98 protein-coding genes, 6 pseudogenes and 1 riboswitch (2 of these 105 running past the window's edge) are annotated in these 115,343 nt (G+C 44.5%); of the genes and pseudogenes, 18 read left to right on the forward strand and 86 right to left on the reverse strand.

All coding sequences use genetic code 11. From position 1 onward, the window contains the following. Positions 1-1,049 carry the 3' portion of a sodium-dependent transporter gene (locus DWZ38_RS06565; protein ID WP_117851304.1) on the forward strand. Its footprint begins 343 nt before the window's first position, so the window shows 1,049 of its 1,392 coding nt (coding positions 344-1,392); its start codon lies off the left edge, out of view; its stop codon occupies positions 1,047-1,049. Positions 1,050-1,233: 184 nt separating this feature from the next. On the opposite strand, the gene DWZ38_RS06570 is transcribed toward DWZ38_RS06565, so the two are convergent. The 16 genes from DWZ38_RS06570 to DWZ38_RS06645 all read right to left on the reverse strand — a co-directional run bounded on the left by DWZ38_RS06570 (position 1,234) and on the right by DWZ38_RS06645 (position 21,143). Next, on the reverse strand, positions 1,234-2,916 hold the full coding sequence (locus DWZ38_RS06570; protein ID WP_178105284.1) for an IS1182 family transposase: 1,683 nt from the start codon (positions 2,914-2,916) through the stop codon (positions 1,234-1,236). Between the two features lie 224 nt (positions 2,917-3,140). Next, complete coding sequence (locus DWZ38_RS06575) at positions 3,141-4,205, reverse strand: class II aldolase/adducin family protein (protein WP_243000175.1); 1,065 nt, start codon at positions 4,203-4,205, stop codon at positions 3,141-3,143. A 124-nt stretch (positions 4,206-4,329) separates the two neighbouring features. Beyond that, positions 4,330-5,889 (reverse strand): cardiolipin synthase, encoded by a 1,560-nt coding sequence (gene cls / locus DWZ38_RS06580; protein ID WP_117851068.1) that lies wholly within the window; start codon positions 5,887-5,889, stop codon positions 4,330-4,332. A gap of 117 nt (positions 5,890-6,006) precedes the next feature. Then, the gene (locus DWZ38_RS06585) at positions 6,007-7,071 is read right to left on the reverse strand and encodes an FUSC family protein (protein ID WP_117851070.1); all 1,065 of its coding nucleotides are present in this window, start codon (positions 7,069-7,071) and stop codon (positions 6,007-6,009) included. Positions 7,072-7,176: 105 nt separating this feature from the next. Continuing rightward, entirely contained in the window at positions 7,177-7,692 is a 516-nt protein-coding gene (bilS, locus tag DWZ38_RS06590; RefSeq protein WP_117851072.1) for a flavodoxin family protein BilS, read from the reverse strand. Positions 7,693-7,794: 102 nt separating this feature from the next. Further along, positions 7,795-8,184, reverse strand: a complete 390-nt coding sequence (locus tag DWZ38_RS06595) for a hypothetical protein (protein WP_117851074.1) — start codon at positions 8,182-8,184, stop codon at positions 7,795-7,797. A gap of 154 nt (positions 8,185-8,338) precedes the next feature. Next, positions 8,339-9,823, reverse strand: coding sequence for an ATP-binding cassette domain-containing protein (locus tag DWZ38_RS06600; protein WP_117851076.1), 1,485 nt, complete (start codon positions 9,821-9,823; stop codon positions 8,339-8,341). Further along, positions 9,820-10,884 (reverse strand): sensor histidine kinase, encoded by a 1,065-nt coding sequence (locus DWZ38_RS06605; protein ID WP_243000176.1) that lies wholly within the window; start codon positions 10,882-10,884, stop codon positions 9,820-9,822. Before DWZ38_RS06605 ends, DWZ38_RS06600 begins: the two co-directional genes overlap by 4 nt. Beyond that, complete coding sequence (locus DWZ38_RS06610) at positions 10,877-12,574, reverse strand: response regulator (protein ID WP_173765720.1); 1,698 nt, start codon at positions 12,572-12,574, stop codon at positions 10,877-10,879. Before DWZ38_RS06610 ends, DWZ38_RS06605 begins: the two co-directional genes overlap by 8 nt. A 160-nt stretch (positions 12,575-12,734) precedes the next feature. Continuing rightward, on the reverse strand, positions 12,735-13,667 hold the full coding sequence (locus DWZ38_RS06615) for an ABC transporter substrate-binding protein (RefSeq protein ID WP_117851081.1): 933 nt from the start codon (positions 13,665-13,667) through the stop codon (positions 12,735-12,737). Between the two features lie 73 nt (positions 13,668-13,740). Next, a complete protein-coding gene (locus DWZ38_RS06620) occupies positions 13,741-14,757 on the reverse strand; it encodes an ABC transporter permease (protein ID WP_117851084.1) in 1,017 nt (338 codons plus the stop codon). Then, positions 14,750-16,282 carry a sugar ABC transporter ATP-binding protein gene (locus DWZ38_RS06625; protein ID WP_117851086.1) on the reverse strand — a complete coding sequence of 511 codons (1,533 nt, stop codon included), beginning with the start codon at positions 16,280-16,282 and terminating at the stop codon, positions 14,750-14,752. Before DWZ38_RS06625 ends, DWZ38_RS06620 begins: the two co-directional genes overlap by 8 nt. Positions 16,283-16,492: 210 nt before the next feature. Further along, the gene (locus DWZ38_RS06630; protein WP_021926711.1) at positions 16,493-16,885 is read right to left on the reverse strand and encodes a VOC family protein; all 393 of its coding nucleotides are present in this window, start codon (positions 16,883-16,885) and stop codon (positions 16,493-16,495) included. Continuing rightward, on the reverse strand, positions 16,882-18,108 hold the full coding sequence (locus DWZ38_RS06635; protein WP_021926712.1) for a PfkB family carbohydrate kinase: 1,227 nt from the start codon (positions 18,106-18,108) through the stop codon (positions 16,882-16,884). The genes DWZ38_RS06630 and DWZ38_RS06635 overlap by 4 nt, the downstream gene beginning before the upstream one ends. Positions 18,109-18,120: 12 nt before the next feature. Next, positions 18,121-19,479 carry a gluconate:H+ symporter gene (locus DWZ38_RS06640; RefSeq protein WP_117851088.1) on the reverse strand — a complete coding sequence of 453 codons (1,359 nt, stop codon included), beginning with the start codon at positions 19,477-19,479 and terminating at the stop codon, positions 18,121-18,123. 47 nt (positions 19,480-19,526) lie between these two features. Beyond that, positions 19,527-21,143, reverse strand: coding sequence for a mannitol dehydrogenase family protein (locus DWZ38_RS06645; RefSeq protein ID WP_117851091.1), 1,617 nt, complete (start codon positions 21,141-21,143; stop codon positions 19,527-19,529). A gap of 304 nt (positions 21,144-21,447) precedes the next feature. Here DWZ38_RS06645 and DWZ38_RS06650 point away from each other — a divergent pair, with 304 nt between their 5' ends. Then, positions 21,448-22,581, forward strand: a complete 1,134-nt coding sequence (locus tag DWZ38_RS06650) for an ROK family transcriptional regulator (protein WP_117851093.1) — start codon at positions 21,448-21,450, stop codon at positions 22,579-22,581. Between the two features lie 269 nt (positions 22,582-22,850). Here the strand turns inward: DWZ38_RS06650 and DWZ38_RS06655 are convergent, their stop codons facing one another. The 31 genes and pseudogenes from DWZ38_RS06655 to DWZ38_RS06805 form a co-directional block, all read right to left on the reverse strand. Next, entirely contained in the window at positions 22,851-23,540 is a 690-nt protein-coding gene (locus tag DWZ38_RS06655) for a YoaK family protein (protein WP_021924508.1), read from the reverse strand. Positions 23,541-23,678: 138 nt separating this feature from the next. Next, positions 23,679-24,245, reverse strand: coding sequence for a Fe-S-containing hydro-lyase (locus DWZ38_RS06660; RefSeq protein ID WP_021924507.1), 567 nt, complete (start codon positions 24,243-24,245; stop codon positions 23,679-23,681). Positions 24,246-24,247: 2 nt separating this feature from the next. Continuing rightward, on the reverse strand, positions 24,248-25,090 hold the full coding sequence (locus DWZ38_RS06665; protein WP_117851095.1) for a fumarate hydratase: 843 nt from the start codon (positions 25,088-25,090) through the stop codon (positions 24,248-24,250). A gap of 27 nt (positions 25,091-25,117) precedes the next feature. Further along, the gene (locus DWZ38_RS06670) at positions 25,118-26,731 is read right to left on the reverse strand and encodes an FAD-dependent oxidoreductase (protein ID WP_117851098.1); all 1,614 of its coding nucleotides are present in this window, start codon (positions 26,729-26,731) and stop codon (positions 25,118-25,120) included. A gap of 15 nt (positions 26,732-26,746) precedes the next feature. Beyond that, the gene (locus DWZ38_RS06675) at positions 26,747-27,421 is read right to left on the reverse strand and encodes a 2Fe-2S iron-sulfur cluster-binding protein (RefSeq protein ID WP_117851101.1); all 675 of its coding nucleotides are present in this window, start codon (positions 27,419-27,421) and stop codon (positions 26,747-26,749) included. A gap of 271 nt (positions 27,422-27,692) precedes the next feature. Continuing rightward, positions 27,693-28,547, reverse strand: coding sequence for an FAD/NAD(P)-binding protein (locus tag DWZ38_RS06680; RefSeq protein WP_021924662.1), 855 nt, complete (start codon positions 28,545-28,547; stop codon positions 27,693-27,695). Further along, the gene (locus tag DWZ38_RS06685; RefSeq protein ID WP_021924661.1) at positions 28,547-29,605 is read right to left on the reverse strand and encodes a 4Fe-4S dicluster domain-containing protein; all 1,059 of its coding nucleotides are present in this window, start codon (positions 29,603-29,605) and stop codon (positions 28,547-28,549) included. Before DWZ38_RS06685 ends, DWZ38_RS06680 begins: the two co-directional genes overlap by 1 nt. Before the next feature lie 3 nt (positions 29,606-29,608). Beyond that, a complete protein-coding gene (locus DWZ38_RS06690; RefSeq protein ID WP_117851103.1) occupies positions 29,609-30,583 on the reverse strand; it encodes a 4Fe-4S dicluster domain-containing protein in 975 nt (324 codons plus the stop codon). Continuing rightward, positions 30,571-31,014 carry a hydrogenase iron-sulfur subunit gene (locus tag DWZ38_RS06695; RefSeq protein ID WP_117851105.1) on the reverse strand — a complete coding sequence of 148 codons (444 nt, stop codon included), beginning with the start codon at positions 31,012-31,014 and terminating at the stop codon, positions 30,571-30,573. The genes DWZ38_RS06690 and DWZ38_RS06695 overlap by 13 nt, the downstream gene beginning before the upstream one ends. Next, positions 31,005-32,993, reverse strand: coding sequence for a CoB--CoM heterodisulfide reductase iron-sulfur subunit A family protein (locus DWZ38_RS06700; RefSeq protein ID WP_117851108.1), 1,989 nt, complete (start codon positions 32,991-32,993; stop codon positions 31,005-31,007). The genes DWZ38_RS06695 and DWZ38_RS06700 overlap by 10 nt, the downstream gene beginning before the upstream one ends. A gap of 7 nt (positions 32,994-33,000) precedes the next feature. Next, positions 33,001-33,402, reverse strand: coding sequence for a 4Fe-4S dicluster domain-containing protein (locus DWZ38_RS06705; RefSeq protein WP_021924821.1), 402 nt, complete (start codon positions 33,400-33,402; stop codon positions 33,001-33,003). Beyond that, the gene (locus DWZ38_RS06710) at positions 33,402-34,196 is read right to left on the reverse strand and encodes a CoB--CoM heterodisulfide reductase iron-sulfur subunit B family protein (protein WP_117851111.1); all 795 of its coding nucleotides are present in this window, start codon (positions 34,194-34,196) and stop codon (positions 33,402-33,404) included. The genes DWZ38_RS06705 and DWZ38_RS06710 overlap by 1 nt, the downstream gene beginning before the upstream one ends. A 230-nt stretch (positions 34,197-34,426) precedes the next feature. Continuing rightward, positions 34,427-34,480: pseudogene (locus DWZ38_RS23350) on the reverse strand (DUF6783 domain-containing protein); the annotation flags it as partial. A 49-nt stretch (positions 34,481-34,529) separates the two neighbouring features. Further along, complete coding sequence (locus DWZ38_RS06715; RefSeq protein WP_021925581.1) at positions 34,530-35,477, reverse strand: L-lactate dehydrogenase; 948 nt, start codon at positions 35,475-35,477, stop codon at positions 34,530-34,532. 716 nt (positions 35,478-36,193) lie between these two features. Next, complete coding sequence (pepT, locus tag DWZ38_RS06720) at positions 36,194-37,411, reverse strand: peptidase T (protein ID WP_117851113.1); 1,218 nt, start codon at positions 37,409-37,411, stop codon at positions 36,194-36,196. Between the two features lie 85 nt (positions 37,412-37,496). Further along, complete coding sequence (locus tag DWZ38_RS06725; RefSeq protein WP_117851115.1) at positions 37,497-39,008, reverse strand: 4Fe-4S dicluster domain-containing protein; 1,512 nt, start codon at positions 39,006-39,008, stop codon at positions 37,497-37,499. Between the two features lie 158 nt (positions 39,009-39,166). Beyond that, the gene (locus DWZ38_RS06730) at positions 39,167-40,291 is read right to left on the reverse strand and encodes an aldo/keto reductase (RefSeq protein ID WP_117851117.1); all 1,125 of its coding nucleotides are present in this window, start codon (positions 40,289-40,291) and stop codon (positions 39,167-39,169) included. A 236-nt stretch (positions 40,292-40,527) separates the two neighbouring features. Continuing rightward, positions 40,528-41,319 (reverse strand): glycyl-radical enzyme activating protein, encoded by a 792-nt coding sequence (locus DWZ38_RS06740; protein ID WP_117851122.1) that lies wholly within the window; start codon positions 41,317-41,319, stop codon positions 40,528-40,530. 75 nt (positions 41,320-41,394) lie between these two features. Further along, complete coding sequence (locus DWZ38_RS06745) at positions 41,395-43,920, reverse strand: glycyl radical protein (RefSeq protein WP_021926396.1); 2,526 nt, start codon at positions 43,918-43,920, stop codon at positions 41,395-41,397. Between the two features lie 363 nt (positions 43,921-44,283). After that, positions 44,284-44,412 (reverse strand): FeoB-associated Cys-rich membrane protein, encoded by a 129-nt coding sequence (locus DWZ38_RS06750; protein WP_021926397.1) that lies wholly within the window; start codon positions 44,410-44,412, stop codon positions 44,284-44,286. Between the two features lie 237 nt (positions 44,413-44,649). Beyond that, positions 44,650-45,720 carry a PTS sugar transporter subunit IIC gene (locus DWZ38_RS06755; protein ID WP_117851125.1) on the reverse strand — a complete coding sequence of 357 codons (1,071 nt, stop codon included), beginning with the start codon at positions 45,718-45,720 and terminating at the stop codon, positions 44,650-44,652. 28 nt (positions 45,721-45,748) lie between these two features. Next, complete coding sequence (locus DWZ38_RS06760; RefSeq protein ID WP_117851126.1) at positions 45,749-46,732, reverse strand: sensor histidine kinase; 984 nt, start codon at positions 46,730-46,732, stop codon at positions 45,749-45,751. Then, on the reverse strand, positions 46,729-47,397 hold the full coding sequence (locus DWZ38_RS06765) for a response regulator transcription factor (RefSeq protein WP_021926400.1): 669 nt from the start codon (positions 47,395-47,397) through the stop codon (positions 46,729-46,731). The genes DWZ38_RS06760 and DWZ38_RS06765 overlap by 4 nt, the downstream gene beginning before the upstream one ends. A 4-nt stretch (positions 47,398-47,401) precedes the next feature. Then, the gene (locus tag DWZ38_RS06770; protein ID WP_117851129.1) at positions 47,402-48,433 is read right to left on the reverse strand and encodes a M42 family metallopeptidase; all 1,032 of its coding nucleotides are present in this window, start codon (positions 48,431-48,433) and stop codon (positions 47,402-47,404) included. 89 nt (positions 48,434-48,522) lie between these two features. Next, the gene (gene hflX, locus DWZ38_RS06775) at positions 48,523-49,758 is read right to left on the reverse strand and encodes a GTPase HflX (RefSeq protein WP_021926402.1); all 1,236 of its coding nucleotides are present in this window, start codon (positions 49,756-49,758) and stop codon (positions 48,523-48,525) included. A gap of 205 nt (positions 49,759-49,963) precedes the next feature. After that, entirely contained in the window at positions 49,964-51,049 is a 1,086-nt protein-coding gene (locus tag DWZ38_RS06780) for a tetratricopeptide repeat protein (RefSeq protein WP_243000177.1), read from the reverse strand. Positions 51,050-51,051: 2 nt separating this feature from the next. Beyond that, a complete protein-coding gene (gene glmM / locus DWZ38_RS06785) occupies positions 51,052-52,398 on the reverse strand; it encodes a phosphoglucosamine mutase (protein WP_117851132.1) in 1,347 nt (448 codons plus the stop codon). 84 nt (positions 52,399-52,482) lie between these two features. Next, the gene (locus DWZ38_RS06790) at positions 52,483-53,397 is read right to left on the reverse strand and encodes a sugar phosphate nucleotidyltransferase (protein WP_021926405.1); all 915 of its coding nucleotides are present in this window, start codon (positions 53,395-53,397) and stop codon (positions 52,483-52,485) included. Between the two features lie 89 nt (positions 53,398-53,486). Continuing rightward, complete coding sequence (gene prfA, locus DWZ38_RS06795; RefSeq protein ID WP_021926406.1) at positions 53,487-54,560, reverse strand: peptide chain release factor 1; 1,074 nt, start codon at positions 54,558-54,560, stop codon at positions 53,487-53,489. Positions 54,561-54,586: 26 nt separating this feature from the next. Beyond that, positions 54,587-55,465, reverse strand: a complete 879-nt coding sequence (gene prmC / locus DWZ38_RS06800) for a peptide chain release factor N(5)-glutamine methyltransferase (RefSeq protein WP_117851135.1) — start codon at positions 55,463-55,465, stop codon at positions 54,587-54,589. Further along, a complete protein-coding gene (locus tag DWZ38_RS06805; RefSeq protein ID WP_021926408.1) occupies positions 55,462-56,490 on the reverse strand; it encodes a DUF1385 domain-containing protein in 1,029 nt (342 codons plus the stop codon). The genes prmC and DWZ38_RS06805 overlap by 4 nt, the downstream gene beginning before the upstream one ends. Positions 56,491-56,539: 49 nt before the next feature. Here DWZ38_RS06805 and DWZ38_RS23355 point away from each other — a divergent pair, with 49 nt between their 5' ends. Next, positions 56,540-56,638 (forward strand): DUF6783 domain-containing protein, encoded by a 99-nt coding sequence (locus DWZ38_RS23355; protein WP_317259435.1) that lies wholly within the window; start codon positions 56,540-56,542, stop codon positions 56,636-56,638. Here the strand turns inward: DWZ38_RS23355 and DWZ38_RS23360 are convergent. Next, positions 56,606-56,734, reverse strand: a pseudogene (locus DWZ38_RS23360) (DUF6783 domain-containing protein); the annotation flags it as partial. The gene DWZ38_RS23355 and the pseudogene DWZ38_RS23360 overlap by 33 nt on opposite strands. Between DWZ38_RS23360 and DWZ38_RS23365 the strand changes: the two are divergent. Further along, positions 56,675-56,806 (forward strand): hypothetical protein, encoded by a 132-nt coding sequence (locus tag DWZ38_RS23365; protein ID WP_334298075.1) that lies wholly within the window; start codon positions 56,675-56,677, stop codon positions 56,804-56,806. The pseudogene DWZ38_RS23360 and the gene DWZ38_RS23365 sit on opposite strands and share 60 nt — an antisense overlap. 40 nt (positions 56,807-56,846) lie before the next feature. Here DWZ38_RS23365 and rpmE read toward each other — a convergent pair whose 3' ends face one another. The 7 genes and pseudogenes from rpmE to DWZ38_RS23370 form a co-directional block, all read right to left on the reverse strand. Beyond that, the gene (gene rpmE / locus DWZ38_RS06815; protein ID WP_117851138.1) at positions 56,847-57,050 is read right to left on the reverse strand and encodes a 50S ribosomal protein L31; all 204 of its coding nucleotides are present in this window, start codon (positions 57,048-57,050) and stop codon (positions 56,847-56,849) included. A 109-nt stretch (positions 57,051-57,159) separates the two neighbouring features. Then, positions 57,160-58,812 (reverse strand): transcription termination factor Rho, encoded by a 1,653-nt coding sequence (gene rho / locus DWZ38_RS06820; protein WP_021924899.1) that lies wholly within the window; start codon positions 58,810-58,812, stop codon positions 57,160-57,162. 543 nt (positions 58,813-59,355) lie between these two features. Continuing rightward, the gene (locus DWZ38_RS06825) at positions 59,356-62,001 is read right to left on the reverse strand and encodes a C1 family peptidase (protein ID WP_181987668.1); all 2,646 of its coding nucleotides are present in this window, start codon (positions 61,999-62,001) and stop codon (positions 59,356-59,358) included. Between the two features lie 14 nt (positions 62,002-62,015). Beyond that, complete coding sequence (hisC, locus tag DWZ38_RS06830) at positions 62,016-63,074, reverse strand: histidinol-phosphate transaminase (protein ID WP_117851143.1); 1,059 nt, start codon at positions 63,072-63,074, stop codon at positions 62,016-62,018. A gap of 317 nt (positions 63,075-63,391) precedes the next feature. Beyond that, positions 63,392-64,786 (reverse strand): magnesium transporter, encoded by a 1,395-nt coding sequence (mgtE, locus tag DWZ38_RS06835; protein WP_117851145.1) that lies wholly within the window; start codon positions 64,784-64,786, stop codon positions 63,392-63,394. A gap of 591 nt (positions 64,787-65,377) precedes the next feature. Continuing rightward, positions 65,378-66,766 (reverse strand): phospholipase D family protein, encoded by a 1,389-nt coding sequence (locus DWZ38_RS06840; RefSeq protein ID WP_243000178.1) that lies wholly within the window; start codon positions 66,764-66,766, stop codon positions 65,378-65,380. A 151-nt stretch (positions 66,767-66,917) separates the two neighbouring features. Further along, positions 66,918-67,112 (reverse strand): annotated as a pseudogene (locus tag DWZ38_RS23370) (DUF6783 domain-containing protein); the annotation flags it as partial. On the opposite strand from DWZ38_RS23370, the pseudogene DWZ38_RS23375 reads away from it, so the two are divergent. Then, a pseudogene (locus tag DWZ38_RS23375) lies at positions 67,050-67,304 on the forward strand (DUF6783 domain-containing protein). The pseudogenes DWZ38_RS23370 and DWZ38_RS23375 sit on opposite strands and share 63 nt — an antisense overlap. Here the strand turns inward: DWZ38_RS23375 and DWZ38_RS06850 are convergent. The 4 genes from DWZ38_RS06850 to DWZ38_RS06865 all read right to left on the reverse strand — a co-directional run bounded on the left by DWZ38_RS06850 (position 67,203) and on the right by DWZ38_RS06865 (position 73,533). Then, entirely contained in the window at positions 67,203-68,867 is a 1,665-nt protein-coding gene (locus DWZ38_RS06850; RefSeq protein WP_173765684.1) for a carboxylesterase family protein, read from the reverse strand. The pseudogene DWZ38_RS23375 and the gene DWZ38_RS06850 sit on opposite strands and share 102 nt — an antisense overlap. Positions 68,868-68,924: 57 nt before the next feature. Then, entirely contained in the window at positions 68,925-70,478 is a 1,554-nt protein-coding gene (locus DWZ38_RS06855) for a response regulator (protein ID WP_117851153.1), read from the reverse strand. A gap of 2 nt (positions 70,479-70,480) precedes the next feature. Continuing rightward, positions 70,481-72,112 (reverse strand): histidine kinase, encoded by a 1,632-nt coding sequence (locus tag DWZ38_RS06860; protein ID WP_178105286.1) that lies wholly within the window; start codon positions 72,110-72,112, stop codon positions 70,481-70,483. A 149-nt stretch (positions 72,113-72,261) separates the two neighbouring features. Then, a complete protein-coding gene (locus DWZ38_RS06865; RefSeq protein ID WP_117851158.1) occupies positions 72,262-73,533 on the reverse strand; it encodes an ABC transporter substrate-binding protein in 1,272 nt (423 codons plus the stop codon). 203 nt (positions 73,534-73,736) lie between these two features. Here DWZ38_RS06865 and DWZ38_RS06870 point away from each other — a divergent pair, with 203 nt between their 5' ends. The 4 genes from DWZ38_RS06870 to DWZ38_RS06885 all read left to right on the forward strand — a co-directional run bounded on the left by DWZ38_RS06870 (position 73,737) and on the right by DWZ38_RS06885 (position 79,143). Next, positions 73,737-75,335, forward strand: coding sequence for a carboxylesterase family protein (locus DWZ38_RS06870; RefSeq protein ID WP_117851160.1), 1,599 nt, complete (start codon positions 73,737-73,739; stop codon positions 75,333-75,335). Between the two features lie 203 nt (positions 75,336-75,538). Beyond that, entirely contained in the window at positions 75,539-77,137 is a 1,599-nt protein-coding gene (locus DWZ38_RS06875) for a carboxylesterase family protein (RefSeq protein WP_117851163.1), read from the forward strand. A gap of 214 nt (positions 77,138-77,351) precedes the next feature. Next, a complete protein-coding gene (locus tag DWZ38_RS06880) occupies positions 77,352-77,804 on the forward strand; it encodes a MarR family transcriptional regulator (RefSeq protein WP_021925086.1) in 453 nt (150 codons plus the stop codon). Beyond that, positions 77,794-79,143, forward strand: a complete 1,350-nt coding sequence (locus tag DWZ38_RS06885) for an MATE family efflux transporter (protein WP_117851165.1) — start codon at positions 77,794-77,796, stop codon at positions 79,141-79,143. Before DWZ38_RS06880 ends, DWZ38_RS06885 begins: the two co-directional genes overlap by 11 nt. A 19-nt stretch (positions 79,144-79,162) precedes the next feature. On the opposite strand, the pseudogene DWZ38_RS23380 reads toward DWZ38_RS06885, so the two are convergent. Next, positions 79,163-79,297, reverse strand: a pseudogene (locus tag DWZ38_RS23380) (DUF6783 domain-containing protein); the annotation flags it as partial. Here DWZ38_RS23380 and DWZ38_RS23385 point away from each other — a divergent pair. Continuing rightward, a pseudogene (locus DWZ38_RS23385) lies at positions 79,235-79,387 on the forward strand (DUF6783 domain-containing protein). The pseudogenes DWZ38_RS23380 and DWZ38_RS23385 sit on opposite strands and share 63 nt — an antisense overlap. Positions 79,388-79,422: 35 nt before the next feature. Here the strand turns inward: DWZ38_RS23385 and DWZ38_RS06895 are convergent. After that, a complete protein-coding gene (locus tag DWZ38_RS06895) occupies positions 79,423-80,811 on the reverse strand; it encodes a sodium:alanine symporter family protein (protein WP_117851317.1) in 1,389 nt (462 codons plus the stop codon). A gap of 302 nt (positions 80,812-81,113) precedes the next feature. On the opposite strand from DWZ38_RS06895, the gene DWZ38_RS06900 reads away from it, so the two are divergent. Both DWZ38_RS06900 and DWZ38_RS06905 read left to right on the forward strand, forming a co-directional pair. Continuing rightward, entirely contained in the window at positions 81,114-81,269 is a 156-nt protein-coding gene (locus DWZ38_RS06900; RefSeq protein WP_021925090.1) for a rubredoxin, read from the forward strand. Positions 81,270-81,305: 36 nt separating this feature from the next. Further along, positions 81,306-81,884, forward strand: a complete 579-nt coding sequence (locus tag DWZ38_RS06905; protein ID WP_117851171.1) for a TetR/AcrR family transcriptional regulator — start codon at positions 81,306-81,308, stop codon at positions 81,882-81,884. Between the two features lie 135 nt (positions 81,885-82,019). On the opposite strand, the gene DWZ38_RS06910 is transcribed toward DWZ38_RS06905, so the two are convergent. From DWZ38_RS06910 to DWZ38_RS06950, 8 genes are all read right to left on the reverse strand, one after another. Beyond that, on the reverse strand, positions 82,020-83,564 hold the full coding sequence (locus tag DWZ38_RS06910) for an AMP-binding protein (RefSeq protein WP_117851173.1): 1,545 nt from the start codon (positions 83,562-83,564) through the stop codon (positions 82,020-82,022). 12 nt (positions 83,565-83,576) lie between these two features. Continuing rightward, positions 83,577-83,807, reverse strand: a complete 231-nt coding sequence (locus DWZ38_RS06915; protein ID WP_021925093.1) for a phosphopantetheine-binding protein — start codon at positions 83,805-83,807, stop codon at positions 83,577-83,579. Between the two features lie 22 nt (positions 83,808-83,829). Next, positions 83,830-85,218 (reverse strand): condensation domain-containing protein, encoded by a 1,389-nt coding sequence (locus tag DWZ38_RS06920; protein WP_117851175.1) that lies wholly within the window; start codon positions 85,216-85,218, stop codon positions 83,830-83,832. 183 nt (positions 85,219-85,401) lie between these two features. After that, the gene (locus DWZ38_RS06925; RefSeq protein ID WP_117851319.1) at positions 85,402-86,370 is read right to left on the reverse strand and encodes an alpha/beta hydrolase; all 969 of its coding nucleotides are present in this window, start codon (positions 86,368-86,370) and stop codon (positions 85,402-85,404) included. Positions 86,371-86,598: 228 nt separating this feature from the next. Beyond that, positions 86,599-88,581: an alkyl sulfatase dimerization domain-containing protein gene (locus DWZ38_RS06935; RefSeq protein ID WP_117851178.1), complete on the reverse strand. Its 1,983-nt coding sequence runs from the start codon at positions 88,579-88,581 to the stop codon at positions 86,599-86,601. 173 nt (positions 88,582-88,754) lie between these two features. Next, a complete protein-coding gene (locus DWZ38_RS06940; protein WP_117851180.1) occupies positions 88,755-89,537 on the reverse strand; it encodes a LytTR family DNA-binding domain-containing protein in 783 nt (260 codons plus the stop codon). Positions 89,538-89,691: 154 nt separating this feature from the next. Then, entirely contained in the window at positions 89,692-91,482 is a 1,791-nt protein-coding gene (locus DWZ38_RS06945) for a S8 family peptidase (RefSeq protein ID WP_117851182.1), read from the reverse strand. Between the two features lie 111 nt (positions 91,483-91,593). Then, positions 91,594-92,775: an MFS transporter gene (locus DWZ38_RS06950; RefSeq protein ID WP_117851184.1), complete on the reverse strand. Its 1,182-nt coding sequence runs from the start codon at positions 92,773-92,775 to the stop codon at positions 91,594-91,596. Positions 92,776-92,907: 132 nt separating this feature from the next. Here DWZ38_RS06950 and DWZ38_RS06955 point away from each other — a divergent pair, with 132 nt between their 5' ends. Next, positions 92,908-93,837, forward strand: a complete 930-nt coding sequence (locus tag DWZ38_RS06955; RefSeq protein ID WP_117851186.1) for an AraC family transcriptional regulator — start codon at positions 92,908-92,910, stop codon at positions 93,835-93,837. A 75-nt stretch (positions 93,838-93,912) separates the two neighbouring features. On the opposite strand, the gene DWZ38_RS06960 is transcribed toward DWZ38_RS06955, so the two are convergent. After that, positions 93,913-94,536, reverse strand: a complete 624-nt coding sequence (locus DWZ38_RS06960; protein WP_117851189.1) for a carbohydrate-binding family 9-like protein — start codon at positions 94,534-94,536, stop codon at positions 93,913-93,915. A gap of 234 nt (positions 94,537-94,770) precedes the next feature. Here DWZ38_RS06960 and DWZ38_RS06965 point away from each other — a divergent pair, with 234 nt between their 5' ends. Continuing rightward, positions 94,771-95,301, forward strand: a complete 531-nt coding sequence (locus tag DWZ38_RS06965; RefSeq protein WP_117851192.1) for a hypothetical protein — start codon at positions 94,771-94,773, stop codon at positions 95,299-95,301. A 129-nt stretch (positions 95,302-95,430) separates the two neighbouring features. Here the strand turns inward: DWZ38_RS06965 and DWZ38_RS06970 are convergent, their stop codons facing one another. The 11 genes from DWZ38_RS06970 to prfB all read right to left on the reverse strand — a co-directional run bounded on the left by DWZ38_RS06970 (position 95,431) and on the right by prfB (position 106,528). Then, positions 95,431-96,045 carry an NUDIX hydrolase gene (locus DWZ38_RS06970; protein WP_021925687.1) on the reverse strand — a complete coding sequence of 205 codons (615 nt, stop codon included), beginning with the start codon at positions 96,043-96,045 and terminating at the stop codon, positions 95,431-95,433. 15 nt (positions 96,046-96,060) lie between these two features. Beyond that, positions 96,061-96,696, reverse strand: coding sequence for an ECF transporter S component (locus DWZ38_RS06975; protein ID WP_021925688.1), 636 nt, complete (start codon positions 96,694-96,696; stop codon positions 96,061-96,063). A 180-nt stretch (positions 96,697-96,876) separates the two neighbouring features. After that, a riboswitch (FMN riboswitch) is annotated at positions 96,877-97,013 on the reverse strand. 64 nt (positions 97,014-97,077) lie between these two features. Next, positions 97,078-97,986 carry a mechanosensitive ion channel domain-containing protein gene (locus DWZ38_RS06980; protein WP_347519061.1) on the reverse strand — a complete coding sequence of 303 codons (909 nt, stop codon included), beginning with the start codon at positions 97,984-97,986 and terminating at the stop codon, positions 97,078-97,080. Positions 97,987-98,060: 74 nt separating this feature from the next. Then, positions 98,061-98,324 (reverse strand): DUF1294 domain-containing protein, encoded by a 264-nt coding sequence (locus DWZ38_RS06985; protein ID WP_021925690.1) that lies wholly within the window; start codon positions 98,322-98,324, stop codon positions 98,061-98,063. 1 nt (position 98,325) lies between these two features. Further along, entirely contained in the window at positions 98,326-100,485 is a 2,160-nt protein-coding gene (locus DWZ38_RS06990) for a Tex family protein (protein ID WP_117851194.1), read from the reverse strand. A 75-nt stretch (positions 100,486-100,560) separates the two neighbouring features. Next, positions 100,561-101,436, reverse strand: a complete 876-nt coding sequence (locus DWZ38_RS06995) for a DUF975 family protein (RefSeq protein WP_021925692.1) — start codon at positions 101,434-101,436, stop codon at positions 100,561-100,563. A gap of 99 nt (positions 101,437-101,535) precedes the next feature. Beyond that, positions 101,536-102,423, reverse strand: a complete 888-nt coding sequence (locus DWZ38_RS07000; RefSeq protein ID WP_021925693.1) for a DegV family protein — start codon at positions 102,421-102,423, stop codon at positions 101,536-101,538. 19 nt (positions 102,424-102,442) lie between these two features. Then, positions 102,443-103,651: an aspartate kinase gene (locus tag DWZ38_RS07005; protein WP_117851199.1), complete on the reverse strand. Its 1,209-nt coding sequence runs from the start codon at positions 103,649-103,651 to the stop codon at positions 102,443-102,445. A gap of 22 nt (positions 103,652-103,673) precedes the next feature. Next, on the reverse strand, positions 103,674-104,891 hold the full coding sequence (locus DWZ38_RS07010; RefSeq protein ID WP_117851201.1) for a homoserine dehydrogenase: 1,218 nt from the start codon (positions 104,889-104,891) through the stop codon (positions 103,674-103,676). A 7-nt stretch (positions 104,892-104,898) separates the two neighbouring features. After that, the gene (locus DWZ38_RS07015) at positions 104,899-105,351 is read right to left on the reverse strand and encodes an ACT domain-containing protein (RefSeq protein WP_117851203.1); all 453 of its coding nucleotides are present in this window, start codon (positions 105,349-105,351) and stop codon (positions 104,899-104,901) included. A 51-nt stretch (positions 105,352-105,402) separates the two neighbouring features. After that, positions 105,403-106,528 (reverse strand): peptide chain release factor 2 gene (gene prfB, locus DWZ38_RS07020; protein ID WP_117851324.1). Its coding sequence is split into 2 segments (ribosomal slippage): positions 105,403-106,452 and positions 106,454-106,528, totalling 1,125 coding nucleotides; the frame shifts between segments, so codons are not numbered across the junction. 320 nt (positions 106,529-106,848) lie between these two features. Here prfB and DWZ38_RS07025 point away from each other — a divergent pair. Together DWZ38_RS07025 and DWZ38_RS07030 are read left to right on the forward strand one after the other, a co-directional pair. Beyond that, positions 106,849-107,223 (forward strand): NusG domain II-containing protein, encoded by a 375-nt coding sequence (locus DWZ38_RS07025; protein WP_021925698.1) that lies wholly within the window; start codon positions 106,849-106,851, stop codon positions 107,221-107,223. A gap of 4 nt (positions 107,224-107,227) precedes the next feature. Next, positions 107,228-107,713, forward strand: coding sequence for a Gx transporter family protein (locus DWZ38_RS07030; protein WP_117851205.1), 486 nt, complete (start codon positions 107,228-107,230; stop codon positions 107,711-107,713). Positions 107,714-107,881: 168 nt separating this feature from the next. On the opposite strand, the gene dapF is transcribed toward DWZ38_RS07030, so the two are convergent. Next, the gene (gene dapF, locus DWZ38_RS07035; protein ID WP_021925700.1) at positions 107,882-108,730 is read right to left on the reverse strand and encodes a diaminopimelate epimerase; all 849 of its coding nucleotides are present in this window, start codon (positions 108,728-108,730) and stop codon (positions 107,882-107,884) included. Between the two features lie 178 nt (positions 108,731-108,908). On the opposite strand from dapF, the gene DWZ38_RS07040 reads away from it, so the two are divergent. Further along, entirely contained in the window at positions 108,909-109,778 is an 870-nt protein-coding gene (locus DWZ38_RS07040) for an AraC family transcriptional regulator (RefSeq protein WP_117851208.1), read from the forward strand. A gap of 208 nt (positions 109,779-109,986) precedes the next feature. Here DWZ38_RS07040 and secA read toward each other — a convergent pair whose 3' ends face one another. Continuing rightward, positions 109,987-112,563, reverse strand: coding sequence for a preprotein translocase subunit SecA (secA, locus tag DWZ38_RS07045; protein ID WP_117851211.1), 2,577 nt, complete (start codon positions 112,561-112,563; stop codon positions 109,987-109,989). 228 nt (positions 112,564-112,791) lie between these two features. Here secA and DWZ38_RS07050 point away from each other — a divergent pair, with 228 nt between their 5' ends. Further along, complete coding sequence (locus DWZ38_RS07050; protein WP_117851214.1) at positions 112,792-113,412, forward strand: 4'-phosphopantetheinyl transferase superfamily protein; 621 nt, start codon at positions 112,792-112,794, stop codon at positions 113,410-113,412. 128 nt (positions 113,413-113,540) lie between these two features. Here the strand turns inward: DWZ38_RS07050 and raiA are convergent, their stop codons facing one another. The 3 genes from raiA to DWZ38_RS07065 all read right to left on the reverse strand — a co-directional run. Next, a complete protein-coding gene (gene raiA / locus DWZ38_RS07055) occupies positions 113,541-114,068 on the reverse strand; it encodes a ribosome-associated translation inhibitor RaiA (RefSeq protein WP_021925704.1) in 528 nt (175 codons plus the stop codon). A gap of 192 nt (positions 114,069-114,260) precedes the next feature. Then, on the reverse strand, positions 114,261-115,031 hold the full coding sequence (gene hisA, locus DWZ38_RS07060) for a phosphoribosylformimino-5-aminoimidazole carboxamide ribotide isomerase (protein WP_021925705.1): 771 nt from the start codon (positions 115,029-115,031) through the stop codon (positions 114,261-114,263). A gap of 161 nt (positions 115,032-115,192) precedes the next feature. Continuing rightward, positions 115,193-115,343, reverse strand: partial view of a hypothetical protein gene (locus tag DWZ38_RS07065; protein WP_117851217.1) — the end only. Its footprint extends 296 nt past the window's final position; 151 of the gene's 447 nt are visible here — the last part of the coding sequence; its start codon lies off the right edge, out of view; it ends in the stop codon at positions 115,193-115,195.

Raw genomic sequence — 115,343 nt, forward strand, 5'->3', positions numbered from 1 at the left:
TCTATGTAACCGGACAGGCACAGGCAGCTGCCGCAGATGACTACTTCACATCCTTTATTTCTTCTTCCACTTCACCGGTGATCTTCGCCCTGCTTTTCATGGGTGTCACTGCTTTCATCGTGTACAATGGGGTGGAAAAGGGAATTGAAAAAGTATCCAAATGGATGATGCCTATCCTGCTGGTTCTGGTAGTGGTGATTGCAGTTTACTCTCTCACCCTTTCCTATACAGATGCCTCCGGACAGGTGCATACCGGATGGCAGGGATTTCTCTACTACCTGAAACCGGATTTTAAGGGACTGACTGTGCAGCGTTTCCTGCAGATCCTGCTGGATGCCATGAGCCAGCTGTTTTTCTCACTCAGCGTATCCATGGGAATTATGATCACTTACGGTTCCTATGTCAAACCTGAGGTAAACTTAAACAAGGCCATCAATCAGATTGAGAGTTTTGATACAGGCGTTGCCTTTCTTGCAGGTGCCATGATCATTCCGGCTGTGTATGTATTTTCCGGCACTGAGGGAATGGGCGCAGGACCAAGTCTGATGTTTATTTCCCTGCCAAAAGTATTCTCCGCAATGGGAAAAGCCGGCACCTTCGTAGGGATCCTGTTTTTCGTAACTGCTATTTTTGCAACCTTGTCTTCCTGTATTTCCGTACTGGAATCCATCACTGCAAACTGCATGGAAATCTTCCATACAGGCCGTAAAAAAACAGTTCTGGTTTTGTCTGCCATCTATCTGGCAGTTTCTGCAGTGATCGCTTTGGGCTACAGTATTTTCTACGTGGAAGTAAAGCTTCCAAACGGTTCTGTGGGACAGCTTCTGGATATTATGGATTACATCAGCAACAGCGTTATGATGCCATTTATTGCACTGCTCTCCACCATTCTCATTGGATGGATCGTAACACCGTATTATGTAATTGATGAAATGGAAAGAAGCGGAGACAAATTCCGCAGAAAAAAGCTTTACCGGGTGATGATCCGATTCGTTGCACCGGTTATGATGTTTATTCTGTTTTTGCAGTCTACTGGAATTTTATCTTAAGTTAAAAAAGGGGGCTGTCGGTTAATACCACATTTCGGTATCCCCAGTAGTAATTGAAAGGATCCCAGCAAGAACGAGGCTTGTTAGCCTTCTACCTTGCGAGGGATCCTTTTTTCTATGAAAGATGAAATTTATTTTTGGCCGCAAAAATCCCTTGTCTGGATTTTTACAGCCGCACTTTTGATCAAGCTGTTTTTTCCGTTATTTTTCCCTCAAACTTCTTTAGTTTTTCATTGAGAAAACGATAGTATTTATTTATATTCCTTCCGATTGCATACAGCATGAATTCTTTGTACACTTTATCTGCAGAACGGTAATTAAAACGGCGGAAGTTTTCGTTTTCTTTGATATCACCGAAATGTCCTTCTGTCTGGATCGAACGTGTCTGCCGTTTCAGAATCCCGCGCTCACTTTGGATGTTTGCATGGGATTTTTCACGCAGTTCTTCCCACTGTTCATTGATCTTCATTACCTTATTTTTCTCAACATCCTTTTCGGCATTATATTTATACAGACAGCGGGCTTTATGTTCGCATCCGCTGCAGTCGGCGCAGCCGTAAACCTCAAAGTTCTGGGTATAGCCATCCTGCTCTTTGGTTTCCGTTCTTATGTGACGCAGTTCACGTCCGTCATGGCAGATATAGAACTGCTCATCTTCAAATACCTCAACCTTCATGTTGTAATATTTGCTGATATCTTCCGCATATGCACGTGTTTTACGTTTCTCATGATCCTGCAGTTTTATATAACTTTCTATCCCTTTTTCTTTTAAATAAAGCAGATTTTTCTCACTACAGTATCCGCTGTCAGCAGTCACCTCTTCCAGGACGCTGCCAAAAGCCTCCTGGTGTTTTTCCAGGACTGGGATCAAGGTATTGTAATCCGTCCGGTCATTACTTACATATCCGTGAACGATGAAATAATTTTCCACGGCGATCTGTACGTTGTACGCCGGCTTTAACTGTCCGTTCAGCATATGGTCCTCTTTCATCCGCATAAAAGCAGCTTCCAGGTCTGTCTTGGAATAGCTGTTCCGGTCTTTTCCCATGATCTCAAAGCATTCTTTATATCCCATCAGACGCTGGCCGAGATGCTCCAGTTCCTCATACAGCTGCTGGATCTCAGGTTTTCTTTTTCCTTTTCCATAAACGAACTCTATCCCTTCTCCAGTGGCAATCGTACTAAGGTTCTTCTGCAGTTTCAGGATTTCAAGCGGAGAGCAGTTATCAATCTCAATAACTGTATTATTTGCAAGTTTCTTATGTTTTGACAGCTTCCGTTTCCGGTTCTTTTCTATAACACTGCGGACTTTATCCATTCCCTCGATCACAAACATCTGTGCATTCCCGATATCATACTTTGGCCCATAACCATTCTCCTGCAAAAATGTATTATACCTGGCAAAGTTCAGCTCAATAGAATCTAGCAGACCAGCCAGATGGTAATTGATCGTACCGCGCCAGACAAATGTATAACGGTTTGCATTGGCTTCGATCTTAGTCCCATCAATAAAAAGTTCTTTTAGTGTAACAAGGCCTTCTTTTTGAAGCCGGAGCAAAAACTGGTAATTAAGATCATCCAATATTTCAGAAGTTAGCTTTTTCCCTTTAAATCCATAAAAAGCGTCCCGTTTTGGTTTCTGCCCATGGGTCAGCCAGATAAAAGCGAGATCTCTTTCACATAATTCTACAATACGGTCAACAGAACGTACCCCTCGCATGTTTGCGTAAGTAACCACAGCATACATCATAATTGGGTTATACCCGGTTCTTCCCTTATCTGAACAATTGGCCAGCAGACCAGAAAAATCTAAATCCTCCATCACTTTTTTCAGGGTATAGACTGGATCGTCGTCAGGTAAACTCAATTCATAGAAATTAAAGTTAATTTTCTATTGCCCTAATTCAAAAAAGTCGGTATAATAATTAGTTGTTAGCATAGTTACATTATAACATGTAACGGGGAGAAAGATGGTTGTCGGTAACCATCTTTTTTCTTTTTTTGATAAAAAATTTCGGGATGGTGTGACTCGGTATGAGTCACACCCTCCCTCTCTTAGAACTGTCTATTTCCCGACAGCCCCTTATTATATTATTTCTTACTGCGGTATGCTTCTGCTTCCCAATGTGTAATAAAGTATGTAATATCATCTGTCATGTGAAGCGGTCCGCCAAAGCTTTCTGCATATACTGCAAGCTTGATGGCATCTTTTACAAGAAGCTGTGCTTTTGCAGCTTTTCCCTTATCATCTTCCATAATAAAGGCGCCAACTCCCTGTACCAGAATCAGTCTTGGTTCTTTGTCATTCTCTGCCATAAATGCGTCCAGCGCTGCTTTTGACTGATCAATATTTTCTACAAATAACGGATATGGTCCACAATATACAATGTGATCCGGTGTAAACGGCTTCAGAAGCGGTGCAGCCGCTGCTTTATCTTTTACAAAATGATCAGCTTCTGCTGCAGGTACCACTTCTACTGCATGTCCCAGTAACTGAGAAAGCTTCTCTGCTGCCTGCTCTTTTTCAGGTGTAACCACATCACTGACATCAGCAGTTCTCTTTACCTGTTTCTCTAATTTACTGATCACATCATCAAATAACACTCCGATTTCCTCTACAGTATTTGCCGCAACGAAAATTCCGTGATTCTGAAGCAGAAGAACCTGAACATCTTTTCCGTATTCTTCTTTATAAGCATTCATTTTCTCATAACAGATACGCGCAAGTGTATATCCGGGTTTGCAGATATCGATCCAGAGTACATCTTTTCCAAGAAGCTGTTCGCTGAGTTCCTTTGCCCCTTTTCCGCAGGTCAGTCCATTGACAAGTGTAGGATGAACATGCAGTACATATGTATAGGCAAATAAATTATGAAGCAGTGCTTCCACACTTGGACGTTTGGTTTTGTCAGCATCTGTTACTGCAGCCATAACATCTGCAAGATACAGTGATTCACGTTTGACATCATCTTCAGGATAATCTGTCTTCATGATCTCATTCAAACGTGCTCTGCTCATTTCCACAAATTCCTCTGACTTGATTGTAGCAAGCTGTGTACCAGAGCCTTTTACATACAATGTGGTGTCGTCTTTTACTGAAGTATTACCACCGCCTGCAAGAACATAAGCAGGGTTGCTTCCATAAGTATTTGACATTTTTACTAGGGTTGAAAGATCCATAGTTAAAATTCCTCCCGTATTTATAATAGTTTTGTTGTTCCCCATTCCATTGTACACGATATCCTGCTTTTTTCCAAGTGTTATGGAGTAAACAGTAACGTTATAATAATCCCGCAAATAATCTCATAAACAGTTGTCCCAATCGCAGATATGCGCTGCGTCCGGTACTGTACTGTTCTGTGACTTCACGGCATTCATCCATTATTGCTGCAAGATCATTTCGGATATCCAGAACTGCCTGACAGTCTGCCATAAAGCAGCCGTTTTCAAAATGATGATACAGACTTCTGTAATCCAGATTTATGGTTCCGCAGGTTGCCATACAGTCATCTGCCACACTCATCTTTGCATGACAGAAACCAGGTGTCCATTCATAGATACGCACTCCATGTTTTACCAGTCCATGGTAAAAGGAACGTGTGATATTGTAGATTATCTTTTTATCCGGAATACCAGGTGTGATGATCCTCACATCTACCCCACGCTTGGCAGCCAGACACAGCGCATGGCTCATTTCATCTGTGATGATCAGGTACGGTGTCATAAACCAGCAGTATTTTTCCGCTTTATTCACCATACTGATATACACCTCTTCGCCTACCTGTTCATGGTCCATAGGACTGTCCGCATAAGGCTGGATAAAGCCTGTCTGCTTTGCCTGATAATCTGTCTGAACCAGAAATCCGGTAAAATCACTGTCATTTTTATCCTTATCACTGACAGCATTCCACATCTCCAGGAATGTTACTGTTAGGGAACGGACTGCCTCCCCCTCCAGACGGATACCTGTATCCTTCCACTGTCCATAAGGATGTGTGAAATTAAAATATTCGTTGGCAAGGTTGTAACCGCCGGTAAATCCCACTTTTCCATCGATCACTGTGATCTTGCGGTGATCCCGGTTATTCAGGAACACATTCAGACCCGGAGTAAAAGGGTTGAACACTCTGCAATGGATTCCCACATTTTCCATTTTCTTAATGAAGTCTGTATTGATAAACCCAATGGAACCCATGTCGTCATAAAATACTCTGACTTCTACGCCTGCCTTTACGCGGTCTTCCAGAACTCTCTGGATTTTATGCCAGGCCTGTGCATCCTCAATGGCATGATATTCCATAAAAATGAATTTCTCTGCCTTTGCCAGATCTGCCAGCTGAGCCTCCAGCCCTTTGACTGCCTCATCATAATAAATAACATCTGTATTCTGATAGACCGGATAGGAGGCATTTTTCTGTATATAATCAGAAATATTGCCTGCCTTCGGGATTTTCCTGCCAAGCTTTTCCCTGCACTCACTGTCATTGGGAAGCAACGGCAGAAGTTCCCTGTCGATCTGGTCATAACGCTCCCGCATTTTACGGGTACCGCCATTGAGACCAATCAGTAAGTACAATCCCATTCCCAAGATAGGGAATACAAGGATCAAAATAACCCAGGGCATTTTCATAGATGAAGTCTGGTCTGACGCATACAGCTTAAGAACCAGTACACCTGCAAGAAGCCTTGTCATCAGATTGATAATCTCCGCATATTGATTCAGCTTTGTGATCATAGCAATGATAAAAGCTGCTTCCAGTAAAATACATACTGCGGAAAAGCATAATCGTTTTACACCATTTTTCGTTTTCGCCCTGCCTTCCAGGGTATCCTGTTTCATATTCTTTCTCTCTCCCTCTGTCATTGTACGTTAATATTCACTCTATTCCCAGAACACATATCAGACGGATAAAATCATCCGCTCTTTTACTTGCTTATAACCGCTCCGCAGTTTTAGTCAGGAAAGATTTTCTGCACATTTATTTGTGCCTATATACTCTGCTACTTTATCTGTTACTTTATTGCAGATTACCGTATAGGCTGCTCCCAGTACATTGGCACCTATACGAAGTGCTACTGCTGCCGGCATTCCGAAGATCCCTGCTGCAATAGATAAAGCTCCAAAAGTATTAAATGCAGTCTGCCACGGATATCCTGCTGAATATCCAACTCCGATTCCTCCGATCATTCCAATGTACGGATACATGGATTTAGGAAGTACCAGATACAGCACAATAAACAGCAGACAGCCCACAACATTAAACATTCCTCTGCTCACAGACCTTGGGATACAGTCCTCTGTAAAAGGCAGACATACAGACATACAGGCGATTCCTGCCCACATTGCTCTGGGAAGTCCCAGAAGATTCATAAACAGCATTGCGCTGGATACGATCAGTGTCAGTTTCACATACCATCTGCTTCTTGCTGACTTAAGATCAAATTCCCGGAACAGATCCAGGAAGGTTCTTCGATAAGCTCTGTTTCTCTGATTCTTATAGAAGACGATCATACAGATCACCATTCCCACCAACAGACCGATCACACGGAAGGTATATTCCTTTCCTGTCACATCATAGCCCAGAAGCAGCAGATAGCCCAGAACAAAGGTGGAATGATTGTACATGATCACATTGTGACAGCCCAGTATCATCAGCAATAAGATACACACTACATTCACTGCAAATGCAGCTAACGGAGGTGCCATATTTGCCAGACGGGGGCCTGCCATAAGTATACCGAAGATCCCTGCAATGGAAAGCAGTCCATGTGTTGTCCTGATCCCGAAATCTGCCTGCCGCAGCACAAGCACTGCCAGCAGAACAGTAACACCCACTACACTGTTGTTGTTCCCTGTAAGCTTGCTGTATATGCTTACCACTGCCACACAGAATGCCATGACCAGATACACTTTAAAGTTATAGATCAGAATGTGCCGTCTTTTCTCTTTGGGGTCTGTGGTGTTTCTGATCAGCTGTTTGGAGCCGGTCGAACTCAATTGTAATTCCTGATAAAATGTCATGTCTCGTTACCTCTCTTTCGCGAAAATCTATAAAATAGTAACGAGCACTATACCGCAGTTCCCTCTGTTAGTCAAGACTTAATTATTTCTCCAGTTCTCTCCCAATTATTCTGTTAAGTTTCTTCTGATTATTGTGCCAAGTCTCTCCAGATCCTCATTGTCAGGATGAGATAACGCCCTGTCAAAGTTCTGGATCAGTTCATCCAGGTTCGGCGCATGATCCGGTTTCTCCTTCATCTTTACATATCTGTCCCTGACTGACTGGGGCATTTTCCCCTGACACATAAATTCTCCCATTACTGTATTACTCTCATCCACAGATTCCTTAACTTTCCCGAGAACCTGCTGGAAATAGGCTTCACTGCCTCCGAAGCCTGCTGTTCCAAACAGAAAAATTTTCTTATTTTTCAGGCTTTTTAACAGTTCAAGTGTTGCAGGATCTGCATTCCCTATATCTGTCCAGAATCCAATGTATAATATATCGGATGAGAGAGCCTTCGCGCCTTCTGTTCCAAAATAATCACAGTTTTCCTCAGGCAGTATCTCCCTGATCTTCTCTGCAAGCTTCTTTGTGTTCCCTGTTTTACTGCTGTACAGAATTGAATATCTTTGTGTTTCCATGCTGTTTTACTCCTTTTGTTTATGCACTCTCGGAGTCTTCCTTGTATTTGCTTTTGTGAGAAGATTCCGAGAGTACATTTTTATCTGCATTATTTATATCAGTTATACCTCTTCATCAGACACTCCATCCCGGAACATTTTCAGCAGTTCTTCCAGGCTTTCTCTCAGCTTCTCATTCTTATTATACTGAACCAGTACCACCGTAGCAATGACAGACAGGATCATGCATCTGCGGATCAGTTTTCGGATGCGGATACATCTCTTCACATCTTTTCTTCCCTTTTCATAGAGCTTCTCTGCCATCCTGTCAGCTCTGGCATCTTTGCAAGCAATATAATCATCAATCACCTGCTTATCCTCCTCACAGATATCCAGATTCTCATACTGACTCCTCAGCTCCTCGAGTTCTGCATTATTCTGTCTGATCACGGTATCTTTGCGGTTAATTCTCTCTGCTGCACTCCGGCTCATTCTCTCTGTTCGTTTACTCATGAAAAAAACCCCTTTCGTTTATTTTTTATTATCTCCTATTTTATACTTTTCTCAGGCTTTTCTCAATAAAATAATCAAGCAGATATTCGCAATGGCCTTCTTCTTTAAACTCTCTGAAATACAATCCTAAGCCTTAGTATTATATTTACACATTTTATTTTCTCTCCGACGGATACATATGCAGCCAGGGCACCGGCGATGTAATTTTATGGAAATTTTCTCTTGCAATTTCCCTCTTTTCCCCATTCTCCCCAAGAATCAGCAGGCGATCTGCCATTGCCAGGGAATCCGACAAATTCAAAGATAAGATCACAACTGAAATCCCCTTATCCAGAAACTTTTCCAACATACTCCAGATAAACATCCGGTGGGCAAGATCAGCGCCGCGGAAAGGCTGAATACAAAGCAGAATCTCTGGTTTCTGCAAAAGTACTCTTGTATACACCAGCTGATACTTCTGCTTTTCACTCAGCTCCTCCACCGGCATTTCAAAAACATCTCTCCCTAATATGGGACTGTACTCATTTCGAATACTTTTCCTAAGACATTTGTTATGCCAGATTGAAGGAACTTTCTCTGCCAGACAAATACAGAGATTATTCATATAATCCAGTTCTGGAAAAATCATAGTTTTTGTAGTACGTTCCTGGATTACTGCAATCCTGCCATTTCTCGGAATCTCTGTCTTCTTCCCATTCAACAGGATTTCTCCACTTTCCGGTAAAATATCTCCGGTTAAAATTCTCCTCAGTTCTTCCATTCCACCGGCATCCATAATCTGTACTGCCAGACATTCTCCCTTATGCACATCAAAGGAAAACTTGCAAGCTGCATTCTCTCCGTAGCCCTTCCACTGAAAAACAACTGGTGCAGCCTGCTGCCCTTCCCTTTTTTCTGTATGATAACGGACCATGTCATTATATTCCGTCATGTAAGTTACAGGCGGATCATTGAACAGTTCCTCTCTTTCCAGAATCTTCTGGATTCTTCCATTTGTAAACAGCGCACATCTGTCACAGATACTGGAAATCTCCTCCAAATGAGAACAGATATAAAGAAAAGAAAAACCTTTTTTCACATAATGACGGATAATTGCATGAAGCTTTTTCAACTCGTCATCACTGACAAGGGCTCCAACCTCATCCAGCACGATCAGATGATATCCCATAATCACTGCCCGGAGCAATTCTACAATGATCCGTTCAAAAGCAGAAAGCTTCTCCACATCTTTATCAAGAGGAATGTCCATTCCGATATCTTCGAAAAAGGGCTTCATCTGCCGGTTCAGGATCTTTGTGCGAATCATCCACTGACGAAAGCCCGGACGCAGCACAAAAATATTATCTGCAATATTCAGATTTTCTGCCAGAGAACTTTTCTCCTGGATAATGCTGATCCTGTTTGCTGCCTTATAATTTTCTTTCCAGGTATTTACCTTTTCCCCTCCATAATATATATAACCGTCATAGAGGGGAAGATTCCGTTCCAGAAGCTTCAGAAGAGCTGTTTTCCCATGACTGTTAACAGGCAGAAATCCCATAACCTCCCCCTGAAAGATCTGAAGGTTGAAGTCCTTCAGCTTTACAACCTCATCCTCTTTATACGTCACACGCTCCATTCTGAGAACTTCATTTCTCATGCCAGCACACTCCTGTTTTTTACCTGTCTGTCGTCAGTAAGTATAGGGATGGTGATCTCCACATCTGTCCCTTCTCCCGGTACAGAATAAACGTGCATACCATATTCATCCCCAAAAATCAGATGGATTCTGTTATTCACATTCACCAGAGCGATTCCGCCCTGTTTTTCTTCGTTGTCGTGAAAAGCTTTGGTTGACTTGCCCAGCTTCTGGTTCAGCTTTGCCAAAGTCATCTCATCCATTCCCACACCATCGTCGGAAATACGAATGAGCAGGCGATCCTTTGTACACTGAAAACGGATGTAGAGATTTCCGCCACCAACCTTCAGTTCCACGCCATGGATAATGCTGTTTTCCAGAATAGGCTGCAACGTCAGTTTGGGGATTCTACAGTTCATGATCTTTTCATACTCTGCAATATCATAATCAATATGAAGCTGCAGCCGATCCCCGAAACGATATTTCTGAATTCCAAAATAAGTCTCACAGTTGTCCAGCTCTTCCTCCACAGAAACCAGATTCTCCACCTTGGTAATGGTGTAACGGAAAAATCTTGCCAGAGCTTCTGTCATATCTGCAACGCTGTCCAGGCCTGCAATAATAGCTTCTCCACGGATGCTTTCCAGTGTATTGTAGAGAAAGTGGGGATTGATCTGATTCTGCAAAGCCAGGTACTGAGCCTGTCTTTTGTTCAGATCCATATATTGGGGAGAACGCACAATACGGTCTACCATTTTCATCTGCTTCTGGATGCTTGGAGTCAGGTTCAAGAGCTCCATATCTTCTTTTTCGGAAAAAATATAACCATCCAGAAAACGATTCGTCATTTTTTCACAACGCATGTAAGGACGGTGAATCCACAGCCAGAATACAATTGGAAACAATATTGCAAATATTGTTATAATTATGGCCATCCACCAGGGTGTTTCTCCTTTATATGCCAATAGCAGCTGAATTACCGCCAGAATAATAAAAACTCCGAAGATCACCGTTCCAAGAACAAGAGCACGGTTGGATATGTATTTTAATTTTTCTTTGAATTTCATTTTTGATTTATCCATACAATTTTCTATATGTAGAGGGTTTCACCCCTGCCGCTTTCTCAAAGGTATGTGTGAAATGTTTCGGATCGTTATATCCTACCTTCCGGCAGATCTCTGTTACTGGAAGATTGGATTCCCGAAGGAGCAGCTTGGCCTGTTCCATTCTCACGTTGATCAGATATTTGGCAAAACCTTCTCCTTCTGTCTTCTTGAATAAGGCACTGAAATAAGCAGTGCTAAGTCCCACCATCTCGCTGACTTCCTCTAAGGTCAGCGGATCACTGAAATGGTTCTGAATATATTCCTTTGCCTTGCGAACCGGGCGGATAGTATCATTTTCATAGCGTTCAGCCTGCTCCTGGATATATTTTTGCTGAAAATCCCCAAGACAGGAAAAAATTTCCTCTATTTTTCCACATTTGTCACACTGTTTACGGAATTCCTCCACAGTGGCAGTGCGCTCTGGAATCCGAATACTTGCTGCAAAAATATCAGCTGCTGCATATACCAGTTCGAAAATCTCGCTGCCCCGGATTTCTTTCGCCTTATTTACCGTATCCTGCAAATCCTCTACTGCTTCTGCTGCATTCTGAATGCTGGAAATTTCTACGGCATGGGTAATCTCACGAAGATACTTTTTCAGCAGCTCACTCTCCTGGATTTCTGAAGCTTTTCCCATACAGTCGAGAACCCGTCCATCCCCTTTTACCAGTCTTTCCTGGATCAGTTTTCGGGCTTCCTGCATAGAGTCTGCCAAACGCTCTGCCTCTTTGTATGCTGCTCCAACTGCCATGGAAAAGCTTACATGCTGAAACATGTTTTTCTGGATTTCCATCTGGGTAAGACTGCTCTTCATGCTTCGGCGGATGGATTCTTTCTCACTTTCCGGATAGTTAAGAATACCATAGCAATAGTCATCACGAATCAGAAGAATTAATTCGCGACTGTCATTTTTCAGATTTCGTTCCAGGGCCTCGCGAACTTTTTCCATAAGTACCTCACTGGAAGTGGAGCTGATTTCTCTCTCGCCAGCCATACCTGTTGTTCCATCCATTCTGCCGCCAGAAATGATCTTTCTTCCATAATCCACTTTTACGCAAAACGCCTGGTATACTCCCTGTCTTGCTTTCAGATGATAAATGCTCGTCAGTGTGTCCTGTGAAACCGGCATATCCGGCTGATCCAGCAGCCGATCGATCAGATTCGCCCGTAAATGGTCATCATCTCTTTTCGCCTTATTTACAAGCTCCTGGTGATTCAGTTCCGACTCCTTGCGCTCCCCGATCTTTTTCTGCAATTTCTGCAGGGTAGCAGTCAGTTCCCCCTTGTTTACCGGCTTCAGAAGATAATGTCCCACGCCGTAACTGATAGCCTGCTGTGCATACTCGAAATGGGCGTAACCGCTGATTATGATCACTTCCAGAGCAGAATCCAGCTCCTTCACCCTTTTTACCAGCTCCAGACCACTGCAGCCTGGCATGCGGATATCTGTGATCAGAATGTCCGGCTGTGTCTGCTGTACCATTTCGCAGGCATCCTCTCCGTTGTGGGCAATTCCTACCACCTTCATTCCCAAAGAATCCCAGTCAATCAGTGCCTGGATCAGCTGGCAGATCCGCACCTCATCATCTGCAATTACTACCTTTAAAATCTCCATGTTCTCCGTCCCCATTACATAATTACTGTGAAAGAATTTTCCTATTTCCATAGAAACTCTTTCCATTTTTCTTATTTATAATGATAATCCATTTCAGCAATTTAAGCAAGAAAACCGCCGGAAAAACCGACGGTTTCTTGCTCCTTATATTACTGTTCCAGTCATCACCACATACATGGTATTCCATGAACAATATTCTTTTTATTTCAGATTATTTATCAGAATCCTTTGTGATCACAGATACACCTGTATCTGTAACTTCTCCACCAAGCTCCTCGCCGTTGATTGCTTTTACAGCTGCTTTTACGCCTTCAGATCCCATAACATCCGGGTTCTGAGCCATTGTGCAAAGAAGATATCCGTCGTCGATCAGATTCAGAATTGCATCAGATTTATCAAAACCAACACCGATGATGTCAGCGTTTCCAGCTGCTTTGATGGCATTTCCAGCACCAGTTGTGGAGCCTTCGTTACATCCAAAGATACCAACAACGCCCTGTGTAATGTAGTTCTCTGCGATACTCTGGGATTTTGCAGCATCACCTTCGCCGTACTGTGTTTCCATGATCTCGAAGTCTGTGCCGTCAAATGCTGCGCGGAAGCCTTCCTCACGGTTTACGCAGGAATCAGTAGCTGCGTTTACATTAATAATACCGATTTTTCCGGATGTAATACCAGCATCCTCAAGAGCCTTCTTCATTTCTTCTCCTGCTGTTGTTCCAGCTGCTTTGTTGTCTGTGGAGAAAGTAGCTTCTGCCTCTACATTTGCAGGGGAGTCAACATATACAATCTTAATTCCCTGGTCTTTTGCTTCCTGAAGTGCGGAAGAAATAGCGTCTGGTCCGTTTGCAGCAACCATGATCGCGTCATAGCCGCCTGCTACTGCGTTATTTACACACTCAATCTGCTGAGCATCATCCTTTGTATTTGGGGACATGAAGTCAACTGTTACCCCAAGCTCTTTAGCTTCTTCCTGAGCGCCTTCATTCAGGGTGATCCAGTGCTGGTCGATAGAGTCCATTGTAATCAGCGCAATTTTCTCATCACCTGTAGCCTTAACATCATCTGATGCATAAACAGTAGCTGCTCCAAGGGAAGCGATCATAGATACTGCACATACCATAGCTAAAAGTTTTCTTTTCATTGTAAAAATCCTCCTAAAAATTATTTTTTATAACTACCCGCCTTCTCCATTTGCGGTTTAGTTTCATAACAGGTTATTTTTTTCTGTGTTTTCCAAACTGGCCGTTTCTTACAACTACATCCAGCAATACGGCTGCAACTACGATCACGCCGATTACAACTCGCTGGATACCAACCTGTGCACCGATCATGTTCAGACCATTTTCCAATGTCTGCCAAACGGCTGCACCTGCGAAGGTTCCAAGAAGGATTCCTGTTCCTCCAAGTGGGGAAACGCCACCGATTACGCCGGCAGCTACGCCGTACATCTCGTACATGTTTCCAGCTTCCATATTTCCCATACCAGCCTGTGCGCAAAGGATAAGGCCAACCACACAGGAGCATACGGAGCTTACCAGATAAGTCTTTACTGTGGTGGAAACTACGTTTACACCAGAAAGCTTTGCTGCGTCCACGTTAGAACCGATTGCGTAAATATGACGGCCTGTACGTGTCTTGGATAAGATAAAGAAAAATATAACAAAAATAACAAGTGCAATCCAGAATGTGTTATAAATGCCAAGTGTTTTACCGTAATAAAAACATTTTTGGAATGCATCAGCCGTTTCTTTTCCAACACCTGTTGCAATGGCATCTGTATTTCTGTTTCCGTTTACCATGTAGGCAATTCCTCGTGCTACGAACATGGTTCCCAGTGTTGCAATAAATGGAGGAAGTTTAAATTTTCCAACCAGATATCCGTTTACCACACCAACTACCAGACAGGCAATCAGTGCAATCACGATTGCAAGGAATGGTGCCATTCCTGTTGTCATTAAAGTAGCTGCGATCATAGCGCTCATTCCAACCATGGATCCAATTGACAGGTCAATGTTTCCAGTGATCAGTACGTAACTTTGCGCAATACCGATCAGCAGGTACTTGGACATGGAACGCAGCAGGTTCAACACATTCTGTCCAGAAAACACCGCCGGGTTAATGATGCCAAATGCGATATAAATAATGACCAGCCCCACGAACGCGGTAAGTGCTGCCCCCATTCCCCTGATCCCCAATAACTTCTTTAAGGGGCGTTGCTGTTTACTATTCATTTTTACTTCCTCCCTCAGTTTCCTTAATACCCTTGTTTTCAAAGGATGTTGCCATTGTCAGGATCTCGTCTTGGGTGGCTTCCCTTGCTGAAACCTCACCGGTGATACGTCCGTCACACATTACGATGATACGGTCTGCAATCCCCATGACCTCCGGCATTTCAGAGGATACAAACATAACTGCAATTCCCTGTTTTTTCAGCTCATTCATCAGATTGTAAATTTCTACCTTTGCACCAACATCAATTCCTCTTGTTGGTTCATCGAAGATAACAACTCGTGAATCTCTTGCAAGCCATTTTCCAACAACTACTTTCTGCTGGTTTCCACCGGAAAGATTGCCGGAATCAATTTCCACGTTCGGTGTTTTGATCCGGAGATCTTTCACTGCTTTTTCGCAAAGAGCATCTTCTTTTCCTGAGTTTATCACACCCATCTTGTTACATACAAGGTCAAGATTTGGCAGTGCCAGATTCTGGCGAATGCTTAATTTCGTACAGAGACCGTCTTTTTTACGATCCTCAGGGGCAAGTACAACACCATTTCGGATAGCATCCATTGGACAATTGACTTCGATTTTTTTACCATCCACATAAAGCTCTCCGCCGTCTTTCGGGTCAACACCGAAGATAGCTCTTGTAGTCTCTGTTCTTCCGGCTCCCATCAGTCCCGCAAATCCTACAATCTCACCTTCATATAAAGAAAAATTAATATCGCGGACCATTTTTCCGGCATTGAGATTTTTCACCTCAAAAATCTTCTTACCTTTCTCACATTCCACTCTCGGGAATTTCTCTTTGATCTCACGGCCTACCATATTTTTGATAATATAGTCCATGTCCATGTCTTTGAAATTACCGTCTGTTATGTATTGTCCATCTCGCATGATGGTAACTCTGTCCACGATATGGGCCAATTCTTCCAGTCTGTGTGAAATGTAAACGATTCCTCTTCCTTCATCCCTCAGCTTACGGATGATACGGAAAAGATCATCGATTTCTTTTGCTGTCAGAGAGGATGTAGGCTCGTCCATGATCAGAATCCTTGCATTGATGGAAAGTGCTTTTGCAATTTCAACCATCTGCTGTTTGGATACTGGCAGATCTCCTACGATCTGATCCGGACTGATGTCAATTCGAAGATCGTCCAGAACCCTCTTGGCTTCTTTCCGCATCTTCGCATTATTTAAGGATAAACCACCTTTTACTTCTCTTCCAAGGAACATGTTCTCCGTTACCGTTAAGTGCTTGCACATGTTCAATTCCTGATGAATAATGGCTACTCCTGCTTCCTGGGCCTGCTTTGGTGTCAGATCGTCATAGGATTTTCCGAAGATTTCCATCGTTCCTTCGTCTCTGGTATATACACCGCTGAGGATTTTCATCAAGGTTGATTTTCCGGCTCCGTTTTCCCCAAGCAGCGCCATAACTTCTCCAGAACGCAGCTCAAATTTCACATGATCCAGGGCCTTTACGCCCGGGAAACTTTTGCTGATATTGTTCATGGAGACAATGACCTCATTCATTCCATTCCCTCCTCATTTATTTGTTTTTGCTTTCCTTTGTTGATATTATCTTAACTCATATGGCAGGTTTAGGATAGAGGGGGAGAGTTTGGGTTTATGGGGGGATTTTTATTGTATTAAGGCTATGTATAAAAAAACAGGATCCTACTTCATGCAGAATCCTGTCAGCTTTAACAGATGCTTTATCTCGCTGAATTTAACCGCCTGACTTTATAAGTACTGGCTGAACTCAACCTTCTCTTTATTCGGTCCCTCAATTGTAAAGAACTTTACCCCGTTTTCCCAGAAAGGAAGAAAATGAACAATATCATTGGTCGTATTTAATCCTGCCTGATTAATCATTTCATATACTTTTTCAATATCTTTTACATCAATCGCCATATGATCGATTGCACCGGATTCCATCTTAGCCGCTTTATTTTCATATGTCTCAACGACAAGTGTATTTAATTTCAAAAAAGCAACCTTTTCATCCGCTTCCTCATTTACTGTACGAAAAGCAATTTCGAATCCAAGAACCTCATAAAAATCAATCGTTGCTTCAATATCATTTGTCGGAATTCCAATATGTTGAATTCCATTAAGCTGTTCTTTTAAATTCATTTTTTACCCTCCAGTCTTTCTTCCACTTGCGTTAACTTCGACATAGCCGGAATTGCACCTTTTTTCTCCACACAGATACTTGCTGCTGCATTTCCAAACCGTGCATATTCTGCCAGTTCTTCCAGAGTCAGTTCATCTATTCTTTTATCAGATTGGCTGAGTTTGTACAGGAAACTGCCCCAGAAGGAATCACCTGCTCCATTTGTATCTGCCACATACTCTACTGCAAATCCCTCAACTATACGTCCACCATCCTTATTATAAATATAAGTTCCATTTCTTCCAAGTGTTATTGCTACAATTTTTACTCCCTGACGATATAATTCTTCTGCTGCTTCAATAACATTCTCGTATCCTGACAAAAGCTCTGTTTCTTCGTCTGAAATTTTCATAATGTCAACATATGGAAGCAGGCTTCTCATATGCTCTTTTGCAATCTCTTCATTTTCCCATAATGATGACCTGTAATTGGGATCATATGAAATAATACTTCCCTTGTTCTTTGCTCTTTTTACTGCATAAAAAGTAGTATCTCTTGCAGGCTGATCTGTAAGTGACAAAGACCCAATGTGAAAAATGTTAGTCTGGTCAAGGATATCAACATCAAGTTCTTCTTTCTGGATCTGTGTATCTGCTCCCGGCTTTCTTGCAAACGAAAAAGTTCTCTCACCTGATTCATTTACTTCCACAAACGCAAGTGTTGTAAAATATTTTTTGTCCAGCAGCATTCCTCTGGTATCCACATTTTCCTTCTGAAGTACAGACCTGAGAAATTCCCCATGCATATCCTCTCCTGCTTTTCCAATAAATGCAGTATGGGCTCCCAGTCTGCTGGAAGCAACAGCCACATTTGCCGGTGCACCTCCTGGATTTCTCGCATATAGCATCTGCCCATCCTCATTTAATCTCTGAGAGGTGAAATCAATCAATATTTCTCCAAATACAGTGATATCATAAATGGATCGACAGGCTGCATCATTTGTGTCCATCAAAAGATCTGCCTCCAACAGCTTATGAAGGATCTGTTCACACTCTTTATCATTATCCGTATGGACATGCAGCTCCCCTTTCTCAAAATCAGGCATACTCAATACGCCAAGCATAGATTTTGCATTTACTGCATAACGACCACAGCACAATTCTACATCACAGGGGATTGGTTCTACTATACTTACAAGTTTTCTCGCATTCTGCATGGTTTTTAAAACTACTTTTACGATCATCCGCTATACTCCTTATGCAAACAGGCTGATTACAATTGCACAGATCAATCCTGTAAAGCCTATAATAGTTTCCATCATTGTCCATGATTTTAAGGTTGTCTTTTCATCTATCTCAAGCAGAGAACTTACCAGCCAGAATCCGGAATCGTTCACATGACTGAATGCTGTTGCTCCTCCATTGATAGCACAGACCATAGCTGCCAGATAAACAGGAGATAATCCTGCCACTCCAGGCATAGCTGCCATAATACCGGCTGCCATTGTCATAGCCACTACTGCTGCGCCTACAGATGCACGGATTAATGCTGCGATCAGAAATGCCACCAGCACCAGTGGAAGACCGCTTTTCTCCAGTGCCGGTCCAATGATGTCACCCATACCACAGTCCTGCAATACCCAGCGGATAATTCCTCCACCTGTGATAACAAGCAAAATCTGCCCTGTAGGGCGCAGGGAACGATCCATGATCTTCTTTAACTGTTCTCCATCATAATTCTGTTTTTTGCCAAGAAAATACATTGCTGATAATACGGCTATGATCAATGCCACAAATGGTGTTCCAAAAAATTCCAGAACAGGACGAATAGCATCAATTCCCGGAATATACGTAGAAAGTGTATTGCATAGAATTAAAATCAGCGGAACAAGGATAATACACAGCACAGTAGAAAATGCGGGAAGATTCGCTTCATCTTCCTGTTTGACCTCCTGAATATTAAACGGAAGTCCTGTATTAATACGGCTGCCGATAAATTTTGACCACAAAATCCCTGCAAAAATCAAAGAGAGAATACCAACAGGAACACCCACTGCAATCATAACTCCCAAATCCACATTGAGCATATTTGCAACAAGTACAGAGCCTGCTGATGGCGGAATAAACGCAAATCCAGTTGCAAGACCTGCCAATAAAGGGATCACATAATATAATGTAGATTTTTTGGTTTTCCTGGCAAGTCCGAATGCCAGTGGAATCAGAATCACAACACCAGCTTCAAAAAAAACAGTTGTACCAACTACAAGTCCTGTGATTCCAAGTGCAATTCCTGCTTTCTTCTCACCAAACTTATTTACCAGTGTCTGGGCAACACACTGCGCTCCTCCTGACACCTCCAGAATCCCTCCAAATAAAGATCCCAGTCCAATCAACAATACGATTCCCTGCAGAGTTTCACCTGCCCCCTTCTCTACTGTGCTGACCAGAGTCGGAACCGGCATACCGGCTCCGAGCCCTATAACCAAAGCTGAAATCAGCAGGGATAATACTGGGTGAATTTTAAATTTAATAATAAGTAACAGTAACAATACAATGCCTGCCGCTGCTGCGATTAACAGCCTTGATGGCTCTGCTGCAAATGCTGCTTCTGTCATTTCAATTTTCCTCCTGATAATCAGTTATAATCTCTGTCTGATGAAAATCATCCAACATATTTGTGTATTGTTGCTCTTACAGCTCCAGGTCCTGCAAGCATCTCACGGAACATGCCCTCAATCTTCTCTCCCACACCATCTTTATAAAGATCAGTAAAGAACAGGCGCTCATTGGAAAGAATTGGTTTTAACTGATCTGTGAAAGTCTCAGGTTTACCTACTACAATATCCTTAAACTGTTCCTGCAGTTCCTCATTCATTGGGTCCGGTGCAAGTTCAAATTTATCTCCTTCATCATCTACACCAAGCATATATCTGAGCCATCCTGCAATTCCGAGAGGTATCGCAGTCAGTCTGGAAGCATCTCCGAATTTCTGTACATATGCTTTAATAGTTTCACCAAAGCGGATACCAACCATCTGAGATACATCTACTGCCAGACGAAGGTTTGTGTCTCCCAGATATTCATTTGGAAAACGATCGTTAAAAAGCTCATCCACAAATGCCTGCGGAGAGAGAATTCCAGGATCAGCAACTACCGGAAGACCTTCATCATAAGCAACCATACGCGCCATTTTCATCATATCTTCATTTGTATTAAGCATATGTGCAAACAGATCATATCCAAGAACTACTCCCAGAGGACCTGTAGCAGAATGGACCGGATTCAGGCATACTGTTACCTTCATACGTTCAGAAAGGTTAACTGTATTTCTGTCCGCCATATATACGCCGAAACCTTTTTCCAAAGCCGGACGTCCGTTTGGGAAGCTGTCCTCAATTACAAGATACTGTGGTTTCTCAGCATTGACAAATGGCGCAATGTATGTCTTCTTGCCTGTGATCACCGGCTGCATCTTCTCAACACCCAGATTTTCAAGGTCTGCTGCAATCTGCTCACTTGGACGAGGTGTGATCTTATCAATCATTGTCCATGGAAAAGCAACTACTTTTTCATCACTTACATAGTTCACAAATCCCTCATCAACAAATCCTGCCTTCTTCCACTCTTCTGTCATTGTCATTACTGACTCACGGAGCTTTGCGCCATTCTGTGAGCAGTTATCCATGGAAACCAGTGCGATCGGATATCTGCCAGCCTTATATCTTTCATAAAGCATTGCAACCAGAACTGCCATGGCACCACACGCTTTATCCGGTCCATTCTTGATATCTGCCTCTACAAACGGGAACCATGTTCCGTCAGCTTTCTGCAATGCATATCCTTTCTCTGTAATTGTAAAGGAAACCATCTGCAGGGATTTACTGGTAAAAATCTCCTTCAGCCGACTCCACTGGACTTTATCAGAAGACTGTGCTTTCACTGCTTCTGCAAGAGCTCCGATCACTTTATATTCACGCGTACCATCACCATGCAGGATTACACTTAATCCCAGATTATCATATGGATCATAAATCTTATCTACTACATCATAATCAAAGGTTTCCACACAGGTAATGCCACGATCCAAAATTCCTTCTTCCAGAAGGCCATCTGCAATCCCACCGATAAATATGCGGAAAATATTTCCGATACCAAAATGAACCCAGCCTGGTTCTTTCTTTGCCTTCTCCGAAACTGCTACCACATCATAACCCGGAAGGGTAATCCCTGCATGCTTCCACGCTTCCTGTTCTTTAATTCCATTAATTGATAACTTCATGTTATATCCTCCTTTTTCTTCCTGCAACACTTATTATTTGTTATTACGCTTTTTACTTACACGTATATCTAAACCGTAAGTTGAGTATATATCTTTTCTTTTCAAAAATCCATTGACAGAGATTCTAATTTTTAAATAACTTTTTTGTCTATTTTTACCATAAATATGTTGTTAATCCGGTTCTCATTACAATCTTGCAGAATATATTTTTTCATTACAATTCATTTGTATTGCTTTTTTTTCGTTCTGTGCTACAATAAATTTGAAACTTAACATTATCTTGCAACATAATCAGGAGAACATTATGAGTGAAAAGGGATTAACCAACATTAGCCTCAAAAAAATAAATAAATCAAAGGTTTACCAATATATTTACAGAAAAAAAATGACCTCCAAGCTGCAGATCGTTCAGGAACTGCAGATGGGCTTATCCACTGTCAGTCAGAACCTGAACCTCCTGGAGCAGGAAGGTCTTATAGAAAAAAATGGTTTTTTTGAATCCACCGGTGGCAGAAAAGCAAATGCCATTCAGATCGTATCAGATTTTAAAATTTCCATTGGTATCGGTATTTTAAAAGGTATGTTTCATATTACTGCTGTAGATCTGTACGGAAATGCTTTCTATACGGATACCATTCCGCTTCCATATTCTAACACGCCAGATTACTATAAACAGGTTACTGATACTGTAAAGGAATTCATTTCATCACATCAGTATGACAATGACAAAGTACTTGGCATCTCCATTGCCACACAGGGTATCACATCTCCGGATCATACTACTGTATTATATGGGGATATCATGAATAACGCTGGCATGAAACTGGATGATTTTTCCAGATATCTTCCTTATCCCTGTTATCTGGAGCATGACTCAAAATCAGCTGCATTCCTTGAATTATGGAAGCATCCGGAGCTTGATAGTGCTGTTATCATCCTGCTGAACCGAAATCTGGGCGGCGGTATCATTACTGATCATCAGATTCACCAGGGAATCTCCATGCACAGTGGAACTCTTGAACATATGTGTATTAATCCTGATGGACCACTTTGTTATTGCGGTAGCCGTGGCTGCCTGGAAACCTATTGTTCTGCCAACGCACTGGAGCAGGCTGCAGGTATGCCTGTCAAAGAATTTTTCCCTCTTCTGCGCGAAAAAAAATCTCCCCAGATCATACAGGTCTGGAAAGATTTTTTAAACCATCTGGCATTTGCCATGAAGAATTTAAACCTTATTATTGATGCACCGATCATCCTCAGCGGCTACCTTGCACCTTATTTCACAGCGGAAGATATTGAATACCTGACAGAGCATCTCCATACTGCTGCACCATTCATACTGGATAAAATCCAGATACTGGTCGGTACTAATGGGCAATATACACCAGCAATTGGAGCTGCGCTACATTATGTAGAGAAATTTGTTCAATCAATTTAATGATACCAGTGTCAAAAGGTCAAAAGGGGCTGTCGGGAAATAGACAGTTCTAAGAGAGGGGCTGTAAAAATCCAGACAAGGGATTTTTGCGGCCAAAAATAAATTTCATCTTTCATAGAAAAAAGGATCCCTCGCAAGGTAGAAGGCTAACAAGCCTCGTTCTTGCTGGGATCCTTTCAATTACTACTGGGGATACCGAAATGTGGTATTAACCGACAGCCCCCTTTTGTTGTTTCTGTATTTTATTCCTGCAAAATCTGTTAGAAAGCTTACTGCCAGCGATGCTCTGCCTCTTCCATTTCCTCGATAAACATAAGAAGGAAGCTGATGAGGAGCAGGATGCTGGAAACCCAGATGGCTTTTGGGCCGTAGGCTATGGAAAGTCTGCCGCCAACTCCTGCGCCGATGGCAAACAGAAGAATGATAGCGAAGTAGCACAATGCCTGATGAAGCAGTCTTGGCTTCTTTTCCCTCATGTAGGCGGAAAGGGCTGCGGTGCCGCTTCGAAGGTTTCCGATGCACATGGTGCTGGCATAAGCGTTTCCTTCTACCTTACGGAAGGTCTGTACCTGCAGGGCGCAGGAGAAGGATACCAGAGTGGTCGCAAAAACATTCATGTTCCCAGGTATGAAGCCTACCAGGAACAGCAGGATAATTTCTACCAGAAGGATTCCCTGGCGCCAGTGAAGGCGTTTGGCGTAGCGGAATTTGTCCTGAATGCGTTCCGCTAAAAGTACTCCAAGGAAAAAGGCGGTCAGGGGAATCAGATAGTGTAATCCTGCTTTTACTTCGCCGTTCATAAACCGCTCACTCATCAGTACCACGTTTCCGGTCTGGGCGTTGGAGAAAACGCCGTCGCGAGTGAAGTAGGTATAGGCATCCTGAAATCCTCCCGACACTGCAAGAAATGCACTGTTTATGAAAGTTTCTGAGGTCTGTACCCTCTTATGATGGTCCATAATAAGTTCCTTCTTTCGTTGTTTTGTCTTTTGTTCTCCATACATATCTCCAAATTATAGAATATACAGGGATTTCTGTAAATACCTAATTTGATATATGGAGTATATCTATCTTATATATCAAGACAAAATATCCGATCAGTCGGCTTTGTGCTCGTCCAGATATTCCTTGCGTCCTTCTTCGTAAAGGTTGTTGCCTTCGCTGTCGATGATGACTACAAGAGGCATGTCCTCTACATAAAGCTTGCGCAGGGCTTCTGCGCCAAGATCCTCGTAGGCGATCAGCTCAGCTTTTTTGATGCATTTGGCAAGAAGGGCGCCGGCACCTCCGATGGCACCGAAGTAAACACCGTCATATTTTTTCATGGCTTCTACTACTTCCGGGAGACGGGCTCCTTTGCCGATCATGCCGCGGGCACCTACGGACATCATGGTTGGAGCGTAAGCATCCATACGACCGCTGGTTGTAGGGCCTGCGGAACCGATTACGGCACCTGGCTTTGCTGGAGTTGGTCCTACATAGTAGATGGTTGCGTCTGTCGGGTCAAATGGAATCTGCTCTCCCCTTGCAAGAGCTTCGCACATACGCTTGTGGCCTGCGTCACGGGATGTGTAGATGGTTCCGGTAAGCAGAACCTGATCTCCTGCGTGAAGTGTTTTTGCCAGTTCTTTTGTCAGAGGCAGTGTAATACGTCTTCTTTCCATAATCAGATCACCTCCGTTTTATGACGGGTAACATGACAGTTGATGTTGACTGCACATGGCATTCCCGCAATGTGAGTAGGCATTGTCTCAATGTTCAGACCGATGGCTGTGGTCTTTCCGCCAAAGCCCTGTGGTCCGATGCCAAGCTTATTGACTTTCTTAAGCATTTCATCTTCCAGGTCTGCGTAGAATGGATCCGGGTTGTGGGAATCTAATGGACGCATCAGTGCTTTCTTTGCAAGAAGGGCACATTTGTCAAAGGTTCCTCCGATTCCAACCCCCACTACCATAGGCGGACATGGGTTCGGGCCTGCAGTCTCTACTACTTCCAGGATAAAATCTTTGATTCCCTGAAGTCCTGCAGATGGCTTGAACATACGGATCATACTCATGTTCTCGCTTCCGAAGCCTTTCGGTCCTACTGTGATCTTAACCTTGTCGCCGGGAACAATCTCTGTGTAGATCATAGCCGGTGTATTGTCACCTGTATTTCCACGGCGTACCGGATCTTTTACAACAGATTTGCGAAGGTAGCCGTTTGTATATCCGCGGCGAACGCCTTCATTGATGGCGTCGGTAAGGTCTCCGCCAACAAAGTGTACATCCTGTCCGATTTCAAGGAAGACGCATGCCATTCCTGTATCCTGGCAGATCGGCACATTCTCGTTATCTGCAATGTCAAAATTCTCAATAATGTTGTCAAGGATGCCCTTGGCAATCTCTCCGTCTTCGCATGCGCGGCATGTTTTGATCGCGCATTTTACGTCTTCCGGAAGATGTTCATTTGCTTCGATACAGAGTTTTTCGATGACATCTGTAAGTCTGCTTACTTCTACTTCACGCATTTTGGTAAGCTCCCTTCTTTTGTATTTTTATCGCTGCTCGTGACGGGCGTATTTCGGAAGAAGCAGCGGAGATACCTTATCTGTATGGATATCTGCTTTTTTCAGTTCCTCATCATAAGCATAAATATGATTCAGGTTCATTTCTCCAAGCTCTACGTCCTTGCATTTTACAGCTGCTTTTTTACCGGCATTTCTTCCGAATACGATAACGTCCAGAAGAGAGTTGCCCATCAGTCTGTTTCTTCCATGGATTCCGCCTGCTGCCTCTCCTGCAACCAACAGGTTTGGAATTTCTTCTGAGAATCCGTCTCCGTCAATGTTCAGGCCGCCGTTCTGGTAGTGAAGGGTCGGGTAAATCACGATCGGAACTTTTCTCATGTCAATGCCGTAGTTCATGTACATACGGAACATAGCCGGGATTCTCTTCTCGATGGTTCCCTCGCCTCCAAGGATCTCGATCATCGGAGTGTCAAGCCATACGCCTTTGCGTCCGCCAGGAACCTCTACACCGCGGCCTTCCTCGCACTCACGGATAACACCGGAAGCGTTGACGTCACGGGTTTCAAGAGGATGGATGTAAGCTTCTCCATTTGCATTTACAAGCTGTGCACCAACGGAACGAACCTTCTCTGTCACCAGTGCGCCAAGGATCTGGGACGGATAGATGGCTCCAGTTGGATGATACTGGATGGAATCCTGATAAAGTAAAGATGCACCAGCTCTGTATCCAAGTACAAGTCCGTCAGCAGTTGCACCGTAGTGGTTGGAGGTTGGGAATCCCTGGTAATGCATTCTTCCTGCACCGCCTGTTGCGATGACTACCGTCTTTGCTCTTGCAACGGAGTAGTCGCCTGTTTCCATGTTGAGAAGGACTGCACCTGCAGCCTGTCCCTTTTCGTCTTTGATCAGCTCAACAGCGGAAGTAAATTCCACTACTGGAATGCCAAGGTTGAGAACTTCGTCACGGATGGTACGCATGATCTCAGATCCGGAATAATCCTTTGCAGCATGCATTCTCTTTCTGGAAGTTCCGCCGCCGTGTGTGGTAACCATGGTTCCGTCTTCAGCTTTGTCGAACTCAACGCCAAGGTCGTTCAGCCATTTGATCGCGTCCGGGGCTTCCATTACCAGTCTCTTTACCAGCTCTGGCTTTGCAGCAAAGTGTCCGCCGCCGAAGCAGTCCAGGTAATGCTGTACCGGGGAGTCGTTTTCTTTGTCTGCTGCCTGGATTCCGCCTTCTGCCATCATGGTGTTGGCGTCACCGATACGAAGCTTGGTAACGATCATAACGTTTGCGCCTGCATTGTGTGCTTCGATGGCACAGGAGGATCCTGCTCCGCCACCGCCGATTACAAGGACATCTACGTCATAATCGATTTTGTTAAGATCAATTTTTTCGTTCATCAGACGGCTTTCAGAATGAAGCATTTCTGCTAACTCCAGGGGAGCTTTCTGGCCTTTGTTTGGTCCTACTTTGATTTCTGCAAATGCGTCTGGGTTATAGTCCGGATGGAATTTCTTAAGAAGCGCGTCTTTCTCATCAGCAGTCAGACGTCTTGGCTCAGTTGCCATACGCTGTGCTCTTGTAGCCTCTACCTTTTTGATGGATTCCATCATATTTTCTGGATATGGTGCATACATGTTTTTACGCCCTCCTTATTTCTCAATTTCTCTGTTGTTGTAAAGTTCCTGCATGTCTGTGATTGGTTTCTGCATGATCTGTTCGATCAGGTCGTCGTATTTGCCTTCGTGGATTTCTTCTACACGTTTTTCAAGGTGTTCGCTCTTTGGTGCGATGTATTTTCCGGTGAGACGTCTTGCGAGAAGACCTACCATCGGGTGGGAAATTCCGGCCGGGCATCTTACGGAGCAGCATCCGCAGCTTACGCAGTCAAAGGATTCTTCTGCGCATTTTTCAAGCTCGCCTCTCTGGGCGTAGGCGATGTACTGCATAACGTTTAAGCTCTGGGTACATGCTTTTGTGCAGGCGTTGCAGCCGATGCAGCTGTAGATTTCCGGGTAGAGTTCCATCATGACCTGCTGGTTTGGCTTGAGGTCTTCGATGTTGTAGAGGCGCTTGTCTGTTGGGAAGAATGGGATGCTTGCTACATACATGCCTTCCTGTACCTGGGTCTGACAGGCGAGACAGGTTTTGAGTTCGTTGTCGCCTTTGATTCTGTAGATGGTTGCGCAGGCGCCGCAGAATCCGTGGCGGCAGCCGCAGCCTCTTTTGAGGGTGTAGCCTGCGTATTCCATGGCCGTCATGATGGTCAGGTCAGCAGGTACGGTGTATTTTTTACCGAAGAAATATACGTTTACCATATTTTCCATGTTGGGAGTTCCTTTCTTCTGCTTGTTTAAACCGTACGCCTTGTGAAATGGGTATCTCGCACGTGCCCGTCGCAACGCTCTGCTGAACTAATCGCTAACTGCGACTAAGGAGTTCAGGAGAGCCTTCACTCCTAAGTCTTCGTAAGCGCTGGATTTCAGCGCCGCTAAAGGCGCTCCTGAAATGGGCAGCTTGGCGAGATACCCATTCCACAAGTCTGTGTACTGGCAATAACTGATTCATTTGTTCGAAAGTTTCTTAAGATTAAAAAATTTAGTACTCGTCAGGTAACTGATCTATCTCGTCCATTCGGAAAACCGGGCCGTCTTTGCATACGTACTTGGAACCGATGTTGCAGCGGCCACATTTTCCGATACCGCACTTCATTCTAAGCTCCAATGTTGTGTAAACCTGGGTTCGGGTGAAGCCAAGTTCCTCCAGGCCCTGGAGGACGAATTTGATCATGATTGGCGGGCCGCAGACGAGGGCTACTTTGTTGGTGTCGAAGCCGATCTCTTTTAAGTAGGTGGGGACGAAGCCTACGTGGCCGTCCCAGCCTTCCTGCTCGCGGTCGATAGTCAGGTAGACGTTTACGTCTTTGGCGTTCATCCAGACTTCCTGGATCTCTTTTAATTTTACAAGGTCATCTGCGGAACGGGAACCGTAGAGGATGTCTACGGTGCCGTAGTCGTCGCGGTTGTCAAGGACGTAGTTGATTACGGAACGGAGTGGGGCAAGACCGATACCTCCGGCGATGAACAAAAGGTTTTTGCCTTTCAGCTTATCTTCAACCGGGAAATGATTGCCGTATGGTCCGCGGACTGTGATCTCATCTCCAACCTGAAGGCTGTGGAGATAGGAAGTCAGCTCACCGCATTTCTTAATACTGAATTCCTGATACTCTTTGTTTGTAGGAGAAGAAGTAATGGAAAACATACCCTCGCTTACGCCTGGTGCGCAGACCATTGCGCACTGTCCCGGCATATGCTCGAAAAGCTTTCCTCCATCCGGTGCAGTTACGCAGAAGGTTTTTACATCCGGTGTCTCCTCATGAATGTCTGTGATCACGCCAACCTGCGGGATCAGAGTATCCAGAGTATAATTTTTATGACAGGTACACTCGCTCATTACTTTTCACCTCCATGCTTTTCAAAAGCCTTGATCACCTTCACAATGTTCAGGGATGACGGGCATTTTTCCACGCAGCGGCCGCATCCTACACAAGAATACATGCCGTTATTGTTGGCCGGGAAATAAACAAGCTTGTGCATGAATCTCTGACGAAATCTCTGCATCTGGCTGGTACGGTTATTTCCGTGAGCCATCATTGTGAAATCGGAATACATACAGGAATCCCAGCAGCGGTAACGCTTGATTCCGTGTCCGGTATCATAATCCTTGATGTCATAGCACTGGCAGGTCGGGCACACAAAGGTACAGGTTCCGCATGCCAGACATGGCTTATAAAGGGTCTCCCATACAGGAGAGTTAAATTTCTCATCTGCAGCATTTCCATCCCATCCTTCCAGGGAAAGATGTGTGTATGGAAGCTGCTCTACAATATTATGGATCGCATCTTTTTCGGCGGAAACTTTTTCTTCATCAGAAGCATCCGCATCCGTAAGAAGCTCCTTCACAGCCTCAGTAAGAGCCTCACCCTTTTCGGTAAGGGCTTTCCAGTAAAGGGAATCCTGAACCATCCATACCGCTATATCAGCCACACCGTCTGCATCTGCTGACGGATCTGCTGCGTCTGTTCCGAATACTTTACAGAAGCAGGACTCTTCCGGCTCATGGCATGCCATGGCAACGATGGTTCCATGGTCTCTTCTTGCTGCATAGAAGGTATCTACAGGATCTGCAAGGAATACCTTGTCCAGAACTGCCACGCCTTTTACATCGCAGGCTTTCATGCCAAATACAACAAAAGGACGATTTCTAAGCTCTTCTGGTTCTACTGTCAGTTTCTTTCCATCACGTACAACTGTGTAAAGGGTCTCACTCTGTGGGAAAAAGGCATCTTTACCGGATTTTACGGTTTTCAGTGTATCCAGATCTGCCTCTTCTTCCTCATTCCAGAGACCGAAATTTGTCTGTCCTGCCTTTTTAACCGGAAGGATCAGATCCTGGCTTTCTGCGATTTTCCGGAATAATGCTTCCAGATTTTCTTTTTCAATCTTATACATACATTATCCCCTTTCTGCCACTACGCCAGGCTCTACATCCTCGAATGTAAAGCTGGTCAGCGGGCCTTTTGACTCAGCATCAGCTCCAGCCTGATACTCGCCGTAGAAGGTATCAATATCCTTGATAAACTTACGGTTGAACAGGTGAAGGGGGATACCCTGCGGGCAGACACGGCTGCACTCGCCGCAGTCTGTACATCTTCCGGCAACATGGAAAGCACGGATGATGTGGAACATTTTCTCCTCGAAGGAATCCACGTTTGCTTTCTGTGCGCTGTCAAACTTGGTGCTGTCAAATACGCATTTGCGGCAGCTGCAGGCCGGACATGCATTACGGCAGGCGTTGCAGCGGATGCATTTGCTAAGCTCCTTCTGGAAAAACGCGAAGCGCTCTTCCGGGCTCATTTTCTCGATCTTCTCAACTTCCGCGAAACGGTCTGCATCCTTTGTATCCTTGGATTCGCCGATGATCTCATCGTAGATCATGTGCTCTTTTCCCTTGCATACATGGCAGCGCTCCAACATAGCGTCCTTGTAAGCTACGGTCTTGTCGCCGTAAATTGTGGAAATGTGAAGTGTCTCGCACTCATCTGTCAGCTCTGCACCGGAAATGCTTTTGATTCCCTTGATTCCTAACTGGCGAAGCTTTTCCACATTCAGCTTTCCTTTACATCCAACACCGATAATGTAGGCTTTTTCACGGTCTACACGGTGTTCCTTGATCAGCTGGTTAAAACTATAGGTATCACAAGGCTTCAGACAGACAAGTGTTTTTCCCTCTAACTTGGAAGCCTCGATCATCATCTTGCTTAAGTTTGCACCGCAGAAGCCGTTGTAGACAAATTCGTCCAGGCTTTCTGCAGTCTCGAAGTATGCTGCTTCCGGATTGTAAGGCAGGTCTCCGGCTTTCCAGCCAAGAACACGCGCTACGGTTCCATCAGCCAGCAGTTCTTTTGCACGGGTGATCAGTTCCTGCATCTTAAATCCTCCAATCTGACGTTTTTACCCAGAGAATAAATTTTTTCCACAAACTCATTCATGGTCTGGGAGAATTTTACACCTTCAGCGGCAGATACCCACTCTACACGGGTACGTCCGTTTTCCACACCAATGAAATCCAGCATGGAGAAAAGAAGGGTCATACGTCTTCTTGCATAATAATTTCCTGTTGTATAGTGACAGTCTCCCGGATGGCAGCCACACATGATCACTCCGTCAGCACCCTTTTCAAAGGCACGGAGGATGAACATTGGATTTACACGGCAAGAGCATGGCACACGAATAATCTTTACATCAGCCGGATAGGAAAGACGGCTGCTTCCTGCAAGGTCTGCACCTGCATAGCTGCACCAGTTACAGCAGAATGCCACGATCTTGGGTCTGAATTCTTCTTTTGCTTCTATCGACATATTGCATCTACCTCCGCTAAAATCTGTCTGTTGGAGAATCCCTGCAGGTCCATTGCTCCTGATGGGCAGGTTACGGTACATGCGCCGCAGCCTTGGCAAAGAGCATTGTTTACTACTGCAATTCTTCTTGTTTCACGGATTCCGTGGTCATTTACCTGTTTTTCCTCATAGGAAATAGCACCATATGGACACACATTTGCACACTGAGAGCATCCATTGCAAAGAAGCTCATCAGAGTGAGCGGTACATGGATTGGTTGTCAGCTTGTCCTTTGCAAGAAGGCCGATTGCCTTTACTGCTGCTGCCCCAGCCTGTGCAACGGTCTCCGGAATATCCTTTGGTCCCTGGCATACACCGGAAAGGAAAATACCAGCTGTAGGAGACTCTACTGGACGAAGCTTTGCATGTGCTTCTGTGAGGAAGTTGTTGGTATCAATACTTGCGGTAAGCATAGTTGCAATTTTTCTTACATCCTTGTTTGGCTCAATAGCAGCTGCAAGAACTACCATATCTGCTTCCATAAGGATCTGTTTGTTCTCAAGAAGGTCAGAAGCCTGAACCATAAGGGTTCCGTCTGGCTGCGGGATCACCTTTCCAACCTGGCCCTTGATATAATTTACGCCGTAATCCTCAACTGCTCTTCTGTAGAACTCATCGAAGTTTTTACCTGGGGTACGGACATCAATGTAAAATACGGTTACGTTTGTATCCGGATATTTGTCGCGGATCAGCATGGCATGCTTTGCTGTGTACATACAGCAGATCTTGGAGCAGTAGCTCTTTCCTCTTTCGTCGGAGCAGCGGCTTCCAACGCACTGTACGAAAACAATGTTCTTCGGAGCTTTTCCATCGGAAAGTCTCTCAAGATGACCTTTTGTAGGTCCTGCTGCATTCATAATACGCTCAAGCTCAAGGGATGTGATGACGTCCTTGCTCTGGCTGTAAGCGTACTCATCATATTTATCAAGCGGGATCACATCGAAACCGGTTGCAACTACGATTGCGCCGTATTTCTGTGTAATGATCTCATCCTTCTGCTCGTAATCGATTGCGCCGGCTGCGCAGGCCTTGGAGCAGGCACCGCATTTTCCGGTTTTGAACTTGATGCAGTTCTCACGGTCGATTACCGGAACATTTGGGATTGCCTGGGCAAACGGAATGTAAATAGCACTTCTGTTGTTCAGGCCGCGGTTAAATTCGTTTGGATTTTTCTTGGACGGACATTTGGAGGAGCAGACACCGCATCCTGTACATTTGTCCATATCTACGCTTCTTGCTTTTTTACGGATATCTACGGTGAAGTCACCAACGAAGCCGCTTACTTTTTCAACTTCACTATATGTGTAAATGTTGATTTTCTCATGTGCTGCAGCTTCTACCATTTTCGGGGTAAGAATACATGCAGAACAGTCAAGTGTTGGGAATGTCTTATCAAGCTGTGACATTCTTCCGCCAATGCTTGGAAGCTTCTCAACAATATCAACCTCATATCCGGCTTCTGCAATATCAAGTGCAGACTGGATTCCTGCGATACCACCGCCGATTACAAGCGCACGTTTTGTTACAAGACTCTCTCCCGGCTGAAGAGGAGCGTCTAAGTTTACTTTTGCGATTGCTGCTCTGGCAAGGATCACTGCCTTTAAGGTAGCTTCTTCCATATCCTTGTGGATCCAGGAACAGTGCTCACGGATGTTGGCGATCTCTACCATATATGGGTTTAAGCCCGCTTTCTGTGCTGCCTTTCGGAAGGTAGCCTCATGCATACGCGGAGAACAGGAACATACAACGATTCCTGTCAGATTTTTCTCGTGGATGGCATTGATGATTTTTGCCTGGCCTGCTTCAGAGCACATATACTGATAGTCCTCTGCATGAACAACACCTGGCTCCTTTGCAGCCATTTCCACTACTTTTTTCACATCAACTGTGGCTGCAATGTTGGTACCACAATGACATACAAATACACCTATTCTCTGCACTTTTCTCTCACCTCCTGTATCTTCTGAATGCACTTACCAGGAGCTGCTGAGGTGTTTCCTCATCGATCAGTTCCGGAATCTCGTCTGCCTCCAGATAGTTCTGGCCTCGTTCACGGACAACCAGCTGTCTGGCAGCATCAATCAGTTTTCCTGGTTTTACATCTCTTGGGCAACGCTCTACACAAGCAAAGCAGGAAAGACATTTCCATAAGGATTTGGACTGTGCAAGTGCTTCTATATCGCCATTCTGTACATAAGTTACAAACTGGTGAGGTTTGATATCCATTTCATTAAATGCAGGACAGGTTGCGGAGCATTTACCGCATTTCATACATTTCAGGGGATTTACTCCTGAAATCTCTTTGATTCTTTCAGCTGCATTCTGGGCATTTCCATATGTATAAGCCATTACTTCGCCACCTCCTCTTTTACTCCAAGAGCTTCTGCAAGAAGTTCTGTAAAATAGTAAACAGGGAGAGCGCCGTTTCCGTTCTTTCTAAGATTATACATGCAAAGAGGACAGGCTGTGATCAGCATGTCTGCTTCGAACCCTTTTGCACTGTCCATGATCTTTTCACACATATTCTGTGCCATATCTTTTTCCTTCAGGGAAATGTAGCCGCCGCAGCACTCATTGCGGTATGGATAGACAACTGGTTCTGCTCCAAGGGCGCGGATGAAATCTTCCATGATTGTCGGATTCTCCGGGTTGTCAAATGCCATGATCTTTCCTGGTCTTAAAAGGAGGCATCCGTAGTAGGCACCGATTTTTTTGCCTTTTAAGGGATTGACCACTTTCTTTTTGATCTCGTCAAATCCGACTTCGTCACGGAGTACTTCCAGATAGTGAAGGACATTTGTCTCGCCTTCGTATGGAGCGTCCAGTTTCAGATAATTATTTGCTCTTGTGCGGATGTCTTCTACATTCTTCATGTCGTCATTCACACGTTTGAGCACATGATGACAGGCTGAACAGACTGTGATCAGATCCTGTCCTTTTTCTTTTGCATCGTTTAAAGCACGGACGGAAGAAAGCTTGGTGGCTATCTCATCGCTGCCCAGGGGATATACGCCGCCGCAGCACTGCCAGTCTTTGATCTCTTCCATTTCGAAGCCCAGTGCTTTCGCAGAAGCTCTGGCATATGCGTCCAGATCTTTTGCCTTATTCTTCAGGGTACATCCTGGATAATAACTGTACTTCATGCTTCTTGTTCCTTTCTTGTTACTGTCCACATGGGGCGTTCTTTCAGGCCCGCCAATGTAAACAGCAGCTGTTTCGGTTGTTCAGGCAAAGGGGAACCCGACTTACCGCTTTTCGCGATAGAAGCCGGGGTATCCTTGCTGATGTAGTTAAATATGATAAGAACCTGGTTCTTAGAGCATGTTTGAAAAAGGCTTTCTGCAAGATGTGCGTCACAATTTGTGGGAGATTTTGTCCGGATGAGGGCGCCGTAGCGGGCTACGGCAACTGAATTCGGGCAAAATATACCGCAAAGTGGGGCGTGCAGATCGCGGGAATGATTTTTCAAACACGCTCTAGAGCTCGATCTGCGCGATTACTTCTTTTAATGCGTTGGCACTCTTCTTAAGAAGCTCTACTTCCTCTTTGTTCATGCGCATCTGAACTTTCCCCTGGATTCCGTTTGGCCCTACAAGAGTAAGGGTACTCAGGCACACATCTTCAATTCCGTATTCGCCATGGAGCATGGAGGATACGGTTGCAAGGGAATCAGAAGCAGCCAGGATCAGGCCTACCAGCTGGCACACAGTTGCGGATACTGCGTAGAAGGTTGCGCCTTTCTTTGCAATAACTTTTCCGCCGGATTTCTGTACATATTCCAGCATGGCTTCTTTGTCCAGAGGTTTTACATCCTTGCCGTGTGCTTTCATTTCTTCGTAGTACTCATCTGTGCTGAGACCGGAAATGTAAGCACCTGTCCACGGGATAAAGGAGGTATCGCCGTGCTCACCGAATACGTAAGCGTGAATATTTCCCTGTGCTACCTGGAAGTGCTCGGAGAGTCCGTAGCGAAGTCTTGCTGTGTCAAGGATGGTTCCGGATCCCATAATCTGATTCTCCGGAAGACCGGAAATCTTGGTAAATACGTAGGTCATGATGTCTACCGGATTGCTTACGATGATGTACTTGGCATTTGGAGCTTCTTTTACAATCTGAGGAGTGATGCTCTTCAGGATGTTGACATTTGTCTGAGTAAGCTCAATTCGTGTCTGTCCAGGTTTACGGGCAATTCCGGATGTGATGATTACGATGTCGGAATCTTTGGCGTCTGCGTAATCTCCTGCTACCAGGGATACAGGACTTCTGAAGCAGGTTCCCTGCTCAATGTCCATGACTTCGCCTTCGACCTTTTCCTTGTTGATGTCGATCAGAACGATTTCGGAAGCGATTTCATCATGTGCCAGTGTGTAGGCGATTGTTGAGCCGACGCTTCCAGCTCCGATAATGGTAATTTTGCTGCTCATAATAAACTCCTTTCGTGGGGTTTGTGGGATTGTGTCAACTTTTCCAGCGGGTTTGGTTGTTTTTCCGTGGGATTCGTTAGGTTTCCCTGTGTGTTGCCCTTTGTTTCTTGTTTATTTTTTAACAATCACAGTTAGAAAAAAAGCGGGTAAAACTTTATTTTCTGCCTTGTGACATGGCCTGACCCAGAAACACAGTATTATTTTGTCCTGTTTTCCTGGGTTAAGTCATGTCACATTGTGTTTTTTTGCAAACTTTTTCTCAACAAAGGACTTTTCCCTCTTTGTCTCCGCATAAAATATTGGTTTTTCTCCGCTTTATTTAAAATACCACAATGACAATCTTTTAACAACATTTTTTTGAAATTTTTTATCATTTTTTAGGGGCTTCTACACATTGTACAAAATTGCATCGGGATTTTTGGTGGTTTTGTTGGGAGAGTTTTTCAGGGCGGACGCACTTTCGCAGCTGCGATTCCACGCAGGTCGGTGCAACATTCCGCCAAGCTAACTGCGACTAAGACGCTCGGGAGAGCCCTCTCGTCTAAGTCTCCGTAAGCAGTGGATCTCGTCTCCATTAAGGGCGCACCTGAAATGACCTGCTTAGGAATAGCAGCTGTGAAAGTGCTGGTCACTGAAAAAAAGCCCCTCCGATAATTAATGTACAATCGGAGAGGCTTTCGTGGATGCCCAAAATTTAGTACTGCTGAAGGGTAGAATTAAAGGGCGTATAATTTTACAATATTCTTCAGGTTTTCGACGGCGTAGTCCATGCCTTCTATCGTGATGTGTTCGCAGGGGCCGTGGAAGGCGTAGCCGCCGGTGCCCAGGTTGGGGCAGGGGAGGCCCATGAAAGAGAGGCGGGCGCCGTCGGTGCCGCCGCGGATGGCTACGGTGACGGGATTGAGGCCGGATTCCTGGACGGCTTTTTTGGCGTTGTCGATCAGGTGCATGCAGGGCTCAATCTTTTCTTTCATGTTGCGATACTGCTCTTTGATGGTAAGGGTGACGGTTCCTTCGCCGTATTTCTCATTGAGAAGCTTGGCAATGTGACGCATCATCTCCTGGCGGCAGGCGAACATGGCGCTGTCGTGGTCGCGGATGATGTAATCCAGGCTTGCATCGGATACGTCACCGCTCATTTCACAGAGATGGAAAAAGCCTTCATACTCTTCTGTGTTTGCCGGAGTGTCTCCTGCCGGGAGCATGCTGTTGAACTCCATGGCAACCAGGGCGGCATTGATCATGGTATTTTTGCTGCTGCCCGGATGCACGGAGAAGCCTTTGATCTTTACCTTGGCGCCTGCCGCGTTGAAATTCTCGTACTCGATTTCATTTTCTGCGCCGCCGTCTACGGTGTAGGCAAAATCAGCTCCGAAGCCTTCTACATCAAAGAAATCAGCGCCTCGGCCAACTTCCTCGTCCGGGGTAAAGCCGATGCAGATTTTTCCATGTGGGATGTTTTCTTTTATAATCTGCTCTGCCATGGTCATGATCTCTGCTACTCCAGCCTTATCGTCTGCGCCGAGAAGAGTGGTACCGTCAGTGGTGATCAGGGTTCTTCCCTTCAGATCTGCCAGATGTGGGAAATCCTTGAGGGTAAGGGTGTATTCGCTTTCTCCAAGCTTTACATCGGTTCCATCATAGTCCGGGATAATCTGGGGATTCACATTCTCCCCGGAAAAATCAGGTGCAGTATCCATGTGGGCAATGAAGCCGATTGCCGGCTTGTCCTCAAGGCCTGCTGTCGCCGGGATGACTCCATAGACATAGCATTTGTCATCAATGCGCACATCCTGTACTCCAATATTTTTCAGCTCCTCTGCCAGCTGATTTCCAAGATCAAACTGGCGGCTGGTAGATGGCACTATTTCCTGCTCATCCTCACTTGTGGTATATACCTTTACATAATTCAGCAATCGTTCGTATGCACGCATTTCGATTTCTCCTTTTTCATTTTAAATTATCCGTTCAGAACCTTCACAGTCACACGCTTCGCATGCCCCAAAAGGCCAACGCTGCTTACAGTTCTTCCAGCTTCTCAAGCTCGCCGCCAAAGGAAGTATCCATACATTCCTCAAATGCGGCTTCCTTCTTCATTTTCTCTAGTGCCATTCCGGCTTTCTTTACAGTCTGCACCGTTCCGGCTCCGGCTATACATCCGCCTGGACAGGCCATTCCTTCCAGCAGATAGCCGTTGTACTTTCCTGCTTTGGCGGACATCATCATCTTTTTGCACTCCTGCAGGCCGTTAGCGCTGACTACCTTCACTTCTCGGTCCGGGTCCATACGCTTTATAGCCTTTACCACAGCTGCTGCAACACCGCCGCTGGCAGCGAATCCACGGCCGTCACTGCTTGCCTGGGAAAGAGGCTCTCCTTCCGGAATACTTCTGAAGTCCACATCTTTGGCTTCGAACATTCCCTGTACTTCCTCAAAAGTAAGCACAAAATCCACATAGCTTCGAACGCTCTTACGGCTTGCTTCCAGCTTCTTAGCTGCGCAGGGGCCCACAAACACGATCTTGCAGTCCGGGTTCTCCTGCTTTAGAAGTCTGGCAGTAAGCACCATAGGGGTCAGTGCCATGGAAATGCAGTTTGCATACTGGGGGAACATTTTCTTCGCCATTACAGACCATGCCGGACAGCAGGAGGTTCCCATAAACGGGATCTTCTCCGGTACCTCTTCCATGAAGTCTTTGGCCTCCTCAATGGTACAAAGGTCCGCTCCAACTGCTACCTCCTTGATATCCGTGAATCCAAGAGCCTTAAAGGCACCGCGAATCTGGGTATTTTTCAGTGCCGGCTCAAACTGTCCTGCCACTGCCGGCGCTACGATGGCATAGACCGGAGTCTCACTCTTTAACGCCATAATGGTCTGATAAATCTGTCCCTTGTCTACAATGGCACTGAACGGACAGCTTACCAGGCACATTCCGCAGGAAACGCACTTGTCATGATCAATCTCTGCCCTTCCATATTCATCGGAATGGATGGCATTCATTCCGCAGGCCTTGGCACATGGTCTTTCCTGTTTGATAATGGCATTATATGGACAGGCTTCCATACATTTGCCGCATTTGATACATTTTTCCTGATCGATTACAGACCTGCCATTCTCCATATGAATGGCATTCTTGGGACAGACCTCCTGACATGGGTGCTCCAGGCAGCCCTGACAGCCTTCTGTCACCAGGACTCTTTTCTCCGGGCAGGAATTGCAGGCAAATTTGATAATATTAATAAGCGGCGGCTCATAATATTTCTCCTCAATAAGGCTCGCCTCCACCCCTTTGGAAATCGGGGCATGCTCGGAAATGTTGCGCAGGGGCAGTCCCATTGCCACACGCAGCCTCTCTCCTACAATGGCTCTTTCCAGGAAAATACTGTCACGGTATGTGGCAACTTCTCCTGGCAGGATCTTGTATGGAAGCTCGTCCATTTCCTTCTCAATATCGCCCTCGTAGGCAAGACGGGCGATTTCAGTAAAAATCTGGTGTCTGATCTTGGCCTTTGATGAGTATAATCCTCTCATTCTCACTTCTCCTTTATCTGTAAGTTTCGCACCAGCCAGATTTTACCGCATTCAATCCAACTGCTTTTATCTTGTATTTTTATGCCTCCGCTCATATAGATGTTCAGGGCAAACTACCTTTCCCTGCATCTTCCTATATCATACACAAAAATCACCAATTATTCAAATGTCTTTGCGGCTTCTTCCAGATATTCTGTGATTGGCAGGTGCTGCGGGCAGTGTTCCTCACACTGTCGGCATCCTACACAGTCAGATGCTTTTCCGTGGCCTTCTTTTTCGGTACGGTCTTTGTAGATGGATTTGACTGACGCCAGCTGGCCTTCTCCAAACATGCTGATCCGGTTCAGAAGCTTGAAATAATCCGGGATTGCAATTTTCATTGGACATCCGTCTGTGCAATAGCGGCAGCCTGTGCACGGCACCTTTTCTTTGGATTTGATGATTGCCGCAGATTTGGCAACAAGGTCTTTTTCCTCATCGGAAAGCGGGGCAAAATCCTTCATATAGGAAAGATTATCCTCCACCTGCTGCTCATCGCTCATACCGCTCAGTACCATAAATACATTTTCCTGGGATGCAGCAAAACGGATGGCCCAGGATGCCACAGACATTTCCGGTCTGGCGCCCTTTAACAGTGCTTCTGCCTCTGCTGGAACATTCGCCAGCATGCCGCCTTTGATGGGCTCCATAACCAGAACCGGCTTGCCATATTTCACACAGACCTCATAGCATTTGCGGGACTGTACCTCGCTATCCTCCCAGTCTGCATAGTTCAGCTGAAGCTGCACATATTCCATTTCCGGATGTCTTGTGAGGATCTTGTCCAGTACCTCTGCTTTGTCATGGAAAGAGAAGCCCACATGCTTAACAAGTCCCTTCGCTTTCTTTTCCAGCATAAAGTCAAAAGCGCCCCACTCTTCTGCCTGCTTCGCAGCACCTTCATCCAGGGCATGCAGCAGGTAGTAATCGAAATATTCCACGCCGCAGTTTTCCAGCTGTTTTTCAAAAAATCCAGGCATTTCAGAGGCTTCCTTCAGCATGAAAAGGGAAAGCTTATCTGTGATTGTGTAGGCTTCTCTTGGGTAGCGCTTTGCTACTGCCTCCCGAAAGGCCTGCTCACTGTTTCCGCTGTGATAGCATGCTGCTGTATCAAAATAGGTGAAGCCTTCTGCCAGGAACCGGTCTGCCAGATGACAGACTCTTTCTACATCTACCTTGCTTTTGTCTGCTTCGTCCACTGCCGGAAGTCTCATCAGTCCAAAGCCTAATTTTTTAACGCTCATTTCATTATCCTCCTGTTTTTTCATAACGTTGTGCAAAAAATCCGCACAGTGCTTTTGGGGAAATATCTTTATATTGCACGCTTATATGATAGATGTCAATATAACAGCGTATAGATTTTTCCTTTCCGCGTGTGCGGGAAAGACAATAGTCCCACAGGTTTTTGTCCCCATCAAAATATAAAAAAGGCCAGAATTCCAGTTCAAAATTCTGACCCCTTATCATTTTAATTTCATTCTCATCCACCAATCTGGCAGTCCAGATCACAGACAGAGTGAACCGCTTTCTTCAGAAGCTCCATGTGCTCCGGTTCCGGAGGAAGGATCTCTGGCAGCTTGTACTCTCTTCCAAGCCAGTCATACTTATCCTGTCCCAGACGATGGTAAGGAAGAAGGTGAATCTTCTTCACTCCCGGTAAAGTGGACGCAAAAGAAGCGATAGACTTGATTTCCTCCACGCTGTCATTAAAGGTTGGAATGACCGGAACGCGGATCACCAGATTAGTCTGCCCGGATAAAGCCACCTTTCTGGCATTCTCAAGCGCCAGTCCGTTGGGCTTGCCTGTAAACTGCTCATGCTTGGCCTGATTGGTATGCTTGATATCCATCAGGTAAGTATCCAGATAGGGCAGAACCATCTCAATATTTTTCCAGGGAACACATGCCATGCTCTCAATAGCTGTGTTGATTCCCCGCTCCTTTGCAGCGCGGAGAAGGTCACGGGCAAACTGCGGCTGGCAAAGACATTCCCCTCCGGAAAGAGTCATGCCGCCGCCGGAGCGGTAATAATAAGGGCGGTCTTTCTCCACCAGCTCGATCATTTCCCGAACAGTTACATCCCGTCCCATGGTCTTCACGCCGTCCGGTGTCTTCATGGTCTGGATCTTGTACTCCTGGGATTCCGGATTGCAGCACCACTGGCACCGCAGCACGCATCCCTTCAGAAATACGATGGTACGGATTCCCGGACCATCATGGATGGAATAACGCTGGACGTCAAAGATACGTCCTGTGGTATCTAAATATTCCATAGATTTCTCCATTATACGGAAGTGCCGACAGCCTTCTGTGAGAAAAGCCGCCAGCAGTTCCGTTTATATTTTCATTTAGAAGCCCTGCTCTGTTCTACGGATGATATCATCCTGTAAGGACTTGGACAGTGTAGTAAACAGCGCACTGTAGCCGGCAACACGTACAACCAGATGCTTGTAGTTCTCCGGATGTGCCTGTGCGTCAAGAAGTGTCTCTCTGCTTACAACGTTAAACTGCATATGCATTCCCTTCTGATCGAAGTAGGAACGGATCAGTGCAACAAATTTCTCAAGTCCCTCACGTCCTGACAGTGCTGACGGATGGAACTTCTGATTGAACAGAGTACCATTGGATACAATGAAGTGATCCAGTTTGGCAACAGAGCTTGCTGCTGCGGTCGGTCCGTTCACATCCTTGCCTGCTGATGGGGAAACACCGTCAGCAACCGGAGTGTGTGCATATCTGCCATCTGGTGTAGCACCAGTCTGTCCGCCCAGCGGTACATTTGCAGATACCGGATAAAGTCCGGCCTGGTACTGTCCGCCTCTTGGGTTCTTAAAGTTCTGTAACGGTCTTGTGTATGTGTAAGCCACGTCCCTTGCAAAGTAATCCACTTCCGGAAGATCATTTCCGAACTTGGGAACCTCAGCGATCATGTCGTGGATTTCCTGATATCTTGCCATCTTCTCAGGTGACATCTGGGCATTCATAACAGATTTCAGAACAGCTGCTGCTGTGTCTGCATCTACCTTAGCACCGCTTTCTGTCATCTCTCTTAAGATACCGGTAGTGATATCTCTTACAGACTGCTCGTCCAGGCCCTTGCCATAATTCCATGCAAGAGCTTCCTTCAGCTCTTCCATTGTGAACTTCTTCTCCTGGTAAACCAGCTGGCGGATTGCATACAGGGAGTCTGCCATGTTGGCAATACCAAAGCCCTGAGGACCTGTAAAGTTATATACAGCGCCGCCTTCCTGAACGGTCTTTCCGCGTTTGATACAGTCATCGATCATACTGGAAAGGAATGGAAGCGGGCAGCGCTTTGCATGGGCAACGTCAATGGCGTTATCTGCATTTACAAGCAGGGAAATGCAGTATTCCATCTGCTTCTTATAAGCATCGTAAAACTCATCAAAGGTTTCCATCTTGGTAACATCGCCGGTAGGAATACCAACCATCTCACCCTGATCCATACCATTTGCAAATACAAGCTCCAGCGGACGGCACATATTAAAGAATGCTGCGTCATGCCAGCCTTCAGTCTTGCCGGCCTTCTGGGGCTCAACGCATCCGATGATATTGTACTCACGGGCATCTGCCAGGGAAAGTCCTCTGTTCTGCAGTGCCGGGATGATTACCTCGTCATTGTAATATGCCGGAAGTCCGATACCGGTTCTGGTCAGCTCTGCTGCCTTGATCAGAAGGTCGTGAGGGGAGCCGTTCCATACACGGATGGAAAGTGACGGTGCCGGAAGATGTACATGCATGGATGCCTCAATACACATGAAGGAAAGGTCATTGGTCATATCCTCGCCATCCTTGTTCTGACCGCCTACGATCAGGTTCTGGAAAAGGCTGTAGCCTGCGAATCCTTCTGCGGAAGCTGCATCACGAACCTTATTCAGGTCATTTAATTTCACCCAGATACAGTCGATCAGCTCCTGAGCTGCTGTTCTGGTGATCGCACCGCTCTCAATATCCTTCTTGTAGTAAGGATACATATACTGGTCAAAGCGTCCTGGAGAGATAGAATGTCCGCTGGACTCCATCTGAAGAAGCTGCTGTACGAACCAGAAGGACTGACATGCCTCCCAGAAATTAGTGGCTCCCTTGGCAGGAACCTTGCTGCAGTTGGATGCAATCACAAGAAGCTCTGCCTTACGCTGGGGATCTGTACATTTCTCAGCCATTTCAAGGGCAAGCTTCGCATATCTGTTGGCATAGTCTATTACAGCCTGGCAGCTCATGATCACGGCTTCCAGGAAACGGGAACGCTCTGCATAGTCTCCGTCGCCTACATTGCAGTGATCCAGCTCAGCCTGTGCTTTCGCCATAATGCCTTCGTAGCCGATCTCAAGAACTTCCCAGTATTTTACGGTAACATGTCCTACACCATTATAGAAATAGTTTCCTGGTGTAAAAATATTGTGGTCAATTGCGCGGATTGCTTCCGGTGCCATATAAGCGGTGGCAAGCTCACTGGTGGTCTTGCCTTTCCAGTACTTATGCACCTCGCGAAGATCTGCCTTGGCCTGCTCGGAAATATAGAACGGATCCGCGATTCTGGTCTCTACGGTATCCAGCTCATCTTCCAGCCACTGGAATGAAAATTCCGGGAAAGTCTGGCAGCCTCTTGGAGCAATGGAGTTGCTTCCCACGATCAGCTCTTCATCCCGGATGATGATCGGAATGTTATGTAAAATGTGGGAAAAAGCTTTGGCTCTTCTGGTGATGATCGGCTGGTCCTCGGTCTCTTTGTAAGACTCTGTGATCAGCTTGGCTCTGTAAGATTCGATCTCTGGCATCTTGGCATAGAGATGGTCTACCAGACGGGTAATTCTGGAGGATTTGGGAATCTCACTTAAATTGTATTTTTCCATGGTTCTCCTTTCTCATGGAAGTCCCGGGCTCTGCAAATCCATAAAGGATTCCAGAATCCAGCAACATAAATGTCCGCCATTCCATGACATAGTTTTCTATGCTCATTATACGTCATCCCTTTTGCGGTGTCAACATAATTCAACATTACTTTTGTTGTTTTGGTTGGAGTTTTCCTTTTGTTTTTGTGGTTTTTCGTTGTTTTCCTGTGAATCGGGCAAAAACATGGCATACAGGGTTCTTGGCATTACTGCTGTATTTCCCTTTATACGAAAGAACTGCTGTGCCTGATTTCTCCGGCACAACAGTTCTTTTGTTTCTGTGGCATATGTAAATGATTCAAACTCCAGTCTTAATTTCCGGCCTTAGTGGCATCCGCCGCAGCTTCCGCAATTGCCATTGCAGCCTTTTCCACTCTTCTTGTCCTTGCGAATGCTTCGGATGGCAAGACCTGCGATTACTACTACGATAGCACCTACAACTACTGTTCCCATACTCTGCTCCTTTCAGGTTCCCTGTAGATCAGTTGTCACAGTTTTCCTCAAAACCACTATGGGGTTCGCCTGCAAACTGAGACAATAAGTTCCTTCTGTTGTTAGTATATTCTAACGTGTATTAGATGTCAATATCTTTTTCTGCACTTTACAAGCAAATTACCGTCCACTTTGCCCGGCAACACGCTTTGTGATGCCAAAAAATGCATTTGCTGCGCAAGCTTAATTCCCGTCTTTTTACACATCCAGCTTCATCTGACCGTCCTTGATATATCCCATGTTGCGCATTCCTCGATAGATCACATAGGACAGCAGACCGGGAAGCAGGAAATGAAATACTATGATTTTCAAAATAACCAGCACAGGCTCCTCTGTCGCTGTCATGGTCTGGTAAGTCATGATCTGTCCAACCAGGCCGGAGGTTCCCATGCCGGAGCCAGTGGCATTGTTTGTCATATGGAACGGTCCGATAATAGCGATGGGACCTAAAATTGCAGACGCCAGTGTAGGCGGCAGCCAGATCAGCGGCCGTCTCATAATATTGGGGATCTGCAGCATGGAAGTTCCCACTCCCTGGGCAAAAAGTCCGCCCACACCGTTATCCTTAAAGCTTGTCACTGCAAATCCGATCATCTGGCAGCAGCATCCGATGGTTGCCGCGCCTGCTGCCACACCATTTAATCCCAGGATAATTCCAAGGGCAGCCGAACTGATGGGCAGCGTCAGCACCATTCCCATAACAACGGAAACAATAATTCCCATCAAAACAGGCTGCTGCTCAGTTCCCCAGTTTACCAGATTACCAAGCCAGGTCATAAATCTTGACACTCCAGGCCCCACTAAAATTCCAACTATACCGCCGGACAAAATGGTAACCGCCGGAGTGATCAACAGATCCAACTTTGTTTTCCCGGCAACCAGTCTTCCCACAGTAATTCCCACATAAGCTGCAACAAATGCACCAAGGGGCTCTCCAGGACCTGCTAATACCAGTGCCCCAGTGTCAGACAGCAAGGTTCCTGCAATCAGATTGGATGCATAGGCACCGATCATTCCCGCTGCTGCCGCGGACAACAGTACATACGTAGACTCCCGGAATTTGTACGCAACTCCAATACCGATTCCAGCTCCGGTAAGTCGCTGGGCAATCACCGCAAAGGTACTTAAATAAGCGCCATAGGTGCCGCCCATCAGATCGCCGATCTGCTTCAGAATGGTTCCGATGATCAGCGTAGAAAACAGGCCCAGGGCCATCCCGCTCAGACCATCGATAAAAATGTTGTTCAAGATTTTCTTAATTGCTTTCATACTCTCTCCTTATCCCCACACAACGTGCTTAATACAGATCCATCTTCTTCCTGCCAAGCTCCAGAAACACCCTGGTTCCTTTTCCCTGCTCGGACTCTATGCGGATTCCATGATCCAGTTTCTTCATGATCTTTCCGCAAAGATAAAGCCCGATTCCGGTTGAACGTCCCTCTTCCCGGCCATTGTATCCGGTAAAGCCTTTTTCAAAAACCCTTGGCAGATCTTCCTGGCGGATTCCGATTCCCGTATCCTCAATCACCAGTGTATGGGACCTTGCTTTACTCATATAGATGGAGATTTTCCCTTTTTTCGTGTATTTCAGTGCATTGGAAATAATCTGGCCAACGACAAAGCCCAGCCACTTTTTATCCGTAAGCACCGTTTCTTCCACGCCCTCATAATCCAGGGACAGCTTTTTCCCAACAAAAATCCGGGCAAACTTGTGGATCTGATCCTTTATGATTTCATCCAGATTCACTTCTTCCAGGCAAAGATCCGAGGACAGATCCTGGGTACGAAGATATCCCAGAACCATCTCCACATACTGCTCGATCTTGAAAAGCTCATTCTGGATTTCCCCGGGATTTAGTTCTTCCTCCTGAAGCAGGAGCCTGGATGCCGCAATAGGGGTTTTGATCTGATGAACCCACATAGTGTAAAAATCCATCAGCTCTGTGCCAAGCGCACTGCTCTGGTTCCTGGCCTTGATTCTTTCCTCATCAAGCAGCCTGCAGATGTCCTGGTAAAGCGCCTCATTCTCATTCTCCGGCGCCTCCATGTGCTCCAGTGCAAGGGCGCCGTTGTCTTTTATATACAAAAGATTCTGCTGCTTTTTCCGGTATTTGCAATATCCCCAGATCAGGAATCCTGTCTCACAGATGATTACAAGAACCGCAATATAGCCCACAGGCTCCAGTGGAACATCATACAGGAAAAGCACTATCACCGCCATCAAAAGCATTGCTGCTGCCATCACCCAGCTCTGCCATCTGGTTTTCAGATATTCTCTCATACCATATACCCCAGGCCTTTTTTGGTTACAATGAAATCCCGGATTCCCAGGCTCTCCAGCTTTCTGCGGATTCTTGTGATGTTCACGGTAAGGGTATTGTCATCCACAAAGCTGTCGCTTTCCCACAGCTTGGTCATAATGGCATCTCTTGATACCACGCGTCCCTGATGTTCAAACAGAATCTGCAGGATTTTCAGTTCGTTCTTCGTCAGGTCTGCCTGCTGCCCATTGGCAGAAATGGTGCCGTTTCCAGGATTCAAAACTACGCCGTTATGTTCCAGAAGACTGCTGTTCTGTCCGAATGCGTAGGTGCGCCGAAGCACAGCCTGCACCTTGGCAGCCAGCACATCCAGGTCAAAGGGCTTGGCAATAAAATCATCTGCGCCACGGCTCATGGCCATAACCATATTCATGTTGTCTGCCGCTGAGGACAGGAACAAAACCGGAACCTGGGAAATCTTCCGGATCTCCTCGCACCAGTGAAAGCCGTTGTAAAAAGGCAGCTTCAGATCCAGAAGCACCAGCTGGGGATCCTTCTGCACAAATTCCTGGATCACATGTGCGAAATCCTCCACCTGAAAAACCTCATAGCCCCAGGACTGCAGATGACGCTTGACAATCTGCACGATGGTCTCGTCATCTTCCACTACTAAAATTTTATACATTTTTTTACCCTAAATATGCCTTCAGAAGCTTCAGCGTATTCTTCGCTCCATCCTTGTGTGATCTCTCATAACCATGAGAAGCATAAACACCAGGTCCGATCAGGCCGTGTTTCATATCGTATCCAGCCTTCAGAGCCGCGTCTACATCAGAACCATAATGCGGATACACATCCACTGCAAATGCAATGTCATTCTCCTGCGCAGCCTTAATAAGACCGGAAACTACCTGGTAGTCGTACGGTCCCATGCTGTCCTTCGCACAGATGGAAACCATCGTCTCATCGCATTCCAATCCTTTACCGACGCAGCCCATATCTACAGAGATCATCTCTGTTACTCCATCCGGGATTGCCGCACATCCGCCGTGTCCCACTTCCTCATAGGAAGTAATCAGAACATAGCTGGTACGCTCAGTCTCTACTTTCTTCTCTTTCAGATATTTGGCATAGCCAAGAAGAATGGCTGTGCTGAATTTATCATCCAGGAAACGGCTCTTAATGTATCCGCTCTGGGTTACAACCGTTCTTGGGTCAAAGCAAACGAAATCTCCGGTCATGATTCCAAGCTTTTTCACATCTTCCTTTGTTTTCACCGGCTCGTCCAGGATGGCTTCCATGGTGTCATAGGTACGCTTGGTATCGCTGTACTCTCCGTTTACATGAACCGATGCGTTCTCCAGCTGGAAGGTTGCGTCGTATACCTTGCCGGATTTGGTGTAAACCTTGCAGTTCTCTGCCTCCGCATTGTTGGGGTTCATGCCGCCAATGTTGGTCAGCTTCAGACGTCCATTGTCCATGATCTGGCAAACCATACCGCCCAGGGTGTCCATGTGCGCAGCCAGAACTACTGCATTTTTGTCGTCCTTGCCGCCCAGCTTTACGAGAACTGCGCCTTTCTGTGTAATCTGCGGTTCATAACCAAGCTTTTCGAATTCTTTTTTCACAAACTCTGCTGCCATATGCGTGAAACCGCTTGGGCTTGGCACTGCAAGCAGATCCTGTGCTGTTTTCATAATGTAATCTGTGTATTTCCCCATGATTTTATCTCCTGTTTTTCAAATATAAAACATTTCTTCTGAATTTTTCAACCTACTTATGCAATTGTCAGAGGCATCTGTCCCTTTCCTTACATAATTTTCCCATGAATCTCCTGAGGAACTCTCGCCTTCACCATAATTCCGCTGTCTGTATACTCCTCGGAAAGCAGCTGTCCATATTCCCGGATCAGCTGGATCTTGCCGGCTTCCTGATAGCCGAAAAGCTTTTCCACATAAATCTGCTCCTCAGAAAGGATTTTCCCCAGAAGTGCCTTCAATTCATCCAGGCCTTCCCCTGTTTTCGCAGATACCTTCAAGGTGTGATCTGCCATGCTGTCACGCATGCGGATGGCCGCTCCCACATCTACTTTGTTAAACAAAGTGATGGTTTTCTTGCCCTGCACTTCCAGCTCATGCAGCGTGTCATAAACCACTTCCATCTGCTGCTCCGCCTGCGGATTGGAGCAGTCTACCACATGGATAATGTAGTCCGCATATTTCGCCTCTTCCAGAGTACTCTTAAACGCCTCCACCAGATTGTGGGGAAGCTTGCGGATAAATCCAACAGTATCTGTAAGAAGGATCTGCTGTCCATCATCCAGTGTCAGCGCTCTTGTAGTCGGGTCCAGGGTTGCAAACAGCTTGTCCTCGGAAAGCACCCCAGCCCCTGTAAGGGTATTTAAAAGGGTAGACTTCCCGGCGTTTGTATAGCCAACAATAGCAGCTGTCTTCATTTTGCCCCGGGTTCTTCCGGTGCGAAGAAGCTCCCTGTGCTTCTCTACCTGGGAAAGCTCTTCCTTCAAAGCAGTAATCCTTTTGCGGATCAGACGGCGGTCGCTTTCCAGCTTCTTCTCTCCGGGACCTCTGGTTCCAATTCCACCACCGAGCCTGGACAAAGAAGCGCCAAGACCAACCAGCCTGGAAGCACGGTAACGGAGCTGGGCAAGCTCTACCTGGATCTTACCTTCGCTTGTGGTGGCATGCTTGGCAAAAATATCAAGAATCAAAAGGGTTCTGTCCATGACCTTGCATTCCAGCTCATGCTCCAGATTGTTCATCTGTGCAGGGGAAAGCTCATCATCGCAGATGATTCCCGTTGCGTCTGTGGCAAGCATCAGAGCGCGTACCTCCTCGATCTTGCCTTTTCCAATATAGGTTCCGGGATGCACGGTCTCACGGTTCTGGATGATCTTGCCAACGGTCACTGCGCCAGCTGTATCTGCCAGTTCTTCCAGCTCATCCAGGGATTCCTTCACATTGTCGTTCTCATCCAGCTGAACGCCCACCAGAATCACCCGTTCCTGTATCTCTTCAATATATTCCATAAATCCTCCTTTCGGACTTTTGTTTTCTATAAGGTAATGTTGCCTGCAGGCAGCATCTCTGTTTATCTGCTTGAGTATAGCACAAAATCTTTATTTGCAAAAGGACCGATAATCCTGTGTGAATTACCGATCCTTTTTTCTCGCAGTGCGGCGGCTTAAAACATATGAAAAACTCATTCCGTAATCTGCGCATTCTCTTCTGTGCTTATTCACCAGCTCCTGTCCTGGATTTCAGAAAGGCAAGCTCATGAGCCGCTTCCTCATCCTCCGGGTACATGCCTACATAAGACTGGGCTTTCTCCTGAGCAGTGGAAAAATCAAGCTTTTTCTCATAAACAACGATTTCATTAAACAGAAGGCTCTGCATTTCATCATCCGATGCAGCTGCAATACCGCTGTTAATGTTCTCAAGTGCAGAGTCGTAATTCCCTTCTGCTATATCGCATACAGCCAGGCCATTGTAACCGGAAGCTGCTGTTTTTGTGGAATTCTTCTCTGTATTGTCCTGCATCTTATTGATGTACTGCTGATACATGGCTCTTGCATTTACGTAATCCTGCTGCGCGCCGTAAACCATTCCAAGAAGGAGAACCGCCTCTGTGCTTCCCTTGCTGGATGCATTCGTCAGCTCTGTTTTGGCATTCCCGTAGTCCTCCATATAGTAATAGATCCTGCCGCGGGCACACATGTCATCTGTATCCTTGGCCTCTGAGGACAGGGCGGCTTCCAGATATCTGGTTCCGTCCGCTTCCATATCCTTTTCCAGATAGGTCTCATAAATCTGGATGGCGCGGTCATAGCTGGAATCCTCGCCATAGGCCTGCTCAAAATCAGAGGAAGCCTCATCATACCCATCCATGGCAAGCGCCACCTTGCCGCTCAGGAACCAGCAGTCTGCATCCATCTCATACTTCTGGACCAGCGTCTGGCAGTCTGCCATAGCATCATCCAAAAGCCCTGCCTGCAGCCTTGCAGTAGCACGATACAGGTAAAGATCCTTCGCCATCGTTTTGCTGACCTTATCAGAACTAAGTGCACTGGTAAAAGCACTGATGGCGTCCTCGTAATTGCCAAGACGCATCTGGCAGATTCCAATTCCACGATAGGAAACGGCCAGACTGATCCCGTTATTTACAGACTGGGTAAATTCATCCAGGGCATACTCATAGCTTCCCTGCTCCAGATCCTTCACAGCTTCATTAAAAGTCTTCTGTTGTTCACTATCGCAGCCTGCCAGAAGGGTCATCCCCATGCAGGCTGCAAGCATCACTGCTGTTTTTCTGATTTTCATTCTCAACCAACGATCAGCCCTTCGGCTTCCATTACATCTACAACACTGTCTACATACTGATGGCAGAGTTCATCTGTCTCAGCCTCCACCATAACACGGATCAGCGGCTCTGTTCCGCTCTCACGAACCAGAATACGTCCGGAATCTCCAAGTGCTTTAGCAGCTGTTTCTACAGCCTCCACTACCTTCGGGTTCTCACGGGCAGTTTTCTTATCTGCTACACGCACATTGCGAAGTACCTGCGGATATACCTTCATCTCTTTTGCAAGGTCGCATAAGGTGGACTTCTTGTCTACGCATGCTTCCATTACCATCAGGGAAGTCAGGATACCGTCTCCGGTAGCTGCATAGCGGCTAAAAATAATATGTCCGGACTGCTCTCCGCCGATGCTGTAGTTGTTTGCAAGCATATTCTCGGCTACATACTTGTCACCTACTGCGGTCTGCTCGTAACGCATTCCTTCACGCTCCAGAGCCTTGTAAAGGCCCATGTTGGACATAACAGTGGTAACGACTGTATTGCCGTTTAACTTGCCCTGCTCTTTTAAGTATTTGCCGCATACATACATGATCTTATCGCCGTCGATAATATTTCCGCGATGATCCACTGCGATACAGCGGTCAGCATCTCCATCATACGCAAATCCGATATCCAGTCCGTTATCGACTACATATTTCTGCAGAACCTCGATATGGGTGGAACCGCAGTTTGTGTTAATATTGGTTCCGTCCGGCTGGTTGTTGATCACATAGGTCTTCGCCTGAAGTGCCTCGAATACGCTCTTTGCAATGGCAGAAGAGCTTCCGTTTGCACAGTCAAGACCAACCTTTACATTCTTGAAGTCACGGCTTGGAATGGAGATCAGGTATCCGATATAGCGGTTACGTCCGGAAGCAAAGTCGATGGTGCGTCCGATATCTTCTTTGCGGGCAAGAGGAAGCTCCTCGATCTCGCCGTCAATATAAGCCTCGATGCGCTCCTCGATCTCAGCCTCGATCTTCTGTCCGTTTCCATTCAGAAGCTTGATTCCGTTATCATAGAATGGGTTATGGCTTGCGGAGATCATAATACCGCAGTCAAAATCCTCTGTACGAACTGCAAAGGATACGCTTGGTGTGGTAGTTACATGAAGAAGATAAGCATCTGCGCCGGAAGCAGTAAGACCAGCAACCAGGGCATACTCGAACATGTAGCTGCTTCTTCTGGTATCCTTTCCGATTACGATCTTGGCCTTATGGTCACGTCCGTAATACCATCCTACATAACGTCCTACCTTGAAAGCATTGTCAACAGTCAGCTGAACATTTGCCTCTCCTCGAAATCCGTCTGTTCCAAAATATTTTCCCATAATTATTTATCCTCCTATAACGCAATTCTGCCTAAAAATCCAATAACGCACAATACATGCAGTATCTGAGTTTTGAAATATTCATTAATAAAGTCCGTTTGGATAAACTCCGGCTTCTGTAAGCTCTTTAAATGCCTTGATTACAACTTCTTTATCTTCCTGATATGTAACGCCGAACCAGGTGTCCTTTGTCTCAAGTACATCTACCTGTGCAGCGCCCTTCTGGATCAGCTCATCAATCATAACCGGAAGCAGATACTCTGCCTTGATATCTCCCGGCTTCACATTCTCAAGGAACTCTACGAATCCGTTATATAAAGTATCCATAAATGCCGGTGTCAGTCCCCACATATTCATGGAAACCAGCTCGTTCAGATCCAGCTTCTCTACTGGCTGTCCGTCCTCGCGGCTCTCAGCGCCGTCTGCAGTCTTAAAGATATTGTGAGTCTCTGTTACGCCTGTGAGCTTGCCGTCTGTAATATGGCAAAGACCTCTGGTAACGCTTCCATTGTCGCTCAGTGTATTGCCAAGGCGGAATCCAGCCATGCAGATATGAAGGATATCATCCTCTGGCTGATCTTGAACCAGATAATCATGAACCTTTACATAAGCTTCCTTGCCATAGTAATCGTCTGCATTGATAACTGCAAATGGCTCGGTCAGGAACTCTCTCGCACAGATGACTGCGTGTCCGGTTCCCCATGGTTTGGTTCTGTCTGCAGGCTTGGTGAAACCTTCCGGAAGCTTCTCCATCTCCTGATATGCATATGCTACTTCCGCGATCTTGGATACGCGGGCACCGATGGTGCTCTTAAATTCTTCCTCAAGATCCTTGCGGATGATAAATACGATTTTGTTAAATCCTGCTTCCAGTGCATCTCTGATGGAATAATCCATGATGATCTCACCGTTTGGTCCAACTGGTGCAAGCTGTTTAATTCCATTTCCAAAGCGGCTTCCAACTCCGGCAGCCATAATTACAAGGGCTGTTTTTTTCATAGGTGTACCCTCCCGTTTTAGTCCATGTTTTTTATTTTAATATATGGTATCCGGAAACTTGTATTTACAAGGTTCCCGGTATACGCCTTTTACTGTTCCTGCAGATTGCTCAGCTTTGCAGCCTGGTCTGCTGCGATCAGACTGTCGATGATCTCATCCAGGTCACCGTTCAGAATATTATCCAGTCTGTGAAGGGTCAGCTTAATGCGGTGATCCGTCACACGTCCCTGCGGGAAATTGTAGGTTCTGATTTTCTCAGAACGGTCCCCTGTACCGATCTGGCTTCTTCTTGCCTCAGCCTCTGCATCGTGCTGCTTTGCAAGCTCCATCTCATACAGACGGGAACGAAGGACCTTCAGAGCCTTATCCTTATTTTTCAGCTGGGATTTCTCATCCTGACAGGAAATTACGATTCCGGTAGGAATATGGGTCAGTCGAACCGCAGAGTCTGTGGTGTTGACACACTGACCGCCGTTTCCGGATGCACGGAATACGTCAAACTTACAGTCATTCATATCCAGATGGAAATCAATTTCCTCTGCTTCCGGCATGATTGCAACTGTACAGGTGGAAGTATGGATTCTTCCGCCGGATTCTGTCTCCGGCACACGCTGTACACGGTGCACGCCGCTTTCGTATTTCAGTCTGGAATAAGCTCCGGCACCGTTGATCATAAAGGTAACTTCCTTAAATCCGCCGATTCCGTTCTCATTCAGACTCATCATTTCTGTTTTCCAGCGTCTGGATTCTGCGTATTTCACATACATTCTGTAAATCTCAGCCGCAAAAAGAGCAGCCTCATCTCCGCCTGCGCCTGCACGGATCTCCACGATAACGTTCTTGTTATCGTTAGGGTCCTTCGGCAGAAGCAGGATCTTCAGCTCATGCTCCAGCTCTTCCACACGCTTCTTGGCGTCTGAAAGCTCTTCCTTGAGCATCTCACGCATTTCCTCATCCTTCTCCTCTTCCAGCATGGAAAGACTGTCCTGAATGGTTTCTTTATTTTTCTTATATTCCTTATAGGTATCCACAATTGGCTGCAGGTCGCTCTGTTCTTTCATCAGCTTCTGGAAACGATCCGGGTTCGCTGTTACATCCGGCTCACCAAGCTCGTTCAGAACTTCCTCGAAACGTATGAGCAAATCATCCAACTTGTCAAACATGGTTTTCCTCCTGTTATTTCTTTCTTTTATCTATGGGGTTTCTGTCCGATCACTACCCGGTCCAGTCCTGCCAGATCCTGGATCACCTGCACCTGGCGAAAACCGGCTTTCTCAAGCAGCTTCGACACATCCTCCCCCTGGTCGTATCCGATTTCAAACAGCATCCAGCCATTTTCTTTCACATAGGCACTACCCTCCGATACGATCCTCCGGTAAAAATACAATCCATCCTCATGGCCGTCCAGCGCAATTCTGGGATCGTGTCCCTTCACTTCTTCCATAAGATCCTCGATCACTGCACTTCTGATATAAGGGGGATTCGAAATAAGAATATCATATACTGGCAGTGCTTTACCAGTAGTTTCTGCAAAAAAAGGTGATAAAAACAAGTCACTTTCCACAAATTCCGCCCGATCTGCCACATTCAGCCCTTTTGCGTTCTGTTTCGCCACCTTAAGGGCGAGAGGGGAAATGTCAGCGCCTGTTCCGGATGCCCCCTCTTTCATGGCAAGAAGACTTAATAAAATACAGCCTGATCCGGTGCACATGTCAAGGATCCGCGGTTTCTCCTGATTCTCCAGAATCTCCAGTGCTTTCTCCACCAGCGTCTCTGTGTCCTGTCTTGGAACCAGCACATTCTCATCCACATAAAATTCAAAGCCCATGAAATACGCCTGATGGGTGATGTGCTGCAAAGGAATGTGACCGGCTCTTAAGACGATCAGCTTTCTGTACTCTTCCGCCTTCTCTTCCTCTACCGCTTTCTTCGGGTCAGCAAAATAAAGAGCGCGGCTTACGCCTGTCACATACTCCAAAAGAAGCCAAGCGTCTAACCTGGCTTCCTGGATTTTCTTTTCTTCCAGAACTTTCGTTCCTTCTTTTAATAATGCTTCCAGGGATGTCATTTGGCAGCACCTGCTTCAGATGCATGCTCCTGACTCTCCCCTTCTGGATTCTCATTCTCATATGGAATGTCCAGACCAAATTCTTCTTTTAAGTATGCTCTCCAGTCAAACACGGCTTCTACTGCCTTGATGGCAACCTCTGCCATATCAGCTGTAGGCTCCTTGGTGGTAAATTTCTGCATTGCCATTCCCGGCTTGCTCATCATAAGGGCAAACTTGCTGTCCGTTCTTCCAGCCCACTGGATGATCTCAAAGGAGATTCCGGATACGATGGGCACCATGAGCAGACGTCCGAAAAGGCGCAGCCAGTAGGATGGCACCAGCACGAAGATAAAGTGCAGGAAAATACTTACCAGCATAACCAGGAAAAGGAAGCTGGTACCGCAGCGTCTGTGAAATCTGGAGCTCTCCAGCACATTCTCTACGGTAAGGGGCTTGCCGTTCTCCACGCAGTTGATGCATTTGTGCTCTGCGCCATGATACATGAAGGTTCTCTGAATATCCTTCATTCTGGAGATCAGAAGCATGTATCCCATAAACAGTGCCAGCTTCACAAAAGCTTCTACAATGGTAACGATAACTTCAGATGCCCCAACCTTGCGGCAAAGGCTTGCCAGCACATAGGGAAGCAGCATAAATGCCGCAATGGAAATGACAATGGAAATGGCAACGGTCACATACAGCAGTGCCTTGAATGCCTTGTCCTCTTTTTTCTTCTTGGCTTCTAATTCTTCAGCGGAGAGGGAGGCATTTTTCTTAGCTTCCTCCTCGTCTTCCTCATCTCCTGCGATCTCTGCGGAGTACATCAGGCACTTGGTACCTGTTACCAGGGAATCCACAAAGCTTACCATTCCGCGGATAATGGGCTTTCTCCAGATCTTGGCCTTGCCGAAAATACATTTGTAGTCTTCTACTTTCAGCTCAATTTCATTGTCAGGACGGCGGACTGCAATGGAGTACTTGTCCTTATGACGCATCATAATTCCTTCCATAACAGCCTGTCCACCGATATTTGATGGTTTCATTTTATCCTCCTGTAAATCGGACATGTCGCCTGCCGGCGACATCACCATAATGAAAGTATGTTTGAAAAATGCTTTCTGCAAGATGTGCGTCACAATTTGTGGGAGATTTTGTCCGGATGAGGGCGCCGTAGCGGGCTACGGCAACTGAATTCGGGCAAAATATACCGCAAAGTGGGGCGTGCAGATTGCGGGAATGATTTTTCAAACACGCTCTAGCCCATCCGATATCCAAGAATTCACTCATGCGAAGCATGGCTCATTCTTGGCTGCCGTCTGGGACTTTCATAGTAAATCGGCAGTAACAAAGAAAGGTTGAGATTTCCCAACCTCAACCTTCTCATTCAGTAATATTCAAATTATTTATTCAGGCCGTATTTCTCATTGAACTTATTGATACGTCCGCGAGCCTGAGTAGCTTTCTGCTGTCCTGTATAGAACGGATGACATTTGGAGCAGATTTCTACGTGGATGTCCTGCTTGGTAGAACCTGTTACAAAAGTATTACCGCAGTTGCAGGTTACAGTTGCCTGATAGTAATTCGGATGGATTCCTTCTCTCATGATTTTCACCTCTCTATATTTATTCTATTTTATTTGCGTTGAATCTGACGAATTCACACTTTACACAGCCTACTGATTATAGCATGCTGTTATGAGAAATGCAAGTTATTTATAAAAATTTCTGTTTTTTTACAGTTTGCACAAATTCTGCGTTGTTTCGAGTACGGGCAAACATGTTCAGGATCTGTTCTACCGCATCCTCAGACTTCATTCCGTTAAGGGCTTTTCGCATAATGTACACAGCTTCCTGCTCATCTTTGCTCAGAAGAAGGTCCTCACGTCTGGTTCCGGATTTCTGGATGTCGATTGCCGGGAATACACGCTTTTCCTGAAGCTTGCGGTCAAGAACAAGCTCCATATTGCCGGTTCCCTTGAATTCCTCGTAGATCACATCATCCATCTTGCTTCCGGTGTCAACCAGTGCAGTAGCAAGAATGGTAAGGCTTCCTCCCTCACGCATGTTGCGGGCTGCACCGAAGAAACGCTTCGGCATATGAAGTGCTCCCGGGTCAAGACCTCCGGAAAGAGTTCTTCCGCTTGGAGGAACGACCAGGTTATAGGCTCTTGCCAGTCTGGTGATGGAATCCAGAAGGATCACAACATCCTGCTTATGTTCTACAAGGCGGCGTGCACGCTCCACAACCATCTCAGATACACGCTTATGATGCTCCGGAAGCTCATCAAATGTAGAATAGATAACCTCTACATTCGGTCCCTGTATTGCTTCCTTGATATCAGTAACCTCCTCCGGACGCTCGTCAATGAGAAGAATGATCAGATGCATGTCCTTGTTATTCTTCAAAATGGACTTGGCAATGTCTTTGAGAAGGGTGGTCTTACCTGCCTTAGGCGGGGAAACGATCATGCCTCGCTGTCCCTTTCCGATAGGACTGATCAGATCTACAATACGCATGGCTGTGGTTCCGCCAGGACGTTCCATGATCAGACGCTCATCCGGGAAAATGGGGGTCATGTTCTCGAAATTGTATCTCTTCTGACCTTCGCTTGGATGGAAACCATTGATGGATGTCACATACAAAAGGGCACTGAATTTCTCACCCTGGGTCTTGATCCTGATATTTCCCTGGATAATATCTCCGGTCTTCAGATTAAATCTCCGGATCTGGGACGGGGAAACATAAATGTCATTCTCACCTGGAAGATAGTTCTCGCTTCTGATGAAGCCGAAGCCATCCGGCATAACTTCCAGAATACCGTTGGCACGCTCACCGCTGTCCAGCTGGACGGTCTCTGCAGGAACGTGATAAGTATTGCTTACATGCTCAGCATGTCCTTCGGCATTCTCGCGAATCTGCTCTGGTTCCTCACTTTTGGTCTCTGCAGGAGGAACAACTTCTACAGGGCGAATGACCGGCTCCTGCCTTGCAGGGCTGTCCTGTCTGGCGTTGCTGTAGCCATTCTGACGTCCTGTATTCTCACCTCTTGCTGCATAGCTGCCGCGAAATTCCGGATTTCTTCTTACAATGGTCCGGGTTCTTGCGGGCTCTTCCTTTTTCACAGGGGCTGCTTCCGGCTCTCTTCTTACAGGTGTACCTGCAGGAGCGTCCTGTACCATATCGGAAGCTTCTTTTTTCACCTCTTCCGGCTTCGCTGCTTCTTTCTCAGCAGCTTCTTTTTTGTCTTCTTCCAGCATACGCTCAATTAATTCAGGCTTTCTCATAGTAGAAATGCCCTTCAGTCCTCTGGCTTTCGCAAGCGCTTTCAGCTCCACCAGGGGTAACGATTCGTATTTTTCTCTCATCAACCATCTACCTCTTCGACTCATTATCATTCTAAATTACATTTCATTTTCTACGGGATACAAATGTCTGATAGGACAGAAATTTTATGTTGAACAAAAAAATGAATATTTAATCTAATATTGCTTATCATAGCACATTATCGGCACTCTGTCCATATCAATTGCAAATGAATGCCTTTGCCCTATATTATACACACCAGAACTTTTTGATTGCAAGACTTATTTGTCGACACATATCTGACGTCATCGACACCGGCATCCGAAAAGTCGCCCCCACCCGTGAAACGGGTGGCTCGTAGGACGGCTATAAGCCTTTAATGCTAGGCCAGCGTCTCAAGGCGCTGGATTTCGCTTTGCTCCAGCCACATTGCTCTTGACTCGTCGCCGCCCTTAAAAGGGCATTTGTACTACTTCGCCTTAACCCTTAAAAGGGTCCTAATATTCTTTTACGCTAAGTTTATCCTGCATAATACACGATGCGTAGACATTTTGAACAGGCTAAAGCCGTATGTTAAAAAGGAAGCTCCTGTAAGGAGCTTCCTTCTACCTCGTTCTGCGAACCTGGAAAGAAACTTTGTATTTGCTCTTCACCACGCCTTTTGGTTCTTTCACATAGGCGCATATATAATATTGGTATTTCCTGCCTTTTGTCACCTTGGTATCCGTCCAGGATGCAGTTCTTCCTTTTTTGATGGTTGCTGCCAGCTTATAGCTGCCGTTTCCCACTTTTCGATAAATATAATACCCATCACATTTTTTCTGTGCTTTCCATTTCAGAAGCAAACCTTTCTTTGCATTGGAAATGGAAGTGATGGTTTGTCTGGCCGGTGCGGATTTGTATTTTCCGCTGGACCTGTAACTGCTTGTCACCCTTTTGCCATTCACATTCCGATAGGCTCGCACCGTGTATTCATACACTGTATTGGCACTGATCTTTTTATCCTGATATGTGATTGTGGAGGACTTCGTAATAGTGGCAATTCTCGTCCATTTTCCAGAAGCTGTTTTCCGGTAAACCAGGTAGCCGGAAGCTCCTGCAATCTTCTTCCAGCTTACCGTGTTGGAAAGATCAGAAGAAACCTTCACGGAAACAGAGGGTCTGGATAACGCTGTTTTCACAGATACAGCAGAACTGTAGGCAGAATATTTAGCAGTCCCAGACACCACGCTGTAAGCCCGGATCCGATAGGTACAGGTAATTCCCGGATTCACCTTTGTATCCGTCCAAGAACTTTCCTTCCAGGATACAGTCTTCACTCTCCTGTAGCTTCCGCCCTCTTCCTTTCGGTATACCTGATAGCCGGAAACACCGGAAACCTTTTCCCAGGTCAGGGCAATTTGATTATATGCCTTTGCTTTCGCCGCAAACGAAGCAGGCTTTCCTACTGCGACAGCACTGTCCAGCGTTCTGGTATGAGCCTTGATTCTTGCGCAGGCACTGGGACTGGTCTTGGAAAAATCACTCCAGCCATTGTCTTCATGATAACAGAAGCTCTGATTTGCTTTCAGGTCTGCAGCAAATTCCACCCAGCTATAGGAATTGTTGGTTTCGCACAGGTATTCCACAGCACCGGAACCAATGTTGGTAACCACTACGGAATACAAAGTTCCGCTGATCAGATTCACTTCCGGAACCTGCACCGTCGAAATCCCCGCATGCTCCTGATAAAAAGTCACTGGCGTACTGTACGCAGGCGTTCCGCTTACCGGGTTGCTCTGATCCTTCAGATTGGTGTAGACCTGAATGCTGTAGGAGCCGCCATCTGTATAAGTAGACAGAACCACTTCTCCCAGAGCTTCCCCTTTGCCTTTTCCTGCCTTTGCCTGAAAAACATTGGAAACAGAGGAAATGCCGCCACTTCCTGACGGGTAAAGCTTCAGTTTGCTCAAAGCGCAGGAACCGTCATAAAAATAATTGTTTCTGTATTTTGGATTTGTGACTGCTTCTGCTGCTACGATATTATAATTGCATTTATTTTCGTAAGAAATATAGAAATATCCCTTATCGCCCCATTGCTCTCCCCAACTGTTCCGCACAATCCAGGCTCCGTCTGAAGTCACATTGCAGCTGGAATTAAAATTCTCCTTTGCAAAGTTATCATCCCAGCCCACCAGGGTTACCGCATGGTTCACGCCTGCATTTCCAGAATAGCTGTACGCATACGTCTTCGGGTTGTAGCAGCTGTCATACATGCCAATGGACATGGAAACAGATCCGTATTCCGAAATCAGGTTTTTGATCTTTGCCACAGAGTAGGAGGAAAATGCGGCATTTTCCAGGTATGCAGTGGTTTTGTATGCCATACCGGAAGATGGAACCGCATCGGAATCCAGGGTGTGGTCCGCATTTGTCTCATAAGGCACCTGGGATTCCAGTGCCATACCGCTCCAGGAGCTAAGGAAAATTGCTGCTAACGTCTGGTTGCCGCCATCCCGGTAGGAATGCAGAACTTTGTTCCTGTCATTCGGGGTATTTCCAAGAGGATCGTTCTGTCTGTTGGCAAAGAAATAGGCAAGATGCTCCTCGGAAAGATCAAACAATCCTGCTCCAGCCCGCAGGAAAGAGATTTCCAGGTTGGCTGCCAGAGTGTATGACCAGCACATGTTGGATGGCTTCTGGTTACGGACAGGAAGGGCCAGGCTTCCTCTCGGGTCATATTTCGCCGGATAGGAAGTGGCTCTTGCTCCGCCTACGCTGGCAGTGTCACTGTCATCCCCTTCCGGTGGATCTACATAGCTGATGGGCGCAAGCTCCCGGATAGGCGCAAGCTGGGCTTCGATTTCTTCTGCCGTAAGCGTCCCCTCTTCTTCCCCATCTGTCCCGGTTTCTTCCTCTGCAGTCTCACTATCTAAAAAGCCGGTGTCTGTATCCAGGCTTCCAAAGCCGTCCAGTACCTCCGTTTTTCCATCAGAAAATGCTGCCTGATCGGAAGACTGCTGTGCTGCATCACTTTCAGGTTTCTCATCTGCTTCATTTCCCAAATCCTCGGCGGATGAAGAACTATCTTCACCTGTTTCGGTTGTTTCAACAGAGGAATTCGTTATCTCATTTTCTTCCCAGGAGTTCCCTTCCTGTGCGTTCTCACTTGCCCATGCTGACTCTCCATCTGAGAACCCTTCCGCTGCAACGGGAATTCCCGACATTGCCATGGACGCCGTCAGGATCAGACATAATACACTTTTTTTCATTCCATTTTTCTTTCTCATTTTTTCAGGTATTTTTTCAAAAATTCAATCAGCTTCTCCATCTCTTCCTGTGTTCCCACAGTAATTCTTAAGTGATTGTCAATTCTTGGCTTCGGGAAATATCTTACATAAATGTGCTCCTGGCGAAGAGCCCCGAACAGTTCACTTGCCGGGCAGCTTTCGTGGGAAGCGAAAATAAAGTTCGTTTTGGAATCCGGGAAGGAAAATCCCAGCGCTGCCAGTTCTTTCTTGGTCCACTCTCTGGTGGCAATGATCTTAGCGCAAGTCTCCTGGAAATATGCCTGATCTTCAATGGCAGCCACGCCTGTGGCTAAAGTGGTGCGATCCATGGTGTAAGAGTTAAAGGAATATTTCACATCATTGAGATATTTGATCAGCTGCGCATTTCCGCACGCGAAACCGATTCGCATTCCAGCCATGGAGCGGGACTTGGAGAAGGTCTGTACTACCAGCAGATTCTCATATTTGTCGATGAGCTCCAGCGCTGATCTGGCGCCGAAGTCTACATATGCCTCATCCACGATCACGATCACATCCTGGTTGTGCTGCAGGATTTCTTCTATATCAGAGAGGGGAAGCTCCACCCCTGTAGGCGCATTTGGATTTGGGAAAATAATTCCGCCGTTTTCCCCGAAATAATCCTCTTTGCGGATGCAAAAATTCTCATCCAGAGCCTTGCACTCATACGGAATGCGAAACAGGTCTGCCCACACATCATAGAAGGAATAAGTGATATCCGGGAAAAGAACAGGCTTCTCTGAATTGAAAAAGGTAAGAAAGCTCATGGCCAGCACATCATCTGAGCCAACGCCTACAAATACCTGCTCATCCTTCAGTCCGTAATTCTGTGCAATTGCATGTACCAGATCACCTGCTGTCGGATCCGGGTAAAGACGGAGAGTGTCTGTGTGAATCTCCTTAAGGGCCTTTGTTACCCCCGGAGCTGGTGGATATGGATTCTCGTTGGTGTTCAGCTTGATCATATCCGGTTCATTTGGCTGCTCTCCCGGGGTGTACGGTACTACTTTGCGAATATTTGCTTCCCATGTATTCATTTCAATCCAACCTCGCTTTTTCTATTAATGATGTCAGATGCAAAAGATTTTCTGCCTCCAACCATATACCAGAAATTACCCGCCAGCCCACTGCCGCCTGGATTCTGGAAGTTACATCCATTTTACTAACTTCCTTGTATTTTGTCAAATTAACGTATTGAATTCTGTTGATAAATTTTGCAAAACATTTCTTCTATAAGAAACTCCTCCTTAATCCTATTTTCCAAAACCAAAAGCCCTTCGTGAAAAGAAACAATTCCATTTTCGTTTCTTTTCACGAAGGGCTTTCCTGCCTGCTCCTCTTTTATTATTTTCTCTTAGCCTGCCAAATGCAGCACTCCGATCAGGAACACCCAGCCAAGTCCGTAATATGTCACAACAGCCACAAGGTCGTTGACAGTGGTAATCAATGGACCAGAAGCAACTGCAGGGTCCACGCCCACTTTCTTGAAGAACAGCGGAATACAGGTTCCCACTGCACTTGAGATCAGCATAGCCAGAAGAAGGGCTACTCCGATGCAGCCGGATACTGCATATGCAAATACCAATGTTTTTCCCTTGAAGAAGTAAATATAAAGTCCGATCAACGCAAAGGACAAAATACCAAGAAGTGCACCATTGCAAAGACCGATTCGCATTTCTTTAAATACAAGCTCCAGCTTCTGTTTTCCGGTAAGAGACTCATCCATCAGTACACGAATGGTAACCGCCAGAGACTGGGTACCTACATTACCTGCCATATCCAGAATCAGTGACTGGAATGCCATAATGATCGGAAGCTGTGTTACTACGTTTTCAAACACACCAACCACAGAGGATACTACCATTCCAAGACCAAGAAGAACAATCAGCCACGGCATACGCTTCTTCATACTCTCTTTCAGCGGCTCCTTCAAATCCTCTTCTGCAGTAAGACCTGCCAGCATGGCGTAATCTTCTCCCATCTCATCATCAACCAGGTCAATGATATTAGATGAAGTAATAACACCAAGAAGACGATTGTCATTATCCAGGACAGGAATGGAGTCTTCGGAATACGCCTTCAGTTCTTCAATACAATCATCAATATCTTCTTCTGCATATACATACGGATAAGAAGTAGCTACCAAATCTTCCAGTGACTTGTCCTGACGGGCAATGATCAGGTCCTTCAGGTCAATGGCTCCATAAAACTTCTGAGATTCTGTCACCACAAAAATAGTGGAAATATTATCATTCTTGGCAGCCTGCTCTACCAGACTGTTCATAGCCTGTTTTACAGTCAGATTCTCACGGATAATAATACAATTGGTAGTCATGCGGCTTCCGATTTCATCCTCATCAAAGGATGCGATCATCTCAATGTCATGACGGACATCGTCATCCATCAGCTCCACCAGGATTTTTTTCTTCGCTTTTTCAATTTTCTGGAGAACCTCTACAAGGGCATCGGTCTCCATCCGTGAAAGAATGGCTGCTCCTTTTTTTACATCCATCTCTTTCACATATTCTGCAGCATTGTCCGAATCTGTGTATTCAAAAATATCGGACAACATATTAATATCCAGGATACGATATAATTTGTAACGCTCCTGTACAGTCAGCCTTGGCATTGCATCTGCAAGGTCATTGGCATGAAAGTCCTCCAGCTTGCTGCTCATGGCAGCCGGAGAGGTATTACTTCTGATTACAGCCAGAATGTCCTGGGTGTAATCCTGCACTCTTTTTTCCATCCTGCTTTCTCCAATCTCTCATAAATCAGATTCTCAATATTATGGATCTGTCTTATGTTTTTTTATACGGATATAAAAAATCCGCGGGAGAGCATTATTACAGTATAAACAGCTTACACTGCCTGCTCATTAAGGGAATATTGGATCCCTCACAGGGCATATGAAGTCATCCAGGCAAAATATTTTTCGCCCGGAAAGCACACAAATACACGCACGAAAAAAGAGCAGACTAATTCATGTCACCAAAGAATGTTACTGTACTGCCTTCAACGTGCCGCAATTACGCTTGGAATTCATAGGATCAAAAAAAGAAATGGAATTCGATAATTTATAGAAATTAAAGAAGAACAGAATGTGCGCGGTGCTCATCTGCCATTTCGTTTTTCCATCCTATGCAACTACTTCGCCCATGAGAATCGCAACTATCCATTCTGTTCACCTGCCTTTGTTTTCATATTTTTTATGAAAGAAATTTATTTTCTTTCCAAAAGTCATTCTAACTGCTTTTGGACAAAAAATCAATTCCTAATTTGCTATTTATTTAAATTTTCACCTTCTTTCTTTGCGAAAGTTTTTGCCCGGACAAGGGTGCTACAGCAGCTGACGAAGCGGACGAATAATAATCCTCAGCGCTCCATAGAATAATTTCTTCTGCCAGGTCAGTATCTTTTTCTCATACTTTGCCCCTTCTGTTTCCTGTCCATTTGCCAGGATTTCTTTGCTCTTTTCCATATAAGCATTTTCTGTTGTGCGAATCTGCTGATTCAGTTTCTCGCTGTCAATTACCAGCATCAGCTCCGTGTCCAGATAAGTGCTTCGCATATCCAGATTGTATGACCCTACCACAGACAGACGATTATCAATCAGCACTGTCTTTGTATGCACCGGATAATCGTTCATCAGCTCATAAACATCTGCTCCGGTTTTCAAGATTTTTCGCTTTTGATTGAGATAATCTGTACAGCCCCATGGATTTGAACCTTTTTCCACTGCATTAAGTATGATCTGCAGCTTGGCATGATCCGCTATCTCGTGCAAAACAGTATACATATAGCCGTTACAGATTACATATGGGGTTTGTACAATCACATAGTCTGCATTTTCAGACAGATACTGAATTGCCTGAAGAACCTGAGGAGTTTTTCGCCCCGCCTGGGTTCCGTTATGAATCAGGGTAATTTTATTGGCCTCTTCCGTATCCTTCTCCCATGTGCTATAGGTTTCTATATCATTATATTTTTCCAGTAGAGAAGTATACAGCTCTTCCATGTTCTGGTATTGATCTGTATATTTCGAGGACTGTTTTCTTGTTCTTATGCTTACACAGCCCTCATTCCAGATTTTGTGAAAATAGTCCTCAAGCTGCAGCAAGGACTCGCCCTTTCCTTCAGAAGTATCATACACCAGAATATCCCGGTCCACATTAATGTCCTCAGTCTGATCTCCCAGGAAAATATCGTTGCTGTTGCGTCCGCCAAGCAGATATATTTTCTCATCAATAATCAAATATTTGTCGTGCATACGATAGTTCAGCTTAAACAGATTTAGTGGAGTCACTGGATTATAAACTCCCACTTCCACATTTTCATGCGCCGCCAGTGCCTGGAAATCACTGTTTCCGGACAAAAATAGCTGCTGATAAATTCCATCAATTAAAAGCTGAATCTTTACCCCTTTGTCCGCAGCATGATTCAGCGCAGCCAGAAGCTTAGTGCCGTTTTCATCTGCGCGCAGATCAAAGGTGGACAGCACAATGCTTTCTTTTGCTGTACCAATCATTCGAAGCCGCCACAAAAGTGCTTCTTCGTTATCATCGATACAGCGGATTCTTTCTGCCCCTGCTGTCTCAGAAGTAAATTCTGTCTGCTGCAGATTTTTTGCATATTTTCCATCTGGTTTTTTGCAAAAAAGAGGTGCAAGTATATTTACCAGCGCAACCACCAGCAAAAAACAGAGAAAAATCTTGCCTATTTTTTTCATTGTTTTCTTTAATTTCACCATACTCTCCTACTTTCTATTACGGTTATGCAAAATTGGGGGAAAGAAACCTTTTTGTCTATGTTCAGCCCTTTTTTAATTTTTATCATAGCATGAATTTATTTTCAGAACAAGAAAGAGGAAAGATTTTGCGCTATTTACGCAAAAAAAGCCGCCAGCTTCTAAAGCCGACGACTTTTTCTGTGAATAATATTGAAAAAACCATGGTATGGTAGGAAAATGCACTGCATTCTCCAGAGCGTGTTTGAAAAAGGCTTTCTGCGAGATGTGCGTCACAATTTGTGGGAGATTTTGTTCGGATGAGGGCGCCGTAGCGGGCTACGGCAACTGAATTCGGGCAAAATATACCGCAAAGTGGGGCGTGCAGATTGCGGGAATGATTTTTCAAACACGCTCTAGGAGGTTAAAAGTGTATCTCTTACTCAGCTACAGGAAAATTGAAATAGTTGGTGGTATAATCCATCATCAGTTTTTCCAGATCTGTCAGTTCCTCTTCATGTGTACTGATTCCATCGCCTAACTGAATATATCCCATATTTTCATCTGCTGCCGGCCAGTATGCAAGTCCGTCTCCATTTGGATCTCCGGTTTTGATAAAGTTTGACCAATACTGATTCATTTTTTCTGCTAACTCATAGTCCCAGTCAGTCCACTGTCTTACTTCCGGAACGCCCTCACGCAGAGAGTTGAACGCATACCACATTTCACTTGTATGCCATGCCCACTGGTTAGCCCAGCCTCTGTCTGTTCCTAAATCTGAAATGCTCTCAGGTGTAGAATGGCTGAATAAGTATGTATAGTTTGCTGCTTTTCCATCTGTTCTTTCTGACATCATTTTTCCGTACAGTCTGTTAACCATAAGGCTTCTGCTGACATTTGTGCCAAGACCATAGGTTCCTAACTGACGGCTGACCATAGCTGCTGTATTGTCATCTACTTTTACCAGATTTTCAAAGTCGTATTTATCATACAGATCACCAAGAGCTTCTTTGTATTGTGCATAGAAGTCATCTGCTGTGGATACCTTCGGATAACTTCCCTCTCCCATATTTGTTCCGGACAATACAGAAATCTCATCAAACATTCCATCATTAATGGAATCCTGAATGCTTTCATAGGTGACATACAAACCATCCTGGTTCATACTTCCCGGATAATTAGAACTGGTATTGTCAATCAGCTTTTCAGCATCCATGTTTCTCAGATCCTCAAGTGTCGCAGCCTCATCAAGTCCCAGATCTCCCAGATATGCAGTTCCTTTTTCTTCTGCACTTTCCAGAGTCTGGAATTCCATATTATATTTTAAGCCACTTTCCAGGATTAATTTATCAACTTCTACATCCATTTTAGGAGAAGCAGTCATTGCCATTGCCTTTGTAGTACCGCCAGACTGTCCGCCAACTGTGATATTCTCAGGATCTCCTCCGAAGTTAGCTATATTCTCTTTGATCCATTCCATAGCTTTGATCTGATCCATCAGACCATAGTTTCCGCTTTGTCCCTGTTCCTCGGTAAGCTGTGGTAATGACAGATAGCCAAAGACACCAAGACGCTGTTCTACTGTTACTACAACGATTCCGTTCTTTGCAAAAGCTTCCGCATTTCCTTCCGGCTCAAAGGTATAGCAGCTGTTCAGTCCGCCGCCATGGAACCACACATATACCGGTTTCTTTTCTGTGGAAGAAAGTGAATCTCCTGTTGTCATTACATTCAGATACAGACAGTCTTCACTCATTTCCGGAACTCCATCGTAATAAATATCTGTTTTATAGGGTTCCACCTCAGCTCCGCCCAATACCTGCATAGGAATATCCTTGTAGGTATCGCATACAAGAACATCATCCCATTTTTCAGGATCTACCGGTGGTTTCCAGCGCAAATCATCAACTGGCGGTGCTGCATATGGAATTCCACGAAATTCTACAACATCCTCATAGTTTTCATCTGTACTGTTGATTCCCTGCACTTTTCCGTACGCAGTTTCAACAACGTTCTTTTCATTTTCCTCTGCATATACATGAGCACTTCCCATAAGTGTGGAGCAGGCAAGCAATGCAGCCAATACAGTTAATCTCTTCTTCATATAAACAGAGCCTCCTTTTTTTGATAATGTCATTTTAAGGCTCCCGGAAGATAAAAACTATAAATTATTTTCTTTTTCAGTATCACTTTTTTGACTTTTCTTTTTTCTTTCCTGGTAACGATATTCTGAAGGCGTCATGCCGCAGGATTTCCGAAAAATCTGAGTAAAATAGGAAGCATCATTGTATCCTGTAAATGTTGCTATATCTGTAATGTCAAAGTCCGTATTTCCCAGAAATTCTTTTGCCTTTTTCAGCCGCACCTCTGTGAGATATTTGGAAAATGTTAATCCGGTTTTATTTTTAAAGGTTCTGCTGAGGTGTCCCACGCTTACAAAGTATTTATGCTCTGCAAGCTCATTTAATGTAATATCATCTGCATAATGATTTTCGAGATACACTAAAATATTTTCTATCAGAAGTTCATTTTCATTTTCCTCGTTTTTTTCACAGACTTCTTTCAAAATCATAAGCAAATATTTTTTCAACTCATCTGCTGTATGAAATTGATACAGATCAATCTTAAAATCAAACAGGAAATATCCCCCTTCTCCCTTGGGTATCTGACATCCATTATAATACTTTTTCCTGAGAACGGAAAAAAGCTGTATGATTGCATTATAAAGACTGTAAATGTTTGCGCGCTCGCTTATGCATCTGGCAAATAAGTTATCTATGATTTTTTCTGCCTCATAAATACGGCCAAATTCTACGACTCTGCTGAATATTTCCAGGGTTTCTTTTTCCAGCAGATTTTTAATTTCCAGTTCTTCTTTCCAGAAAAACAGATTTTCATTTATTAAAATACGGTTGTTGATTGCGTAAATACACTCTCTGTACGCCCTTTCAATTTCCCTTCTTTCTTTGTGGATGCCACTGATTCCAAACCACGAATTATGGTCCAAGCTGTTTTTTAGCTGCAAAAGATCAGTCTCTCCAATGCATGCTTTGAAATCCATTTTCTGCTTGCAAAAAAAGAGTAATATGCATTCACCTTTATTTTTAAAGTACCAGCTTTGTACATTGGCAGTAGTTCTTTTAGTTTGCAAATATTTTTTTATTTGTTGATATCCCGAATGCGAAACCTCTCCCTTCGCCATAAAAAACCAGGAGTACTCTTTCCAAAGCTCCGCCAGAATCAGCTCATCAAGCAGCTTTTTATTTTGTATCAATTGTGCAAAATCCAGATTCTCAACAATTCCTTTTAGTTTATTGATATTTTCCAGATTATCTGACTTTGCTTTTTCAACAAGAATATCATTTATAGACTTAAGCAATTCTGATTCGTTGATTGGTTTTGTCAGATAGTCCTTTACCTGATAGCGCAGCGCATTTCTTGCGTACTGAAAATCTTCATATCCGGTTTCTATCACTACTGAGCATTTCGGCACATGCTCCTGCACATATTTTGCCAGCTCCAGTCCATCTACATTTGGCATCCGGATATCCGTAATGATAATATCCGCTTCGTTTTCCTGAAGATATTCTATTACTTCTTCCCCATCTTCAAAATCTCCATTCACCGAAATCGGCAGTCCGGATTTTTCAAGCATCATGACAAGTGCTTTTCTCGCATAATATTCGTCATCTGCAACTAAAATTTTAAAATTCATTTTTATACCTCTTTTTCCAATACCGGAAAACGAACCGTTACACAAGTGTATTCTCCCTGATTACTTTCTACCAAGATTCCAAATTCTTCTCCATAATAGTTTTTAATCCTCTGGTGTACATTTATCAGGCCGATTCCGGATGAACTCTGATTCACGCCTTGCTGCAGGTCTTTTTCTAATTCCTGGTGTAACATCTGCAGTGTTTCATCGCTCATTCCATTTCCGTTATCACAAATACTGATTTCTGCTATATTAGCCGAAGTGATTTTTCCGGTCACTTCTATCCGCCCTCTTCGTTTGCAGGGAATGACACCATGTTCCATTGCGTTTTCCATTAATGGCTGTAATATAAACTTTAACATTTCACAGGTCAGCATTTCCTCTTCCACATTATAAATCACGTCAAATTTTCCCGGAAAACGCATGGACTGTATTTTTACATAGCACTGAAGATTCTCAAGCTCCTTTTTCAGCTGTACAATATTTCCCCCTTTTACGTTATAATGAAAAATATGAGACAGGCATTCTGAAATTTCCGATATTTCATCAACTCCATTTAGTTTTGCCAATGCACTGACAATATTTAATGTATTATATAAAAAATGGGGATTGATCTGATATTGCAGCATTTGCAGTTCTGTTTTTTTCTGGCTTATTTCGTTTTTGTATGCCAGAATAATATTCTCTTCAATACGTGATACAAGATCATTATAGCCACTTACCATTGTAGAAATTTCTTGTGGAACATCCTCTTTTAATTGGATATGCCGTGGTTTTTGTTTTTTATGTAAGGTTACCTGATTTAACGCATTGGAAAATTCAGTAATCGGCTTGGTAATGCGACTGATCAGCTGCATTCCTCCAAACAGTAAGAAAACAAAAACCATCAAAATCCCAAAACAAAAAAGCAAAATATTCTTTATACTATTGAGAAGAAAGCTTTTTCGCTGCATACATTGAACCAGATACCAGTCCAAATCATCGATCTTAACAACATATGCGTTCCAGACAGAGCCATCCGCTTCCAATGTTCCCTGATGGTTTGAACTTTCATAAATTTTCTTCACGTCCTCAAGAAGAAAATTGTTTTCTTTTTCAGAAGAATAAATAATCCCGTTTCTGTTAAAAAGACAGCATTCAATTTCATCATTTGAAAACACGGAAAAGCTCTTTTCTATTTCTTCAAAATCCAAATCAATATAAATTGTAGCAAGCTTTTGATCCGATTCCACAGGATACATAGCGTATGCGATTGTCAGCAATTTATAAGAAAGCATATTTATTTCGCCTTCATATACATCTGTAACGTATTCCTCATTTTTATAGCCAACCCTTGAATAGGCAATATGCTTTTTTGCTTGCTTAATCTGTGTCAACGAGTCTTCCACAAAGTTACCATAAACATTTCCATTTTCAGTTAAAATAGTAGTGCGCAAAATAAATGGATTAATTCCACTGATATCTTCCAGAATACCATTTACATATTCCTTTGATGAAAGCTGCTTTTTTAAAGACTGTTTTTCATAATCGTTTCGAATATCTGTCATGATATTTTTATCTATCAAGGGCAGATATTTCAAATAATCCAGATTCTTTGTTATGGTCTCGATTTCCATCTCCCACTGACTGTTCATTTTGTGCAAATAAAACCAATTATTTTTTTCAGCCTCCTTCACATCAATGAAAAAGGAGGCACAAATTACTATCAGGGAAAACAGAAAACAGCATGCTAATCCAATAAAAAGCTGCCACCATACAGGTAATCTTGAAATTCGCTTCACACTCAGGCTCCTTTCTGCAAAATCAAAAGATCATTCCATTCTTTCAAAAATGCTCTTTCTGTATATGTTTGAGGGGAACTGGTCAAGTTCTGAAACAAGGCATCCCTGGCATCAGTTTTTTCGCTCTCATAAGCAAATTCCTCCAGGAAAAACTCACCGCTTCTGATCCTATCCGTAAATACCTTCGCATAATTGTCTTCTACATCTACAGATTTTATGCAGGAATAGGCCCCGGCCTGATCTGCATAATATTCACTGACATTTTTTGAAAATACATAATCCAGAAATTTTCCAGCCGCTTCCGGATGCTTGCAGGATGCAGAAACCCCCAATGTCGCATCTATTTTTACTACAACCCTTGCCTGATTTTCATTGTATGTAGGAAACGGCATAAATAACAAATCCATATACGGGTTTATTTTTTTTATTATAGGATATGCCCAGTTACCCTGAAGGAACATATAGGCTTCTCCCTTTGCAAATTTTTTTACAGCTTCATCATATCCTGTGTTTATAGTCTGTTTCTGACCATATTGTCTTATTTCTAAAAATTTCCTGGTAGAATCAAGTGCAATAGGATCTTCATATAAAACGGTAGTGCCGTTCAGCACATTCTGAAATAAATTATCCTGGCTTCCTCTGGAGGACATGTCAATTGCATCCCATCCCTGATGAAGCGTCCAGCTGTCTTTATCTGCAAAAACAATGGGAAGCTTTCCGGCTTTTTTTATCTGCTGCATCGTCTGAATAAGCTCTGCATATGTAGAAGGGATCTGGTACCCGTCCTTTTCCAGCATCCTTTTGTTATAAAATATCCCTCTGTAATTCACAGACAATGGAAGCACATAAGTACCATTAAGAATTTTTAATTTTTCCAAAAAATGTTCATTTACACAATGGATTGCAGAAAAATCATCCAGCTTCTGCAAATATCCGCCTTTTACATATTTAACCAGATCATCCTTCTGTGCTCCGATAAATTCAACAATATCTGGAAATTCTCCCTGAATTGCACGGATTTGCAGTTCCTGCTCCGGATTTGGTACTGCCATAAGTTCTATATATATATCATCCTGTGATTCATTAAAATCTGCAATAATTTTCTCAAAAATATGCCGCGTTTCTCTTTTGGACGTAAGAAACACCAGCGTTTCCTTTTCTTTTTTTTCGCTGTGTATTTGCTGTTTTTTATTTTCTTCTCTGACATGTAACATACAGAAGCCTGTAATTACACAAACAGCAATTAATAAAAATATCTTCAGATTTCTTTTCATATTATAGAAACTCTCTTTTCATAAATTTTTTTATAAAAATACAATAGCCTTTCTTATAAAATATACTACAACCTATCAAATTGTTTTTCAATCAGATTTCCAAAACAATCAAAAAAATAACAGTGACTGATTCAAAAACTTATAGCACCAACAGCCCTGTTTTTTTATAATAAAGTCACTTGATTTGAAGGAGGGTTTTTAAAATGAAGAAAAAGATTATTAGTATCCTTTTAAGCAGTGCTATGATTTTCTCTATGGGAATTTCAACCGTTTCCGCTGCTGCAGCTGATGACACAGCATCCACAGAAAGTATTGTAGTCAGCAAAACAGAAGGCATTACAGACACCACATATGGAAAGGTTCGTGGTTTTATTGACAACGGAACTTATACCTTCCGTGGAATTCCTTATGCAAAAGCGGACAGATTTGAAATGCCGGAGGCTCCGGATAGCTGGGACGGCATCCGCAATTGCCTTGTCTATGGTTCAACAGCTCCTATCACAAAAATGACTGACCCGGATGGCGGAGATTTCATCATTCCTCATCGTTACTGGGCTCAGAGCGAAGATTGCCAGAATCTGAATGTCTGGACACAGGATCTGGATACCAATGCAAAGAAACCGGTTATGGTATGGTTCCATGGTGGCGGATTCACCAATGGTTCCTCTATTGAAGGCGTTGCATATGACGGAAAAAATCTCAGCGAATATGGTGACGTAGTTGTGGTAACTGTAAACCATCGTTTAAATGTACTGGGCTACATGGATCTTTCCGATTATGGTGAGGATTATAAGTATTCCGGTAACTGCGGCACAGCAGATATAGTTGCATCCTTAAAGTGGGTAAAAGAAAACATTGCTAATTTCGGCGGCGATCCTGACAACGTAACTATTTTCGGACAGTCCGGCGGCGGCTGCAAGGTTCTTAATATGTTTGCTGCCTCTGAGGCAGAAGGATTATTTGATCAGGCCATTGTACAAAGTGGTGGTGAAGGTCATATTGACCAGGATACTGCAAAAAAAGTAGCTGCAAAAACACTTGAAATTTTAGGAATTTCAGCTGACCAGATTGATCAGATAAAGGATGTTCCTTATGACACTCTTGATGCTGCTGCAACGGAAGCACAGAAACAGGTAGGCGAGGAACTTGGAACCTATGTAGGTTGGAGTCCGGTTCTTGATGAAGATTATCTTCAGACTGATTACCTTGATTGGACAAATGATGTTCCGGTTATGGTAGGTTCTGTATTTGGAGAAATGAATTGCTGGACTGCTCTGGATCCTAACGAAACCAACAAGAATTCCTGGACTGATGAGGAAGTAGACGAAAAATTAACTGAAAAATATGGTGACAAAGCGGAAGCTGTAAAAAAAGCATTCCTGAAAGCTTATCCGGAAAAGAGTGCTTGTGATGCTTATTATGTATCCAACCGTACAGGAGACTTCGACACACTGGCAAAAAGACTGGAATCCGGAGATAATAAAAACTATAATTATCTTGTATCCTATGAATCTCCGCTTGATGGTGGTGTAAACTTATGGCACTGTGGCGAGATCCCATTTGTATTCCACAATGTTGACTTAGTAGCCGGTTCCTATGGCGGAAGTCAGGACGCTTATGATCTGCAGGATGTAATGGCAAGTGCGTGGGTAAACTTTGCATGCACCGGAGATCCGAATGGCGAGAATGTACCGGAATGGAGCACTTATACAGATGACAACAAGTCTACTATGGTATTTGATACCACAAGTGGTGAAAGAATTGGCTATGACGCTGAATTACAGGAGCTGATCAGCCAGTAAGCTTATATAGGTCCTCTAAATAATCATACATATACTATAAATCCTCCTGAATGGACAGGTGCTCAAGCTCCCTGTCAGTTCAGGAGGATTTTTTAAGTCCAAATAATCAAAAAAGTAACAGTGACTGATTCAAAAACTTATAGCGCCAACAGCCCTGTTTTTTTATAATAGAACTACTTGATACGAAGGAGGAGATTTAAGAAATGAAGAAAAAAATTATAAGTATCCTTTTAAGCAGTGCTATGATTTTCTCTATGGGAATTTCAACAGTTTCCGCTGCTGCAGCTGATGATACAGCAGCCACAGAGAGCATTGTTGTGAGCAAAACAGAGAGCATTACAGATACCGCATATGGAAAGGTTCGTGGTTTTATTGATAACGGAACTTATACCTTCCGTGGAATTCCTTATGCAAAAGCTGACAGATTTGAAATGCCGGAGACTCCTGATACCTGGGACGATATCCGCAATTGTCTTGTCTATGGTTCAACAGCTCCTATCACAAAAATGACAGATCCGGATGGCGGAGATTTCCTGATTCCTCATCGTTACTGGGCACAGAGCGAAAATTGCCAGAATCTGAATGTCTGGACACAGGATCTGGATGCCAATGCAAAGAAACCGGTTATGGTATGGTTCCATGGTGGTGGCTACACAAATGGTTCTTCTATCGAGGGTATTGCATATGACGGAAAGAATCTCAGCGAATATGGTGATGTAGTTGTAGTAACTGTAAACCACCGCTTAAATGTACTTGGTTACCTGGATGTTTCCGAGTATGGTGAGGATTATCAGTATTCCGGTAACTGCGGTACAGCAGATATGATTGCATCCTTAAAGTGGGTAAAAGAAAACATCGCTAATTTCGGCGGCGATCCTGACAACGTAACTATTTTCGGACAGTCCGGCGGCGGCGGTAAGGTTATCAGCATGTTAGCTTCCCCTGAGGCAGAAGGATTATTCAATCAGGCTATTGTACAGAGTGGAAGTGAGCGTTACATTGAAAAAGATACCGCTAAAAAAATAACTGCAAAAACACTTGAGATTTTAGGAATTTCAGATAACCAGATTGAGCAGTTAAAAGAGGTTCCGTATGATACTCTTGATGCTGCTGCAACGGAAGCATTAAAACAGGTAGGTGAGGAGCTTGGAACTTCTTTAAGCTGGCGTCCGGTTCTTGATGAAGATTATATTCAGAGTAATTTCCAGGAATGGACAAACGACGTTCCGGTTATGGTAGGTTCTGTATTTGGAGAAATGAACTGCTGGACTGCTCTGGATCCAAATGAAACCAACAAAAACTCCTGGACTGATGAAGAAGTAGACGCAAAATTAACCGAAAAATATGGTGACAAAGCGGAAGCTGTAAAAGAAGCATTCCTGAAGGCTTATCCTGAAAAGAGCGCTTGTGATGCTTATTATGTAGCAGATCGTACCAAGTTCTCCAAAACCCTTACAAAGCGAGTTGAAGCTGGTGCAACTAAGAACTATGATTACGTTGTATCCTATGAATCTCCAATTGACGGTGGTGTAAACTTATGGCACTGTGGCGAGATCCCATTTGTATTCCACAATGTTGACTTAGTAGCCGGTTCCTATGGCGGAAGTCAGGACGCTTATGATCTGCAGGATGTAATGGCAAGTGCATGGGTAAACTTTGCAAGCACCGGAGATCCAAATGGCGAGAATGTACCGGAATGGAGCACTTATACAGATGACAACAAATCTACTATGGTATTTGATACCACAAGTGGAGAAAGAATTGACTATGATGCTGAATTACAGGAGCTGATCAGCCAGTAAGCTTATATAAGTCCTCTGAAAAATAATAAAGACGCTGTAAATCCTCTTGGATTGATGGGTATTCACTCCCATCATTTCAAGAGGATTTTTTAGTTTGAAAAAAGATAGAGGTATCTTGACAATTACCCTTCTCCTCATTATAATTACCAATTGTAATTACTTATGGTAATTATTTATCATGAGTCTCTACTACTTTTTAAGGAGAAGCATCTATATGGACATTGAACTGTTAAAACGAATGATGGATGCCTTTTATCAGGCGAAAAGAATCCGGGATATGCTGCCGCCACTGCCGGAGGGAGTGACCTCCTCTTACATTCAGTATCTGGATGTCATTCATTCCCTGAATTGCCGGGGGATTCAGGCGAAAGTGTCAGATATCAGCGATGCGCTGGCACTTCCAAGACCAGGTGTTACCCGAACCATCAAGGATATGGAGACCAAAGGCTATGTGAAAAAGCTTGCATCTCCTGCTGATGGCCGCGTCACCTATCTTTCCATTACAGGCAAGGGTGAAGAACTGCACCAGAAATACAATGAACAGTATTTCCATGCATTGGCTTCCTGCGTGAAAGGAATCTCTGAGGAAGATGCCCTATGTATGATCCGCACTATTGAAAAATTCTATACTATTATGTGTGAAAGGAGAATTTCCATTGACAAGTGAAAAAAACGATTTTACTAAAGGAAGCATTCTGAAAAAGCTTGCCCTATTTATGCTTCCTATTCTGGGTGCACTGGTACTGCAGGCCGCTTACGGTGCTGTAGACCTTCTGGTAGTAGGCCGCTTTGGCTCCACCTCCGGACTTTCCGCGGTTTCCACCGGAAGCCAGGTACTGAATCTGGTCACCTTTGTAGTAACGCAGTTTGCAATGGGAATTACCGTTCTCATTGCCCGTTATCTTGGCGAAAAGAAACCGGAACAGATTGGTTCTGTAATTGGAGGTGCTGCAGTTGTATTTACTGTAATTTCAGCTGCACTGTTCGTAATTATGGCAGCTTTCGCACGCCCCATTTCTGTGCTTATGCAGGCACCACAGGAGGCACTTGAGTTGACCACCAGCTATGTGCGTATTTGTGGCAGCGGCATTTTCTTCATAGTAGCCTATAACCTTCTGGCTGCTATTTTCCGTGGTCTTGGGGACAGCAAATCACCGCTTTTGTTTGTTCTGGTTGCCTGTATCATCAACATTTTTGGCGACCTGCTGCTGGTTGCAGGACTGCATATGGATGCCGCCGGTGCTGCACTTGCCACTGTTTTTGCACAAGCCATCAGCGTTGTTTGCGCCATTGTAATTTTAATCAAAAAGAAGCTTCCGTTTTCCATCACAAAAGAAGATTTTTGTTTTAACCATCAGTGCAAAAAATTTCTGGGAATCGGTCTTCCGCTGGCACTTCAGGAATTTCTTACGCAGATTTCCTTCCTGGCTCTCTGTGCATTTGTCAACAGGCTGGGACTTGAAGCTTCCTCTGGCTACGGTGTTGCCTGCAAAATTGTAAATTTTGCCATGCTTATTCCAAGTTCACTGATGCAGTCCATGGCTTCCTTTGTTTCCCAGAATATTGGTGCCGGAAAACAGAAGCGTGCAAAAAAATCCATGTTTACAGGAATTGGAGTAGGGCTTGTATTTGGATGTCTGGTTTTCATTTTGGTTATGTTTAAGGGTGATGTGCTTGCCGGTCTGTTCTCAACTGACACAGCTGTAATCCAGAAAGGCTATGATTATCTGAAGGGCTTCGCTCCTGAAACCATTTTGACTGCCATAATGTTCAGTATGGTAGGCTATTTTAATGGAAACAATCAGACACTTTGGGTGATGTTTCAGGGACTCTTCCAGACTCTTCTGGTTCGTTTGCCGATGTCCTATTATATGAGTATTCAGTCTGATGCCAGCCTGACCAAAATCGGTTTGGCTGCGCCTGCTTCTACAGCAGTTGGAATTATATTGAATACCTTGTTTTTTATCCATTTCAATAAAAAAATGAAGGCACAAAAAGCCGCATAAGATTTTCCAATATAGAATTTCATAAAACTGACAAATTCATAATATTACAAAAAAGTCTCCTAGAGCGTGTTTGAAAAAGGCTTTCTGCAAGATGTGCGTCACAATTTGTGGGAGATTTTGTCCGGATGAGGGCGCCGTAGCGGGCTACGGCAACTGAATTCGGGCAAAATCTCCCGCAAAGTGGGGCGTGCAGATTGCGGGAATGATTTTTCAAACACGCTCTAGCACCTTATTTCTGGTGTAAAGGGACTTTTTTGATAACAATATTTCTTATTTTTTTCATTTCTTTATTTCTTTCTGAAATGCTTCAATATCTTTCGCTATCTCTCCGCTGAGCAGCAGCATGCAAATCAGATTCGGAATTGCCATCAAAGCATTGGCAATATCAGAAAAGTTCCATACCAGACTCAAGGTCTGTGTACAGCCGACATATACTACCAGAGAAAATACGATTCTGTAAATCATGTTGTACTTATGTGTTCCAAATAAATATTCAAAAGCTTTTTCTCCATGATATTCCCACCCAAGAATGGTAGAAAATGCAAATAATGTAATTCCAATGGTTACCAGCCATCCTCCGGCACTTCCAAGAACAGTTTCAAATGCTGCAATAGTAACATCAGATCCTGTCAGCAGATTTCCTGCTGCATCAGTAGTGCCAAGTACTCCGGAAGAAGCAATTGCAAGACCTGTGATGGTGCATACCACAATCGTATCCCAAAATGTTCCTGTCATATTTATGTAGCCCTGGCGAACCGGGTTATCCGTAGTCGCTGCAGCAGCCGTAATTGCTGCAGAACCCATGCCGGCTTCATTCGAAAAAACTCCACGCGCAACACCGTATCGCATAGCACTCATCATAGAAGCAACAATACTGCCGCAAAGGCCACCGCCTACAGCTTTTGCGGAAAATGCCATCTTAAAGATCATAGAAAGTCCTGAAGGCAAGTTGGAAATGTTTCCAAAAATCACAATAAGTCCACAGATCACATAGAAAATTGCCATAGCCGGCACAACTACAGATGATACTTTGGATATGGATTTAATTCCACCAACAATAATTAATAATGTCAATATTGTTATAATAACCCCAGAGACCCTTACTGGAACATGAAATGTAGCATGAAGTGCACTTGCAATAGAATTTCCCTGAGTCATATTTCCGATTCCAAAGGAAGCTACAACTGCAAAAAATGCGAAAAGCCATGCCAGAATTACTCCCAAAGTCTTATTTTTCAGTCCTTTTTTCATTGTGTACATAGGACCGCCGCTCATTTCACCTTTGGCATTCACTTCGCGGTATTTAATTGCCAGCATACATTCACTAAACTTGGACGTAATGCCAAAAGCAGCTGAAATCCACATCCACACCAGAGCGCCAGGTCCTCCTGAAACCATAGCAGTGGCAACGCCAACAATATTTCCGGTTCCAATTGTAGCAGCAAGTGCAGTAGTCAGTGCAGAAAAAGGAGAGACATCTCCTTCTCCACGGCTTTTCGTACGCGCTTCCTTGCTGAGCGTGCTCTTTAGCGCATATCCAAGGTTTCTCCAGGGCAGAAATTTCGTCCGGATTGTAAGAAAAATTCCAGTTCCCACAAGAAGGATCAGCATTACCGGCCCCCACACAAAATCGTCAACTTTTGTTACAATTTCGTTTAATCTCTCCATCATATACGTCCTCCCTTTTGATATTTGCATATACGCACAGCCTTTTACGGGTTTTGCATAAATACAAAAAAGAGCCATGTTCTGAACAACATCGCTCTTCTGTGTGTATACGTATTCAATTAGTGTCAGACAAATATTTTCCCTGACATTTTTAATTGTTAACAGTATATGCTTTCTTTCCTCTATTGTCAAGATAATTTATCAAGCGAAGCCACATCCAAATATTGACAAATATTATGAAATGTTTTATAATTTCTACATAATAACAGTAATTATTATCATTTAATAAGGAGGATTTGTTTATGAAATATGTATGCGATGTTTGCGGTTGGGAATACGACGAAGAGCAGGGCTATCCAGAGGGTGGAATTGCACCTGGCACGAAATGGGAGGATGTTCCGGAAGACTTTGAATGTCCTCTGTGTTCTGTAGGAAAGGATCAGTTTTCCCAGGAATAATTTTGTTGAATAATTGAAGAGAGGGAGGGTGCGCCTATGCAGAATCCAGTTCCTGACGAAAGATATTATGTGGCCAATGAGGCTATCTTAGGTGCTTTTTTTAAACTATCACGGGAAAAAGCTCCTGATAAGATCACAGTATCTGACATCATCAAAGCTGCAGGTATCGCCAGAAGCACCTTTTATAATCATTACCAGGACATCCCCTCGCTGGTAGCTGCCGTTGAAGAGAAAACAATCTGTGATGTTTTTTCCATGATGGAAAAATTCCATCCCAAAAATGACCTGGATATCTGTCGGTCCTATTTTTTGTCAATCTGTCAGTACACCATAGAGAATCCTTTTCTTGCAAGTCTTTTGAGCACACCTCATGGCAATGACTTGTTTGAAAAAATGCTGACCATGCTCCATCACTACGTCACTGATGCCACATCCAATTCCAGCCCAAATGAACACACAAAGGAAGAAATTTCTTATGTGATCACCTGCGCGATTGGCAGCACCATTGGTGTCCTTCACAAATGGGCCAGAGATAATTTCGATCTGGAACCGGAAGCTGTCGCTGATATTTTGTCCCAGGTTTTTTTATTGGGCATGCTGCCCCTTTTGTCCTAATACGTGTTTGAACGCAGATAAGCGATGCGACTGCGTTCATGAGCAAGTAGCGAAGCGGATTGCGAATGTCTGCTTTACAAAGGCTTTCTGCAAGATGTGCATCACACTTTGTGAGCCATGCAGAAAGCCTTTTTGTTATGCAAGAGGTTCGTCAATCAGAGCATCCTGCCTCTTAATCTTTTTCGTTGTGCTGCGGATAAAGGGATTTTTTCGAACAATCAATCCTGTAATCTGGCGATAGGTCGGCTGATTTTGATTGTACTTATCCAAAAATGCCTGAAGCAGTCCTTTAACAGCCTCTGCATCTAATGCCTTTGCTTCCACCACTGCCTGCTCCGGATAAATCCGGGCTGTCAGACCATTCTTCTCACCAGTTACGATCACTTCGCCTACAAGGGGATTCAGGGCAAGTTTATTCTCAATCTCTTCCGGAGATACATTTTCACCATTTGACAAAATGATCAGATTTTTCACTCTTCCGTTTATGAACAGGTAGCCATCCTCATCCATATATCCCTTGTCTCCTGTGTGAAGCCAGCCATCCGTAAGAGTCTCCTGGGTTTCCTTCGGCATCTGATAGTAGCCCTTCATGACACTTGTTCCCCGCACCAGAATCTCCCCATTTTCAAATCTGACCTCCACGTTTTCAAGAGGCTTTCCAATAGATCCAGGCTTATTATTTTCCGGTGTATTGTTGCTGATAACAGGTGAGCATTCTGACATTCCATAGCCTTCCAGTATCTGAATACCGTACTGTGCAAAATATTCAATGTAATATGGATCCAGATGCGCCCCACCGGTAAATATGGTATGCAGCTTTCCTCCAAATACCTTCTCTGCCAAAATCTGTTTTGGAATTGCCGGGTCAGAAGCAGCCAGCCTTTTATAAATTGTCTCAATCATCATGGGTACCATGAGCATAATGTCTGGTTTAAAAATGCTCATATTTCTGACCATATGGAGCAAAGAATCATTGATACAAAGAGTTGCTCCCTGGGAAAAGCCCTTCAGCCAGTCCATAACAAGGCAAAATGCATGATGGATGGGAAGTACGCTAAGCATCACGGTTCCCGGTTCTGCTGAAATTTTTACAGCCTCAACATTAGATGCCAGATTCTTCTGAGTCAGCATAACTCCCTTACTTTTTCCGGTTGTTCCTGAAGTAAAAATAATAGTTGCAATATCCTCCGCATCCGGACAGGCAGCATCTTTGGATGCATTATTTCCTATATTCCGAAGCTCATTGATACTGTATACCTTTTCCGGTACATCCTCCACCTCTTCCTGAAGCATCCATACCTTCTGAAGCCCCGGACAATTTGCCAGAAATACTTCAAGATATGGTCTGTGCTTCGGACTTAGGAAAAGGGCTGCACAATCGGAGCGATTGATAAGATCTACCAGATCCTCGCAGGGAAGTGCTGCATCAAGCGGCACTGCTGTTGTACATCCTGTAATAATCCCAAGATAACTTTCAATCCACTCTACAGAGCTGGTGCCAATTAGTGCAATGTGTTTTCCCTCAAAGCCCTCTGCAAGAAGACCTTTTCTGACAGAAGCTGCATTTTCCATTATTTCATAATAGCTTCTCTCTGAAATTTCTTTCTTTTTAAGCCATTTTACGGCTTTGACTTCACCAAACTTTTGTACACTTTCTTCTAATATATTTCTGACCAGCATATCCATTTCCTCCTACTGAAGGTTTTCCAGCAATTGAAGTGCCTCTCCAAGGGTTACGATTTTCATTACCTCGTTTTCTTCAAGTTCAATATCAAATGTATCCTCAAGCTCACCTAAAAAAGACATAAAATCCAGAGAGCTGAATCCAAGGTCCTCACGGAACCTCATTTCATTTGTCATTTCTTCCGGTGCTACTTTGCTATACTGGGCTACAATATTTTTAAATTCCATTTCCTGACTCATTATACGTCCTCCTGGTATACTATCAAATCTGTTCCATAATTTCACCGATGCTCATATCCGGTTCTGCGATTCCTTTAAATAAAATACGCATCATATAATAATAGAGAAGTTCCATATCATGTTCTTCCAGATGTGCTGTTTGATAATGATAGGAAAAATTCATTCCACCATCCTCTGTATGAGATACGGTCAAATACATTTTCTTGGTTGCTGCACCATTTGCAAACCATTTGGCATGCTGGCGGACAGTTCCAAGCATTTCATTTTCCACTTTTACCGGCATGGGCTGATAAGTCAGATAACAGCTTTCATAGCTGGTGTGCTCTGGTGTATTGTATCTTTTTCTCATCTCTTCCATAATAAGTGCCGGATCATAATTACTGTGCATATAAATACGATTCTGCATATTCTGGATTTCATAAGCAGCAGAAAGGAAATCTGTTTCAGGCGAGATTACGGTTCTGCATGGAAACATAATCGTTCTGCTTCCGCCAGAGGTCCACTCTTCATGGGTGGAACGTCTGGATATAAAATTCTGGATCGTAATATCCTCCTGTCCGTCATTTACCTTAGACAGATAAGTACGGATGCCGAGCAGCAGAAGATTTGTCATGGAAAGCTGATGATTCATACAGAAATCAATCAGGTTCTGAGTCGCCCCTGGCTCCAGATGGTAATCCTTTACTGCCACGAATAAATTTTGCATTTCAATATCAGCGGAGCGAAGTTCCGGATTTCCATGCCTCTTTCTGGCGGCCTCCAGTACAGACGGGCCCTGAATATCGGAATACAGCGGCTCTCCCAGGGCATCCAGCTGATCGTCCCAGAATTTCTTGTCTTTTGCAAAACGCTTTTCATTGCCGGCCTTTGCCAGATCCTTCTTCAGCACTGTTTGGAAATCAGCCAATTCCTGAGGATATGCTGTTCCATATTTGTAATAGGTATACAGCTGGAACAGATCCCCGATCATTACCACCAGTCCGCAGGAGTCAATCAACCGATGATCCATATGTACAAAAAAACCATTATATCCTTCCGGCAGCTTCAGCATGGTGAACTCACACATGGGAATGTTATCACCATCAAATGTTTCATATGCCCATTGCTGCATCAGTTCATCAGCTTCTGCAAGATTTCCCATTCCGGACAAATCCTTCAGTTCAATATCACGAGGATCCTGTTTTACAATATACTGCTTCACATTTCCCTCTTGATCCGGTTTGGTGAAGCGTACTCTGGTGCAGCCTGAGCGCTCTATTTCCATCTGGATACACTTTTTCAATAGTCCAAAATCCAGTTCAGCTTGTACAGACGCCACAACACTGACACCGGACACCTGTTGTGTCCCATAATCCACAATCCAGTTGTGATGCATTTTCTGAGCAGCAGTTAAAGGATAGTACTCTCTCATTCTTAATCAAACCTCCATTGCCCCTGTTTTTTGCTCTTGATGAGAAAATAGCATATATTTCAGGGAAATACCAGTACCGCCCGGACTTAATGAACACTTTACAAAAAATTGACCGGAACTTATCAAACCTTTTACAAAAATTTGTTTGATAAGTTTCGGTCAGGAAGGAGTATTGCTGTACTGTTAATCGTATTTTTCAAAAAATTGCATCATTGTATTCTGATACAGCGCAGGGTCTGCATAGGCACTGCACAGATGCCGTGCCCCGGGAACAATAACAAGCTTCTTCGGAGCTTTACATAACATATAATTCTGAAATGAATTATGAGGATAAACGTAGGTGTCCTTTTCTCCGTGGAAAAAAAGGACCGGCCTTGTATTCTTTTTCATTGCCTCTGTAGTATCTGCATCCTTCATATGAAATCCAGCCAGTAAACTACAGAACCAGTCCATTTCCATTAAAAGCAAGGGAATGTGAGGAAGATGAAACCAGTTAGCCGCCATATCCTGCATTTGTCCTTCCATGGAATGAAAGCCGCAGTCAGCAATCAGACCTTTCACCTCCGGAGGAAGCGTATGTCCGGATGCCATCAGTACAGCTGACGCTCCCATAGACTGCCCATACAGATACACAGGGAGCTTTTCCTTGTTTCGTTCAGATACATAGATTGCCCATTGCTGAACATCCCATTGCTCCATTACTCCAAAGGTAATGTATTTCCCTTCACTGTCGCCACAGCAGCGCTGTTCCATAAACAGAAGATTGCATTGATGCTCATGGAGGTATTTTGCCATAAATGACATGGTGCCAAACCGACTGCCACGGTATCCATGGCTTAATATAACAAACCGTTTTGCATTCTCAGCCGGCAGGTAAAATCCATGCAGCTTTAATCCATCTGTACTTCTGATATAGCAGTCCTGCATCTTCTGTGCAAAGCACCATTCTTTACTCTCATTATATTCCTCTGCATACCCATTCTGAGGATGGTTTTCCCTGATGTGCGACAATTCAAACCATTTCTTTCTCTCTTTTTTCCGGGCGCCCCGTTTGCAGCAAATCATCATATTGAAAAGGCGCCAGCCTGTCTCCATAGAGCCCAAAGCAATAATAAGAAGAACAGCACATATTTTAGAAATTTTCTTTTTCATTATAGTCCTTTTTCTGTAATGGTCGGTGCAGTCCATGTCTCCAATGCATCCATATCAGGCGTATAAATACGCATATACAGGTGGAAGCCTCCGTCACCTACAGGAAGCCAATTGCTAGTATCCTCAGGTGCATCCTGCTCTGTCTTTGGATACAGCGCAACTTCAACTGTATTGGCACCAAGCCCTGCAAGAGCTACTATTCATATCCTTCTGCTTCCGACCAAAACTTTATGGTTCAATAATATTAAAATATTTATAGTCTGACGTAACCGTAACTGCATTCATCAATCGTGTCAGGCAGGTCTCATCACCCTCCTGCTGAATCAAAGCAGCAACATTCTCTGCGTTTTTCTGAACAACAGACAACAGTCCGGCACGTTTGGTAGTCCATGTTACATCTGCATCCGCATCCTGTGTATCCTTCTGATAAAGAAGTACACCATTTTTCACACGGAGTACATAATTACCTTCCGGCAATATAAGATTTGCTGTAAAGGTCAGATCTGGAATCTTCGTCGTATCTACAAGAATTCCCAGATAATCCAGAATCATATCCGGTGTCATATGTGAGAAAACATCACCGTTACCGCTGCTTCGCGTTGCATCATCGGTATTTGTACCATTTCGCAGTTCCTGTGCAGCACAAAGGTAAGCACTGCGCCATGGACCTGATTCTGCCTGATATCCCAATTGCTCCAATGCATCCGCACACAGATAACGTGCATCCGTATTTTCCGGATCAGCAAAAACCAGCGTATTGGTAATCTGGGCAACCCACTGATATTCTCCCTTTGCAAAATCTTCTTTTGCTTTTTCAAGAACCGCATCTGTATCACCGAAATATTCTACCAGCTTTTGGGCATAATCCGATGGTGTAAGTTCAGCAAGATGGACGGGATTACCGTCATACCAGCCCATATATTTCTCATATACTGCCTTCGAATTATGAGAAACTGTACCGTAATACTGACGGGTATACCAGACTTTCTCCAGTTCCTCCGGAAGCTGGATCATATTGGCAATCTCTGTTTCCGTATAACCTTCATTAATGTAGAGCAGTGTCTGGTCGTTAATAAACTTATATACAGCTGCAGTATTGGTCATATATTCCTGAATGGTATCATTTCCCCAATGTGGCCAGTTATGGGACTGGAATACCACATCTGCCTTATCACCATAGCGAGCCAGAGATTCCATGATGTACTCTGCCCATGCGTTTCCGTCACGCACCTGGGCTCCGCGGAGTGTATACAGATTATGGAGTGTTCCTGTACAGTTTTCAGCCATCCACAAAGCATTTTTCGATTCAATCCAGAAGTTCATCTCTGCCGGTGCTTCGGTACCCGGAGTAAGCTGAAATTCAATTTCCACTCCGTCAATGGTATGCTTCTCACCAGTTTGTGTGATTTCAAGTGTAGGAGAAATATAACTTGTTTTGCCCTTGGACTGTCCCATACCAATACCAATGGCAAGGGATCCTGTTTCACCACCCTCAAGCATTGTTCCATACTGGTAACTTGCTCTTCGTCCCATAGCAGTACCTGCATAAATATTCTCGCTGACAGCATGCTTCTCAAAGCCTTCCGGTGCAATTATCTGCACATTTCCGGCTTGCACCTCTTCTTCCGCAACAACTCCCTTGACTCCACCGAAATGATCAACATGGGAATGGCTGTAAATCACTGCCTTTACAGGAAAAGTGCCCAGATTCTCTTCCACCAAGGCAAGAGCCGCTTGTGCACACTCTACACTCATCAATGGATCTACTACAATCCATCCTGTATCACCTTTTATGAATGTGACATTGGACATATCATAGCCACGCACCTGATAAATTCCATCGGTTACTTCAAAAAGACCATAAATATGATTCAGCTGTGTGTTTCTCCAAAGACTGGGATTCGCTGTATCCGGAGCGTCCTGATCCAGAAAAGCATATGCCGTCTGACTCCATACAAGCTTTCCGTTCTCATCATAAATATCCAAAGTATCCGGAGAAGCGATCTGCCCCTTTGTAGCATTCTCAAACTCCGCAGTATCCTCGAAATCCAGCAACGCATAAACTTCCTGATTTGCATCAATCGTATACTGGGTGGCTGGTTTACTTTCCGCTGTTAATTCTGATGCTGCAATTGCGGTCGAGCTGCCACAAACAGTCATGGTAAATGCCAATGCAGCGGTAATCAAAGTAATTACTTTTTTTCTTTTCATGATATTTTGCCCCCTTCCTTATAAAAAGCTCAAGTCTTCTTTACTGTAAATCTTGGAAAATATAAGTAGAAGTTACTTAATATATAAATAATATAATATAATATCGTTTTATTCCAGTCAATAAACATGGAACAAAACGACATCCAAACGGCTTAAAACGACATATTTTTTAGTTATTTTGTACGATTTTTCAGGTATGTATTCCACATTTTATGGATATTGTTACCACTGTCAACTGCCTTAATCGTATCCAGATCAAACAAGATACAGCCACAATGACCCTTAAAAGTAGGAAAACAAATTACTTTCAGGTTTCTGTCTACTTCCGGGCTATAATCCATAAGTTCCAGTACTTCTCCATAAAGTGCCGAACGTTCATAACTTCGCAGCCATTTCGGGTCCATATTGGCAAACAGACTTCCAAAAGATTTTCCAAGCAGCTGATCCAGTGAAAGCTTTTCTAATTTGGCGAGTTCCTGATTTGCGTAACGGAAAATCCAGTCTACCGCATGGCTTTCTTCATTAAATACCATTTCTATGTCCGTAAATGCAATGGGCAGATATTCAAAAGAACTATAATGACGGCAATATTCTTCTTTCGTAGCAGGAATACCTTTTTTTCCCAAAGCATTAATCATTTTTTTCTGCTTTTCCTGAATCTCAGTCACTATTTGTTTTTTCTTGCGAACAGTATATGGCAATTCTTCTCCATTGCTGAGATTTACCATATCTGTCACTTCGTGAACAGCTTTTACTGACACAATACAGCCTCTATGTACTTTTACAAAATCTTCCTTCAATAGTCCTTCCAGATCTTTCAAAGCAATACGCGTCTGGTATACTTTCCCTCCGACAATATGAATCACCGCAATTTTTCCGTTCATTATAATATAAAGAATCACATCCGAATTCAAAGTTATATTTTTTCTATCTGAAATTATATTAATAATTCCCATTTTTGTTATCCTCACATCCAGCTTTGGTATTTGGTTTTTCGAAATTCAAAATCAGGCAAGTCAATATAGCGGTTACTTAGTATTCACTGTACTAGTTTTACAACACTTATTATATCATTTTCCTCTGATAATAGTTGTAATAATTTTGCATTTTTCATATTTTAGGGAGACTTTGTGCTGTACATAATGCTCCCCACCCAACCATATCATCCGGATATCTTTCAATTCCCGGCAATGGTCTGGCGCCACGACGGAGATAGGCTTTTAGTTTTTCTCCATAGAGGTAGGGATCATTGCCGCGGATAATTCCCCATTCCATCAATAAAGCTGCAGCTCCGGTTACGAATGGGGTGGAAAAGGAAGTACCGGAAAAGCGTGCGTAGCCTCCGCCTGCTCTGGGGGCAAGAATGTCAACACCTGGAGCAGTCAGATCCGGTTTTGGGTAGGGAAGGTTACAGCTGCCACGGCCGGAGAAGTCCGCATAAGCATTTAATCGGGCATCATAGGCACCTACACTAATTACACGGCGGGCAGTGGCCGGAATAGTCAGGGTACCCTGGGCACGTGGCAAATAAAATGCAGTACCAGGATTTAATGTTTTTCCACCTGGCAGCCAAAGAAAATATTCCCCATTTTTAATATTTCCTGCCACAAGAATGATTTTCCAGACACCGCTGTCTATATAGCTGCTTTGTTGTATTCTCAATGGATCTGCCTCATCCTTCACAAGAAAATCCACATAAATTTCCTGAGTCACATGATAAGGCGCAGGTTTTCCATAATAGATGAGAAGCTCCGTATTTCCAAGGCTCCAACGCTGGGCACCTAATGCTTCCTTCAATGGTCCAACCCGTTCCCCGGAAGGATTTTCCAAATAAATTTCCATCTCATCTTCGTAATCTTTCCACAGCTGTATGTTCAGATTTGGCTCAAATGGACCTACTCCAAGCTCAATTTCCTGGATTTCCCCGGCAGAAAGTTTTCCACCGCAATGCAGTGCATCGCTTCCGTTATTCCCCATTCCTACACAAATTGCAAGCTTTCCCATGCTCGATACGCTATCCAGATAAGTTTCCAGCAGGGAATCTCCTCTGTGTGAGCCATAGTTATTTCCAAAACTTAAATTGATTACCATTGGTCGTCCCATAGCCAGTGCCTGCCGCACCAGATAGTCTACTCCCTGCATAAGCTCTGTAGTTCTTGGAAAAGAATCCTGTCTTGGAATTCCCATTTTCACAACCAGAAGGTCACTTTCATATGCCACGCCCCGGTTCACTGCGCCACGGGAAAAATCGCTGCCTGCAGCTACTCCAAGCACAGCTGTTCCATGACCGCTTCCATCTTCAGACGGAACAAGGCGCCTCCCCTCTTGTACAGAAAGGGACAGCGCCTCATTGATTTCCTCATTCGTATATTCAGTTCCTGTTGCATATCCCTTCGGCGGATTACCGGGAATGCCCTGATCCCACAAACGCAATATCCTGGACTTTCCATCTGCTGTGAGAAATGCCAGATGGCGGTAATCCACACCAGAATCCACAATTCCAACCAGCACGCCGCGCCCTGTCAGCTGTAGATTTCCCGGCTCATTGCGCTGTACCTGGGTAATACAGCTTGCCTCTTTTGAAAAAAAGTCTTCAAAATACAGACGGGTGGGCTTTTCTATAAATTCGATCTGGGGCCGCCTGGAATATTCGTCCAATATACTTTCGGGAAGCGTCACAATAGCGTATCCTCCAAGGAGGGAGACCACGGAGATTCCGCTTCCGCCTAGCAATGCCTCAACAGAATCCTCATCTTTTCCCACCTCACTATACTTCACAATAATTTCCCACTTTCGTGTTTGTTTCTCATACCCCACATTCAGATTCCGGGATTTCTCTCTTTCCTCTTCTGTAGCATCCAGCGCAAGGTTTAAAAGATTATCCAGCTTCTGATCTGGCATATTCCCTCCATTTTGCATCGTATGCATGCTCATAGTGTATACTCATCTTTAATTTACGCCAATCCGCTTTAAATAATGCCTCAGCCTTCTTATTACATTTTTAAATACCAGTTATTTTTCCTCTGCTTTCACCTTTCCAAGCAAAAAAACCATTATCAGCAGCACCACTGGGAAAATCAGTCCTACGCCCATACCTATGCGGATATTATCTCCGGTATTCTGGGTGACACGGCCGACGATTCCAGGCCCTATGCTGCCTCCAAGATCTCCTGCCATGGCAAGAAGGGCGAACATGGCGGTTCCGCCTGCCGGAAATTTCTTAGAGGATATACTAATAGTACCCGGCCACATTATTCCAACGGAAAATCCACAGACAATACAGCCAATAAGTCCTGCTGCCGGATTGGAGGACAGAGATGCAAGAAGATAGCAGAATACGCATAAAATTCCGGAGCCTGCCATAAATTTCATCAGATCCATTTTATCTCCGTATTTTCCAAAAATCACACGGCTGATTCCCATCGTAATGGCAAACATACAGGGACCAGCCAAGTCTCCGATGGTCTTGGACAGTCCAAGTGCCGCCTCTGCATAGGCAGATGCCCACTGGGACATGGACAGCTCTGATGCCCCGGAACACACCATCAGACACACAGCAATCCAGAACACAGGCTTACGAAACAGTTCCCCGATTTTCATTCCTTTCCCTTCGTCCACCAGATGCTTGATAGGACAAGTAGCAAAATTGTAAACATTAATGGTTGGAACGATTGCCCACAAAACTGCCAGCCACTTCCAGCTGTCCATTCCAAAAACTGCGAAAAACAGGGTGGAAACTGCAATGGTTCCCACAGACCCCCAGCAATAGAAGGAATGAAGAAGACTCATAGTTGCCTCTTTATTTTCGAAAGGACACGCTTCCATAATGGGACTGCAAAGCACTTCAATCAGTCCGCTTCCAACAGCATAAACAATAACACTGATGATAATTCCCATAAAAGGATCTGGCAAAAGCTCCGGAAGAAATGCCAGCCCAACCAGTCCTAAAGCGGAACTGATTTCAGAAGTCACAATGCACACACGATATCCGATTTTGTCTACAAACCGGGCACAAAACAAATCTATCAGCAGCTGGGTAAAGAAAAAACAGGTGGAAATCAATGCAATATTTCCAAGGGAAATATGATAATCTGTGTGAAATTTCAGAAACAGCAGCGGTGCAAAATTGGCTGCTATAGCCTGGGTAATAAAACCCAGATAACAGGCTCGTTTGGTTTTTTGGTAATTTGGCATGATTGGTTCTCCTTTTTTCTTCTTTGAAGAAGATTTTTGTCTTATTGGATTATATTATATTTGATTGTATTTTTCATTGGATTATTTTCGATTTTTATTGTATAATATCGTAAAACAAAGGATAAACCAGATATGAAAGAAACCAACGTATATACCAAAATTGTTACAGACGAAAATTTAATGGAGACCCAGTCTCACGGAAGCCAGGACTATCCCTTTCGCTACTATTATGAACATTTAGCCCAGTTTGATTTTAACTGTATAGACTGGCACTGGCATACGGAGCTGGAATTTGTATATGTTCAATCCGGGACCGTAACTGCCTGGATTGGGGAAAAGCAGCTGGAACTGCCAGCAGACAGCGGCATTTTTATTAACTCCAAACTCCTTCACCGTTTTTCCTCTCCTGAGGATGCTGTCATCCCAAACTTTCTCTGCATGCCCTCTTTTCTTGCAGCTACAGACAGCTATATCTACCAAAACTATGTGAAGCCTATCGTTTCATCAAATATTCCTTTTTGGACTTTCCACAGGGAAATTTCCTGGCAATCCAGAATTCTGGATCTTATGAAGCAAATTATTTCTGCACAAACTTCCGGTTCTTCCTGCCATCTTCTGACCGCATCCCTTATGCAGCAGCTCTGGCTGGAAATATATGAACATACAGACCTTTCCACTACATCGGAAGTCACTGGGCAATTCTCTGTAAACCGTGCAAGGCTCCAGCTGATGATGCAGTTCATTCACGAAAATTACAGAAGAAATCTTTCCCTGGATGAGATCGCCGCACAGTCTATGATCAGTAAAAGCTCTGCACTAAATCTTTTTCGGAGCTATCTTCACATCACGCCGGTTAATTATCTCATAAACTATCGGCTGAAACAGGCTGCCCTTCTGCTTTCCCATACAGAGAAAAAAATCAGCACCATTTCAGCCGAAACTGGTTTTCACAATGTAGATTATTTTTGCAAAGCCTTCAAAAAGCACTATCAGGTGACCCCTAGGGAATATCGAGAAGAAAAGCGGGAACTTGTCAAAATGTCTTGCATCCTGAGTTTTTGAGCCAAACTTGTAAGTTTCCTGTCCTTAATCCATAACATCAAAACCAGGGCTGCTTGTACTCCTCCAATGGTGTTGTTATGCCATCACTGCCTCTGCGAAGCAGACCGGCAGGTGAAAATCAGGTTTCTCACTTTCAATGGGAGAGTAGCTTCCGAAATGCAGAATTTCCTCTGACTCTGAAATTTTATAGAAATTACAGTAAAAGCTTCTGCCCTTTTTTATTTCTTCAAAATCACAGATTTCTTTGAGATATTCTTCCGGGAAAAGTACCTCCAGATACCATTTATTCTCTTCTACAGCTGCCTTCACACCAGTCATGGCAAACTGCTCTTCGCTAATGGAGCATCTGCTTTTTCTCCCGCGTCCATAATTGGCAAGCATTGCACCGTTTGCATTGATCTCAAAATTTGTATACATACATTCATTTGAAAGTGCCTGGTTTTCCTCTGGGAAAGCAAGAAAAATTTCCATTGCACTATCTGTATAAACCGGATCATTGTGCCTGTAATACCGTCTGAGAGGATTTTTTTCTTCGCAAACCATTTTCACAAACAGTCCTTCCCCTTCCACATATCCCATCCATCCGTAGACAAGTGGGCTCTGTTTGCTGTTCCACATATATTGATTAATAAAGAACTTTTCACAATGTTCAATCTGCTCTTTTCGTTCTATTTTTTTCACATGATATTGTAATCCCATAACCATCCTCTTTTCTATATTTTTATTAAAGCCATTGCACTGTTATAAAACCTGTTTAAATATACTTCAGTATACCATATTTCTACTTCCATTTCCGCTGAAAAAGGAATTGTTTTAGATTATATTTCCAAAATATGCTCTATATCTTTTTTACATTTTTTGCTGCAGATATGTTATAATGGGGACGTTGATTGAATAAAACAGTTTTGAACATACTTATGAGGTAAAATACTTATGAAATACAGAGATGAATTTCGCATTGCTTCCACAGCCATTTTGCTTAGCGTGGCTATGTTTGGAATTTCCGTGGTAGTTCCAAAGGAGAGCCGGGTTCCTACAGCCAAGACTACTTTGGTAGAAGCACCTGAGACAGCTGCCGAAGCAGAAGCTGCTGCCGAACAAACAGAATTTCCTATTTATAACCAGGAAAGCAACTATGATACTTCTTATGACAACAGCCAGGATTACTATGAACCTGATACTTCCGGTGACAGCTCAGATCCTGCAAACAGCGGCGATTCTTCTGGCAGTGATCAGATCACTTATCCTTCTGAGGATACCGGTGATGGCTCCGGAGATACTTCCGGAGGGGATACTTCCGGAGGAGATGCTCCTGCGATTCCGGATTACACAGAGACTCCCGGCGATGGCTATGAGCCAAGTGAAGATAACAACTGGGATTATGTAGCCCCTGGTGCTGACTCCGGAGCAAATGGTTCTGACGGTTCAGACAGTGCCCAGCCGGATATGGAGGTTTATGAATAGCGTCGTTTCAATTGCATAATAAGAAAACAAAATCCCCGGGGATTTATTTCACGAAGCATTCCAATTTTGTTCAGCTTCTGAAAACTCCCGGGGATTTTTTAATTTACAATCTAATGCTAAGATATATCATCATTTTATTTGATTCAAAAATGCAAATGGCTCCTTATCTTCCAGAAAATGCATCAGCATATAGGCAGTCATGATTGCCACATTCTCCTCCTGTAAAATACGCTTCACTTCTTCTTTATCCGCAAGAACAACTTCAATCTCCTCTGTAGCCTCCTGAGCCTTGGAGCTGATCTGACCGCTGGCATATCCGTACACAGTCGCACAGGATTCATCTGTCATCCCTACCGTGGTAAAATAAGGCTTCTGATAGGCCTCTGCTACCGGAATCGGTTCCAGCTTTAAGCCTGTTTCCTCGTACATCTCACGGACTGCACCCTCATGATAATTTTCATCTGGTTCTACCAGTCCTGCCGGAAATTCATAAATATAATCTCCCAGCGTGTAGCGATACTGCCGAATCAATACCACCTTGTCGTGGTTTTCTCCGTAAATACTGTAAATAATTACGCCATCTGGTTTGTTTTTGCGGGTTACAAGCTTCAGGCTCTCCACATCTCTGGCACGGGATGCCACGAAGTAATTCACAGGTGTGTTATGTACACTGGTTGCCTTTACATTATAAAGGTTTACATAACGGTTATCTGTCTGCTTGGTAATGCTGTTGATTTTTCCCATAGGAACCTCTTTTCATCAGTCACCGCGAAGGATTACACGAATTCTTTTATAAATAAAGAATACGATCACTGAGGTTAATGTGTATTTAAATAAGTTAAATGGCACAAGAATCATAATTGCAAAGGTAAGAAGGTTCGTAACACCACTGTGTACTGCTGCGCCCATCTCGATAAATGCCTGAACCGGCATTCCAAATGCCTTTCCGTATGCCGGAAGAAGAACAAATGCATTTATAAAGCATGCAAGGATAGTGGTAAGAATTACACCAACTGCCATTCCGGCAACTGCATGTGTTCTTGTTTTCTTATGCTGGTAGCGGTAGATCAGGCCTGCCGGAATTACATAAGAGCAGCCAAAGATGAAGTTCGCCACATCTCCAACACCTGCTGTCATAGTTCCTTTGGTTACCAGATGAACCAGAATCTTCACCAGCTCGATCAGCATGCCCGCTACAGGTCCCATTGCAAAGGAACCGATCAGTGCCGGAATTTCGGAAAAATCCAGCTGGTAAAAGGATGGAGCAAGAAAAGGAAGCGGCACCTCAAAATTCATAAGTACGCCGGCCACAGCACCTAACATTGCTACCTGGGCAATGGTTCTGGTTCGGCTTCGTTCCATTACATTTCCATTTCTGATTACTTGTTCGCTCATACTCGTCACTCCTTAAATTATAATATTTAAAGAAAATTTCTGCAAGTATGCGAATAGAAAATCTTAGGATCTTTTCCAGCACTGCAGCAAGCAGCTATTTCCATCCACACAAAAAGCCCCGGAATTTCTTCCGGGGCAATGAGTACGTACAAATAAATATCAACTTATCTGATCATTCTGCGCGTTCTTCTCTCATCCAGACTTTACTGTCGGTTTTGGAATTTCACCAAATCAGCCGCCTAAGCGGGTCGCGGACTATACCGCCGGTAGGGAATTTCGATATTCAAGTTCTCGATCACCCTGCCCCGAAGAAATTTTCTTTATTCATGTGGATTATACAATAGAAAAACAATAATTTCAAGAAGAAGTAAAAATATTTTTTTATTCTTCCGTTCTTTTCTCCACCACATGCACATCCATCTGGGGATAAGGAATTCCAATTTCGTTAGCATCGAATGCTATTTTTATTTTTTCATTCAGGCGCCATTTGATGTTCCAGTATTTCTCTGTAGGGACCCAGACCCTAAGCCCCAGGACCACTGCGCTGTCTCCCAGTTCATCTACAAACACCTGCATCTCCTTATCTGACTTTGTGCCGGGATCCTCCTGCAAAATGTGATAAAGAAGCTTTTTGGCTTTTTTAATATCGGAATCATAGGAAATCCCTACTTTAATTTCCAACTTACGCAAAGCCTGGGCAGTTACATTAATGATAGTACTGTTGGACAGCCTGCCATTTGGAATGATCACATGCTTATTATCTACTGTTGTAAGGGTTGTATAAAACATCTCAATTTTATACACTGTGCCTTCTGTACCACCTGACTGGTCCTGAATAATGTAATCACCTACCTGAAAAGGTTTAAACAGTAACAGCATTACACCACCTGCCAGATTTTCCAGTCCTCCCTGAAGAGCAAGACCAATCGTAACACCGGCAGTTCCAAGAAGAGCCGCAACTGAAGATTCCTTCACGCCAAAATAAGTAGCAATATTAAAGATCAGAATCAGATATAACAGGAATTTTCCGAAGGAGCAGATAAACTGGGCAACTCCCTTATCTACGCCAGCCTTTTCCATGGATCTTTTTGTTATTTTCAGGAACCACTTGATCAGCTTTGTTCCTGCATAAAAAGCAATAACTGATAAAACCACCTTCATCCCGAACTCGATTAAATCCGGAATGTGTCCATTAAAGTAAGCCTTGAGCTGACCCATATTGAAATTGACCTTATCTACGGTTTCCTGTACCGTTTCCTGAACTGCATTTTCAATTACCTGTTCTTCCAAATTATCATCTCCCGCTTCTCATCGTCAAACGTTTTCCACAGGCATCGGCCTGCTTCCACTTGTTTATCCACCGCTTACTGTACCATTCTCCACAATATCAGCTGAACTGCCAGAATCAGCGGCACACCCACACGAAATTTCCACTTTCTGGTCTTATGATGAAAAAACTGCATTCCCAGAATTGCTCCCACAGAACCACCAAGGGCAGCTACTGCAAGCAGCTGGGCTTCCGGAATTCTCCACTGCTTTCGGATTGCCTTTTGCTTATCCACTCCGTACATGCCAAAGGCAATCAGATTGATAACAGTCAGATATACGGTCAATACATTCTGTATCATTTTATTTGTTCAGACCTTTCATGGAAAGACTGATGCGGTTCTTTTTCTCATCCACGCCAAGTACACGTACTTCCACAACGTCTCCTACGCTTACTGCTTCCAGAGGATGCTTAATAAACTTCTCACTCATCTGGGAAATATGCACAAGTCCGTCCTGATGCACTCCGATATCCACAAAGGCACCAAAATCAATTACATTACGGACAGTTCCTTTCAGAACCATGCCCTCCTTCAGATCCTTGATATCAAGAACATCAGTACGAAGGATTGGCTTTGGCATCTCGTCACGAGGGTCGCGGGCAGGCTTCTCAAGCTCTTTTACAATATCCTGAAGTGTAATCTCACCAATTTCCAGCTCTGCTGCCAGCTTCTTGTAATCCTTAATTTGTCTTCCAAGTCCTGCCAGCTTTCCTCCTGCAATATCCTCTGCAGAATATCCCAGCTTCTCAAGAAGACGGGATGCAGCCTCATAGCTCTCCGGATGTACACTGGTGGCATCAAGTGGATTGGTTCCGCCTGTAATACGCATGAAGCCTGCACACTGCTCAAATGCCTTCGGCCCTAGCTTAGCAACCTTGAGAAGCTCTTTTCGGGTAGTAAAGCGACCGTTCTCTTCTCGATAAACAACAATATTCTTAGCTATAGCTTTGGAAACGCCGGAAATATATTCAAGAAGGGATGCAGAAGCTGTATTTAAATCTACACCAACTTTATTTACAGAATCTTCTACTACTCCGGTCAGTGCCTCGCCCAGCTTCTTCTGGTTCATATCATGCTGATACTGACCTACACCGATAGATTTGGGATCAATCTTAACCAGCTCTGCCAGCGGATCCTGCACACGTCTTGCAATAGAAGCTGCACTTCTTTGTCCTACATCAAAATTAGGGAATTCTTCTGTTGCCAGCTTACTTGCTGAATAAACAGAAGCACCTGCTTCATTTGTAATGACATACTGAACTTTTGCCTCCGGGATTTCCTTAAGCATGTCCACGATTACCTGCTCAGATTCTCTGGAAGCCGTGCCATTTCCCACAGAAATCAGAGAAATGCCATATTTTTTGATCATTCCCTCAACAGTATCCTTAGCAGCACGGATTTTTTTCTCATTGGTAGGTGCTGTTGGGTAAACAACAGTGGTATCCAGTACCTTTCCGGTAGGATCTACAACTGCCAGCTTACATCCGGTTCGAAAGGCCGGATCCCAGCCAAGTACAGTCTGTCCAGCGATTGGAGGCTGCATCAGAAGCTGCTCTAAGTTTTTGCCGAAGACTTTGATCGCGCCGTCCTCTGCCTTCTCTGTCAGGTCACTTCTGATCTCACGTTCAATTGCAGGGGCGATCAGACGCTTGTAGCTGTCCTCTGTTACTTCCTTAAGAATCGGTGTGGTAAACGGGTTGTCGCGGGTGATTACCTGTTTCTCCAGGTAACGGATAATATCTTCTTCTGGAGCTGCAACTTTGATGGTAAGGAATTTCTCTTTCTCACCGCGGTTCAGCGCCAGCACACGATGGCCGGCAAGCTTCTTCACCGGCTCCTCGAAGTCATAGTACATTTCATAAACAGACTGTGCCTCAGGATCCTTTGCCACCGAGCTGATAGTTCCCTTCTTTGCGGTCAGGTCACGGATATGGATTCTGTAATCCGCCTCATCGGAAATATGCTCCGCAATAATATCCTTTGCACCGGCAATAGCCTCTGCCACGGAAGCTACTTCTTTTTCCTCGGATACAAAAGCCTCTGCTTCTTCCTCGATGGACTTATTTGTCATCTGAAGCATAATGATGTTTGCCAGTGGCTCAAGGCCTTTTTCCTTGGCAATGGTGGCACGGGTACGTCTCTTCGGACGGTATGGGCGGTAAAGATCCTCCACAACAACCAGGGTCTGGGCGGCAAGGATCTGCTCCTTCAGCTCTTTTGTCAGCTTGCCCTGGTCCTCAATGCTGGAAAGAACCTGTTTCTTTTTGTCTTCCAGATTGCGCAGGTAAGTCAGTCTTTCATTCAGATTACGAAGCTGCTCGTCATTTAAGGTTCCGGTAGCTTCCTTTCTGTATCGAGAAATAAAAGGGATGGTGTTTCCCTCATCAATCAGTTTCACAGCAGCCTCTACCTGCCATTTTTCCACCCCAAGTTCCTGGGTGATCACCTGTAAAATATCCATTTTTCAATCTCCTCTTGTTGCTTGTCTTACATTTTCCGGAATTTTTGATACTGCAAAATACTTCTGCAGCATCTTTTATGCTTCCGAATTATAATCATCCTCACGGTCATTCCTGTAACCGCTTTGATTCTCCGAATCATATCCGTTTCCCGGATCATCACTGCCTGCATTGTATCCATTATAAAAGCTGCCGCTTCCGCCATAGTACCCGTCTCCCGGCAGTCTGTGATCCAGCTCGCCGTTCAGATCCCGGTAAAAGGTAACCAGCGACATCTCCATATACGGCATGATCCAGAACAGTGCAATATAAAAAGTAAATACAGATAAAAACAAAAGCGGGACAAAGCTGAGATTCAGCTTGATATATCTCCACATATTGCCCTTCATCAGGCGTGCACTCTCTTTCAGCCCCTGAATTCCCCCAAGATCCGGATCATCTGCCATCAGAAAATAGGTCATGGCAAACGGAATGGAAATCAGGAAATTCAGCAAAGTGCTGACTGCCAGAAGTACGAATATAGTAGAAAACCACTGAAGCTGTTCCTCCACTGTTAGTCCCGGATCTGTGGTATAGCTTACATAATAGTAGGGAATGGCTGTGATCACCTGGATCAGTGCCAGCACAAATCCGGCAATGATGACTCTGTCTGGCTGATTTCGGAAAAAATATCCAAGATCACCCAGTGAGAATTCTTTTCCTCTGGAAATATTCAGAAGCATATATCCAAATCCTGCTGTTATGATACCCACGATCAGAGATACAACCAGCAAAAACACCTCACTCAGAACAAGATCAAGCACTGAAGTTCCTGAGAACAGCGTTGTAGACAGGATCGTTCCCAGCATATTCAAGCCGTATACTGCCAGAAGTCCTAAAATAACAGTACCTAAATGTCCCTGCAGTGCCATTTTCGCCTGCTGCTTTATCTCCTTTGTTCTTCTTTTTTTCATAATGATCATTCTCCTTTGCAGTGAAACAGCAAGCCGGGATTTTAGTACATCCCGGCCTGAAAATCAGAGCGTGTTTAAAATTGGGGAAACAGTCCCCAACTATGCAGTTCTCTTGCTTCCCCAGAAAAACAAGGCCACAGTGCCTGGACCTGTATGGCTTCCAATGGTAGTTCCAATGCTGTTGATCTCAACCTTTCCGTTAAGCTTAGGAAAACGCTCCTCTACCAGTCTTGCAACTTCTCTTGCATCTTCAATGCAGGCAGACTGAGAAATATAGCATTTACCGGAGTAATCAAGACCACCCTCTGCATATTCTTCCATTTTGTCCACAATAGCACGAATCACTTTTTTCTTGGTACGAATCTTATATCTTGGAATCAGTCTTCCCTGATCATCCATATTCAAAAGCGGACAAATATTCAGCATTGTGCCAAAAAATCCGCTTGTTTTGGAAATACGGCCTCCTCTGATGTAGAAGGTCAGATCTGTGGAAAAAAACCAATGATGCAGATTCAGTTTATGCGCCTCTGCCCACTGATAAACCTCTTCTATGGTTTTGCCCTCATCCCTCAAATCTGCCAGGCGATCCATAAGAAGTCCGTATCCGGAAGATGCCCCAAGAGAATCCACGATCAAAATTTTCCTGTCAGGATATTTTTCAGACAACTCTTCCCTTGCAATATTTGCAGAATTTACAACTCCGGTAATACCAGAGGACAGGCATACATGAAGAATATCCTTGCCTTCTTTAAGAAAGCCTTCAAAATACTCTGTAAATTCATCTGCGTTTATCTGGGATGTCTTGGTCGTGGCACCATCCTGCATTGCCTTGTAGAACTGGTCAAATGGCATAGACTGCCCCAGATCATCTGCATATTGTTGGCCGTTCAGCTCATAATGAAAGCAGATATAGGAAATATTTCTCTTGGCAAAATGTTCTTTTGTAAGATCTGCTGTAGAACAGCAGCTAATCACATAACTACTCATATTTCCCTCCCTTTTTGCATCAGTCTGCAAGACCAAATGCATCATGAACCGCATTCATGGCGCGGACACCATCTTTCTCGCTAATCAGAACCGTAATACGGATCTCAGATGTGGAGATCATGTTGATGTTTACGCCCTCATTATAAAGGCTCTCAAACATTTTTGCAGCTACTCCCGGATTACTGAGCATACCTGAACCTACAATGGAAAGCTTGGCAATGCCCCTTTCTGAATGAAGCTCTTTAAAGCCAAGGCGTTCCTTATGCTCTTCCAGAGTGGCAACCGCATCCTCCAGATCATCTTTATTTACTGTAAATGAAATATCTTTAGTTCCTGAGCGTCCAATAGACTGCAGGATAACATCTACATTTATATTTTTCTTTGCAAGAGTATCAAATACTTTAAATGCAACACCAGGCACATCGCGAAGACCCAGCACTGCAATTCTCACAGCATCTGTATCCAGCGCAACGCCGCTGATCAACATTCTTTCCACGCTAACTACCTCCTTAACTACCGTTCCTTCACTGTTATTCAGGCTGGAGCGGACCACAAGGGGCACTCCGTATTTCTTTGCCATTTCCACAGAACGGTTGTGAAGCACGCCCGCTCCTGAAGTCGCCAGATCCAGCATCTCATCGTAGGTGATTTCTTTAAGCTTTCTGGCAGTTGGAACCTTACGCGGATCGGCTGTGTATACGCCGTCCACATCTGTATAAATCTCGCAGGCGTCTGCATGAAGTGCTGCTGCCAGCGCCACTGCTGTGGTATCAGAGCCGCCTCTTCCAAGAGTAGTATAATCGTCATACTTATCTACCCCCTGGAAGCCTGTGACAATTACGATTCTGCGTGCATCTAGTTCACGGCGGATGCGCTCTGTATCGATTCTTTTCAGTCTTGCATTCTGATGGCTGCTTGTAGTATGCATGGTCACCTGAAATGCATTCAGGGAAATGGCAGGAACGCCAAGTGTATGCATGGCCATAGCCATCAGAGATACAGACATCTGCTCTCCAATAGTAAGCAGCATATCCATTTCACGCTTAGGCGGTCTCTCGTCCATATCACGAGCCTTACTGATCAGCTCATCTGTATATTTACCCATGGCTGATAAAACCACCACTACGTCATTTCCTTTTTTGTATTCTTCGATACAACGATTTGCAACATTGAACATACGCTCCTTGTCTGCTACAGAAGTACCTCCGAATTTCTTAACGATCAGCATAGTTTTTCCTTTCACAAAGGGGTCAGTCTTTTACACGGATCATTCCAAGTACATTATCACCAAGTGCCTTAACCCGCTCTTTATACTCGCCCTGTGTCATAAGTCCGGTAATAAAGCCAAACTCTTCCGGAAGTGCATCCGGCTCAATCACTGCATCCACTTTTCCAAATGCCTTGTCCACATCATCCAAAGAGGTATCTTTTACACGGACAAAGAAACGTCCCTCTACAGAATCCGGATCCATAAGGGTCATCTCTTCATTGCTCCAGTTAACAGGAATTGTATCGTGAAGATGTCTGGAAGCCTCCACAACGTCAGCAACAACTGCACTTGCAGTAGGAAGCTTGCCTGCTCCGCTTCCGTAGAACATAGCATCTCCCAGCATATTTCCATGAACGAAAATACTGTTGAACACGCCGTTTACACTGTGAAGAGGATTATTCTTTCCTACCAGGAATGGTGCCACAAGTGCATAGAAGGAATCTTCTCCAACTCTCTTGCTGGTACCAAGAAGCTTAATATTTCTTCCTATCTCCCTTGCATATTCCATATCCTCTGGTGTGATTTTTGTAATTCCCTCTGTATAAACCTTCTCAAAATCCAGGAATCTGCCATATGCCAGTGAAGAAAGAATTGCTATCTTACGGCATGCATCCTGTCCTTCCACATCAGCGGTTGGATCTGCTTCTGCATATCCTTTCTCCTGGGCTTCCTTTAATACGGTATTAAAATCAGCTCCCTCTGTATTCATTTTATCCAGCATATAGTTGGTGGTTCCATTAAGAATTCCGGTAACTTCATCAACCACATCTGCTGTAAGAGAACTGTTCAAAGCACGGATAATAGGAATTCCGCCACCGCAGCTTGCTTCAAAAAGAAAGTTAATCTCTTTCTCTTTGGCAATTTCCATAAGCTCCGGTCCGTATTTGGCAACCAGTGCCTTATTGGAAGTACACACGCTCTTGCCAGCTTCAAGGGCTCTCTTTGTAAAATTATAGGCAGCACCTGTTCCGCCCATAACTTCCACTACAATATCTACTTCCGGATCATTTACGATCTGTTCAAAATCATGAACAAGAATCTCCTCAACCGGATTCCCTGGGAAATCACGAAGATCAAGAACATATTTAATCTTAATTTCTTCCCCGGCTCTTTTGTTAATGGTTTCATGATTCGTACGGAATACTTCTACTACGCCGCTTCCAACTGTGCCATATCCTAACACTGCAATATTTATCATCTGTCCGTTACTCCCTGCCTAAAATTTTCAAATAATGGATTCCTTCCATCTGCTCAATATCGTCTACCATAGCTTCTGCATCCCCCTCTCCCTGAAGGATCTGCACACTTAAAGTAAGAGTGGCAATTCCGCTGATGGGAATACTCTGATGAATAGTCAGAATATTTCCGTGATTCTCCGCAATCGCCCGAAGAACATTGGATAAAATCCCGGGTTCATCATCCATCTGTATAATAAATGTGATTGTTTTTCCTTTGGCTTCTTCATGAAAAGGGAAAATATCATCTTTATATTTATAAAAAGAACTCCGGCTGATTCCAACAGCATCTGCTGCTTCCTGAACAGTAGCCACACGCTTTGATTCCAGAAGCTTCTTGGCAGCTACCACATTCAGCAGCACCTCAGGCACAGCCCGCTCTCTTACTACAAAATACTTGTTCTTATCTGTTGTCTTTGGCATTCTGCGCTTCCTTTTCCGCTATGAACTGTACCTGGCAGCTGCTGTTCTTACTTATTGTTCTGCCGGTTTCTTCGCAAGTGCGATCCATTTCAGATATGCATTGATGAAAATATCAATTGCACCGTCCATAACTGCATCTATATTTCCGGTTTCCTCGTTGGTACGGTGATCCTTGACCATGGTGTATGGCTGCATAACGTAAGAACGGATCTGGTTGCCCCAGCCGATGTCGGTTACCTCACCGCGGATTCCGGAAAGCTTGGCCTCTGCTTCCTGCTGCTTCAGAAGATACAGCTTGGCTTTCAGCATCTGCATAGCCTTGTCTTTATTCATATGCTGAGAACGCTCATTCTGACACTGTACCACGATTCCCGTTGGGAAATGGGTGATACGGATCGCAGATGAGGTCTTGTTGATGTGCTGTCCGCCGGCACCGCTGCTTCGGTAGGTATCAATTCGGATATCCTCGTCGTTGATCTCTACATCCAGGTCTTTCTCAATATCCGGCATTACATCGCAGGATACGAAAGAGGTCTGACGCTTTCCAGCTGCGTTGAACGGGGAAATACGGACCAGACGGTGAACACCTTTCTCAGACTTCAGAAGTCCATATGCGTTCTCTCCGTTTACCTGGAAAGTAACGGATTTCACACCAGCTTCATCTCCATCCAGATAGTCCAGTACTTCGATGGAAAAGCCCTTGCGCTCAGCCCAGCGTGTGTACATACGGTACAGCATGCTGCACCAGTCGCAGGCTTCTGTTCCGCCGGCTCCTGCATTCAGCTTAATGATGGCATTCTCGCTGTCATACTCTCCGGAGAGAAGAGTCTTCACGCGGATGCTGTCAAACTGAGCCTGGAACTCGGTTAACATTTCCTGGATCTCCTCGATCATGGACGGATCATTTTCCTCATAGCTCATCTCGATCAGGGTCTCCATATCTTCTTTCTGGGTGATCAGATTCTGATAGGTTTCCATGTCGTCCTTCATGCTCTTTAATTCTTTCATTTTCTTCTGGGATACTTCTGCATTGTCCCAGAAATCAGGCGCTTCCATTTCGCGCTCTAATTCTTCAACCCGCTTTTCCTTGTTAGCCAGGTCAAAGTGAATCCCTCACTTCCACTAATGGTTCTGTGTATGTTGCAAGAATGCTCTTGAACTGGTCTAATTCAACCATAGCTTCACCTTCTTTCTTATATTTCTCCAACAATGCCGCCCACTGGATACAAGGTTTCTTCATGCCTTTTCCCGGCGGCACACAGACTTTCAAACTATACAATAGCATATTTGAGGCAGAATTACAATAAAAAGCGGCAGTGCAGGACAGACTGCTGCAACATTTTCTAAAAACAGGCCTTACTATGACTTGAAATATGAAACTTTTTCTTTTATCATGGATTTGTACAGCAACGATTCCATACTGACTGCATCTATGCAGGAGCTTCACTTTCGCTGTACCGGTATGTATTCGAAATTTTGAAAAATGAGGTAGCTTATTTGAAGAAAAAAGAATTTATATTTATCGGGGCGCTTCTGGCGGTTTCGGTTCTTCTTTGTGTTTATGTGTATGTGCTTCCCCACGTGAAATACGGGTCCATCCAGATTACAGTGGATGGGGAGCTTTACGGTACTTATTCTCTTGGGAAAGACCAGGTGATTGCCATTGGGGATACCAATGTGTGTGAGATCAAAAACGGGGAAGTGAAGATGACAGAAGCCAACTGTCCGGATCATCTTTGCATGAAGCAGCCGGCAGTTGGAAGTGCGGGTGGGTATATTGTATGTCTGCCTAACAAAGTAGTAATTCAGGGAGAGGGAGAGGGCGATGCAGATCCACAGGATTCTGATGGTGGATTTGACGCTGTAGTATAGGATTATGGATCAGAAGAAAACAGCTTATCTTGGGTTGTTTGCGGCGATTGCGATTATTTTTGGATATGTGGAGTCGTTGATTCCGTTTTTCGCGGGGATTCCGGGGATGAAGCTGGGGCTTGCCAATCTGGCAGTGCTTTTTGTGCTGGAGCGGTATACCTGGAAAGAGGCGGCGCTGGTTTCGCTGGTGCGGATTTTTGTTGTTGGATTTCTGTTTGGAAATGGATCCAGTATTATGTATAGTCTGGCGGGGGCAGCTCTTAGTCTGGCTGTGATGGTTTTTGTGAAAAATAAGGTGGGATTCGGGCATCTGGGCGTGAGTGTGGCTGGAGGTGTTTCCCATAATATTGGACAGCTGATGGTAGCGATTCCGGCGACGCATACGGTTGGGCTGCTGTATTATTATGCGCCGGCACTGATGGTGTCGGGAGTTGTCACGGGGCTGCTGATTGGGGTGCTGACACGCGAAGTGCTGAAGAGGATTCCATGAATGAATCGTCCCGTACGCATCTGGGCCTGGCATATTCCACGCTGGTCGGCGCGCTCTTAATGACCAGCTTAGGAATATGCCAGACCCAGATGCTGTGTGTTGAATAAAAACTTGGGACTATACTTTAGTTCTTATATATCTGATAGAAAATCTTTTTTCAAATCTGTCTTAAGAGAAAAAGCTCTCTGCTACACTTACATCTGCAATGTATCCAACCGTTCCTGTCATGAAAATGGTTCCGTCGTCTTTGATGTCGATCTGGATCATGCCGCCTGGCTGGTTTACGTTGATGCGATTTTCCATGAGGCCTTTTTTGTATGCGGCAATGGCTGCTGCGCAGCTTCCTGTTCCGGAAGCTTTGGTGTAACCGGAGCCGCGCTCCCAGATTTCGATGTCCAGGTTGCCCTTATCGATCTGGCGGCAGATCTGTAAGTTTACTTTTTCCGGGAATTCCTCTGCATTTTCTACATATGGTCCAAGTTCTTTCACTTTCTCAGGTGTTACCTGATCCATGAACAGAATGCAGTGCGGATTTCCTACGGTGAGACAGGTTGCCTTGTATTCTTTTCCCTTAAAGGTGAACGGCTCGTCGATCACCTCGCGGATTTCTCCTGTTACCGGAATTTCTTTGGAAAGGAAAGATGCCTTGCCCATGTTCACACGGAATTCCGTTGCTCTGGCGTTTAGGCATTCTACTTCGATGGTTCCGGATAAGGTTTCGATGGCGAATTTTTTCTCTTTCACATATTCATTGTCCATGAGGTATTTTGCAAAAATGCACACACCGTTTCCGCTGATGGCAGCCTCGCTTCCATCGGAGTTGAAAATGCGCATTCCCATTTTTCCATTTATTTCAACTGGACCGTACAGAACACCGTCTGCTCCAAGTCCGAAGCCGCGCTGGCAAAGAAGAGCAATTTTTTTGCCCTGAAGCTGCAGCTGGTTTTTGTTTGCGTCAAGCACCAGATAATCATTTCCAAAGCCCTGATATTTCGTCATGATAATGCTGTCTCTCATTGTTTTATTCCCCTTCTTATCAGAATTTTGATTTCCGTCACGTTTTTATCTACTATCTAGTATATCGTTTATTTTTCCAATGTATATAGGAGAAATTGCGGATTATATTGCAAAAAATGCAATTTTGTGGTTGTGCCAGGAAAGCTTTTGGAATAAAATAAGAAAAAGGAGTGAGAGCATGCAAAACAAACCATTAGATACCTCCGAAATTTCCATAGCATCGGCTGCTGAGATTTCTACAGAAAAAACCGGATATCTGGATCAGGAATTCCGGCTTTTTCATATCAAGGATCAGACCAAGCGCACCTTCGCCTACCATTATCATGATTTTCACAAGGTCATCATCTTTCTGTCCGGCAAGGCAGCTTACCACATTGAGGGAAAATCCTACTATCTGAAGCCCTGGGATATTCTTCTTGTGAACCGGCATGCCATCCACAAGCCGGAGATTGATTTTTCCGTTCCTTATGAGCGTTTCGTGCTTTGGATCCGGGACGATCTTGCCCAGACTGACCTGCTTCGCTGCTTCCAGAAGGCCATCGACCGCAGCTTCAATCTGATCCGTCTGGACTCTGGCACTCAGGAAAAATTAAAGCAGCTGCTCTACGAACTGGAGGCCGCCCTGAAGGATGAAAAATTCGGAAGTGATCTTCTTGGCACTGCCCTTTTCACCCAGTTCATGGTTTATGTAAACCGCATTTTCCTGGAGAAGCAATACATCTACGACACCCGCTCCTACAGCAGCGACTCCCAGATTGAAGAGCTTCTCCGCTACATCAACCACAATCTGACCGAAGACCTCTCCATCGAAACCCTTGCCCGGAAATACTATCTCAGCAAGTACCACATGATGCGCAAATTCAAAGAAGAAACCGGCTACACCATCCACAACTACATCGTAAGCAAGCGCCTGCTCCTTGCCCGTACCCAAATTGCCGAGGGAACCCCCGTCTTAAAAGCAGCCCAGCTCAGCGGCTTCTCCGACTACACCACCTTCTCCCGCGCCTACAAAAAGCAATTCGGCTCCGCCCCCAGCCAACTACAGTAAATTAGTAAATTGCTTTTTTTCCTATTCTCATTACCAGTAACCAGCGGCTTTACAATGTATATTCATGTAGCCGTGCATTTCAGGAACGCTGCGACGCACGGCGGTGAATATACATTGTAAAACCGCGTCCGGGAATCTAAATAAATAAAAAGAGCGACTTTCCAGATACATCTATTCTCCAGAAATTCGCTCTTTATTTTATACGAAATTAAACATTAGCTGTTTTTCTGCCGCAGCACTGTTTGTATTTCTTGCCGCTTCCGCATGGGCACGGATCGTTCGGGTAAACCTTGATTTCTTTACGCTGAACTGGCTTGCGGGCACTGGAATCGTCCTTGTTGGTTCCGGTAACCTTAGCAACCTGCTCACGCTCAATCTTCTGCTCAACATGAACATGATACAGCATTCTGACTGTATCTTCCTGAATGGAAGTAATCATGCTGTTGAACATATCAAATGCAGCCATCTTGTACTCAACAACCGGATCTCTCTGGCCATAAGCAGTCAGGCCGATACCCTGGCGAAGGATCTCCATATCATCAATGTGATCCATCCACTTGCTGTCAATACTCTTCAGAAGGATGACACGCTCAAGCTCACGCAGCTGCTCCGGCTCCGGGAACTCAGACTCCTTGGCTTCATAAAGCTTCACAGCCTCTTCCTTAATAAGATGCTTCATCTCATTCTTTTTCTTGCCTTTTACTTTCTCAGGAGTAAGAGGCTCGATCGGGATGATCTGGCGAAGAACGGTATTGAACTCGTTCAGATCCCACTCTTCTGCATCCACATCATCAGAAAAGCACATATCCACTGCATTGTCTACAATATCTGTGATCATCTTGTAGATGGCATCGCGCATGTTCTCTCCATCAAGAACCTGACGGCGCTCCTTGTAGATGATCTCACGCTGCTCATTATTTACCTGGTCATAATCAAGAAGATTCTTACGGATACCAAAGTTGTTGAACTCAATCTTCTCCTGTGCCTTCTCAATAGCATTGGAAAGCATCTTGTGCTCGATCTGCTCGTTCTCTGCAACTCCAAGGGAAGTAAATACCTTCATCAGACGCTCGGAACCGAACAGACGCATCAGGTCATCCTCAAGGGAAATGTAAAAACGGGATTCTCCCGGATCTCCCTGACGTCCGGAACGTCCACGGAGCTGGTTATCAATACGTCTGGACTCATGACGCTCTGTACCGATGATCTTCAGACCGCCGGCAGCTCTTGCCACGTCATCCAGCTTAATATCTGTACCACGGCCTGCCATGTTGGTTGCGATGGTAACGGCACCTGCCTGACCAGCCTGTGCTACGATCTCAGCCTCAAGCTCATGGAACTTGGCATTCAGTACATTGTGCTGGATTCCTTCTCTCTTCAGCATACGGCTGAGAAGCTCGGAAGTCTCGATGGTGATGGTACCAACCAGAACTGGCTGCTGTTTCTCATGAGCTTCCTTAACGGACTGAACAACCGCGTTGAATTTCTCCTTCTTGGTCATGTATACCGCATCATCTAAATCCTTACGCTGAACAGGCTTGTTGGTCGGAATCTCAACAACGTCCATTGCGTAGATATCACGGAACTCCTTCTCCTCGGTAAGGGCAGTACCGGTCATACCGCCTTTCTTATCGTATTTGTTGAAGAAGTTCTGGAAGGTGATGGTTGCAAGAGTCTTGCTCTCACGTTTTACCTTAACATGCTCCTTCGCCTCGATTGCCTGATGAAGTCCGTCAGAATAACGGCGGCCCGGCATAATACGTCCGGTAAACTCATCGACGATCATAACCTCGTCGTCTTTTACAACGTAATCCTGGTCACGGTGCATCAGGTTATGGGCACGAAGTGCAAGGATAATGTTGTGCTGGATCTCAAGGTTCTCCGGATCTGCAAGGTTCTCAATATTAAAGAATTTCTCAACCTTCTTCACACCCTGCTCAGTAAGGTTGACAATCTTGTCTTTCTCATTTACAACGAAGTCTCCGGTCTCAATAACTTCCTCGCCCATGATAGCTGCCATCTTGGTCATCTCATGGCTGGCTTCTCCACGCTCCAGCTGCTGTGCAAGAATATCGCAGACCTCATACAGCTTGGTGGACTTGCCGCTCTGACCGGAAATGATCAGAGGGGTACGCGCCTCATCAATCAGGATGGAGTCGACCTCATCGATGATACAGTAGTGAAGATCACGCTGTACCAGCTGCTCCTTGTAGATAACCATGTTATCACGAAGGTAATCGAATCCAAGCTCGTTATTGGTAACATAAGTAATGTCGCAGTTGTATGCTGCACGGCGCTCTTCCGGCTTCATATCGTTCAGTACAACGCCAACGGTAAGACCAAGGAATCTGTGAACCTGTCCCATCTCCTCAGCATCACGCTTAGCCAGGTAATCATTGACAGTTACAACGTGAACGCCCTTGCCTTCCAGCGCATTCAGGTAGGATGGAAGTGTGGCTACCAGGGTCTTACCTTCACCAGTCTTCATCTCAGCGATACGTCCCTGATGAAGAACGATACCACCGATCAGCTGTACCTCGAAGTGCTCCATTCCAAGTACTCGCTTGGCAGCCTCACGGACGGTAGCAAATGCCTCTGGCAGAAGGTCATCCAAGGTTGCTCCTTCTTCCAGACGTTTCTTATATTCTCTTGTCTTACCGCGAAGTTCTTCGTCGGTTAATTTCTGCATTTCAGGACGCAGGTCTTCAATTTTCTTAACGAGAGGCATGATACGTTTAACCTCTCTCTGACTGCGGCTTCCGAAAACTTTTGAAAACATGTTCATTTAGCTCTTAACTCCTGTCTATATTTTTAGATGTCATATTGTGGAATATGACGGATTTCTTTTCCTGTAATATTATACAATTTGTTTAACATACCAGCCTATTTTAGCACTTTTTCCGTAGGAAAACAATAAATATTTGATGAACAAACTATGTCTGAAAGGTTTTATGGAAAATAATATGGTATACTAATGGAAATCAGATGAATTTTTTCAGGAGAATTTGGACAAATGATCTATCTTTTCGAGGAACTTGATATTTTTTCACAAGAACAGCTGGAACGGTGCCTTCCTCTGCTGCCCCCAAAACGAAGGGAATATGTGCTGCGATTTAAGCAGGCTGCAGATCAGAAGCAGTCCGCGGTGGGCTGGCTTCTTCTGGCTTATGGAATGAGGCAGGAATACGGAACGAAAAAAATTCCGGATTTCCAGAAAACCGCCTCAGGAAAACCTTTTTTTGCCGGGAAAAATATGCCCTTTTTTAATCTCAGCCACAGCGGATCCTTTGTGGGCTGCGGACTGCACAGGGAAGAAATCGGGCTGGATATTCAGAAGCTGACGCCTGCTAAGCCATTCCTTGTGCAAAGGGTCTGCACGGATGAGGAACAGGCATCTGTGAAGTCTGATCTTAATTTCTGCCGGATCTGGGCCATGAAGGAAAGCGTGGGAAAGCTGACCGGGGAAGGGATTACGAGCAGCTTCCGGGATATTCTGGTGCTTCACCCGGAGATTCATACCCGTGCTATTCCCCTGGAAAACGGCGCCGGATTCCTGGCCTACAGCACTTATAGCGGACAGGAACTGCCTGTTATGAAAGTATCTGCGAAGCAGCTGCTGGCAGAGCTTTCGTAATTCCCTGCTTCAGAGCAGTTTTGAAAAAGTCCGTCTGCAAGCTGCTTTGAGTAAAAAGTCCCGGAAGCATAGCCTCCGGGACTCTCATATTTCCTCTATTTAATTTTCAATTTAGGAAGCTGTTGTCCTTAATCTTCCGGCTCAATCAATCCATAGGTGCTGCCTTTACGTTTGTAAACAACATTCACCTGATCGGTCTCTGCATTGCAGAATACGAAGAAATTATGTCCAAGAAGCTCCATCTGAACACATGCATCTTCCGGATACATAGGCTTGATATCAAATTTCTTGGTACGGATAATCTTAACTTCCTCATCCTCCTCATATTCCTTATCCAGGTATGCCTTCTGGAAGCTGGCTGCTGCCTGCTGCTTGTCTACAATCTTGTTCTTGTATTTCCTGAGCTGACGTTCGATTACTTCCTCAACAAGGTCGATTGACACATACATGTCGTTGCTGACCTGCTCGGAACGGATGATGTTGCCCTTAACCGGGATCGTCACCTCAATTTTCTGTCTTTCTTTTTCTACACTAAGAGTTACGACAACTTCAGTGTCAGGAGTGAAATACCTTTCCAGTTTACCGAGCTTGTCCTCAACTGCTGTACGAAGCCCGTCTGTCACTGTGATGTTCTTTCCGCTGATAATGAATTTCATGCTTCCATCCCCTTTGCTGTTTGATGGCTATATTATAACACATTAATTCAGAAATTAACATCATTTTCTGAAAAAATTACGAATTTTTTCACAAACTTGCCGGATACTTTTCCAAAAGCAGCGAAATTTTCGCTCACTTGTAATTTTCCCACTCTATTTTATGTCAGGTTTGACATAGTCAGAACTGTAGGATTAAAGTTCTCCAATCAAATTTGTAAAGGGTATGGTTCCACCGAACAGATCCAGTGCGCTTCCCACTGTTACATCCACTTTTCCCCTGGCCGCCTGCTTCAGAATCTGGATGTCTTCCATGCTGCCAACGCCGCCTGCGTAGGTTACTGGATGTCCCTTATATTCGCCCAGCAGCTTTGCTAGGGGAACTTCTACGCCTTTGGCTTTGCCTTCCACATCTACTGCGTGGATGAGAAATTCATCGCAGTATCCGCCCAGTTTTTCCATCAGGTCCAAGGTTACCTGTTCTTCTGTAAATTTCTGCCAGCGGTCTGTGACCACGTAGTAGGCATTCCCTTTTTTCCGGCAGCTGAGATCCAGGACCAGGTGCTCTTTGCCTACTGCCTGTACCATTTTCTCCAGGTTTTCCCAGGAGATGTGACCGTCGCGGAAAACATAGGAGGTGACGATCACATGGCTGGCGCCTGCATTTAAGTATTCTGCAGCATTGTCCGGGGTTACGCCGCCTCCAAGCTGCAGGCCGCCGGGATATGCGCCAAGTGCAAGAAAGGCCTGCTTTCTGGTTGCTTCAAAGTATTCGGAATCTGCGCGGTTCAGAAGTATGATGTGGCCGCCTTTCAGGTCTTTTTCTTTATATAAAGATGCATAAAAGGCTCCGTCCTGCTGGGAAACAAAGTTCTCCTGTGCCTGGTTTCCTGTATCCCGAAGGCTTCCACCTATGATCTGCTTTACTTTTCCGTTATGTATATCGATACATGGTCGAAATCTCATGATCTTCCTCCTTGTCATTGGATGTCAAACCTATTATTTACTTGAATCTTCTGTTAATAATAGCATTCAACTAATTCTTATGCAAATATTAATTGATCTGCATATAAATAAAGCGCTGAACAAAGCTTTTATCTGCTTCATCCAGCGCTATCTCTTACTCCTTATCTTCCGTCTGCGGCATTGCCTGCCGCATCACCAACATCTTCCACGGCATTTCCTACACCTTCCCCGATGTCCCGGACGCCGTCTGCCACACCGTCTCCTAAGTCTTCCACGCCCTCGCCAATGGCGCCGGAAACGGAATTGTTGTTC

Origin of the sequence: Ruminococcus sp. AF31-8BH, assembly GCF_003460605.1 — a bacterium.
GTDB classification, from domain to species: Bacteria; Bacillota; Clostridia; order Lachnospirales; family Lachnospiraceae; genus Blautia_A; species Blautia_A acetigignens.

Bases quoted from the DNA above. Each gene is read 5' to 3' on its own strand.
- DWZ38_RS06780 (WP_243000177.1), bottom strand. From the start codon at position 51,049: ATGAAAATCAGAAAAACAGCAGTGATGCTTGCAGCCTGCATGGGGATG.
- DWZ38_RS06630 (WP_021926711.1), bottom strand. From the start codon at position 16,885: ATGAATTTAAAAGAACAGCTTAATGGAATTCAACATATTGGAATTCCG.
- DWZ38_RS06650 (WP_117851093.1), top strand. From the start codon at position 21,448: ATGAGTGAAAAGGGATTAACCAACATTAGCCTCAAAAAAATAAATAAA.
- DWZ38_RS06585 (WP_117851070.1), bottom strand. From the start codon at position 7,071: ATGACATTTTATCAGGAATTACAATTGAGTTCGACCGGCTCCAAACAG.
- DWZ38_RS06935 (WP_117851178.1), bottom strand. From the start codon at position 88,581: ATGAAAAGAAAAAAAGTAATTACTTTGATTACCGCTGCATTGGCATTT.
- DWZ38_RS06755 (WP_117851125.1), bottom strand. From the start codon at position 45,720: ATGAAAGCAATTAAGAAAATCTTGAACAACATTTTTATCGATGGTCTG.
- DWZ38_RS06605 (WP_243000176.1), bottom strand. From the start codon at position 10,884: ATGGATAAATCAAAAATGAAATTCAAAGAAAAATTAAAATACATATCC.
- rpmE (WP_117851138.1), bottom strand. From the start codon at position 57,050: ATGAGAGAAGGAATCCATCCGAATTACTATCAGGCAACTGTAACCTGC.
- DWZ38_RS06915 (WP_021925093.1), bottom strand. From the start codon at position 83,807: ATGAGTCAGGAAATGGAATTTAAAAATATTGTAGCCCAGTATAGCAAA.
- DWZ38_RS06865 (WP_117851158.1), bottom strand. From the start codon at position 73,533: ATGAAAAGAAATCTGAAGATATTTTTATTAATTGCTGTTTGTGTAATT.
- DWZ38_RS06790 (WP_021926405.1), bottom strand. From the start codon at position 53,397: ATGAAAAAAACAGCCCTTGTAATTATGGCTGCCGGAGTTGGAAGCCGC.
- DWZ38_RS06825 (WP_181987668.1), bottom strand. From the start codon at position 62,001: ATGAAAAAAAGTGTATTATGTCTGATCCTGACGGCGTCCATGGCAATG.
- DWZ38_RS06695 (WP_117851105.1), bottom strand. From the start codon at position 31,014: ATGTCGATAGAAGCAAAAGAAGAATTCAGACCCAAGATCGTGGCATTC.
- DWZ38_RS06710 (WP_117851111.1), bottom strand. From the start codon at position 34,196: ATGAAGTACAGTTATTATCCAGGATGTACCCTGAAGAATAAGGCAAAA.
- DWZ38_RS06620 (WP_117851084.1), bottom strand. From the start codon at position 14,757: ATGAATAGTAAACAGCAACGCCCCTTAAAGAAGTTATTGGGGATCAGG.
- DWZ38_RS06640 (WP_117851088.1), bottom strand. From the start codon at position 19,479: ATGACAGAAGCAGCATTTGCAGCAGAGCCATCAAGGCTGTTAATCGCA.
- DWZ38_RS06945 (WP_117851182.1), bottom strand. From the start codon at position 91,482: ATGCCAGATCAGAAGCTGGATAATCTTTTAAACCTTGCGCTGGATGCT.
- DWZ38_RS06665 (WP_117851095.1), bottom strand. From the start codon at position 25,090: ATGCGTGAAGTAGAAGTAAGCAGACTTACAGATGTCATCGAAAAACTC.
- DWZ38_RS06960 (WP_117851189.1), bottom strand. From the start codon at position 94,536: ATGGGATTACAATATCATGTGAAAAAAATAGAACGAAAAGAGCAGATT.
- DWZ38_RS06910 (WP_117851173.1), bottom strand. From the start codon at position 83,564: ATGCTGGTCAGAAATATATTAGAAGAAAGTGTACAAAAGTTTGGTGAA.
- DWZ38_RS06990 (WP_117851194.1), bottom strand. From the start codon at position 100,485: ATGGATATTTTACAGGTGATCACCCAGGAACTTGGGGTGGAAAAATGG.
- prfA (WP_021926406.1), bottom strand. From the start codon at position 54,560: ATGTTTGACAAGTTGGATGATTTGCTCATACGTTTCGAGGAAGTTCTG.
- DWZ38_RS06575 (WP_243000175.1), bottom strand. From the start codon at position 4,205: ATGTCAAATACTTATGGAAGCAACCCTGCTTATGTTCTTGCAGGCGGT.
- DWZ38_RS06905 (WP_117851171.1), top strand. From the start codon at position 81,306: ATGCAGAATCCAGTTCCTGACGAAAGATATTATGTGGCCAATGAGGCT.
- DWZ38_RS06965 (WP_117851192.1), top strand. From the start codon at position 94,771: ATGAAATACAGAGATGAATTTCGCATTGCTTCCACAGCCATTTTGCTT.
- DWZ38_RS06655 (WP_021924508.1), bottom strand. From the start codon at position 23,540: ATGGACCATCATAAGAGGGTACAGACCTCAGAAACTTTCATAAACAGT.
- DWZ38_RS06615 (WP_117851081.1), bottom strand. From the start codon at position 13,667: ATGAAAAGAAAACTTTTAGCTATGGTATGTGCAGTATCTATGATCGCT.
- DWZ38_RS06920 (WP_117851175.1), bottom strand. From the start codon at position 85,218: ATGAGAGAGTACTATCCTTTAACTGCTGCTCAGAAAATGCATCACAAC.
- DWZ38_RS07005 (WP_117851199.1), bottom strand. From the start codon at position 103,651: ATGCTGATCGTTAAGAAATTCGGAGGTACTTCTGTAGCAGACAAGGAG.
- DWZ38_RS06955 (WP_117851186.1), top strand. From the start codon at position 92,908: ATGAAAGAAACCAACGTATATACCAAAATTGTTACAGACGAAAATTTA.
- mgtE (WP_117851145.1), bottom strand. From the start codon at position 64,786: ATGGAAAAAAGAGTGCAGGATTACACCCAGGACATTCTGGCTGTAATC.
- DWZ38_RS07010 (WP_117851201.1), bottom strand. From the start codon at position 104,891: ATGATAAATATTGCAGTGTTAGGATATGGCACAGTTGGAAGCGGCGTA.
- DWZ38_RS06900 (WP_021925090.1), top strand. From the start codon at position 81,114: ATGAAATATGTATGCGATGTTTGCGGTTGGGAATACGACGAAGAGCAG.
- DWZ38_RS06645 (WP_117851091.1), bottom strand. From the start codon at position 21,143: ATGAAGTTATCAATTAATGGAATTAAAGAACAGGAAGCGTGGAAGCAT.
- raiA (WP_021925704.1), bottom strand. From the start codon at position 114,068: ATGAAATTCATTATCAGCGGAAAGAACATCACAGTGACAGACGGGCTT.
- DWZ38_RS06855 (WP_117851153.1), bottom strand. From the start codon at position 70,478: ATGAATTTTAAAATTTTAGTTGCAGATGACGAATATTATGCGAGAAAA.
- DWZ38_RS06705 (WP_021924821.1), bottom strand. From the start codon at position 33,402: ATGGCTTATACATATGGAAATGCCCAGAATGCAGCTGAAAGAATCAAA.
- DWZ38_RS23355 (WP_317259435.1), top strand. From the start codon at position 56,540: ATGAAAGTATGTTTGAAAAATGCTTTCTGCAAGATGTGCGTCACAATT.
- DWZ38_RS06995 (WP_021925692.1), bottom strand. From the start codon at position 101,436: ATGAAAAAAAGAAGAACAAAGGAGATAAAGCAGCAGGCGAAAATGGCA.
- hflX (WP_021926402.1), bottom strand. From the start codon at position 49,758: ATGGAATATATTGAAGAGATACAGGAACGGGTGATTCTGGTGGGCGTT.
- hisC (WP_117851143.1), bottom strand. From the start codon at position 63,074: ATGAATACATGGGAAGCAAATATTCGCAAAGTAGTACCGTACACCCCG.
- prmC (WP_117851135.1), bottom strand. From the start codon at position 55,465: ATGACATCCCTGGAAGCATTATTAAAAGAAGGAACGAAAGTTCTGGAA.
- DWZ38_RS06840 (WP_243000178.1), bottom strand. From the start codon at position 66,766: ATGAAAAAAATAGGCAAGATTTTTCTCTGTTTTTTGCTGGTGGTTGCG.
- DWZ38_RS06975 (WP_021925688.1), bottom strand. From the start codon at position 96,696: ATGAGCGAACAAGTAATCAGAAATGGAAATGTAATGGAACGAAGCCGA.
- DWZ38_RS07015 (WP_117851203.1), bottom strand. From the start codon at position 105,351: ATGCCAAAGACAACAGATAAGAACAAGTATTTTGTAGTAAGAGAGCGG.
- glmM (WP_117851132.1), bottom strand. From the start codon at position 52,398: ATGGGAAAATATTTTGGAACAGACGGATTTCGAGGAGAGGCAAATGTT.
- DWZ38_RS06685 (WP_021924661.1), bottom strand. From the start codon at position 29,605: ATGTATAAGATTGAAAAAGAAAATCTGGAAGCATTATTCCGGAAAATC.
- DWZ38_RS06635 (WP_021926712.1), bottom strand. From the start codon at position 18,108: ATGATCGTAAAAGTAGTTTTAAAAACCATGCAGAATGCGAGAAAACTT.
- DWZ38_RS06870 (WP_117851160.1), top strand. From the start codon at position 73,737: ATGAAGAAAAAGATTATTAGTATCCTTTTAAGCAGTGCTATGATTTTC.
- DWZ38_RS06660 (WP_021924507.1), bottom strand. From the start codon at position 24,245: ATGGAAAGAAGACGTATTACACTGCCTCTGACAAAAGAACTGGCAAAA.
- DWZ38_RS06600 (WP_117851076.1), bottom strand. From the start codon at position 9,823: ATGAGAAATGAAGTTCTCAGAATGGAGCGTGTGACGTATAAAGAGGAT.
- DWZ38_RS06610 (WP_173765720.1), bottom strand. From the start codon at position 12,574: ATGGAAATAGGAAAATTCTTTCACAGTAATTATGTAATGGGGACGGAG.
- DWZ38_RS06770 (WP_117851129.1), bottom strand. From the start codon at position 48,433: ATGGGGAAATACACAGATTACATTATGAAAACAGCACAGGATCTGCTT.
- DWZ38_RS06925 (WP_117851319.1), bottom strand. From the start codon at position 86,370: ATGAAAAAGAAAATTTCTAAAATATGTGCTGTTCTTCTTATTATTGCT.
- DWZ38_RS06875 (WP_117851163.1), top strand. From the start codon at position 75,539: ATGAAGAAAAAAATTATAAGTATCCTTTTAAGCAGTGCTATGATTTTC.
- pepT (WP_117851113.1), bottom strand. From the start codon at position 37,411: ATGCGTGCATACGAACGATTGCTGAATTATGTAAAGGTATATACCACA.
- DWZ38_RS07050 (WP_117851214.1), top strand. From the start codon at position 112,792: ATGATCTATCTTTTCGAGGAACTTGATATTTTTTCACAAGAACAGCTG.
- DWZ38_RS06690 (WP_117851103.1), bottom strand. From the start codon at position 30,583: ATGCAGGAACTGATCACCCGTGCAAAAGAACTGCTGGCTGATGGAACC.
- cls (WP_117851068.1), bottom strand. From the start codon at position 5,889: ATGAAACAGGATACCCTGGAAGGCAGGGCGAAAACGAAAAATGGTGTA.
- rho (WP_021924899.1), bottom strand. From the start codon at position 58,812: ATGAGAGAAAAATACGAATCGTTACCCCTGGTGGAGCTGAAAGCGCTT.
- DWZ38_RS06895 (WP_117851317.1), bottom strand. From the start codon at position 80,811: ATGGAGAGATTAAACGAAATTGTAACAAAAGTTGACGATTTTGTGTGG.
- DWZ38_RS06750 (WP_021926397.1), bottom strand. From the start codon at position 44,412: ATGGGAACAGTAGTTGTAGGTGCTATCGTAGTAGTAATCGCAGGTCTT.
- DWZ38_RS06730 (WP_117851117.1), bottom strand. From the start codon at position 40,291: ATGAGCGTTAAAAAATTAGGCTTTGGACTGATGAGACTTCCGGCAGTG.
- DWZ38_RS06765 (WP_021926400.1), bottom strand. From the start codon at position 47,397: ATGTATAAAATTTTAGTAGTGGAAGATGACGAGACCATCGTGCAGATT.
- DWZ38_RS07040 (WP_117851208.1), top strand. From the start codon at position 108,909: ATGCAAAACAAACCATTAGATACCTCCGAAATTTCCATAGCATCGGCT.
- DWZ38_RS06970 (WP_021925687.1), bottom strand. From the start codon at position 96,045: ATGGGAAAAATCAACAGCATTACCAAGCAGACAGATAACCGTTATGTA.
- DWZ38_RS06680 (WP_021924662.1), bottom strand. From the start codon at position 28,547: ATGAGCGAGTGTACCTGTCATAAAAATTATACTCTGGATACTCTGATC.
- DWZ38_RS06740 (WP_117851122.1), bottom strand. From the start codon at position 41,319: ATGGAATATTTAGATACCACAGGACGTATCTTTGACGTCCAGCGTTAT.
- DWZ38_RS06715 (WP_021925581.1), bottom strand. From the start codon at position 35,477: ATGAGCAGCAAAATTACCATTATCGGAGCTGGAAGCGTCGGCTCAACA.
- DWZ38_RS06850 (WP_173765684.1), bottom strand. From the start codon at position 68,867: ATGAAGAAGAGATTAACTGTATTGGCTGCATTGCTTGCCTGCTCCACA.
- DWZ38_RS07030 (WP_117851205.1), top strand. From the start codon at position 107,228: ATGGATCAGAAGAAAACAGCTTATCTTGGGTTGTTTGCGGCGATTGCG.
- DWZ38_RS06805 (WP_021926408.1), bottom strand. From the start codon at position 56,490: ATGAAACCATCAAATATCGGTGGACAGGCTGTTATGGAAGGAATTATG.
- dapF (WP_021925700.1), bottom strand. From the start codon at position 108,730: ATGAGAGACAGCATTATCATGACGAAATATCAGGGCTTTGGAAATGAT.
- DWZ38_RS06950 (WP_117851184.1), bottom strand. From the start codon at position 92,775: ATGCCAAATTACCAAAAAACCAAACGAGCCTGTTATCTGGGTTTTATT.
- DWZ38_RS06880 (WP_021925086.1), top strand. From the start codon at position 77,352: ATGGACATTGAACTGTTAAAACGAATGATGGATGCCTTTTATCAGGCG.
- DWZ38_RS06745 (WP_021926396.1), bottom strand. From the start codon at position 43,920: ATGGAAAAATACAATTTAAGTGAGATTCCCAAATCCTCCAGAATTACC.
- DWZ38_RS06675 (WP_117851101.1), bottom strand. From the start codon at position 27,421: ATGGAAAATATGGTAAACGTATATTTCTTCGGTAAAAAATACACCGTA.
- bilS (WP_117851072.1), bottom strand. From the start codon at position 7,692: ATGGAAACACAAAGATATTCAATTCTGTACAGCAGTAAAACAGGGAAC.
- DWZ38_RS06725 (WP_117851115.1), bottom strand. From the start codon at position 39,008: ATGAGAGGATTATACTCATCAAAGGCCAAGATCAGACACCAGATTTTT.
- DWZ38_RS06595 (WP_117851074.1), bottom strand. From the start codon at position 8,184: ATGAGTAAACGAACAGAGAGAATGAGCCGGAGTGCAGCAGAGAGAATT.
- DWZ38_RS06670 (WP_117851098.1), bottom strand. From the start codon at position 26,731: ATGTATGCACCATATCCAGAAAATATGATGGAATCCATCAAAAAGGTA.
- DWZ38_RS06625 (WP_117851086.1), bottom strand. From the start codon at position 16,282: ATGAATGAGGTCATTGTCTCCATGAACAATATCAGCAAAAGTTTCCCG.
- DWZ38_RS06985 (WP_021925690.1), bottom strand. From the start codon at position 98,324: ATGATACAGAATGTATTGACCGTATATCTGACTGTTATCAATCTGATT.
- DWZ38_RS06860 (WP_178105286.1), bottom strand. From the start codon at position 72,112: ATGAACAGTCAGTGGGAGATGGAAATCGAGACCATAACAAAGAATCTG.
- hisA (WP_021925705.1), bottom strand. From the start codon at position 115,031: ATGAGATTTCGACCATGTATCGATATACATAACGGAAAAGTAAAGCAG.
- secA (WP_117851211.1), bottom strand. From the start codon at position 112,563: ATGAACATGTTTTCAAAAGTTTTCGGAAGCCGCAGTCAGAGAGAGGTT.
- DWZ38_RS07000 (WP_021925693.1), bottom strand. From the start codon at position 102,423: ATGAGTAGTTATGTGATTAGCTGCTGTTCTACAGCAGATCTTACAAAA.
- DWZ38_RS06760 (WP_117851126.1), bottom strand. From the start codon at position 46,732: ATGAGAGAATATCTGAAAACCAGATGGCAGAGCTGGGTGATGGCAGCA.
- DWZ38_RS06940 (WP_117851180.1), bottom strand. From the start codon at position 89,537: ATGGGAATTATTAATATAATTTCAGATAGAAAAAATATAACTTTGAAT.